This window comes from Pseudomonas sp. BRM28 (assembly GCF_002939405.1).
In the GTDB taxonomy this organism is placed as follows: domain Bacteria; phylum Pseudomonadota; class Gammaproteobacteria; order Pseudomonadales; family Pseudomonadaceae; genus Aquipseudomonas; species Aquipseudomonas palmensis.
In genome coordinates, this window is sequence record NZ_PEFV01000001.1 from 1727041 (window position 1) to 1835711 (window position 108671).

The 108671-nt window shown below is 61.7% G+C and carries 130 protein-coding genes, 4 tRNA genes and 2 pseudogenes (1 of these 136 running past the window's edge); 105 read left to right on the forward strand and 31 right to left on the reverse strand.

The genetic code is table 11. The features are described 5' to 3' along the window. Positions 1-54 precede the first annotated feature (54 nt). A protein-coding gene (locus CR917_RS08195; RefSeq protein WP_104571780.1) for an IS3 family transposase occupies positions 55-1274 on the forward strand; the annotation gives its coding sequence in 2 pieces (ribosomal slippage) (positions 55-403 and positions 403-1274; 1221 coding nt in all). A gap of 57 nt (positions 1275-1331) precedes the next feature. Here CR917_RS08195 and CR917_RS27025 read toward each other — a convergent pair. After that, entirely contained in the window at positions 1332-1976 is a 645-nt protein-coding gene (locus CR917_RS27025; RefSeq protein ID WP_146094990.1) for a hypothetical protein, read from the reverse strand. Between the two features lie 201 nt (positions 1977-2177). Beyond that, positions 2178-2966, reverse strand: coding sequence for a DUF4145 domain-containing protein (locus CR917_RS27620; RefSeq protein ID WP_256589636.1), 789 nt, complete (start codon positions 2964-2966; stop codon positions 2178-2180). 549 nt (positions 2967-3515) lie between these two features. Between CR917_RS27620 and CR917_RS08205 the strand changes: the two genes are divergently transcribed. The 24 genes from CR917_RS08205 to recX all read left to right on the forward strand — a co-directional run bounded on the left by CR917_RS08205 (position 3516) and on the right by recX (position 21650). Then, positions 3516-4250, forward strand: coding sequence for an XRE family transcriptional regulator (locus CR917_RS08205; RefSeq protein ID WP_078480062.1), 735 nt, complete (start codon positions 3516-3518; stop codon positions 4248-4250). A gap of 542 nt (positions 4251-4792) precedes the next feature. Further along, positions 4793-5176, forward strand: coding sequence for a phage holin family protein (locus CR917_RS08210; RefSeq protein ID WP_058541493.1), 384 nt, complete (start codon positions 4793-4795; stop codon positions 5174-5176). 58 nt (positions 5177-5234) lie between these two features. Beyond that, on the forward strand, positions 5235-6254 hold the full coding sequence (locus tag CR917_RS08215; RefSeq protein WP_146094991.1) for a hypothetical protein: 1020 nt from the start codon (positions 5235-5237) through the stop codon (positions 6252-6254). 73 nt (positions 6255-6327) lie between these two features. Then, positions 6328-6846 carry a hypothetical protein gene (locus tag CR917_RS08220; RefSeq protein ID WP_100633084.1) on the forward strand — a complete coding sequence of 173 codons (519 nt, stop codon included), beginning with the start codon at positions 6328-6330 and terminating at the stop codon, positions 6844-6846. Then, positions 6843-7403: a phage baseplate assembly protein V gene (locus CR917_RS08225; protein WP_043864286.1), complete on the forward strand. Its 561-nt coding sequence runs from the start codon at positions 6843-6845 to the stop codon at positions 7401-7403. The genes CR917_RS08220 and CR917_RS08225 overlap by 4 nt, the downstream gene beginning before the upstream one ends. A gap of 80 nt (positions 7404-7483) precedes the next feature. Then, on the forward strand, positions 7484-7810 hold the full coding sequence (locus tag CR917_RS08230; protein ID WP_043864285.1) for a GPW/gp25 family protein: 327 nt from the start codon (positions 7484-7486) through the stop codon (positions 7808-7810). After that, complete coding sequence (locus tag CR917_RS08235) at positions 7807-8688, forward strand: baseplate J/gp47 family protein (protein ID WP_104572111.1); 882 nt, start codon at positions 7807-7809, stop codon at positions 8686-8688. The genes CR917_RS08230 and CR917_RS08235 overlap by 4 nt, the downstream gene beginning before the upstream one ends. Position 8689: 1 nt before the next feature. Continuing rightward, entirely contained in the window at positions 8690-9292 is a 603-nt protein-coding gene (locus tag CR917_RS08240) for a phage tail protein I (RefSeq protein WP_054914988.1), read from the forward strand. Beyond that, a complete protein-coding gene (locus CR917_RS27995; protein ID WP_371920429.1) occupies positions 9292-11598 on the forward strand; it encodes a phage tail protein in 2307 nt (768 codons plus the stop codon). The genes CR917_RS08240 and CR917_RS27995 overlap by 1 nt, the downstream gene beginning before the upstream one ends. A 2-nt stretch (positions 11599-11600) precedes the next feature. After that, positions 11601-11996 carry a phage tail assembly chaperone gene (locus CR917_RS08250; protein WP_236176926.1) on the forward strand — a complete coding sequence of 132 codons (396 nt, stop codon included), beginning with the start codon at positions 11601-11603 and terminating at the stop codon, positions 11994-11996. Positions 11997-12065: 69 nt separating this feature from the next. Continuing rightward, positions 12066-12251 (forward strand): Com family DNA-binding transcriptional regulator, encoded by a 186-nt coding sequence (locus CR917_RS08255; RefSeq protein ID WP_104572112.1) that lies wholly within the window; start codon positions 12066-12068, stop codon positions 12249-12251. A gap of 10 nt (positions 12252-12261) precedes the next feature. Beyond that, positions 12262-12594, forward strand: coding sequence for a hypothetical protein (locus tag CR917_RS08260; protein WP_088514470.1), 333 nt, complete (start codon positions 12262-12264; stop codon positions 12592-12594). Positions 12595-12703: 109 nt separating this feature from the next. Further along, on the forward strand, positions 12704-13870 hold the full coding sequence (locus CR917_RS08265; RefSeq protein WP_043864279.1) for a phage tail sheath family protein: 1167 nt from the start codon (positions 12704-12706) through the stop codon (positions 13868-13870). Positions 13871-13882: 12 nt separating this feature from the next. Beyond that, a complete protein-coding gene (locus CR917_RS08270) occupies positions 13883-14392 on the forward strand; it encodes a phage major tail tube protein (protein ID WP_043864278.1) in 510 nt (169 codons plus the stop codon). Positions 14393-14401: 9 nt separating this feature from the next. After that, positions 14402-14701 (forward strand): phage tail assembly protein, encoded by a 300-nt coding sequence (locus CR917_RS08275; protein ID WP_043864277.1) that lies wholly within the window; start codon positions 14402-14404, stop codon positions 14699-14701. 140 nt (positions 14702-14841) lie between these two features. Then, complete coding sequence (locus CR917_RS08280) at positions 14842-16224, forward strand: hypothetical protein (protein ID WP_104572113.1); 1383 nt, start codon at positions 14842-14844, stop codon at positions 16222-16224. 9 nt (positions 16225-16233) lie between these two features. Beyond that, entirely contained in the window at positions 16234-17079 is an 846-nt protein-coding gene (locus CR917_RS08285; RefSeq protein ID WP_054914985.1) for a phage tail protein, read from the forward strand. Beyond that, positions 17054-17260 (forward strand): tail protein X, encoded by a 207-nt coding sequence (locus CR917_RS08290; RefSeq protein WP_043864274.1) that lies wholly within the window; start codon positions 17054-17056, stop codon positions 17258-17260. The genes CR917_RS08285 and CR917_RS08290 overlap by 26 nt, the downstream gene beginning before the upstream one ends. A gap of 64 nt (positions 17261-17324) precedes the next feature. Then, complete coding sequence (locus tag CR917_RS08295; RefSeq protein ID WP_104572114.1) at positions 17325-18368, forward strand: phage late control D family protein; 1044 nt, start codon at positions 17325-17327, stop codon at positions 18366-18368. Positions 18369-18394: 26 nt separating this feature from the next. After that, positions 18395-18946: a glycoside hydrolase family 19 protein gene (locus tag CR917_RS08300; protein ID WP_104572115.1), complete on the forward strand. Its 552-nt coding sequence runs from the start codon at positions 18395-18397 to the stop codon at positions 18944-18946. Then, positions 18943-19437 carry a lysis system i-spanin subunit Rz gene (locus CR917_RS08305; protein ID WP_104572116.1) on the forward strand — a complete coding sequence of 165 codons (495 nt, stop codon included), beginning with the start codon at positions 18943-18945 and terminating at the stop codon, positions 19435-19437. The genes CR917_RS08300 and CR917_RS08305 overlap by 4 nt, the downstream gene beginning before the upstream one ends. A gap of 59 nt (positions 19438-19496) precedes the next feature. Next, the gene (locus tag CR917_RS08310) at positions 19497-19979 is read left to right on the forward strand and encodes a CinA family protein (protein WP_054914980.1); all 483 of its coding nucleotides are present in this window, start codon (positions 19497-19499) and stop codon (positions 19977-19979) included. 106 nt (positions 19980-20085) lie between these two features. Next, positions 20086-21168, forward strand: coding sequence for a recombinase RecA (gene recA / locus CR917_RS08315; RefSeq protein ID WP_043864269.1), 1083 nt, complete (start codon positions 20086-20088; stop codon positions 21166-21168). Positions 21169-21182: 14 nt separating this feature from the next. Then, entirely contained in the window at positions 21183-21650 is a 468-nt protein-coding gene (gene recX, locus CR917_RS08320) for a recombination regulator RecX (RefSeq protein ID WP_104572117.1), read from the forward strand. Between the two features lie 53 nt (positions 21651-21703). On the opposite strand, the gene CR917_RS08325 is transcribed toward recX, so the two are convergent. Both CR917_RS08325 and CR917_RS08330 read right to left on the reverse strand, forming a co-directional pair. Next, positions 21704-22822 (reverse strand): LOG family protein, encoded by a 1119-nt coding sequence (locus CR917_RS08325; protein WP_104572118.1) that lies wholly within the window; start codon positions 22820-22822, stop codon positions 21704-21706. Positions 22823-23167: 345 nt separating this feature from the next. Further along, positions 23168-23587 (reverse strand): quorum-sensing-regulated virulence factor family protein, encoded by a 420-nt coding sequence (locus CR917_RS08330; protein ID WP_043864266.1) that lies wholly within the window; start codon positions 23585-23587, stop codon positions 23168-23170. A 246-nt stretch (positions 23588-23833) separates the two neighbouring features. Between CR917_RS08330 and CR917_RS08335 the strand changes: the two genes are divergently transcribed. The 3 genes from CR917_RS08335 (at position 23834) to CR917_RS08345 (ending at position 25899) form a co-directional block, all read left to right on the forward strand. Continuing rightward, positions 23834-24544: a tRNA-uridine aminocarboxypropyltransferase gene (locus CR917_RS08335; protein WP_043864265.1), complete on the forward strand. Its 711-nt coding sequence runs from the start codon at positions 23834-23836 to the stop codon at positions 24542-24544. Positions 24545-24808: 264 nt separating this feature from the next. After that, on the forward strand, positions 24809-25459 hold the full coding sequence (gene erdR / locus CR917_RS08340; RefSeq protein WP_054914978.1) for a response regulator transcription factor ErdR: 651 nt from the start codon (positions 24809-24811) through the stop codon (positions 25457-25459). Positions 25460-25536: 77 nt separating this feature from the next. Beyond that, positions 25537-25899, forward strand: a complete 363-nt coding sequence (locus CR917_RS08345; RefSeq protein WP_104572119.1) for a diacylglycerol kinase — start codon at positions 25537-25539, stop codon at positions 25897-25899. Here the strand turns inward: CR917_RS08345 and CR917_RS08350 are convergent. Then, positions 25896-26822, reverse strand: a complete 927-nt coding sequence (locus CR917_RS08350; RefSeq protein WP_043864262.1) for a LysR family transcriptional regulator — start codon at positions 26820-26822, stop codon at positions 25896-25898. The two genes, CR917_RS08345 and CR917_RS08350, sit on opposite strands and share 4 nt — an antisense overlap. 121 nt (positions 26823-26943) lie before the next feature. Between CR917_RS08350 and fpr the strand changes: the two genes are divergently transcribed. Further along, the gene (fpr, locus tag CR917_RS08355) at positions 26944-27723 is read left to right on the forward strand and encodes a ferredoxin-NADP reductase (RefSeq protein ID WP_043864261.1); all 780 of its coding nucleotides are present in this window, start codon (positions 26944-26946) and stop codon (positions 27721-27723) included. Positions 27724-27834: 111 nt separating this feature from the next. Here the strand turns inward: fpr and tsaA are convergent, their stop codons facing one another. The 5 genes from tsaA to rimO all read right to left on the reverse strand — a co-directional run bounded on the left by tsaA (position 27835) and on the right by rimO (position 31776). Then, entirely contained in the window at positions 27835-28530 is a 696-nt protein-coding gene (tsaA, locus tag CR917_RS08360; protein ID WP_104572120.1) for a tRNA (N6-threonylcarbamoyladenosine(37)-N6)-methyltransferase TrmO, read from the reverse strand. A gap of 7 nt (positions 28531-28537) precedes the next feature. After that, positions 28538-28999: a DUF1456 family protein gene (locus CR917_RS08365; RefSeq protein WP_104572121.1), complete on the reverse strand. Its 462-nt coding sequence runs from the start codon at positions 28997-28999 to the stop codon at positions 28538-28540. A 41-nt stretch (positions 29000-29040) separates the two neighbouring features. Beyond that, positions 29041-29751, reverse strand: coding sequence for an rRNA pseudouridine synthase (locus tag CR917_RS08370; RefSeq protein WP_043864303.1), 711 nt, complete (start codon positions 29749-29751; stop codon positions 29041-29043). A gap of 130 nt (positions 29752-29881) precedes the next feature. Beyond that, positions 29882-30349, reverse strand: coding sequence for an acetyltransferase (locus CR917_RS08375; protein WP_104572122.1), 468 nt, complete (start codon positions 30347-30349; stop codon positions 29882-29884). An 89-nt stretch (positions 30350-30438) separates the two neighbouring features. Further along, on the reverse strand, positions 30439-31776 hold the full coding sequence (gene rimO, locus CR917_RS08380) for a 30S ribosomal protein S12 methylthiotransferase RimO (protein WP_058541505.1): 1338 nt from the start codon (positions 31774-31776) through the stop codon (positions 30439-30441). Positions 31777-32043: 267 nt separating this feature from the next. Between rimO and CR917_RS08385 the strand changes: the two genes are divergently transcribed. Beyond that, complete coding sequence (locus CR917_RS08385) at positions 32044-33942, forward strand: potassium transporter Kup (RefSeq protein ID WP_043864257.1); 1899 nt, start codon at positions 32044-32046, stop codon at positions 33940-33942. A 74-nt stretch (positions 33943-34016) separates the two neighbouring features. Here CR917_RS08385 and CR917_RS08390 read toward each other — a convergent pair whose 3' ends face one another. The 4 genes from CR917_RS08390 to CR917_RS08405 form a co-directional block, all read right to left on the reverse strand. Further along, positions 34017-35309 (reverse strand): virulence factor family protein, encoded by a 1293-nt coding sequence (locus CR917_RS08390; protein ID WP_088514482.1) that lies wholly within the window; start codon positions 35307-35309, stop codon positions 34017-34019. Further along, positions 35309-37951, reverse strand: coding sequence for a bifunctional lysylphosphatidylglycerol flippase/synthetase MprF (gene mprF / locus CR917_RS08395; RefSeq protein WP_104572123.1), 2643 nt, complete (start codon positions 37949-37951; stop codon positions 35309-35311). The genes CR917_RS08390 and mprF overlap by 1 nt, the downstream gene beginning before the upstream one ends. A gap of 224 nt (positions 37952-38175) precedes the next feature. After that, positions 38176-38252: transfer RNA gene (locus CR917_RS08400), tRNA-Met, on the reverse strand. Positions 38253-38384: 132 nt separating this feature from the next. Beyond that, positions 38385-38461 (reverse strand) — tRNA-Met (locus CR917_RS08405). A 213-nt stretch (positions 38462-38674) separates the two neighbouring features. Here CR917_RS08405 and dinB point away from each other — a divergent pair. Continuing rightward, positions 38675-39739: a DNA polymerase IV gene (gene dinB / locus CR917_RS08410; RefSeq protein ID WP_043864254.1), complete on the forward strand. Its 1065-nt coding sequence runs from the start codon at positions 38675-38677 to the stop codon at positions 39737-39739. Between the two features lie 45 nt (positions 39740-39784). On the opposite strand, the gene CR917_RS08415 is transcribed toward dinB, so the two are convergent. The 3 genes from CR917_RS08415 to CR917_RS08425 all read right to left on the reverse strand — a co-directional run bounded on the left by CR917_RS08415 (position 39785) and on the right by CR917_RS08425 (position 43909). Next, complete coding sequence (locus CR917_RS08415; protein ID WP_043864253.1) at positions 39785-40732, reverse strand: lipoprotein; 948 nt, start codon at positions 40730-40732, stop codon at positions 39785-39787. 20 nt (positions 40733-40752) lie between these two features. Then, positions 40753-42468, reverse strand: coding sequence for a proline--tRNA ligase (locus CR917_RS08420; protein ID WP_043864252.1), 1716 nt, complete (start codon positions 42466-42468; stop codon positions 40753-40755). Between the two features lie 166 nt (positions 42469-42634). Further along, positions 42635-43909: an OprD family porin gene (locus tag CR917_RS08425; protein WP_043864251.1), complete on the reverse strand. Its 1275-nt coding sequence runs from the start codon at positions 43907-43909 to the stop codon at positions 42635-42637. 771 nt (positions 43910-44680) lie between these two features. Here CR917_RS08425 and CR917_RS08430 point away from each other — a divergent pair. Both CR917_RS08430 and CR917_RS08435 read left to right on the forward strand, forming a co-directional pair. Then, positions 44681-45106, forward strand: a complete 426-nt coding sequence (locus CR917_RS08430; protein WP_043864250.1) for an HIT domain-containing protein — start codon at positions 44681-44683, stop codon at positions 45104-45106. A 3-nt stretch (positions 45107-45109) separates the two neighbouring features. After that, positions 45110-45316 (forward strand): SlyX family protein, encoded by a 207-nt coding sequence (locus CR917_RS08435; protein ID WP_043864249.1) that lies wholly within the window; start codon positions 45110-45112, stop codon positions 45314-45316. 122 nt (positions 45317-45438) lie between these two features. Here the strand turns inward: CR917_RS08435 and CR917_RS27910 are convergent, their stop codons facing one another. Then, a complete protein-coding gene (locus CR917_RS27910) occupies positions 45439-46026 on the reverse strand; it encodes a cold-shock protein (protein ID WP_043864302.1) in 588 nt (195 codons plus the stop codon). Between the two features lie 303 nt (positions 46027-46329). On the opposite strand from CR917_RS27910, the gene CR917_RS08445 reads away from it, so the two are divergent. From CR917_RS08445 to CR917_RS08530, 18 genes are all read left to right on the forward strand, one after another. Then, positions 46330-46800, forward strand: coding sequence for a Dps family protein (locus tag CR917_RS08445; RefSeq protein ID WP_043864248.1), 471 nt, complete (start codon positions 46330-46332; stop codon positions 46798-46800). A gap of 275 nt (positions 46801-47075) precedes the next feature. Next, positions 47076-47405 (forward strand): ribbon-helix-helix domain-containing protein, encoded by a 330-nt coding sequence (locus tag CR917_RS08450; protein ID WP_043864247.1) that lies wholly within the window; start codon positions 47076-47078, stop codon positions 47403-47405. A gap of 110 nt (positions 47406-47515) precedes the next feature. Beyond that, positions 47516-47737, forward strand: a complete 222-nt coding sequence (locus CR917_RS08455; protein WP_043864246.1) for an FmdB family zinc ribbon protein — start codon at positions 47516-47518, stop codon at positions 47735-47737. A 96-nt stretch (positions 47738-47833) separates the two neighbouring features. Then, positions 47834-49609, forward strand: a complete 1776-nt coding sequence (aspS, locus tag CR917_RS08460) for an aspartate--tRNA ligase (RefSeq protein WP_043864301.1) — start codon at positions 47834-47836, stop codon at positions 49607-49609. Between the two features lie 121 nt (positions 49610-49730). Further along, a complete protein-coding gene (locus tag CR917_RS08465; protein WP_043864245.1) occupies positions 49731-50477 on the forward strand; it encodes a YebC/PmpR family DNA-binding transcriptional regulator in 747 nt (248 codons plus the stop codon). A 116-nt stretch (positions 50478-50593) separates the two neighbouring features. Next, the gene (ruvC, locus tag CR917_RS08470; RefSeq protein ID WP_043864244.1) at positions 50594-51118 is read left to right on the forward strand and encodes a crossover junction endodeoxyribonuclease RuvC; all 525 of its coding nucleotides are present in this window, start codon (positions 50594-50596) and stop codon (positions 51116-51118) included. A 108-nt stretch (positions 51119-51226) separates the two neighbouring features. Then, a complete protein-coding gene (gene ruvA / locus CR917_RS08475) occupies positions 51227-51835 on the forward strand; it encodes a Holliday junction branch migration protein RuvA (RefSeq protein ID WP_043864300.1) in 609 nt (202 codons plus the stop codon). After that, positions 51836-52891 (forward strand): Holliday junction branch migration DNA helicase RuvB, encoded by a 1056-nt coding sequence (gene ruvB, locus CR917_RS08480; RefSeq protein ID WP_043864243.1) that lies wholly within the window; start codon positions 51836-51838, stop codon positions 52889-52891. 125 nt (positions 52892-53016) lie between these two features. Then, positions 53017-53472, forward strand: coding sequence for a tol-pal system-associated acyl-CoA thioesterase (gene ybgC, locus CR917_RS08485; RefSeq protein WP_043864242.1), 456 nt, complete (start codon positions 53017-53019; stop codon positions 53470-53472). A 2-nt stretch (positions 53473-53474) separates the two neighbouring features. Further along, on the forward strand, positions 53475-54170 hold the full coding sequence (tolQ, locus tag CR917_RS08490) for a protein TolQ (protein ID WP_043864241.1): 696 nt from the start codon (positions 53475-53477) through the stop codon (positions 54168-54170). Positions 54171-54184: 14 nt separating this feature from the next. Further along, positions 54185-54637, forward strand: coding sequence for a protein TolR (tolR, locus tag CR917_RS08495; protein WP_043864240.1), 453 nt, complete (start codon positions 54185-54187; stop codon positions 54635-54637). Next, the gene (gene tolA, locus CR917_RS08500) at positions 54637-55722 is read left to right on the forward strand and encodes a cell envelope integrity protein TolA (RefSeq protein ID WP_043864239.1); all 1086 of its coding nucleotides are present in this window, start codon (positions 54637-54639) and stop codon (positions 55720-55722) included. Before tolR ends, tolA begins: the two co-directional genes overlap by 1 nt. A gap of 47 nt (positions 55723-55769) precedes the next feature. After that, positions 55770-57020 carry a Tol-Pal system beta propeller repeat protein TolB gene (gene tolB, locus CR917_RS08505; RefSeq protein ID WP_213085823.1) on the forward strand — a complete coding sequence of 417 codons (1251 nt, stop codon included), beginning with the start codon at positions 55770-55772 and terminating at the stop codon, positions 57018-57020. Positions 57021-57072: 52 nt separating this feature from the next. Continuing rightward, a complete protein-coding gene (gene pal, locus CR917_RS08510) occupies positions 57073-57570 on the forward strand; it encodes a peptidoglycan-associated lipoprotein Pal (RefSeq protein ID WP_042121796.1) in 498 nt (165 codons plus the stop codon). A 6-nt stretch (positions 57571-57576) separates the two neighbouring features. After that, on the forward strand, positions 57577-58389 hold the full coding sequence (ybgF, locus tag CR917_RS08515) for a tol-pal system protein YbgF (protein ID WP_104572124.1): 813 nt from the start codon (positions 57577-57579) through the stop codon (positions 58387-58389). A 158-nt stretch (positions 58390-58547) separates the two neighbouring features. Continuing rightward, on the forward strand, positions 58548-59195 hold the full coding sequence (queE, locus tag CR917_RS08520) for a 7-carboxy-7-deazaguanine synthase QueE (RefSeq protein ID WP_043864236.1): 648 nt from the start codon (positions 58548-58550) through the stop codon (positions 59193-59195). A gap of 15 nt (positions 59196-59210) precedes the next feature. Further along, positions 59211-59885 (forward strand): 7-cyano-7-deazaguanine synthase QueC, encoded by a 675-nt coding sequence (gene queC, locus CR917_RS08525; RefSeq protein WP_078480039.1) that lies wholly within the window; start codon positions 59211-59213, stop codon positions 59883-59885. Positions 59886-59947: 62 nt separating this feature from the next. Continuing rightward, positions 59948-60023, forward strand: a tRNA-Lys gene (locus CR917_RS08530). 158 nt (positions 60024-60181) lie between these two features. Here CR917_RS08530 and CR917_RS08535 read toward each other — a convergent pair. Together CR917_RS08535 and mgtA are read right to left on the reverse strand one after the other, a co-directional pair. Further along, entirely contained in the window at positions 60182-60532 is a 351-nt protein-coding gene (locus CR917_RS08535; RefSeq protein WP_078480038.1) for a DUF2493 domain-containing protein, read from the reverse strand. 25 nt (positions 60533-60557) lie between these two features. Further along, positions 60558-63269: a magnesium-translocating P-type ATPase gene (gene mgtA, locus CR917_RS08540; protein ID WP_104572125.1), complete on the reverse strand. Its 2712-nt coding sequence runs from the start codon at positions 63267-63269 to the stop codon at positions 60558-60560. Positions 63270-64323: 1054 nt separating this feature from the next. Between mgtA and CR917_RS08550 the strand changes: the two genes are divergently transcribed. The 6 genes from CR917_RS08550 to nadA all read left to right on the forward strand — a co-directional run bounded on the left by CR917_RS08550 (position 64324) and on the right by nadA (position 70634). After that, a complete protein-coding gene (locus CR917_RS08550) occupies positions 64324-65514 on the forward strand; it encodes an NAD(P)/FAD-dependent oxidoreductase (protein ID WP_104572126.1) in 1191 nt (396 codons plus the stop codon). 26 nt (positions 65515-65540) lie between these two features. Next, positions 65541-65903: a DUF1641 domain-containing protein gene (locus tag CR917_RS08555; RefSeq protein WP_078480035.1), complete on the forward strand. Its 363-nt coding sequence runs from the start codon at positions 65541-65543 to the stop codon at positions 65901-65903. A gap of 26 nt (positions 65904-65929) precedes the next feature. After that, positions 65930-66748 (forward strand): methyltransferase domain-containing protein, encoded by an 819-nt coding sequence (locus tag CR917_RS08560; protein WP_058541514.1) that lies wholly within the window; start codon positions 65930-65932, stop codon positions 66746-66748. Positions 66749-66965: 217 nt separating this feature from the next. Further along, complete coding sequence (locus tag CR917_RS08565; RefSeq protein ID WP_104573149.1) at positions 66966-67835, forward strand: oxaloacetate decarboxylase; 870 nt, start codon at positions 66966-66968, stop codon at positions 67833-67835. Positions 67836-67875: 40 nt separating this feature from the next. Beyond that, the gene (locus CR917_RS08570; protein ID WP_104572127.1) at positions 67876-69366 is read left to right on the forward strand and encodes a YdgA family protein; all 1491 of its coding nucleotides are present in this window, start codon (positions 67876-67878) and stop codon (positions 69364-69366) included. Positions 69367-69575: 209 nt separating this feature from the next. Further along, positions 69576-70634 (forward strand): quinolinate synthase NadA, encoded by a 1059-nt coding sequence (nadA, locus tag CR917_RS08575; RefSeq protein WP_043864228.1) that lies wholly within the window; start codon positions 69576-69578, stop codon positions 70632-70634. 82 nt (positions 70635-70716) lie between these two features. Here the strand turns inward: nadA and CR917_RS08580 are convergent, their stop codons facing one another. Beyond that, positions 70717-72150, reverse strand: coding sequence for a M48 family metalloprotease (locus CR917_RS08580; RefSeq protein ID WP_043864227.1), 1434 nt, complete (start codon positions 72148-72150; stop codon positions 70717-70719). A 128-nt stretch (positions 72151-72278) separates the two neighbouring features. Here CR917_RS08580 and CR917_RS08585 point away from each other — a divergent pair, with 128 nt between their 5' ends. After that, positions 72279-72518 carry a sulfurtransferase TusA family protein gene (locus CR917_RS08585; protein WP_043864226.1) on the forward strand — a complete coding sequence of 80 codons (240 nt, stop codon included), beginning with the start codon at positions 72279-72281 and terminating at the stop codon, positions 72516-72518. 23 nt (positions 72519-72541) lie between these two features. Next, complete coding sequence (locus tag CR917_RS08590; protein ID WP_043864225.1) at positions 72542-73612, forward strand: AI-2E family transporter; 1071 nt, start codon at positions 72542-72544, stop codon at positions 73610-73612. Between the two features lie 30 nt (positions 73613-73642). Here CR917_RS08590 and CR917_RS08595 read toward each other — a convergent pair whose 3' ends face one another. Continuing rightward, positions 73643-74116 carry a peroxiredoxin gene (locus CR917_RS08595; RefSeq protein ID WP_043864224.1) on the reverse strand — a complete coding sequence of 158 codons (474 nt, stop codon included), beginning with the start codon at positions 74114-74116 and terminating at the stop codon, positions 73643-73645. An 11-nt stretch (positions 74117-74127) separates the two neighbouring features. Continuing rightward, on the reverse strand, positions 74128-74688 hold the full coding sequence (locus CR917_RS08600; protein ID WP_043864223.1) for a glycine cleavage system protein R: 561 nt from the start codon (positions 74686-74688) through the stop codon (positions 74128-74130). Between the two features lie 260 nt (positions 74689-74948). Here CR917_RS08600 and dapA point away from each other — a divergent pair, with 260 nt between their 5' ends. The 5 genes from dapA to CR917_RS08625 all read left to right on the forward strand — a co-directional run bounded on the left by dapA (position 74949) and on the right by CR917_RS08625 (position 78642). Continuing rightward, entirely contained in the window at positions 74949-75827 is an 879-nt protein-coding gene (gene dapA / locus CR917_RS08605; RefSeq protein WP_043864222.1) for a 4-hydroxy-tetrahydrodipicolinate synthase, read from the forward strand. A gap of 17 nt (positions 75828-75844) precedes the next feature. Then, positions 75845-76960 (forward strand): outer membrane protein assembly factor BamC, encoded by a 1116-nt coding sequence (bamC, locus tag CR917_RS08610; RefSeq protein ID WP_104572128.1) that lies wholly within the window; start codon positions 75845-75847, stop codon positions 76958-76960. Continuing rightward, on the forward strand, positions 76961-77719 hold the full coding sequence (locus CR917_RS08615; protein WP_043864220.1) for an MBL fold metallo-hydrolase: 759 nt from the start codon (positions 76961-76963) through the stop codon (positions 77717-77719). A 30-nt stretch (positions 77720-77749) separates the two neighbouring features. Next, a complete protein-coding gene (gene purC / locus CR917_RS08620; RefSeq protein ID WP_010223163.1) occupies positions 77750-78460 on the forward strand; it encodes a phosphoribosylaminoimidazolesuccinocarboxamide synthase in 711 nt (236 codons plus the stop codon). A gap of 92 nt (positions 78461-78552) precedes the next feature. After that, positions 78553-78642 (forward strand) — tRNA-Ser (locus tag CR917_RS08625). Between the two features lie 119 nt (positions 78643-78761). Here the strand turns inward: CR917_RS08625 and CR917_RS28000 are convergent. Then, positions 78762-79298 carry an HNH endonuclease signature motif containing protein gene (locus CR917_RS28000; RefSeq protein WP_104572129.1) on the reverse strand — a complete coding sequence of 179 codons (537 nt, stop codon included), beginning with the start codon at positions 79296-79298 and terminating at the stop codon, positions 78762-78764. Here CR917_RS28000 and CR917_RS08635 point away from each other — a divergent pair. Beyond that, on the forward strand, positions 79297-80274 hold the full coding sequence (locus CR917_RS08635) for a site-specific integrase (protein WP_104572130.1): 978 nt from the start codon (positions 79297-79299) through the stop codon (positions 80272-80274). The genes CR917_RS28000 and CR917_RS08635 overlap by 2 nt on opposite strands. A 2-nt stretch (positions 80275-80276) precedes the next feature. Here CR917_RS08635 and CR917_RS08640 read toward each other — a convergent pair whose 3' ends face one another. From CR917_RS08640 to CR917_RS08675, 7 genes and pseudogenes are all read right to left on the reverse strand, one after another. Further along, positions 80277-80525 carry an AlpA family transcriptional regulator gene (locus CR917_RS08640; RefSeq protein ID WP_078480030.1) on the reverse strand — a complete coding sequence of 83 codons (249 nt, stop codon included), beginning with the start codon at positions 80523-80525 and terminating at the stop codon, positions 80277-80279. Continuing rightward, the gene (locus CR917_RS08645) at positions 80522-80896 is read right to left on the reverse strand and encodes a hypothetical protein (protein WP_104572131.1); all 375 of its coding nucleotides are present in this window, start codon (positions 80894-80896) and stop codon (positions 80522-80524) included. The genes CR917_RS08640 and CR917_RS08645 overlap by 4 nt, the downstream gene beginning before the upstream one ends. A 359-nt stretch (positions 80897-81255) precedes the next feature. Next, positions 81256-81435 (reverse strand): annotated as a pseudogene (csrA, locus tag CR917_RS27635) (carbon storage regulator CsrA); the annotation flags it as partial. 54 nt (positions 81436-81489) lie between these two features. After that, positions 81490-82317 carry an SPFH domain-containing protein gene (locus tag CR917_RS08660; RefSeq protein ID WP_104572134.1) on the reverse strand — a complete coding sequence of 276 codons (828 nt, stop codon included), beginning with the start codon at positions 82315-82317 and terminating at the stop codon, positions 81490-81492. Beyond that, entirely contained in the window at positions 82314-82562 is a 249-nt protein-coding gene (locus CR917_RS08665; protein ID WP_104572135.1) for a hypothetical protein, read from the reverse strand. The genes CR917_RS08660 and CR917_RS08665 overlap by 4 nt, the downstream gene beginning before the upstream one ends. An 80-nt stretch (positions 82563-82642) precedes the next feature. Continuing rightward, a complete protein-coding gene (locus tag CR917_RS08670) occupies positions 82643-83029 on the reverse strand; it encodes a response regulator transcription factor (protein WP_104572136.1) in 387 nt (128 codons plus the stop codon). 120 nt (positions 83030-83149) lie between these two features. Continuing rightward, positions 83150-83914 carry an XRE family transcriptional regulator gene (locus CR917_RS08675; protein ID WP_371920430.1) on the reverse strand — a complete coding sequence of 255 codons (765 nt, stop codon included), beginning with the start codon at positions 83912-83914 and terminating at the stop codon, positions 83150-83152. A 119-nt stretch (positions 83915-84033) separates the two neighbouring features. Here CR917_RS08675 and CR917_RS08680 point away from each other — a divergent pair, with 119 nt between their 5' ends. From CR917_RS08680 to CR917_RS08875, 40 genes and pseudogenes are all read left to right on the forward strand, one after another. Further along, positions 84034-84315 (forward strand): YdaS family helix-turn-helix protein, encoded by a 282-nt coding sequence (locus CR917_RS08680; RefSeq protein ID WP_256589771.1) that lies wholly within the window; start codon positions 84034-84036, stop codon positions 84313-84315. Further along, positions 84269-84778 carry a hypothetical protein gene (locus tag CR917_RS08685; protein WP_256589638.1) on the forward strand — a complete coding sequence of 170 codons (510 nt, stop codon included), beginning with the start codon at positions 84269-84271 and terminating at the stop codon, positions 84776-84778. Before CR917_RS08680 ends, CR917_RS08685 begins: the two co-directional genes overlap by 47 nt. Next, a complete protein-coding gene (locus tag CR917_RS08690; protein WP_104572139.1) occupies positions 84775-85044 on the forward strand; it encodes a hypothetical protein in 270 nt (89 codons plus the stop codon). Before CR917_RS08685 ends, CR917_RS08690 begins: the two co-directional genes overlap by 4 nt. Next, complete coding sequence (locus CR917_RS08695) at positions 85041-85337, forward strand: hypothetical protein (protein ID WP_104572140.1); 297 nt, start codon at positions 85041-85043, stop codon at positions 85335-85337. Before CR917_RS08690 ends, CR917_RS08695 begins: the two co-directional genes overlap by 4 nt. Further along, positions 85334-86062: a Rha family transcriptional regulator gene (locus tag CR917_RS27640; RefSeq protein WP_256589639.1), complete on the forward strand. Its 729-nt coding sequence runs from the start codon at positions 85334-85336 to the stop codon at positions 86060-86062. Before CR917_RS08695 ends, CR917_RS27640 begins: the two co-directional genes overlap by 4 nt. Beyond that, positions 86059-86457: a hypothetical protein gene (locus CR917_RS08705; protein WP_104572141.1), complete on the forward strand. Its 399-nt coding sequence runs from the start codon at positions 86059-86061 to the stop codon at positions 86455-86457. Before CR917_RS27640 ends, CR917_RS08705 begins: the two co-directional genes overlap by 4 nt. Continuing rightward, positions 86454-86681 (forward strand): hypothetical protein, encoded by a 228-nt coding sequence (locus CR917_RS08710; protein ID WP_104572142.1) that lies wholly within the window; start codon positions 86454-86456, stop codon positions 86679-86681. Before CR917_RS08705 ends, CR917_RS08710 begins: the two co-directional genes overlap by 4 nt. Continuing rightward, positions 86678-87436: a helix-turn-helix domain-containing protein gene (locus CR917_RS08715; RefSeq protein WP_173925039.1), complete on the forward strand. Its 759-nt coding sequence runs from the start codon at positions 86678-86680 to the stop codon at positions 87434-87436. The genes CR917_RS08710 and CR917_RS08715 overlap by 4 nt, the downstream gene beginning before the upstream one ends. Next, positions 87417-88220: an ATP-binding protein gene (locus CR917_RS08725; protein ID WP_104572143.1), complete on the forward strand. Its 804-nt coding sequence runs from the start codon at positions 87417-87419 to the stop codon at positions 88218-88220. Before CR917_RS08715 ends, CR917_RS08725 begins: the two co-directional genes overlap by 20 nt. Then, the gene (locus tag CR917_RS08730) at positions 88217-89602 is read left to right on the forward strand and encodes a replicative DNA helicase (RefSeq protein ID WP_104572144.1); all 1386 of its coding nucleotides are present in this window, start codon (positions 88217-88219) and stop codon (positions 89600-89602) included. Before CR917_RS08725 ends, CR917_RS08730 begins: the two co-directional genes overlap by 4 nt. After that, positions 89599-89943 carry a Lar family restriction alleviation protein gene (locus CR917_RS08735; RefSeq protein ID WP_104572145.1) on the forward strand — a complete coding sequence of 115 codons (345 nt, stop codon included), beginning with the start codon at positions 89599-89601 and terminating at the stop codon, positions 89941-89943. Before CR917_RS08730 ends, CR917_RS08735 begins: the two co-directional genes overlap by 4 nt. Continuing rightward, entirely contained in the window at positions 89940-91274 is a 1335-nt protein-coding gene (locus CR917_RS08740; protein WP_104572146.1) for a site-specific integrase, read from the forward strand. Before CR917_RS08735 ends, CR917_RS08740 begins: the two co-directional genes overlap by 4 nt. Then, a complete protein-coding gene (locus CR917_RS08745) occupies positions 91267-91554 on the forward strand; it encodes a hypothetical protein (protein WP_104572147.1) in 288 nt (95 codons plus the stop codon). The genes CR917_RS08740 and CR917_RS08745 overlap by 8 nt, the downstream gene beginning before the upstream one ends. Beyond that, complete coding sequence (locus CR917_RS08750) at positions 91551-91940, forward strand: antiterminator Q family protein (RefSeq protein WP_104572148.1); 390 nt, start codon at positions 91551-91553, stop codon at positions 91938-91940. Before CR917_RS08745 ends, CR917_RS08750 begins: the two co-directional genes overlap by 4 nt. A 172-nt stretch (positions 91941-92112) precedes the next feature. After that, positions 92113-92478: a hypothetical protein gene (locus CR917_RS08755; RefSeq protein ID WP_104572149.1), complete on the forward strand. Its 366-nt coding sequence runs from the start codon at positions 92113-92115 to the stop codon at positions 92476-92478. A 601-nt stretch (positions 92479-93079) separates the two neighbouring features. Then, positions 93080-93388, forward strand: a complete 309-nt coding sequence (locus tag CR917_RS27265) for a hypothetical protein (RefSeq protein WP_158255583.1) — start codon at positions 93080-93082, stop codon at positions 93386-93388. A 65-nt stretch (positions 93389-93453) separates the two neighbouring features. Next, a complete protein-coding gene (locus CR917_RS08770) occupies positions 93454-93783 on the forward strand; it encodes a phage holin, lambda family (protein ID WP_104572152.1) in 330 nt (109 codons plus the stop codon). A 60-nt stretch (positions 93784-93843) separates the two neighbouring features. Then, entirely contained in the window at positions 93844-94137 is a 294-nt protein-coding gene (locus CR917_RS08775) for a hypothetical protein (protein WP_104572153.1), read from the forward strand. Further along, the gene (locus CR917_RS27645; protein ID WP_104572154.1) at positions 94134-94478 is read left to right on the forward strand and encodes a hypothetical protein; all 345 of its coding nucleotides are present in this window, start codon (positions 94134-94136) and stop codon (positions 94476-94478) included. The genes CR917_RS08775 and CR917_RS27645 overlap by 4 nt, the downstream gene beginning before the upstream one ends. Then, positions 94469-94837: an HNH endonuclease gene (locus CR917_RS08785; protein ID WP_104572155.1), complete on the forward strand. Its 369-nt coding sequence runs from the start codon at positions 94469-94471 to the stop codon at positions 94835-94837. Before CR917_RS27645 ends, CR917_RS08785 begins: the two co-directional genes overlap by 10 nt. A gap of 135 nt (positions 94838-94972) precedes the next feature. Next, complete coding sequence (locus CR917_RS08790; RefSeq protein ID WP_104572156.1) at positions 94973-95458, forward strand: phage terminase small subunit P27 family; 486 nt, start codon at positions 94973-94975, stop codon at positions 95456-95458. Continuing rightward, the gene (locus tag CR917_RS08795) at positions 95458-97185 is read left to right on the forward strand and encodes a terminase large subunit (RefSeq protein WP_104572157.1); all 1728 of its coding nucleotides are present in this window, start codon (positions 95458-95460) and stop codon (positions 97183-97185) included. Before CR917_RS08790 ends, CR917_RS08795 begins: the two co-directional genes overlap by 1 nt. Positions 97186-97195: 10 nt before the next feature. Further along, the gene (locus CR917_RS27390) at positions 97196-97360 is read left to right on the forward strand and encodes a hypothetical protein (RefSeq protein ID WP_173925040.1); all 165 of its coding nucleotides are present in this window, start codon (positions 97196-97198) and stop codon (positions 97358-97360) included. 52 nt (positions 97361-97412) lie between these two features. Continuing rightward, positions 97413-98687, forward strand: a complete 1275-nt coding sequence (locus tag CR917_RS08800; protein ID WP_256589641.1) for a phage portal protein — start codon at positions 97413-97415, stop codon at positions 98685-98687. Then, positions 98684-99385: an HK97 family phage prohead protease gene (locus CR917_RS08805; protein ID WP_078480004.1), complete on the forward strand. Its 702-nt coding sequence runs from the start codon at positions 98684-98686 to the stop codon at positions 99383-99385. Before CR917_RS08800 ends, CR917_RS08805 begins: the two co-directional genes overlap by 4 nt. A gap of 9 nt (positions 99386-99394) precedes the next feature. Continuing rightward, positions 99395-100651, forward strand: coding sequence for a phage major capsid protein (locus CR917_RS08810; protein ID WP_104572159.1), 1257 nt, complete (start codon positions 99395-99397; stop codon positions 100649-100651). A gap of 41 nt (positions 100652-100692) precedes the next feature. Beyond that, a complete protein-coding gene (locus tag CR917_RS08815) occupies positions 100693-100917 on the forward strand; it encodes a hypothetical protein (protein WP_104572160.1) in 225 nt (74 codons plus the stop codon). A gap of 3 nt (positions 100918-100920) precedes the next feature. Beyond that, complete coding sequence (locus CR917_RS08820; RefSeq protein ID WP_104572161.1) at positions 100921-101397, forward strand: head-tail connector protein; 477 nt, start codon at positions 100921-100923, stop codon at positions 101395-101397. Next, complete coding sequence (locus CR917_RS08825) at positions 101397-101735, forward strand: phage head closure protein (protein WP_104572162.1); 339 nt, start codon at positions 101397-101399, stop codon at positions 101733-101735. Before CR917_RS08820 ends, CR917_RS08825 begins: the two co-directional genes overlap by 1 nt. Next, positions 101728-102213, forward strand: a complete 486-nt coding sequence (locus tag CR917_RS08830) for an HK97-gp10 family putative phage morphogenesis protein (protein WP_104572163.1) — start codon at positions 101728-101730, stop codon at positions 102211-102213. Before CR917_RS08825 ends, CR917_RS08830 begins: the two co-directional genes overlap by 8 nt. Continuing rightward, entirely contained in the window at positions 102213-102581 is a 369-nt protein-coding gene (locus CR917_RS08835) for a DUF3168 domain-containing protein (RefSeq protein WP_104572164.1), read from the forward strand. Before CR917_RS08830 ends, CR917_RS08835 begins: the two co-directional genes overlap by 1 nt. Before the next feature lie 65 nt (positions 102582-102646). Beyond that, positions 102647-102956 (forward strand): annotated as a pseudogene (locus CR917_RS27650) (phage tail tube protein); the annotation flags it as partial. Then, positions 102938-103375, forward strand: coding sequence for a phage tail tube protein (locus CR917_RS28005; protein WP_371920449.1), 438 nt, complete (start codon positions 102938-102940; stop codon positions 103373-103375). The pseudogene CR917_RS27650 and the gene CR917_RS28005, both read left to right, overlap by 19 nt. Beyond that, the gene (locus CR917_RS08845; protein ID WP_104572166.1) at positions 103372-103719 is read left to right on the forward strand and encodes a phage tail assembly chaperone family protein, TAC; all 348 of its coding nucleotides are present in this window, start codon (positions 103372-103374) and stop codon (positions 103717-103719) included. The genes CR917_RS28005 and CR917_RS08845 overlap by 4 nt, the downstream gene beginning before the upstream one ends. Before the next feature lie 32 nt (positions 103720-103751). Then, on the forward strand, positions 103752-104015 hold the full coding sequence (locus CR917_RS08850) for a hypothetical protein (protein WP_104572167.1): 264 nt from the start codon (positions 103752-103754) through the stop codon (positions 104013-104015). A gap of 53 nt (positions 104016-104068) precedes the next feature. After that, the gene (locus CR917_RS08855; protein ID WP_104572168.1) at positions 104069-104350 is read left to right on the forward strand and encodes a hypothetical protein; all 282 of its coding nucleotides are present in this window, start codon (positions 104069-104071) and stop codon (positions 104348-104350) included. 59 nt (positions 104351-104409) lie between these two features. Further along, entirely contained in the window at positions 104410-107370 is a 2961-nt protein-coding gene (locus CR917_RS08860) for a phage tail tape measure protein (protein WP_104572169.1), read from the forward strand. Positions 107371-107392: 22 nt separating this feature from the next. Then, positions 107393-107977, forward strand: coding sequence for a hypothetical protein (locus CR917_RS08865; protein ID WP_104572170.1), 585 nt, complete (start codon positions 107393-107395; stop codon positions 107975-107977). Further along, positions 107977-108576, forward strand: coding sequence for a hypothetical protein (locus tag CR917_RS08870; protein ID WP_104572171.1), 600 nt, complete (start codon positions 107977-107979; stop codon positions 108574-108576). Before CR917_RS08865 ends, CR917_RS08870 begins: the two co-directional genes overlap by 1 nt. A 3-nt stretch (positions 108577-108579) precedes the next feature. Beyond that, positions 108580-108671: the beginning of a hypothetical protein gene (locus CR917_RS08875; protein WP_104572172.1), read on the forward strand. The gene runs 307 nt beyond the window's last position; 92 of the gene's 399 nt are visible here — the first part of the coding sequence; the start codon lies at positions 108580-108582; the stop codon falls past the right edge of the window.

Consider the following 108671-nt stretch of genomic DNA (forward strand, 5'->3'; position numbering starts at 1 on the left):
TGTCCCGTCCTGAATAAGGTTTACACCTCCCATCCCGAATTTCCGGAGAGTCAGATGGAGCAAGGTGTAAAGCGCACACAGCGTGATTACTCACTGTCTTTTAAATTGGCGGTGGTTGATCAGATTGAAAAAGGCGAACTGACCTACAAGCAGGCCCAGGTGCGGTATGGCATCCAGGGACGGTCGACGGTTCTGGTATGGTTGCGTAAGCACGGTCGGCAGGATTGGAGCCAGGGGGCCTCGATCCGCGACGAGAGGAGCTGCGCGATGTCTGACCCCAAAATGCTCACTCCAGAGCAGCGAATCAAAGAGCTTGAGCAGCAGCTTGAGCTGATGAGCCAGAAGGCCCAGTTCTTTGAAACGGTCGTTGATGTTCTGAAAAATGACTATGGTGTCTCGGTCGTAAAAAAGCGATCCGGCAAGTCCTCTCGCAAGGTCAAGTCGCAGGACTGAGCATTGCCAGGGCTTGTCAGTTTCTAGGCATCAGTCGACAGGCTTACTACAAGCGCAACCGAGCTGCTGATGGCAAAGAGCGCCAGGCAGATCGGGTGGTTCAGTTTGTTCAGCAAGTCCGGCTGCGCCAGCCCCGTCTGGGTACCCGTAAGCTGCACTATTTGCTGCATTGCCAACCTGACAAACGATTCCAGGTCGGCCGAGATAGGCTGTTTCAGGTCTTGGGAGAGCGCCGTTTGCTGGTACTGCCCAAGCGGGCATACCACAAGACAACACAGAGCTTTCATCGCTTCTACCGCCATCCCAACTTAATCAAGCCCGGTCCAAGCCAAGTCGTTCCGACAAGGCCGGAGCACGTCTGGGTTGCCGACATTACTTATCTGCCCGCACGTAACGGCCCGCTGTACCTGAGCCTGGTAACGGACGCGTACTCCAGGAAAATTGTTGGTCACCACGTCCATGAAAGCCTGCATGCCGAGTCAGTAGCGCAAGCCTTCAAGCAGGCCTTACGAAAGCGACGTCGTCGCCAGCCATTAGTCCACCATTCGGATCGAGGCATCCAATATTGCTCGGCGCTATACCAGTCACTGCACCAACGGCACGGCGTTCAGTGCTCCATGACTGATGGGTATGACTGCTACCAGAACGCGCTGGCTGAGCGAATCAACGGAATCCTCAAGATGGAGCTGCTGTTAAGCAGACCTGAAGATCTGGAGCAAGCGAGGCAGATGGTTGATGAGGCAGTGCAGATCTACAACACAGAACGGCCCCATATGGCCCTGAAAAACAAAACGCCCGATGCGGTGCATCGGGCGTTTTGAGGCCTATCGGCCTACCTGAACAGGTGTAAACCTATTTCAGGACTAGACAGGGGACTGTTATTTTTTTCGTTGCACAGGGATGACGTGATCAAGGACCATTACCACCTTAGGTCTGGTAGCCGCAGGGTTTGGTTTTGCCTGCTCTGCTGGTTTTACTGGCGGTGTTTTCGGTGTGTCAGTCATAGGCCCTCCGGGGGTAGTGAAAAGAATCAAGAAGTATACTGCCAAAGAAGCACACAGAAGGTATGCCGAAAAACGGATTTCTGAATATGCGCTTTCCAATATTGTTGTTTTGGTCTTAAGTATGTCTCTAGCAGCAGACAATGCTTCTTGGCAGGAAAGTGAGAGCGAATAATAAACTGTTATAAGTTCTTCTGTTTCTATGAGTGAGTTTACTTCTTGGTCGATTGAGATTCTTGGGCTTTTAGATAATTTTATAGCATTGAATAAACGTATCCACGAGGAGAAAAGCGCTAAGAAGGTTAGTAGGGCTAGTCCTGTAAAAATCCAACTCGAGATCTTTCCCGCTTCCAATGGAAAAATTCTTTGCGAGGAGGCGTTGATTAAGGCCGTATATCCAACTATTGATATGCTAAGTATGTTGAGAAAGCGCCCGGCTTTTTCATCCAGTTTCTTGTACCTGTCCAGCTCCTCGTCTAACGCTTTTCTCGAGAGTTCGTACAGTAATTTATAACGCTCCATACGGCTCCCTGGAGTAGGTGGTTACGAATAAATTAGCACTGGTAGGTACAGGTTTGGGTACTAGGATTCAGTATCACCAAACCTACGCCCACCCATGTCAAGCACTCCCTATCTCTTTATTTTTCTCAAATCCCCAAAAGGCGTTCAGCCCTCGTATCGAGGGGGCGGGGCGCCTTTTTTTATTTCTGCGCAATCGGCGTGCTATTTTTCTTTCCCTCGGTCCCGTCGCTCTATCGCAGTGAGCTGGCCTGACGGTAGGGTGTTGTACACTTCTTCGATATGCTTTGGCTCAGAAATCAGCCTGTCAATTATTAAGTTAAGAAGTTTGAAAAGGCTCACTGCTATGTTGCGATCATCCTTTAGGTCCATTTGTCCAGGGTGTACGGCCTGATTCCCTATCACCCTTACAGTATCCAGAGCTTGTTGAATTCTCGTGTCTAACCCAAGGGCCACCAGATTACCGATGTCATCATTAATATTTTTACCTGATTGGCCCAATTCCTTGCACAGCTTCTGAATACCCAGCCTGATTAGTGCAGCGGCACCGCGCGGCGAAATGTCCAAGATAGCATTGGCCTCGTCATAGTCGCGACGAACATCATCCGACATGTCGGGGTTGGCAGGTGGTGCATCGCCTGTGGCCGGGTAGGCGATTTTATCGTGAATCCACACGCAGTGCTTTTTACAGTTAAAGCATGTGGAGAGGTTTACGTTGTTTAGGACCGTCCACGCGGACGTGTCAGCTTTTCTTTCAAAAAACGGGATACCTCGTGATAACATTTCAGCCCATTCAATAAGCTGCTTTCTTTCGGCGGCGTCTTCAATATTGGCAAAGTCTGGTATCGCGTCCCCGGCCCTAAGCATCGGGCTTAGTGGATACTTCACGTTGCGCCGTCGTCCTGCAAGCTCGAACCATGTCTGGCTGGTGAGCGCACCGCAATGCGGACAGTTGAACGCGGTATCTTCAATAGATGGGGGTACGAATTTCATGGCGCATCCTACGGGTGAGTTATCCAGAGGGTAGCGATTAGCCATCGCTTTAGGCAACAGCTGATAATTCAATAAACACTTGAATCATTGTCGGGTCGGTACGAAATAGGTGTACGAGTAAATCTGCTGAGATTTCCAGCTTTGAAGAATCGTTTGTTCGGCCATTATCGGGCGTTTAAGGCAGCCTAGGGTATGGTCGCGCATGCAGTTGAATGGGGCAGAAATGGGGCAATACAGGCGCCAATCTATGCCATTCTATGCACAGCTATGCATCATTGCGCGTTCGCATATGCAGGGCTAAGCCATGCTCTGGTGGGCTCACGGCGTACTTTCCCCATATACCCGAGCACAATCGGGGTGTGTGCGGAAAGATCGCTCATTACAGAAACTTGGCTCGCAGTGTCGTTTAGACCAAAGGCAGCGGGCAATGGTACAGGGATTTTTTCCCCGTTGCCGGGCCTAACGCTGCGCAGCGACCTTTTGCCCCTGGCATTGTGTTAATGCATATTTGAATTTGCATTTGCGCACGAGATGAGTACTATGCACGTTATGCAAAAACGCAACGTAGCTACCGTCTTGAGAGCATTGCTCGACCGCCACGGGATCTCCCCCACGGAGCTTCACCGTCGCACCGGCGTGCCCCAATCCACCCTGTCGCGGATTCTCAGCGAGAAGATCGTCGATCCTTCCGACAAGCATGTGTCGAAGATCGCCGAGTACTTCGGCGTGAGCACCGATCAGTTGCGCGGCCGTGCCGACCTGGGCGATACCCGCCCGGCGAACGCGCCGCGCGCCGACGTGCAGCTGCAGGACATCAGCCTGTGGGATGACGACACCCCCGTCGAGGACGACGAGGTGTCCATTCCGTTTCTTCGTGAGGTCGAGTTGGCAGCAGGATCAGGACGATTCGTCATCGAGGAAAGCGAGAAGGCCAGCCTGCGCTTCGGCAAGCGCAGCCTGCGTCACAACGGCGTGCAGTTCGACCAGGCCAAGTGCGTGACGGTGCGCGGCAACAGCATGCTGCCGGTGCTGCGTGATGGCGCCACGGTGGGGGTGAATGCGGGCAAGAGCGGCATCGGCGACATTGTCGACGGCGACCTGTATGCCATCAACCACAATGGCCAGTTGCGCGTGAAACAGCTGTATCGCCTGCCCACGGGTATCCGCCTGCGCAGCTTCAACCGCGACGAGCACCCGGACGAGGACTACACCTTCCAGCAGATGCAGGAGGAGCAGATCAGCATCCTCGGGCATGTGTTCTGGTGGGGCATGTACGCCCGCTAGGTTCTGTCGCTACATCAAACCCGCCTCGGCGGGTTTTTTTGTGCCTGCAAATGCCTGCAGGGGACGGCCTTGCCGGCGAATGATCGCACCAAATATTTGCGGCAATCCCACCGAATCCTTCACCGGCAAGGCCGGTTCCTGCAAAAAATCTACCCCTCAAGACAGCACTGCAGCGCAAGCAGGGCAAGGCTTTCATGCGTTATTGCAAAATCAGATGCATAGATATTTCCAAAAATGCATTGACTGCATATGCATTTATGCATAACCTTTGTCTCAAGCCGGTCAGACACCGGCAGTGGCAAAGGCAGCGATGAACAGGCCTGAACTGTTCAGAGGGTTGGCAACTGACCCGGGTGTGCAGCGTAAAGCACCGTAAGCAGTTATCCGGCGGGCAGGCGGCCGCGGTCGGAGGAACAATTTGAGGCGGGATCGCACGGCGCACCAGCAGTGGCCGGCGGTCCGACAACGCATTACTGAAAAGCCTGGGCGACCGGGCTTTTTGGAATGCCGAGTGATCGGCTGTTCAACAAGGGAGCACGAGCATGACAAACGAGCAACAGACGTTGCTGGAAATGCCGATCTGGCTGGTGATCGTCCTGGCATTGCTGGGCGGTCTGTCTGGTGAGATGTGGCGCGCAGACAAGGAGGGCGCCCGCGGCTGGGGCCTGTTCAGGCGACTGCTGCTGCGCTCCGGGGCCTGCATGGTCTGCGGCGTATCGACCGTGATGCTGCTGTATGCCAGCGGGCTGTCGATCTGGAGCGCCGCAGCCTTTGGTTGCCTGACCGCCATGGCGGGCGCCGACGTGGCCATCGGGCTTTACGAGCGCTGGGCTGCGAAGCGGCTGGGTGTGGCACAGGGCGTGCCGCCCCTGGCATCGGATGCGCCACTGCATCGCGACCTGCGTGAGCGCGACCAGGAGCAATGATCGTCGCAAACATTATCGAAAGCCGCTTGCAGCGGCTTTTTCATGTCCGGAGAAACCTATGTCTGATAACACCCGCTTGTACGAGAATGCCGGCTACGTCGGCCTAACCCTGGCCCAGGGGCCGCGCGACGCGGTGATCTACGGCTCTGCCACGTCGGTCAGGCTGAGCAGGAGTTTTGTTGCGATGGGCGGTTTTCGCTTTCGCGGCCAATACACACGGGGCATGGTTCCGACCTTCGCGATGGCTGACAAGGTCGCCAGCGTGGCGCCAGCCGGTCTCGGTGCCGAACGCAGCAACTGCAAAGAGAGCTGGTACGCCGCCTTTGCCTGTGCCAATGAAGGTGACGCCAGTGCCGTGGTGAAAACCATGCCGTTCCTGCGCGTGGGCAGTATCAGCGGCAACGTGATCACGCTGAACAAGGCCGGCGAGGGTACCCACGATATCGCTGAAAAAAGCTACGACTGGATGGCCGACAACAATCTTGCCGGTGTGCAGTGCCTGGTCATCAGTGAGGGCGGGCAGTGGTCCGGCCGGGTAGCGACCGTCGTCGCTAACACTGCAACCACCCTTACGCTCGACAATATAGGGGCGCTGTCCTTCGGCGCATTTTTGTTGCCCGCGCCCCCCGGGTTCGCACATTTCTGCTACCTGGCGTCGTTCTATCTGGACACCCATGAGGTGCGCAACATCTACGACACCGGGACCGAGGTGGTGTCCAGAGGCATTTACCTGCTACGACCCGAAACGCCCGGTGCAAGTCCAGGCCCTGTCGGCACCTTGATGGACTGCTCCGGGTATATCGCACCCTTGGCTACCGGCGTTCGAATGGACTCCAGGTGCGTCATGAGCACCTCTGCCACCGGTGACTACGCCGAGTACTTCTCGCCCGACAGCGGAAACCACGATGTACGTACCAATTACGACCTGAAGGACAACAGCGGCTCGCGCAGCTTCGTGTTCGGTGGCGTATCGCTGGCGTTCCTGTACCCGCAGACCTTCAACTTCAAGAATGCCGGCACGCTGGCAGCCAAGCGCTCCGAGGGTCGGATTGCGCCGACCGGCTGGTTCGAGCCGTAGTCGCCGCAGTGAACGCAACGCCTGCTGCAACCGCAGTGGGCGGCTTGTCGAAGAAGACACGAAAGGAGGGCTTGTGAACGAACTCAAGCTATTGAGCCAGGCCATTACCGCAACATTCCAGGCGGGTGTACCTGATTTCGCGACGGTTGAAGCGTTCAGCGCAGTCAACGAGCACACTCCGCAACCGGCACTGTGTCACACCATCACCGCTATGGAGGCAAGCGTTGACCCCGGCGATGGACGCTTGTGCATCCTGGCGCGTTTCGAGGCACGCATCCTGGTGGATGCACAGCAGCAACACGCAGCCCTGCAAGCCGCCACATTGGCGGCGAAATCAACGCTTGTGCTGCACAAGCAGTTCTGGGGCGTGGATTTCGTCGCGGCGACCCTCAATGTGAAGGCGCAGACGGCCATACCTGCCGAAGTACCCGGCACCCTGGAATGGCGGGTGCAATGGCAGCAGCCCGTTTATCTTGGCGACCTGCAGTGGCCCTGGCCAGACCAGCCACCCGGTTCGCTGCTGTTCGCCTTCAGCCCGGACACAGGGCCCGCGCACAAGGACAGCTACCAGGCACCGGAGGACATGGCATGAGTTACGCCAGCTCCATGCATGACCGCATGCTGGCGGCGTTGGTCATTCCATGTCGGGTGGTCGGCATCGACCTGGCAGCAGCGCGGGTACGGGTCTCCGATGGCGCCGGCTGGACCAGCGCCTGGGTGCGCTGGCACAGCCACGCGGCAGGCAAGGCCCGCCACTGGCGTGCGCCGAGCCTGAACGAGCAGGGCGCACTGCTCAGCCCCAGCGGTGAGCCGGCGCAGGGCACCTTCGTACCGGGCCTGTACGGCAATGCCGGCGCGCCACCCGACAACCGCGAGCACGTCGAGGTATGGCGCTTCGATGACGGTGGCTCGCTGGTCTACGACTGGCAGGCCCGCAGCTACAGCATCGAGCTGCCCGGTGGCACCGTCAGCCTCAAGGTGGCCGGCAGCTCGCTGCTGGTCACCGACAACGCAATCACCCTGAACGCCGCCAACATTGCCCTGACCGGTGAGGTGAGCATCAACGGTGGCCTGCGCGTGACCGGTGACATTCTGGGGGCCGGCAAGATCATCGACACCGGCGGCAACACCGCCAATCACAAGCACTGAACCCCGCCCGCCGACGCGGGCTTTTTTATGCCTGGAGACAACATGGCTAGTGAATGCATTCAGGCCAGGGAGGTACCGCGATGATCGGCATGAGCCGCCACGGCGGGCAGACGCTGTCCGGCATCGGGCACCTGCGCCAGTCCATCGAAGACATCCTCACCACCCCGCTGGGCAGCCGGCGCATGCGCCCCGACTACGGCAGCAAGCTGCGCCGTTTCGTCGACCTGCCAGTCAACGAGGGCTGGAAGAGTGCGGTGCAGGCCGAGGTCGCCCGCGCCCTGACCCGCTGGGAACCACGCCTGAAATTGCAGCGGGTGCGCGTGGTGGCGGTAGTGGGCGGGCAGATCAGCCTGCAGCTGAGCGGGCAGTACCTGGGTGACAGCCAACTGCTGGAGATAACGGCATGAGCAACGTGGAACTGTCGGCGCTGCCCGCGCCGCAGGTGCTGGAAGATCTCGACTTCGAGGACATCTTCCAGGATGACCTGGCGGCCTTTCGGTCGCACATGGGCGAGAACTGGGACGCGCTGCTGGAAAGCGACCCGGTGACCAAACTGCTGGAGGTGGGCGCGTACCGCAAGCTGCTCAATCGGGCGCGGGTCAACGATGCCGCCAAGGCGCTGCTGCTGGCCTATGCCCAGGGCAGCGACCTGGACCAGCTGGCAGCCAACGTGCAGCTCAAGCGGCTGGTGGTACAGGCCGAAGACGCGAACAGTGTGCCACCGACCCTCGAAGTGCTTGAGGAAGACGATGCACTGCGCGAGCGGGTGCAACTGGTGTACGAGGGCCTGACCACCGCCGGCCCGCGCAACAGCTACATCCTGCATGCACGCAATGCCTCGGGGCAGGTGGCCGATGCCTCTGCAGAAAGCCCGTCACCGGCAGTGGTGGAGGTGACGGTGCTGAGCCTGGAGGAGAACGGCATCGCCAGTGCGCAGTTGCTGGCCGAAGTGGCCGCCTACCTCAACGACGACGATGTACGCCCGGTGGCGGACCGCCTGGAAGTGCGCAGTGCCGAGGTGATTCCTTATCGCATCGATGCCGTGCTCTACATGGCCGGGACGGGGCCGGAGAACGAAGCGACCCTGGCCGAGTGCCAGCGGCGCCTGCAGGCCTGGGTCAACCCCCGACGACGCCTGGGCGTGGAGGTCTCGCGCTCGGCCATCGATGCGCAACTGCACATCGCCGGTGTGAGCCGGGTGGAGCTGCGCAACTGGACCGACATCCGCCCGAGCAAGGCGCAGGCGGCCTGGTGCACCGGGTTCGAACTGACGCGGGGGGGCTGACATGCACAGCCTCCTGCCGCTCAACAGCACGCCGCTGGAACGGGCCGTCGAGGCGGCCTCCAGCGAAGACCTCAAGGTCACCCTGCGCACCCTGTACAACCCCGATACCTGCCCGGCGAACCTGTTGTACCAGCTGGCCTGGGCCTGGTCGGTGGACCGTTGGGACGACACCTGGCCCGAGGCGATCAAGCGCTCGGTGATTCGCTCCTCGTTCTACGTGCATGCCCACAAGGGCACGATCGGCGCATTGCGCCGCGTGGTGGAGCCGTTTGGTTATTTGATCGAAGTGATCGAGTGGTTCAAGGCCACGCCCCCGGCGGTGCCCGGCACGTTCGCGCTGAAGATCGGCGTGTCCGAGGCGGGGATCAGCGAACAGACGTACCAGGAACTGACCTGGCTGATCGACGACGCCAGGCCCGTCAGCCGACACCTGAGTGGCCTGGTCATCAGCCTGGAAACCGCTGGGTCGCTTTACCTCGGCGCCGCGCTGCAAGACGGCGACGAACTTGACATCTACCCGCCTGCGCCGGCCGACCTCACGGTCATGGGGGCCATCGGGCGTGGTGGGCGAGAACACACCATTGACTATCTGGACATTTACTAATGGTTGATCAGAACTCCCAGTTCTACGCGATCCTGACCAAGGTGGGGGCCGCGAAACAGGCCAATGCGGATGCCCTGGGCATTCCTTGGAAAATCACACACATGGCCGTCGGTGACGCCAGTCCGGCAGGGCTGGACAACCCGCCGCTGCCAATGCCCGACGCGAGCTGGACCAGCCTGCTCAACGAGTGGCGGCGGGCGCCGCTGAACCAGCTCAAGGTCGACGAAAAGGACAGTGCGGTCATCGTCGCCGAGCAGGTGATTCCGGCCGAGATCGGCGGTCGCTGGATTCGCGAGGTGGGGCTGTACGACGCCGACGGCGACCTGGTGGCGGTGGCCAACTGTGCGCCTACCTACAAGCCGCTGCTCAACCAGGGCTCGGGTCGTACCCAGGTGGTGCGCATGAACCTGGTGGTCAGCAGCGCCAGCAATGTGCAACTCAAGATCGATCCGGGTGTAGTGCTGGCGACCCGCGAGTTCGTGACCGAGGAACTGGCCAAGCGCGACTTCAAGCACTCGGTGCTGGCTGCGACCACCGCCGCGATCACCTTGAGCGGGTTGCAGACGATGGATGGTGTTGCGCTACAGTCGGGCGCGCGCGTGCTGGTGAAGAACCAGGCCGCTGCCAAGGACAACGGCCTGTATCTGGTTGCCAGTGGAGCGTGGACACGTTGCCCGGATGCGGACAGCAGCGCCAAGGTCACACCCGGCCTGCTGGTGCTGGTGGAGCGGGGTACGGTCAATGGTGACAGTGGGTGGCAGTTGGTGACGGATGCGCCCATAACCTTAGGCGTTACGGCGTTGGCCTTCGACATGGCGTTCGGGCCTACCGGGGTGGTAGCTGGTACTTATCGTAGTGTCTCTGTCGACAAGTATGGCCGAATTGTGGCCGCTACCAACCCTACCACTGTGGCAGGTTATGGTCTGATTGATGTGCTTACGACTACTCAGGTCAATGCTGCGCTGGCGTTGAAGGCGCCCCTCGCAAGTCCGGCATTGACTGGCGCCCCGACAGCACCCACGTTGGCGGGTACTGACACGAGTACAAAGCTGGCCAACGCCGCGTCAGTGCGGGCGATCATGGCGAACTTTGGTCTGGGCTCCAAAGCTGCCAGTTTTGAAGGCAGTATCGACGATATTCGTGAGACCGGTGTTTATCTGATCGCCAACACTAGTTTGGGAGCCAAGCCACCCTATCCTCCCGGTTTTGGTAGCGGAACTGTACCCAACGGGACTTTGTTTCACTTGGAGCGTGGTAGCTCCAACATGTCCACCCAGTTGTGGGATACGTTGACTGCGGGAACGCCGATGGCATTTCTGCGCACTCGCCTGGCCACTGGTGTCTGGGGAGAATGGTCACAATTGTGGAACAGCGTGAATACGCCGAAGCAATCTAGCCCGCTCGACGTGACACCAGGAGCGATGCTGACGATAGGCTCATTCGGTGTAGGCAAGGCGGTAATTGGCGTTGATCCGAACCTGAACAGCTATCAGGTGCCAGGAAACTATTTGACTGCTCTTTCTGCGCTAACCAACGTACCGCCTGGCTGGCCCACTGCTGCACGTTATAGCTTGATAGTAGAGGGATACGACTCCACCAACTACCTTGTCCAGACGCTGACTGCGCTCTCAGTTGCAGATGCACCTATCAGTGCGAAGCGGGTAATGACTGGCCCCGGAAACTGGACGTCGTGGCAGGTGCTGAGTACCAATGAGCAGCTTCCCTATCGCGGTATCAAGGTGTTCAGCACTGCAGGCACCTTTACTTGGACTGTTCCGAAAGGGGTCACGAAGGCCTGGGTCCGTGTAGTGGGCGGAGGTGGTGGCGGTGGACGATTTACCCACGGCGGTGGCGGTGGCGGTGGCGGTGGAATCGCTGAGGCTTTGGTTGACCTGACCGGGCTGTCATCGGTTTCCGTAACCGTTGGCAGAGGTGGCGCCGGGCGTACGACCTCTAATGGGGATGGCGATAATGGCTCGGGATCTTCCTTTGGGACCTTGCTCAGTGCCGACCCAGGCCGCGGCTCTAGCATCTGGTTGGGTGGACGGGGAGGCGCCGGGGTCGGCGGGGATATCAATGCCTCAATGGGCAATGGTCATAACCAGACTCGTCACGACAACTCGGGTAACGGTGGCTCAATTTACGGAGGCGGCAGCGGAGCAGGTGGCGGGGGTGTTGGTTCAGGCTACGGCATAGTCGGGGGCGCAGGGGGGAATGGCGTTCTTCCCGGCAGTGGCGGTGGTGGTGGCAACGAGAACGGCAATGGCGGCAACGGTGCCGCAGGCGAAGTTTCGATCAGGTGGTGACCATGTGGGCAAGAATTGAAGACGGTGTAGTACTGGAGGTAACGGATCTTGACCCGACCGGGCGTTTCCATCCTTCCATGACTTGGATGGCATGTGACGCTCGGGTGACACAGGGTTGGCAGCTCAAGGGCGATATTCTCGAAGCCCCAGTGGCTGCAGCTATAGATCTGTCCGCGATCGAACGATCATGGCGTGATCGCAGTGTGAACGAGACAGAGTGGCTGGTAACCCGTCATCGCGACGAGCGCGAGCTGAAGCTGAATACCACTCTAACTTCTGTACAGTTCGCCGAACTGTTGGTGTATCGCCAAAGCTTGCGCGACTGGCCTCAATCAACGGATTTCCCCAAGTCCGAGCATCGCCCGCCAGAGCTTTCCTGGCTCGCCGAGCAGATTTGATAAGCCCCGCACTGTCGGGGCTTTTTCATTCTTCAAGACCCTCCAGCAGATAATCACAAGGCATCGCAGATGTTGAAAGAATGCAGATGCGGCAGGTGCAAACGACTGCTTGCCCGTATGGGCGAGTTCACAGAACTCCAGATCAAATGTTCCCGCTGCGGAACGTTGAATCATATGAAGGCCACGAGCCTCGAACCATCGCCTGTGAGCGACATGAACGCGGAATGTTCCGCTACCCAGCATTCGACTCGATAGGTGAAAAATCATGGAACCAGTAAAAGTAGGCAAGCATTTCTTCAACGCTCACCCGACCACGGTGACTCAAGTCTTCAGCCCGGAAGAAAACAAGGAAGGCGTCTATCTGCGCACCGCCACCATTTGCACCGGCGGCGGCATCATCAACCTGTACAGCGGTCCCAAGGCACCTGCTCGTCTGGGTGACATGACGGTGCACGCTATCATGGGCGGAGTAGCCAGTAGCAACAACTGGCAGTACACCCAACCCTACCCACTGCTTATCCCTGCTGGCTACGGGCTGTGGACCGTCTCGAACAACTCTGTCGCCGCGATCTCGCTGACCTGGGACTTCCTCGCCTGATTTTGGCCACCGCACCTGTACCTGCAACGGGCGGTTCGCCCCGATAGTTGCCGATCCAACCTTACAAGGCCCTGCATTGCAGGGCCTTTTTCATACCCGGAGTTTACCCATGAGTGGTTTCTTTCACGGCGTCACCGTCACCAACGTCGACACCGGCGCACGCACCATCGCGTTGCCGTCGTCCTCGATCATCGGCCTGGTGGACACCTTCACCGAAGGCCCGACCGCCAGCGCCAAGTTCAACGACCTGGTGCTGATCACCAGCGAGCGTGAAGCCATCGCCGCCTTCGGCGCCGACGCGGCCATCACCCGTGCCTGCCAGGCCATCTACCAGCGCGCCAAGGCGGTCATCGTCGCCTGCGGCGTGGCCAAGGTGGCCGACGCCGCCGAGCAGACCTCGGCCATCATCGGCAGCGTGCTGGCCGACGGCAAGCGTACCGGCCTGCAAGCGCTGCTCGACGGCAAGAGCCGTTTCAACGCCCAGCCGCGCCTGCTGGTCACTCCAAAGCACAGCGCAACACAAGCCGTCGCCACCGCCCTGGTGGCCCTGGCCGACAAGCTGCGCGGCCTGGCCATCATCGACGGCCCGGCCACCACCGACGAGGCCGCCCTGGCCTACGCCGAAAACTTCGGCGCCAAGCGCGCCTTCCTGGTCGACCCGGGCGTGCAGTACTGGGACACCACCACCAGCGCCACCGTCGATGCAGCGGCCTCGGCCTGGGTCGCCGGCCTGTTCGCCTGGACCGACAACGAGTACGGCTTCTGGGCCTCGCCCTCGAACAAGGAGTTCGTCGGCATCACCGGCACCACCCGCCCCATCGAGTTCCTCGATGGCGACGAGACCTGCCGCGCCAACCTGCTCAACAACGCCAACATCACCACCATCATCCGCGATGACGGCTATCGCCTGTGGGGCAACCGCACCCTGAGCAGCGACCCGAAGTGGGCCTTCGTTACCCGCGTGCGCACCATGGACATCGTGATGGACGCGATTCTCTACGGGCACAAATGGGCAGTCGACCGCTCGATCACCGCCACCTACGTCAAGGACGTGACCGAAGGCCTGCAGGCGTTCATGCGCGACCTCAAGGCCCAGGGCGCGATCATCAACTTCGAAGTGTTCGCCGACCCGGAACTCAACAGTGCCAGCCAGCTGGAGCAGGGCAAGGTGTACTGGAACATCCGCTTCACCGACGTACCACCGGCCGAAAACCCCAACTTCCGCGTCGAGGTCACCAACCAGTGGCTGACCGAAGTTCTCGATAACGCAGCTTAAGGAGCACTAGCAATGGCAATGATTCCCGAAACCCTGGCGAACCTGAACCTGTTCGTCGATGGCACCAGCTTCCAGGGCGATGTCACCAGCCTGACCCTGCCCAAGCTCACCCTGAAAATGGAAGAGCACCGGGTGGGCGGCATGGACATGCCCATCGAGATGGACATGGGCATGGAGAAGCAGGAAGCCGGCTTCACCACTACCGGCGTGCGCCGTGAGTCGCTGAAGTTCTTCGGCCTGGCCGATGGTTCTGCGTTCAACGGCACCTTCCGCGGTGCCTTCAAGGGCCTCAAGGGCGCTGTCACCCCGGTGATCGTGACCCTGCGCGGCGCGCTCAAGGAAGTCGACATGGGCGATTGGAAGGCCGGTGACAAGGCCGAGGTCAAGCACACCGTCGCCGTCACCTACTACAAGCTGGAAGTCGGCGGACGCCTGATCTACGAGATCGACCCCATCGGCATGAAGCGCGTGATCGACGGCGTCGACCAGCTCGCGGCACAACGTTCGGCCCTGGGCCTGTAAGGACTTCTCATGACCCAAGCAAAGATCCCCAGCTGGATGAAGCTGAGCGCCGACGGCGTGGTGGTGGCGCTGACCCGGCCGAGCGAAGCCAATGGCATCAAGGTCGACAGCCTGTCGTTGCGCTCGCCTACGGTACGCGACATTCGTGCGGCTCAGTCGGCCGGCAGCGGCGACGACGAGCAGCGTGAGCTGAACCTGTTCGCCTCCCTCGCCGAGGTGGGCATCAAGGACCTGGAGGGCCTCGCGCTCAAGGACTATGGCCGCCTGCAGGCGGGCTATTTTCGCCTGGTGCAAGACGACGAGCTTTGACCTCTCCCTTCAGAAGGTGGCCGCCAGGCGGCTTGCCCGTGAGCTGAATTTTTCTGCCACCGAGATCATGACCATGTCGTTCAACGACATGGTCTGGTGGCTCACGGAGTGAGCCGGTTTTGCACGCACAGGGGGACCGTATGGCAAACGCGTTAGCGTTGAAACTGGTTATCGGCGCCTCGGTCAGTTCGACGATCGGCGCATCATTCAAGCTGCTTGAGGCGCGGATCCGGCAACTCAGGCAATTGAGCAGCGAAGGCAAGGGCGACCTGTACCCGCTCGGGCTCGAGACGCTGGGCAACGGGATGCTCGACAGCGCTCCTGGTGACCCACCAGGCGCGAGAACTCAAGCAAAGACCGGGGGCGCCGTACAGGCTGCTGAAACACAGGGCTCCCGGCACAGGCTGACATTGTTGAAGAGCATCGACGGGCACTTGCAGGTGATCAGTTTCCAGGTCGCCGATGTTGCGCGCCGGCTTTCGCAATCGAAGCCCGCCAGGGTATCCGTAAACATCAGATCGCAAGCGGCACCGCAGGCACCCGCAGGGGCAGCTGCGGCTGCTTCACTGGAGACTGCAGCGCCTGCATCTCTGCCAACCGATGGGACACCTGCGGCGGGTCGAGTATCCGACCCGCTCAGCAGTAGGATGGCGGGGAGCGATGATACCGGGCCCCCGGCAAAGGGGCCGCAGCCCATAGGTATCATCGCTGTTGCCAGTGATTTCAGGGCAGGGCCACGGAAGGCTGGCGTGCTGGGTGGCGACGCTCCCAAAGGCGCAAGGGCGCCGCAACGCGTGTTTGTCGTCAATGCCCAGGACTTTTGCTGCGGCGCGATAACTTCGAGAAGGGGTAGAGGGGGAAGAAAGAACAGCCCCTCCAGGCGCCGACCTTCATCTGCTCCGGTTGGGCGCTGGGAAAGCATCAAAGGTTACCTCGGCAAGGCTGTTCCGGCGATCAAGGCCGCTCGAGCGCCCGCAGCCGTCGAGGCCATCTACAAGTTCGGCAAGACCTTCCTCACTGCAGAAACCACCGAGCAGAAGGCTGAGGGATATGGTGGGGCAGTGGGCGGTTTTGGTGGCGCACTGGCCGGGGCTGCGCTGGGCGCTTTCGTTCCTGTCATCGGTCCTGCGATCGGTTCGCTGATCGGGGGTATTGTGTTCAGCGAGTGGGGCTCCTCGTTAGCCAAGAAGTGGTTTGCAGACGACGATGCTGCCAAGCCTCCTGCTGGCGAACCCACTCACTTCTCCAAGTCGCTGGGCGATGTCGCTCGTTCGATGAATCCCGGCGCTGGCGAGCCGATGACAATTCTGTCGTTGCCGCCTGCGCCACCTTCGATCAGCCCTGCGCCGCAGCCGATTGCCCAACAGATCACCTTCGCCCCGAACATGCCCATCACCGTGCAGGGCAGTGTCACCGACCCGGCCCAGTTGGCGATGAACATCGAGCCGATCATTCGACGTCAGTTCCTCGAACTGACCCGTCAGGCTTCGATGCGGCAACTGGCCGACCCCACATTTGTATAAGGAGCTGCCATGACCTACATGGACCAGTTGCACTCGGCCCTGCGGGCGCTGATCGCAGCGGGGGAGGCGGGCCGGCGCAGTGCCGACGAGATGCTGGAGCCCATGACCGGCGCCATCAGCGATATCGCCGAAGCCGCTGCCGCGCTCGAGGACATCCCCTACGTCGGGCCGCTGATCGGCGCCAGGCTGCAACGCACGATGCGCGCCATCAACCGGGCGCAGCAGGGCGTCGACAAGGTGCTGGGCCGTTACAGCCGCGCCGTGGCCAAGGTCGCGCTGGTGCAGGAGCGCATCGTCATATTCGAGCAGAAGGCGGCCAAGGCTGCCGCAGCCATCAACAAGGTGGCGGGTCGCATCAGCCCGTCGCTGGGCACGTTGCTGCCCACCGGCAGTTTCGCGCCGTCGGTCACGCCGGCAGCCGAGGTGGTCAAGCCGTTCCCGCACCTGCTCATTCTGCAGTCGTTGCAGGCGCAGGCGCAGCCTTACTACTTCAACCTCGACACCGCGACCTTCGATGAACTGCGTCGCCAGAGCGGCTTTCGCTGGGCGGGCCAGGAGCGCCTGAGCCGCCACCCGGCGCAGCAGGCGGTGGGGCTGGGCGAAGAGCGCATCACCCTCAAGGGCACGATCTTTCCCGGTGCCAAAAGCGGGCTCGGCCAGTTGCAGGCGCTGCGCAGCATCGGTCGGCAATTGCAGCCACTGAGCCTGACCACCGGCTACGGCGAGGTACTGGGCAACTGGTGCCTGACCAGCATCGAGGAGGACCAGAGCAGCCTGGTGGCTGGCGGCATTCCTCGCAAACAAGGCTTTTCATTGGAGTTCGTGAGCTATGGCGACGATCTGCAGAACCTCTGACGGCGATCTGCTCGACAGCCTCTGCCAGCACTACTACGGGCACCTCAACGGCAGCGTCGAAGCGGTACTCGATGCCAACCAGGGCCTGGCCGACCAGGCGCAGCCGTTTTGTGCCGGGGTGCTCATCAGGCTGCCCGCGTTGACGCCCGCCCGCCAGGCCCTGGTGCAGTTGTGGGACTGAGCTGGCGCGCCCCCCCTGCCTGCCAGCGCTGCGTGCGCGGGCAGGCCCTTCTGGAGCAGCAACCATGCAACCTGTGTTTCGCATCGTGGCCGATGGCAAGGACATCACCGCGCTGATCAATGATCGCCTGCTGTCGCTGCGTACCACCGACAAGCCGGGCATGGACTCGGACGAGTTCGAACTGCGTATCGACGATCGCGACGGCGAGGTGGCATTGCCGGCACGCGGTGCCTTCATCGAGGTGCATCTGGGCTACGCCGGCCAGGCATTGACCCGCCTGGGGCGCTACGCCGTGGATGAGGTGGAGCTGTCCGGGCCGCCCGACAGCATCGTGATCCGAGGCAAGGCCAGCGACATGCGCGGCAGCGGCAAGACCACCCGCAGCGGCAGCTGGGAGAACGTCACCCTCCAGCAGATCGTGCGCGACATCGCCGCGCGCAATGGCTGGCAGCCAGCGTGCCCGGTGACGCTGCGCATACCGCGCATCGACCAGTTCAACGAGTCGGACTTCAACTTCATCACCCGTCTGGGGCGCCTGTTCGACTGCACCGCCAAGGTAGCGAACGGCGCGCTGCTGGTGATGCCGCGCCAGGCCGGCAAGAGCGCCAGCGGCAAGGCCCTTGGCAACGTCAGAATCAGCCGTGGCGATGTGCGCAGCTGGCAGTTTCGCATGACCGACAAAGGCACCCACAAGGCCGTGCAAACCCGTCATCTGGACAGCAAGACCGGCCAGCAGAGCGTGGTCGACCTGCCCAACGACGACGCGCCCGACGGCCTGTCGCCTGTGCACACCGACCGCCACCTGTACCCCAACCGTAGCGCTGCCGAGCAGGCCGCCAAGGCCCGCCTGGCGGCGCTCAACCGCAGCACCGCCAGCCTGCGCCTGGAAATGCCGGGCCGCACCGACCTGTTCGTCGAACGCATCCTCGACGCCCAGGGCTTCAAGCCTGGCCTCGATGGCGAGTACCTGATCGAGTCGATCGAGCAGGTGTTCAGCGCGTCCGGGTGGAGCACCACGGTCGAGTGCAATGGCGGCAAGCAAGGCAAGGCCAGGGCCAAGGGCGGGCAGGGTAATGCCGGTCGTTCGCTCAAGGCCGGACAGGCCTGAACCCCTATGCATTTTGGAGAATGATGATGGTCATCACTCAGCAGAACTTGATGCAGATTCTTCCCGGTGCCGGCGCCAATGCCGGCATTTTTGCACCCGCCCTGAACACCGCCATGGCCCGTTGGGAAATCGACAACCCCCGACGCATTGCCGCCTTCCTCGCGCAGATCGGCCACGAGTCGGGCCACCTGCGTTACGTGAAGGAGCTGGGCAGCGATCGCTACCTGTCCCGTTACGACACCGGCGCCCTGGCCCTGCGCCTGGGCAACACGCCGGAGGCGGACGGCGACGGTCAGCGGTACTGCGGCAGGGGGCTGATCCAGGTTACAGGGCGCAACAACTACCGCGCCTGCAGCATGGCGCTGTTTGGCGACGAGCGTCTGCTGGAGTTGCCGCAGTTGCTCGAGCAACCGCGTTGGGCCGCCGAGTCGGCTGCCTGGTTCTGGCACTCGCGCGGGCTTAACGCGCTGGCCGACCGCGGTGAGTTCAACCGCATTACGCGGCATATCAACGGTGGCCTCAATGGCCTGGAGGATCGCCTCAAACTCTGGGCCCGCGCCCGCGAGGTGCTGTGTTGAACCGCTTGCACGCTGGCGTGCTGCTGAGCCTGGCGCTGTTGGCCTGCGTATTGACCTGGCAGGTCCAGGGCTGGCGCCTGGGCCGCCAGCTGGCGCAGCAACAACAGGCCTGGGCATTCGAACGCCAGCAACTGGCCGAGCGTGCTGCCGCCGAGCTGCAGGGCGAACGCCAGCAACGTCATGTGCTGGAGCGCCAGCTGGATTTGAACGACAACACCCATTATCAGGAGCTTCTCGATGCACAACAGGCTCAGGCACGCTTGCGTGATCGGCTGGCTACTGCTGATCTGCGGTTGTCGGTCCTTCTCGACCGCGACGCCACCCCCGACCTGCCTGCCGCCCCCGGCGCCGGCAGCCTGGATCATGGCGCCCCACGCGCCCGACTTGACCCGGCGCATGCTCGACGAATTATCGCCATCACCGATGCCGGTGACGCCGGACTGATCGCCCTGCGCGCCTGCCAGGGTTACATACGCGCGCTCACACCTTGAGTGTTCAGCCACGCCGATAGCTGGTGTAGGGTAGGCGCCAGACCTTCAAGGAGCCTGCCATGGACCCGATCACCGCACTTTCTGCCCGGCTGGGGGAACACCTGCGCCGTTACAATGCCCAAGTCACCACGGCCGAGTCCTGCACCGGCGGTGGTATCGCCGAGGCCATCACACGTATTCCTGGCAGTTCGGCCTGGTTCGAAGCGGGCTACGTGACCTACTCCAACGCCCAGAAGACTCGCCAGCTGGGGGTAGACCAGGCACTGTTCCCGCAGGTCGGTGCGGTCAGCCAGGAAGTGGTCGAGGCCATGGTGCGCGGCGCCCAGGCTGCCAGCGGGGCACGCTTTGCCGTGGCGGTCAGCGGTGTGGCAGGGCCCGATGGCGGCTCGCCGGCCAAACCGGTGGGCACTGTATGGCTGGCCTGGGGCGACGGTGCGCATGTGGCCAGCGAGCGCCGGCACTTCGATGGCGACCGCGATGCGGTGCGCCGACAAACGGTAATCGCCGCCCTAGAGGGCTTGTTACAGCTTGGCGCAGAGTAAATCGCAAATCGGGGGTAGGCGGAAAGAAAACCCTGTGGAATAATACTGGCTACTTATACAGGTGTTGTGGCCGTCAGGCCCTATCGATGATTACGTGAGGACTTCAATGGACGACAACAAGAAGCGTGCCTTGGCTGCGGCCCTGGGTCAGATCGAACGTCAATTCGGTAAAGGCGCGGTCATGCGCATGGGCGATCACGATCGCCAGGCGATTCCGGCAATCTCGACCGGCTCGCTGGGTCTGGACATTGCTCTGGGCATCGGCGGCCTGCCAAAGGGCCGTATCGTCGAAATCTACGGTCCTGAGTCGTCGGGTAAGACCACGCTGACCCTGTCGGTGATCGCCCAGGCACAAAAAGCCGGCGCCACCTGCGCATTCGTCGACGCCGAACACGCCCTCGACCCCGAGTACGCCGGCAAGCTGGGCGTCAATGTCGACGACCTGCTGGTCTCGCAGCCGGACACCGGTGAGCAGGCCCTGGAAATCACCGACATGCTGGTGCGCTCCAACGCTGTCGACGTGATCATCGTCGACTCCGTGGCAGCCCTGGTACCCAAGGCCGAGATCGAAGGCGAAATGGGCGACATGCACGTGGGCCTGCAGGCTCGCCTGATGTCCCAGGCACTGCGCAAGATCACCGGCAACATCAAGAACGCCAACTGCCTGGTGATCTTCATCAACCAGATCCGCATGAAAATCGGCGTGATGTTCGGCAGCCCGGAAACCACCACCGGTGGTAACGCGCTGAAGTTCTACGCTTCGGTACGTCTGGACATCCGCCGTACCGGCGCGGTGAAGGAAGGCGACGAAGTGGTCGGCAGCGAAACCCGCGTCAAAATCGTCAAGAACAAGGTGGCGCCGCCGTTCCGCCAGGCCGAGTTCCAGATTCTGTATGGCAAGGGCATCTACCGCAACGGCGAGATCATCGACCTGGGCGTGCTGCACGGTTTCCTCGAAAAAGCCGGTGCCTGGTACAGCTACCAGGGCAGCAAGATCGGTCAGGGTAAAGCCAACTCCGCCAAGTTCCTGGCAGAGAACCCGGAAATCGCCGCGACCCTCGAGAAGCAGATCCGCGACAAGCTGCTGACCGGTGGTGTTGAAGCTGCAGCTGCGGCGGCTGCTGGTAAAACGGCTGCTGCAGAACCTGAAGATGATCTGGTCGACGCTGACGCCGACGCCAACTTCTGATTTGCAGATAGACCATGTCCGTCGTACTCGATACCCCCGTCGCCGTAAGGCGGACAGCTATGGACCTGCTCGCGCGACGCGAGCATGGTCGTGTCGAGCTGACGCGCAAGTTGCGTCAGCGCGGCGCTGAGCCCGAATTGATCGACCAGGAACTCGACCGTCTGACGGAAGAGGGCCTGCTCAGCGAAGCGCGCTATCTCGAAAGTTTCATCAGTTACCGCTCCCGTTCGGGCTATGGCCCTGCGCGTATCCGTGAAGAGCTCAGTCAGCGCGGTTTGCAGCGTAGTGATATCGAACAGGCCTTGCGTGAGTGCGGCATCGACTGGCAAAGCCTGCTGATCGATGTATGGCAACGCAAGTTTTTCGGGCAACTGCCCTCCGATCCGCGCAGTCGCGCACAGCAAACCCGTTTTCTGGTCTACCGTGGTTTTTCCATGGAGATGGTCGGTCGTGTGCTGAGTGGTCGCAGCCTGGACGATTGAGCGATGGCCGACCCCGAAAGGGGGTAGGCCAGGCATGTTCACGGTGTGGCTTTTCAGGTGACCTTGAGGGGTTCACGTTCCCGTTGCGGGGCTTCATTGTGCTGAGGCTTTGCCCAGTTTTCCGAGCGGTTGATGAAGTCTACCAGCTCGCGCAGGCGGCCCTGATCGCGTCCATTGAAGGCAAAAGCCAGGCGTGACAAGTGGCTGAATTGTGCCTCGTCATGCTCCTCGCCTGCATAGGCGTGCTGATGGAAGTCGCCACTCAGGCGCAGGTCGGCGAAGGACTGCTGGATGTCGAGCAGGGCCGCTTCGCTGAGCGGGTGGTGTGTGCGAATCACGAACTGGTTCTTCAGCCAGCGGCTGGAGTGGTAGTTGCTGTAGAACTGGTTGATTTCCGCTACCGCATCGTCGGCGTTGTTCACCAGGCGCACCAGCTTCAGATCGTTCGGCAGGATGTAGCGATTGCCTTCCAGCTGGCGGGTAATGAAGTCCAGTGCATCCTGCCAGAAGGTCCCCCCCGGTGAGTCGAGCAGTACCACCGGCACCAGCGGACTCTTGCCGGTCTGGATCAGTGTCAGCACTTCCAGGGCCTCGTCCAGGGTGCCGAAACCGCCCGGGCACAATACCAGCGCGTCAGCTTCCTTGACGAAGAACAGCTTGCGAATGAAAAAGAAGTGGAACGGCAGCAACTTGTCCGTTCCATCCACCGTGGCATTGGCGTGCTGCTCGAAGGGCAGGGTGATGTTGAAGCCCAGGCAGTTGTCGACGCCTGCGCCTTCGTGAGCCGCAGCCATGATGCCGCCCCCGGCCCCGGTGATCACCATCAGGTCCGAGCGCGCCAGGGTCGCACCCAGCTCGCGGGCCAGGGCATACATGGGGTGTTCGACCGGGGTGCGTGCCGAGCCGAACACGGTGACCTTGCGTCGCCCCTTGTACTGGTGCAGCACACGGAAGGCGTGGTCGAGTTCACGCAGTGCCTGCAGGGTGATCTTGGCGCTCCAGCGGTCGCTGTCATCGTGCGCCATGCGCAACACGGTCAGCATCATGTCCCGGTACAGTGGCAGGTTGGGGCTGTTGGGGGCGACCAGGTTGAGCTGTTGTTCGAGGTGGGTCAGGTCGATTGCATTGTTCTTGAAATGGTTGGCTAGCAATTCGTTGGTCTGGTACGGCATTCAACTTCTCCTTTTGCAGCAAAACCTTCGGCCTGGCCGCACATCGGTCAGGCCCCTCTGCTTGTCCGCAAAGTGAAAGGTCCTGGCTATAAATCTAGACCTTGTCGCAGGGTTATGCCGGTGTCGATCGTGGGCTCGCGAGGACGCGGCAGGCAATGGGCTGTACATGATGTTCAGGTGGGAGCCGGGCGGACAAGCCGGGCCCGAACTGCGCAGTACAGGCCAACAACCGGGGCCTGAAGTGACAAGGCCTGTAGTGACCGTGCGTAGAGTACGCGTCACATTCAGGCCTTGATCGCTGAGCTGCGCGCCGATGGCGAGCAGCGGCGCAACAGAGAACGCTGGTTACTTCTTCTTCTGCCCGGAAACGCAACTGGCCTTGTTGAACGACTGGTCGATCACCGGGCGGTTGGTTTTGTACTCGGTGAAACGGTAGGTCAGCACAGCACCGCGGTCCATCAACTGGCGAAAGCCGGTGTTACGGCACACGCTGTCTCCCAGTTGGCCGCGCATGACTTCCGGGTTTTGCTGCATTTTTTGTGCATGGCCGGCGCGAACGCTGAGGTGGTTGATCAACTGGTTGCCTTCGACAGTGTAGCCCTGATCGAGGATGTCTTCGTTGATTGCCCGAGGGGTACCCACGCTGCTTTCCTTGGCGACTTCTTGAAGCTTCTGGTTCAGGGCGTACTCTTGCTTGGAGACGGCATGCGCGCCCAACGGCAGGGCAAGCAACAGGCTCAAGGATGGGGCAATGAAACGCAGCATGAATCTCTCCTGGTTCGATAACTGGCGATTTGACCGGTCATTGCGCGCAGTGTTCCGTCACAGGCGCTATGGCAGTACTGGCAGGTCTGTACAGGCTGGAGATTATAAGGGAGTAGCGCGCAAGGCTGCACGGCAAATACGGCCAGTGGAGGCGGGCTCTGGTAAACTGCCGGGGTTTTAGTCTCGCTGAGCCTGCGTCGTGCCCTGCCTTTATTGCCATCCCCATTGCCACCGTTGCGCCCTGTCATGAGCCATGCCGTCTCGCGCCTGCGCGCCGAGCGCCTGGCGCGCAGTGTCAAACCCTTCGTCGCGCGCGGCTCGCGTGCGCCACGCTGTCCCGGCTGCCGGGTAATCCCCGAATACTGTCTGTGTGCCTGGCGCCCGCGGGTGCAGGCGCACTCGGGCATTTGCCTGCTCATGCATGACACCGAACCACTCAAGCCTACGAACACGGGCTGGCTGATTGCCGACGTGATCGGTGACACCACGGCGTTTGCCTGGGAACGCAAGGCGGTGGATGCACAGTTGCAGGCGCTGCTCGATGATCCACAGTGGCAGCCCTACATCGTTTTCCCGGGTGAATTCGTGGCGCCGGAGCGAGTGGTCAGCAGCGTCGCCCCAGCGTCGGGCAAGCGCCCGCTGTTCATTCTGCTGGATGCCACGTGGCCCGAAGCCCGCAAGATGTTTCGCAAAAGCCCGTACCTGGAACGGTTCCCGGTGCTCAATCTGCAGCCTGAACAGATCTCGCGCTACACATTGCGCCGCTCGCGGCGCGACGACCATTTCTGTACCGCTGAAGTGGCAGCCATGTGTCTGGAGCTGGCCGATGACCAGCAGGCCTCGCAGGCACTGGATGCCTATCTGGACGTATTCAGCACCCATTATCTGGGCGCCAAGAACAGGCTTGTGCTGGATGAAGACGATGCCGTGCACCAAAAACTGCGGCCCTTCCTATAGTTCAAGGGGCAAGTACGCCACTTTGCTTCATAATGTGTGCACTGGCGCCATGGGCTACGAGACAACCACCGGGCTTTGAACTTGACCACCCGGTCCGGGCTCGGCATCCTTGGCGCCGATTCGGGCACGACGAAGGCTTGAATGCTGTTTTCCTGGCCCCGACGTGCCTTTTTGGCTTCCGGCACTGCCGCCCGATGCCCTTGAGCTGCCCCGCCAGGCGCCCCCACGCTGGCTGCGCCTGCACAGAACAGGATCATTAGATCGATGGCCACATACGAAATCCTGATTGCCGATGACCACCCGCTGTTTCGCAGTGCGCTGCGCCAGGCCGTTACCCTGGGCCTAGGTCCGGACGTTCGACTGGTTGAGGTGGCAAGCATCGCCGAACTGGAAACCCGCCTGGCCGAGAAAAACGACTGGGACCTGGTGCTGCTGGACCTGAACATGCCCGGTGCCTATGGTTTCTCGGGGCTGGTGCTGCTGCGCGGTCAGTATCCGCAAATCCCGGTGGTGATGGTCTCGGCCCAGGAAGAGGCGGCCGTGGTGGTAAAGTCCCGAGAATTCGGTGCCAGCGGCTTTATCCCAAAATCCAGCCCGCTGGAGCAGATTCAGGACGCGGTCAAGAAAGTGCTCGATGGCGATGTCTGGTGGCCGCCGCAAGCCTTCGAGAAGATCGATGTGTCCGCTGAAGCCAAGGCCGCCAGCGAGGGCCTGGCCAGCCTTACCCCACAGCAATTCCGCGTGTTGACCATGGTGTGCGAAGGCCTGCTGAACAAGCAGATTGCCTATGAGCTGAGCGTGTCGGAGGCCACCATCAAGGCCCACGTCACCGCGATTTTCCGCAAGCTGGGCGTGCGTACGCGCACCCAGGCCGCGTTGTTGCTGCAACAATTGGAATCGGTTTCAACGAATTAAGGCCACTGGCCTTCACGCTTTTTTGACTCGGCGTGCACTAGCCTGCACCGCTCCTCATTGGGTTCAAGTGGCTTTCTATGTCGCCTTTCAAGGGCCAGACCGGCCTTAAACGAGTGTTCAACGCCGCCGGCTATTCGTTCGACGGCCTGCGCGCCGCCTTTACCGGCGAAGCGGCGTTTCGTCAGTTGGTGCTGCTCAACGTGATGCTGATCCCGGTCGCCTTCTGGCTGGATGTAAGCCGTGCCGAGCGCGCGATCCTGATCGCGGTGTGCCTGCTGGGGCTGATCGTCGAGCTGCTCAACTCTGCCGTGGAAGCCGCGATCGATCGTATTTCCCTGGACCGCCACCCGTTGTCCAAGAACGCCAAGGACATGGGCAGTGCTGCCCAGTTCGTGGCGTTGAGCATCGTGGCGGTGGTGTGGGCGGTGATTCTGCTCTAGGCAATGTGCGGCAGCACGATTTCGTCGCTGCGTCGTACCCCGGCAGTAAAGTTGCGGCACAACTCCAGAAACTCGCGCATCGCCGAGGTCTGGTACTTCTGCTTGTGCCAGATGAAGTAGAACTGCCGCGCCAGGTCCAGGTCGGGGGTTTCCACCGCCACCAGGCTGCCGCGACGAAACGCATCGCGCAGCGCCAGACGTGAAATGCAGCCGATCCCGAGCCCTGATTCCACCGCGCGCTTGATCGCTTCGGTATGTTCCAGTTCCAGGCGGATGTTGAGTGTCGAGCGATGGTGGCGCATCGCCTGGTCAAAGGTCAGGCGCGTGCCTGAACCCTGCTCGCGCAGAATCCAGGCTTCATGGGTCAGTTCCTCAAGGCTGGCGCGACCCTTGAGCGCCAAGGGGTGCTGCGGCGCGCAGAACACCACCAGTTCGTCCTCGACCCAGGGCTGAACCTCCAGGTCGGGGTGGTTGCAATCGCCTTCTATAAGACCCAGATCAATTTCATAGTGCGCGACCTGATGCACGATATGGGCGGTGTTCTGTACATGCAGTTTGACCTGGCTCTCCGGGTGAACCTGCATGAAGCTGCCGATCAGCAAGGTGGCCAGGTAGTTGCCGATGGTCAGTGTGGCGCCCACTGCCAGAGAGCCGAAGCCGGACTTGCCGTTGAGCAGGTCCTCGATTTCCTTGGCCTGGTCGAGCAGGGCCACGGCCTGGGGCAGCAGCTGGTGCCCCAGTGCATTGAGGCTCAGGCGCTTGCCGGCACGATCGAACAGCTGACAGCTGGATTGCCGTTCAAGCTCGGTGATGGAGGTGCTCGCAGCCGACTGCGACAGCGCCAGTATCCCGGCCGCACGGGAGACGCTCTGGTGTTGCGCGACGGCCACGAAGACCTGAAGTTGACGCAGTGTAAATCGCATATCTATATAACCGATAAGACATATCTTGATAATTCATTTAACAGATATTGTCGCTCGCACTAAACTATCGCGCAATCGCGCTCACGGTCAGCGCTGCGTTATTTTTCAGGAGCCCCCGTACATGAGCAACATGAACCACGAACGTGTCCTCAGTGTTCATCACTGGAACGACACCCTGTTCAGCTTCAAGTGCACCCGCGACCCGGGCCTGCGCTTCGAGAACGGTCAGTTCGTGATGATCGGCCTGCAACAGCCTAACGGCCGCCCGCTCATGCGCGCCTATTCGATCGCCAGCCCTAACTGGGAAGAGCATCTGGAGTTCTTCAGCATCAAGGTGCCGGACGGCCCGCTGACCTCGCAGTTGCAGCACCTGAAGGAAGGCGACGAGATCATCATCAGCAAGAAGCCTACCGGCACCCTGGTGCTGGATGACCTGAACCCGGGCAAGCACCTGTACCTGCTGAGCACCGGCACTGGCCTGGCACCGTTCATGAGCGTCATCCAGGACCCGGAAACCTACGAGCGCTTCGAGAAAGTGATCCTGGTCCACGGTGTGCGCTACGTCAACGAAGTGGCCTATCGCGAGTTCATCACCGAGCACCTGCCGCAGAACGAGTTCTTCGGTGAGGCGCTGCGTGAAAAACTGATCTACTACCCCACCGTCACCCGCGAGCCGTTCGAGAACCAGGGACGCCTGACTGACCTGATGCGCAGCGGCAAACTGTTCAGCGACATCGGCCTGCCGCCGATCAACCCGCAGGACGATCGTGCGATGATCTGCGGTAGCCCGAGCATGCTGGATGAAACCAGCGAAGTCCTGAACAGCTTCGGCCTGAAAGTCTCCGCGCGCATGCGCGAGCCAGGTGACTATCTGATCGAGCGTGCGTTCGTCGAGAAGTAAGCAGACAGCACCAATAAAAAACGCAGACCTTGGTCTGCGTTTTTTTTTGCCCGGGATTTGTGGTGTGGCATTCGCCGGCGCGGCGTTCCTGCGACCTCGCGGGCGCCGGCCCTACGCCTCGCGCACCACCTCCAGCACCCGGATCGTATCCAGCTGAGGGTAGTGCCAGCGTACCTGCACGTCCCAGAACCTGACCCCGTACACGCGCTCGACCGGGGGCACCTGATAGGCCGGGCGTGGATCCTGTGCCAGGCATTGTTCTATCAGCTCCACCAACGGCTCTGCGAGACGCAGCGCATGCGCATGGGCCTGCTGCAGTGCCGAGTCGCTCCACTGCACCGTGATCGGCGCAGGCGGGGCGCTGGCCATGTGATTGACCGCCCCGGCTACGCTGTCGGCATAGGGTACATAGGGCTTGATATCGATGACCGGCGTGCCGTCCAGCAGGTCGATGCCCGACAGCAGCAGTCGCCCGGCCTCGACGCCCTCCAGCTTCACCACCGACTGCCCGATGCCGTTTGGCCGGTGGGTGGCGCGGGTGGCGAACACGCCCATCGACGTGTTGCCGCCCAGGCGCGGCGGGCGCACCTTCAGGCGCGGCTTCTCTTCCAGGGCCTGATGAAACAGGAACAGCAGCCACACGTGGCTGACCTGCTCTAGCCCGGCAACCGCTTCCCCCTGATCGAAAGGCGATACCAGCTCCAGCACCCCGCGCGCAGCCGGAGCCAGCTGCGGTTGGCGCGGGATGGCGAACTTCTCCTTGAAGCAGGAGCGCACGTAGCCGACTGGCTCGACATTGTAGGCCATGATCGAATCAGCCACGCACTCGCAGGGTCAGGCCCTTGAGGAAGTTGCGCAGCAACTGGTCGCCACAGGGGCGGTAGTTGCTGTTGCCGACCTTGCGGAACAGGGCGCTGAGTTCAGGCTTGGATACCGAAAAATCCGCCGCCTTGAGAATGGCATGCAGGTCGTCTTCCTTGAGCTCGAAGGCCACCCGCAGTTTTTTCAGGATGATGTTGTTGGTGACCGGCAGTTCGACCGGCAGAGGCGGGCGGCTCTCGTCGCGACCACGCTTGAACACCACCAGGCCATCGAGAAAATGCGCGATGACCTCGTCCGGGCAGCGCACAAAGCCTTCTTCCTCGTCTTTTTTCAGGTAGCTGGCAATGTCGGCATCGCTGACGTCAAAACCGTTGATGCGGGTGATCTCTGCCATTTTGGCATCGCTGATATCCAGCATGTAGCGCAGGCTGCGCAGCACATCGTTGTGAATCATTGGACAATCCTGATCAAGTGGCAACGCCCGAGTGGCGAGGCCTAGAATTTTTCTTTGCTGGACAGGTAGCGCCACTGGCCCAGCGGCAGCTTGCTCATGGCCACGCCGCCCAGGCGGATACGGCGCATGCTGACCACGCTGACACCGACACTGCGGCACAGCAGCTCGATCAGCCCCGGCGCCGGGTTTTTCAGCACCATGCGCAGGCGCGTCTCGTTCTGCCAGCTGGCCTTGATGCGGGGCAGTTCCTGGCCCTTCCAGGTGAAACCGCGGTTAAGGCGTTCGAGGCCATGGGCAACCATCTCGCCGCTGACCTCGACCACATACTCCTGCTCCAGCTTGGCCAGGTCCGAGGTGACCTTGCGCACGGCACGCCAGTCCTGGCTGTACACCTGCAGGCCGCTGGCGCCCTGTTGCAGCTCGGCGACGCAGGTCAGCCGGGCAAAGTGGCCCTTGAGCGGGCGATGCCCTTCGGCGTGGGCCTCGGACAAGGTGGCCGGGGTCATGCTCAGGCGAGCGCTTTCGCTGTCCTGGTCGGCGGCCTGGTGCAGCAGCAGGGTTACCGGTTCCAGGGCTTCGGCCTTGGCGCCCGGCAGCAGGGCGACGACCTGGCCGTCGACCTTGAGCTGTGGCTCGTCGACGACGTTGCCGTCAACGGTCACCCAACCGCCTTCGATATAGAGTTCGGCCTCCCGTCGGGAGCAGCCGACCAGTTCGATAAGGCGTTTGGAAAGACGAATGGGTTCAGACATGACGGCGGCCGTGGCACAGGGAAAGGCGCCCATTGTAACCGCCCGGGCGGGCGAAGGCCCGGCTACATTCGTGCCGGGCGGCTATTAATGCCGTGAGGGGATGATTTTCGGATCGGCCTTACAGCGTCCTTCAGCCCGCGCTCGCAGACTGTGTACGACCTAGCCTGAGGTGAAGCAGGGGGTAGGGTTTGCCCATGCCGTCCTTTTCCGAGCGCCCGATGACTTCGAAGCCTTGGCTGGCATAGAAACCGATGGCCTGGGGATTCTGCTCGTTGACGTCGAGCTCATCGGCGTTCAGCTCATTGATGGCATGTCGCAGTAACTGCTTGCCGATGCCCTGACCGCGATACTGCGGGTCGACGAACAGCATTTCGACACGCCCGGCCGCTACACCGGCAAAGCCGGTGATGCGTTGCTGGCTGTCCTTGCAGCAGATCAGCATCACTGCATCCAGGTACTTGGGCACCAGTTCACGCAGCAGCACGATGTAGCTGTCGGGGAGAAAATCGTGGGTGGCACGTACCGAGGCTTCCCATACCTGCAGCAGGCGAGGGTAGTCGTGGGGGCTAGGGGTTTGCACGGTGGAATGCGCGCGCATCGCAGGGTCTCCTGGGGTGTCCGTACTGGACACGATAGTCCAATAAAAAGCCCCGCCATGATGGCAGGGCTTTTCCAGGCCGCAAAGCGTCAGACAGGCTCGGCCCACAGGTCGTATTCGTCGGCATCGGTGACGACGCACCAGACCTTGTCCCCCGGCTTGAAGCCGTGGTCGCCGTCGATGAACACATTGCCGTCGATCTCCGGGGCGTCGAAGAAGCTGCGGCCCACCGAGCCCTGCTCCTCCACTTCGTCGATCAGCACTTCGATGCGCTTGCCGATGCGCAGTTGCAGGCGTGCGCTGCTGATGGCCTGCTGGTGGGCCATGAAGCGATCCCAGCGGTCCTGCTTGACGTCATCAGGAACCACGGGCAGGTCCAGGTCGTTGGCCGGTGCGCCTTCGACGGGCGAGTACTGGAAGCAGCCGACGCGGTCGAGCTGAGCTTCGGTGAGCCAGTCGAGCAGGTACTGGAAGTCTTCCTCGGTCTCGCCGGGGAAGCCGACGATGAAGGTGGAGCGGATGATCAGCTCCGGGCACTGTTCGCGCCATTTCTTGATGCGTGCCAGGGTCTTGTCTTCGAAGGCAGGGCGCTTCATCGACTTGAGCACCTTGGGGCTGGCGTGCTGGAACGGGATGTCCAGGTACGGCAGCAGCTTGCCGGCGGCCATCAGCGGGATCACGTCATCGACGTTCGGGTACGGGTACACATAGTGCAGGCGCACCCACACGCCCAGGCTGCTGAGCGCTTCGCACAGCTCGAGCATGCGCGTCTTGACCGGGCGGCCGTTCCAGAAGTCGGTCTTGTACTTGACGTCGACGCCGTAGGCGCTGGTGTCCTGGGAGATCACCAGCAGCTCCTTGACTCCGGCCTTGACCAGGCGCTCGGCCTCGCTCAGCACCTCGCCCACCGGGCGGCTGACCAGCTTGCCACGCATCGACGGAATGATGCAGAAGCTGCAGGTGTGGTTGCAGCCTTCGGAAATCTTCAGGTAGGCGTAGTGACGCGGGGTCAGCTTGACACCCTGGGGCGGCACCAGGTCGATCAGCGGATTGTGGTCCTGACGTGGTGGTACCACTTCGTGCACGGCGTTGACTACCTGCTCGTACTGCTGCGGCCCGGACACCGACAACACGCTGGGGTGCACGTCGCGAATGTTGTTGGCGTCGACACCCATGCAGCCGGTAACGATGACCTTGCCGTTTTCCTTGATGGCCTCGCCGATCACTTCCAGCGATTCGGCCTTGGCCGAGTCGATGAAGCCACAGGTGTTGACCACCACCACGTCGGCATCCTCGTAGGTGGGCACGACTTCATAGCCTTCCATGCGCAGCTGGGTCAGGATGCGCTCGGAATCGACCAGGGCTTTGGGGCAACCCAGGGAAACGAAGCCGACCTTTGGCGTGGTGGGCGTGGCGGTGGTGGACATGGTTAACCTCGGTGTAGAGGGGCTGCTTGGCACGCGAAGGTGGCAGCCCTGACGGGCGCTTTGGGGCGCCTCTGATCAAAAAGTGCGCAATTCTAGCGAGGCACAACGCGCTTGACTAGCAGAAATGCGACGAACGCTGCGCTATGCTTCGCGCCATCGCTCCCGCGTCGTTCAGCGCTGCGTTCGGCACGCTGCGACGGGTTGCAAAAATGATAGCGCCTGGCGCGAATTTCGCCGGCCTCTGGGTCTTGGTTGCGGGAGTGGTTGATGGTTCAGGCAAGCAGTCAGGCCAATGCCGGGCATACGGCGGCAAAGCCGCTGAGCCTGCTGGTGGCGGCAGTCGGGGTGGTATACGGCGATATCGGTACCAGCCCCTTGTATACCCTCAAGGAAGTCTTCTCCGGCGGCTATGGGGTGCCGGTCAACCATGATGGTGTACTGGGCATCCTGGCGTTGATCCTGTGGTCGCTGATCTGGGTGGTGTCGATCAAGTACGTGCTGTTCATCCTGCGCGCGGACAACCAGGGGGAGGGTGGCATCATGGCCCTGACCGCGCTGGCCCGACGAGCGGCTGCACCTTATCCCAGATTGCGTGCGCTGCTGGTGGTGTTCGGCTTGTTCGGTGCGGCGCTGTTCTATGGCGACAGCATGATCACCCCGGCGATTTCGGTGCTGTCGGCGGTCGAAGGCATGCAACTGGCGTTCGATGGCATCGATCACTGGGTGATACCGGTGGCGCTGGTCGTGCTGGTGGCGCTGTTTCTGATCCAGAAGCACGGTACCGCGCGCATCGGCATTCTGTTCGGGCCGGTGATGGTGGCCTGGTTCGTGGTGCTGGCGGCCCTGGGCGTGCACGGCATCGTCCAGCGCCCCGAAGTGCTGCAGGCGCTCAACCCGATCTGGGCCGTGCGCTTCTTCATCGTCCACCCCGGCATGGGCGTGGCGATTCTGGGCGCCGTGGTGCTGGCGCTGACCGGGGCCGAGGCCTTGTACGCCGACATGGGGCATTTTGGCCGCAAACCGATCGCGCGAGCCTGGTTCGCGCTGGTGCTGCCGGCGCTGGTGCTCAACTATTTCGGTCAGGGCGCATTGCTGCTGGAGAACCCCGAAGCGGCACGCAACCCGTTCTACCTGCTGGCCCCCGGCTGGGCGCTGGTGCCGCTGGTCGGGCTGGCCACCCTGGCCACCGTGATCGCTTCCCAGGCGGTGATTTCCGGGGCCTTCTCCCTCACCCGACAGGCCATCCAGCTTGGTTATGTGCCGCGCATGCAGATCCAGCACACCTCCAGCGACGAGCAGGGGCAGATCTACATCGGGGCGGTCAACTGGTCGCTGATGGTCGGAGTGATCCTGCTGGTGCTGGGCTTCGAGTCCTCCGGCGCGCTGGCGTCGGCCTATGGCGTTGCGGTAACCGGGACCATGCTGATCACCACCATCCTGGTGTCGGCGGTGATGTTGCTGCTGTGGAAGTGGCCACCGCTGCTGGCGGTACCGGTACTGCTGGGCTTTCTGTTCGTCGACGGGCTGTTCTTTGCCGCCAACGTGCCCAAGGTGCTGCAGGGCGGGGCATTCCCGGTGCTGGCAGGGATTGCGCTGTTCATCCTGATGACCACCTGGAAGCGCGGCAAGCAGATCCTGGTGGAGCGCCTGGATGAGGGCGCGTTGCCATTGCCGGTGTTCATCGCCAGCATCCGCGTGCAGCCGCCGCACCGTGTGGAAGGTACGGCGGTGTTCCTGACCGCGCGTTCGGACGCGGTGCCCCATGCGCTGCTGCACAACATGCTGCACAACCAGGTGCTGCACCGCCAGGTGGTGTTGCTCACCGTGGTCAACGAGGATTCACCGCGGGTACCGCCACAGCGGCGTTTCGAGGTGGAGGGGTATGGCGAGGGGTTCTACCGGGTGATCCTGCATTTCGGCTTCATGGACGAGCCGGACGTGCCGGCGGCGTTGAAGCTGTGTCACCTGGACGAGCTGGATTTCAGCCCCATGCGCACCACCTACTTCCTCAGCCGCGAGACGGTGATCGCATCCAAGCTGGTGGGCATGTCGCGCTGGCGTGGGGTGCTGTTTGCCTTCCTGCTGAAGAATGCCAACGGCAACCTGAGGTTCTTCAACCTGCCATTGAACCGGGTGATCGAGCTGGGTACGCAGGTGGAGATCTAGCGGGACCTTTCGCCGCCAAGGCGGCTCCTGCAGGATGCGATCCGTTGCAGGAGCCGGCCTTGCCGGCGAGGCTTCTACTGTTCAGCGACGCTGGACTTTCCCTGGCGCGTTTCGATCTCGCTGATCAGGCGTTTGGCCAGGGCCGGGTAGTTTTCGTCGAAGTGGTGCCCGCCGGGCAGCTTCACGCGCTCACCCACGGCGGTATGGTCGGTGCAGCCGCTTTCATCGGCCTCTTCTTCACCATAGATGCACAGCACCTTGCTCGGCGGCATCCTGGCCATCTCAGGCCCGGTTGGCGCCTCTTTGCCGGCATTGCCCAGCCAGCCCTCGACCTCGATCTCGAAACTGCCACTGCGCGCGAACGCCAGCAGAATCACCGCATCGATGCGCTTCTGGTCTTCGGGTGGCAAGCGGTTGTAGATCGCCGGCAGCACGTCGGCACCGAATGAATAGCCGGTCAGTACGAAGCGTTTGGTGCCCCACTTCTGGCGGTAGTGCTGCATCAGCTCGGACAGGTCGACTGCGCTCTGCTCCGGTGTCTTGTGCTGCCAGTAGTAGCGCAGGGTATCGATGCCCACCACCGGGTAGCCCAGCTTGGCCATCTCGCCCGCCACGTCGCGGTCAAGGTCGCGCCAGCCGCCATCGCCGGACAGGAACAGCGTCACGGTGTCGGTGGTCTGGCCGGCCGGTACCTCCACCACCGGAATGCTCAATGCATTGCCATCCACGCCCAGCAGGGCCTGGGTCAGTTGGGCCTTGAGCACCTGGGGCAGGTGGATGTCGTAATCGCTGATGCTGGTCTGTGCATTGGCCTGGTCGCGCACGAAGGCGGCGCTGGCGTCATCCGGGTTGTCGTTCCAGGCCACGTTCCAGTGACCATGGGCGGCCGACTTGGGCAGCGCGGCGCTGCAGCCGGGCTGCTCGATGCTGAACCCCACGGAGATGGCCTGGGCCTTGTCGTTGGTCTGCCCGGCCAGCCAGCTCCAGGCCAGCCCGGCTCCCGGGCCGATGCCGGCAACCAGCGTCGGCGTGCCCTGCAACTGTTGCAAGGCCTGCTGCAGCGCCTGCTGCTGCAGGTTGCAGTCGCTCGGCGGCAGGATCACCTGTACCAGCTGGGCGCGGGCACTCTGGCTCAGGTCGATCAGTTGCTTGTCGCTCAGGGCCTGGTCCTGCGGCACGGCCACGGCCACCAGGTCCTTGCCTCGCGAGCTTGGGGTAACCCGCACCAGGCTGCTGCCATCGGCCAGGGTCAAATGTTCAAGGTGCGGTTGCGGGGCAGGGCGGGCCCACAGCCAGAAGCCCAGGGCCGCCGCGAGCAGGGCCAGCACCAGGGCGGCCAGTACATGAAGCCAGTAGCGTCGAATCATCAGCGTTTCACCAATCCGGTCAGGCCGCCTGCAATCAGGGCGGCGGTATCGGCCAGGGCCACCAGGGGATCGAGCCCGGCGGGTACGGCCATGTAACGGGGTTCCCAGTCAGGCTGGAACTTGTCTTTGAAGCGGCGCAGGCCCTGGAAGTTGTACAGTTGCTCGCCGCGCTGGAACACCATCGAGCCCAGGCGCTGGGTCAGAGGTGCGCCGCGACGCGGCTGCAGCCCGGACAACGGCACCATGCCGAGGCTGAAGCGCGCATATCCATGCGTCTTGTAGTGTTGGATCAGGCCGATCATCAGAAACTCCATGGTCAGCTTTGGTGCTTGCGGGTGCGCGCGCATCAGGTCCAGGCTGGCCAGCTCGCGGCTGTGGGTTTCGAGCAGGTTGGCAAAGGCCACCGGCTGGCCCTGGAAGCGAATCAGCGCGATGCGGAAGTGCTGCAGGTACTCTGCGCTGAAGCGGCCCAGCGAAAAGCCTTTTTCGCGCACGTTCTTGCCTTCGAGCCAGGCATCGGAAATCACCTTCAATTCCTCGAGCGGGGCTTGCCCGGGCTCGTGGATCTCCAGGCTCAGGCCGTCGCGCCCGCCGCGGTTCCAGGTATAGCGCAGGTCTTTCATCTCCTTGCCCTTGGCGTCGAGGTCGAAGCGCAGCAGGTCCACGCGGGCCTCTTCGCCCAGCTTGATCGCGGTCAGGCCGATGTCCATGTAGAAGGGCAGGTTCTCGGCACGCACCTGGTAGAACACCGGTCGAGCGTGATGGATATCGCACAGGTCGCGAAACTGCCAGATCATCTCGGCGCGGCGCTGGGCCGGGCCGATCGGGTCGTACAACGCCACCAGGCTGCGCCCGCGGCGGGCGTACATCAGGAAGGCGTCATCCTGAGGATGGAACAGCAACGCCTTGTCGCCGGTCAGCGCCAGGCCGCCATCGGGCTGGTCGGAGCTCTGCAGGATGCGGTTGGCCCGTTGCAGCTCGTCACCTGTAGGCAGGTGGATGGTCGGGCGTGCGGTACGCAGCAGCCAGGTCAGTGCAACGATCACCAGCAGTACCGCGCTACCGAGCAATGAGCGCAGCCCGCGCGGGGCATCGGCGTCCAGGGTGAACTGCCACCACAGCTGGTGGCTGTAGGGCACGTCCTGGTAGGCGAACAGCAGCAGCCACACCGACGCGCCGATCACGCAGGCACTGGCCACCACGTAGACCGGCGAGAAGGGCAGCTCGAGCAGTCGGCTGGGCCGGTAGAACGAACCGCGGAACACTGCCAGCAGGCAGGCGGTAAACGTCAGCAGGCTGGCCTCTTCCCAGTCGAAGCCCTTTAGCAGCGACAGCAGGGCGCCGACCAGCAGCAGCACGGTGGTGAGTATCCAGGCTGCCGACAGGCGCCGCCGCAGGCCCTGGGCCAGCAGCAGGCACAGCACGCCGATCAGGCTGGCGCCGAAGTGCGAGGCATCGATCAAGCGGTGCGGCACCAGGAAACCCAGGTGCTCCAGGCGCGTGTCGATTTCAGGCGTGGCCCCGGAGAACAACAGCACCACGCCCGACAGGAACACCAGAATCGCCAGTACCGGTGCGGCAAGCCCGGAGGCCACCTTCATGGCCTGGCGCGCGAACAGAAAGCGCTTGGCTTCGCTGGCCAGCAGGACCACGCAGGCCACCAGCAGCGGCAGCACGACATAGATCAGGCGGTACAGCAGCAGCGCAGCGGCAAGTGGCGCAGCCCCCAGCTGGTCGGCGAAGGCGGCCAGCAGGATGGCCTCGAAGACCCCGACCCCGCCGGGCACATGGCTGAGCACACCGGCAGCCAGGGCCAGCAGGTACACCAGCAGGAACGCGCCGAAGGGCGGAGCCTCGGGCAGCAGCAGGTACAGCACCGTGGCGGCGGCGGCCACGTCCAGTGCGGTGATCAGCAGCTGCAGCAAGGTCAGGCGCGCGCCCGGCAGGCGCAGTGTGCGTCGGTGTATGCGTACCAGCAGGTTGTCGGCCAGCGGCTGTTCCGGCAGTCGACGCCGGTACAGCCCGTAGGCCAGGGCCATGCTCAGGCCCAGTACTGCGACGGCGATGGCTGCCAGTACCGGGGCCGGCGTGCGCAGCGCCATGGCCGCGGCGGGCAGGTTGCTCAGGGTGGCCAGCGCTGCCAGCGGCGGCAGCGCGCAGCCCAGCGACAGGCTGGCAAACAGCGTCATGCGGGCCACTTCGGCACCGCCTATGCCGTGGCGGGCGTACAACCGGTAACGCACCGAGCCTCCGGAAAGCAGCGACAGCCCGATCGCGTTGCCGATGGCGAATGCACAGAAGCCGCCCATGGCCAGGGTGGCTGAAGGCAGCCGGACCCCGGCATAACGGCTGGCTGACCATTCATAGCCCAGCAGGATGACAAAGCCTGCGACCGTGGCCAGCAGCGCACCGGCCAGGGCGGGCTTGGGCACACTCAGCAGCGAGTCGTGCAGGGCATAGATATCCAGCTCGCTGAGCAGATGGCGACAGGCAATCAGGGCGATGCCGAACAGTAGCAGGGTGACCGCCAGGCCGATCGGCTGACGATACCGGCTGAGCAGTTCCAGCCAGCGCAGGCGATGCGGGGCGATGGGCTGGGCGGCGCTAACGGGGGTTTCTGCTTCGGGCGTTTGTGGGCGCATCAATCACCTTTTTGGATTGCGCGCGACTGGACGATGTATCCGACCAAGTTACCAATCCCTATGGAAAAATAATGTCTGAATCTTACTCGCGATCATGCCGATCCGCGCCCATCAGGATAGTTAAAGAAGTTTCATGCTGCCGCAAGGGCATGGAGAGGAGGGGAAGGTATTTTTCGCCAGACGCAAAAAAGGCCACTTTTTTCAAAGTGGCCTTTTCTGTTGTTTGGTTGCGGGAGCCGGATTTGAACCGACGACCTTCGGGTTATGAGCCCGACGAGCTACCAGACTGCTCCATCCCGCGTCTGTGGGGCGGATTCTACAGCGTATGGAGATGCTGTCAATGCTTAATTGTTGATTTACAACAAAAACCTGCTATGGGCCAAACAGCGCCCAACAAAAAAGGCCACTTTTTCAAGTGGCCTTCTCTGATGTTTGGTTGCGGGAGCCGGATTTGAACCGACGACCTTCGGGTTATGAGCCCGACGAGCTACCAGACTGCTCCATCCCGCGTCTGTGGAGTGGATTCTACAGATATCTCAGAACGTGTCAACCGCTAAAATCCAGAAATCCTTTTTTGTTCAATTGCTTAGCGTTTGTGATCTGGCTGCGGGCGCGCTAAGGCGGGGGCTGCAGGGCATTTGCCCGGGGTGACGGGTGCAGGGTGCAGCCGGTGGTGACGAGTGAGATACTGCGCGTACGAATCAACGGTGTTAACGGTCATCCATGTCCCAACGCAAGATCATCCACATCGATTGCGACTGTTTCTACGCAGCCATCGAGATGCGCGACGACCCGCGGCTGGCCGGCAAGCCTCTGGCCGTGGGTGGCTCGGCCGACCGGCGCGGGGTGATTGCTACCTGCAACTACGAAGCGCGGGCCTTTGGCGTACGCTCTGCGATGTCGTCGCACCACGCGTTGAAGCTGTGCCCCGACCTGACCATCGTCAAGCCGCGCATGGATGCCTATAAGGAAGCCTCGCGGGAGATTCACAACATCTTCCGCGAGTACACCGAGCTGATCGAGCCATTGTCGCTGGATGAAGCCTATCTGGACGTATCCGACAGCCCGAAGTTTTCCGGCAGTGCCACGCGCATTGCCGACGACATTCGCCGGCGGGTGTCCCAGCGCCTGCACATCACGGTATCGGCGGGGGTGGCGCCCAACAAGTTCCTGGCCAAGATTGCCAGTGACTGGCGCAAACCCAACGGCTTGTTCGTGATTACCCCGGCACAGGTGCAAGACTTCGTCGCCTGCTTGCCAGTGACCAAGCTGCATGGAGTTGGCAAGGTCACGGCTGACAAGCTGGGGCGCCTGGGCATTGTCGATTGCAAGGATCTGCGCGAGTGGGACCGCCTGGCCCTGGTCCGCGAGTTCGGCAGTTTCGGCGAGCGTCTTTACGGGCTGGCGCGCGGCATTGACGAGCGGGTGGTGCACAACGACAGCCGGCGCCAGTCGGTGAGCGTCGAGAACACCTACGACAGCGACCTGCCGGACCTGGCCAGCTGCCTTGAAAAACTGCCTGAACTGCTGGAATCGCTGGGCGGTCGCATGGCCCGGATCGACGACAGTTACCGGCCGGGCAAGCCGTTCGTCAAGGTCAAGTTCCATGACTTCACCCAGACCACCCTGGAGCAGGCGGGGGCGGGGCGTGATCTTGAAAGCTACCGGCAACTGCTCAGCCAAGCTTTCGCGCGTGGCGCCAAGCCGGTCAGGTTGCTGGGAATTGGCGTGCGGTTGCACGACTTGCGCGGGGCGCATGTTCAGCTGGAGCTGTTCACGCCCGAGTGAAACGCCAGGCATCGTGGTCGATGCCTGGCGTTCATGGTGCTGGAGCTACTTCGCGCCGGGGTCTGCCACCAGGCGGCCGGCATCCCTGGTCAGCGCCTTGAGAAACTCCTGTTGCAGCTCCGGATCATTGCGGGTCAGCTCGATCAGGCTCTGTTCCAGCTCGCTGGCTTCCTCTTCCAGGCCGAGTTCGGACAAGCGCTTGACCCGGTGCACCCACTCGCTCACCTCGTCGTCTTCAAGGTCGTCGTAGATCAGCTCATGGGCTTCGACCAGTTTGCCGCGCAGCGTTGGGCTGAGCAGCAGGCTGGCGTCGGCACGCACGTTGTTTTCTTCATCGGCCACGGCCAGGTGCAAGGTGCCCACCTGGGTCAGGTTCTGTTCGGTGAACGGGCTGTCGAGCAGGTTCAGGCGCAACACACCATTGCGGTCGGTGGTCAGCTCGTGGGTGAGCTTGCCAGCCTTGACCTCGACCGGGCGTTCGCCCCACGGCAGGCTGGTGTACTCCTGGCGTTTGTCCTTCTGCACTTCGCTGATACTGGCCAGGTTCTGTTGTGCGCGGCCGTTGGACTGCACGTTCATGAACGGGTTGAGCCCGGCCACGCCATAGCTGAGCCAGTCATGGGTCACGCTGTCGGGCAGGTTGCCCAGTGCGAACACATTGACCACATTGGCGCCGATACCGGCAACCACGGCCACTGCGCCCAGCGGGATCTCGTAGATTTCGCGCCAGGGTTGGTAGGGCGTGTAGCGATCATAACGACGGGTCACTTCGAATTCGGTGACTTCGAAGTTCTTCTGTTCGTGAACGCGCACGCGCCGTTGCGGCAGCTCGAGTACCTTGGGCTCTCCGACATCGATCTGCAGGCTGTGCTCGAGCAGCTTGCGCTCGATCCGCTCCTCATGCTCGCTGCGCTGGGACATCTGGTTGGCGCAGCCGCTGAGCAGCACGGCGCCGCACAGGGCGGCGCCTCCGAAGGTGATTCGCTTGAACATGGCTACTCTTGTGTTGGCTATCAGCGACGAATACGGGCTTGCAGGAACGACAGCACCTCGGCCACGGGCAAGGCCTGGGCCTCGCTGTCCTTGCGGTACTTGTATTCCAGGTTGCCTTCGGCCAGGCCCCGGTCGCTGACCACGATGCGGTGCGGGATGCCGATCAGTTCCATGTCGGCGAACTTGATCCCCGGGCTGGTTTTCTTGTCACGGTCGTCCAGCAGTACTTCGAAACCGGCGGCTGTCAGCTCGGCGTAGAGCTTGTCGGTGGCTTCGCGCACTTCAGCGGTTTCGTAGCGCAGCGGTACCAGGGCGATCTGGAATGGCGCGAGGCTATCGCTCCAGATGATGCCCTTGTCGTCGTAGTTCTGCTCGATGGCAGCGGCGACCACGCGCGAAACACCAATGCCGTAGCAGCCCATGGCCAGGGTCACCGGCTTGCCGTTCTCGCCCAGCACCTGGCACTTGAGTGCTTCGCTGTACTTGGTGCCCAGCTGGAAGATGTGCCCGACTTCGATACCGCGCTTGATCATCAGCGTACCCTTGCCGTCCGGGCTCGGGTCGCCGGCTACCACGTTGCGCAGGTCGGCGATTTCCGGTACAGGCAGGTCGCGCTCCCAGTTCACGCCGAAATAGTGCTTGTCGTCGATGTTGGCACCGATGCCGAAGTCGCTCATGAAGGCCACGGAACGGTCGATGATGCACGGCAGCGGCAGGTTCAGCGGGCCCAGGGAACCGGCGCCGGCGCCGATGGCGTCGCGCAGTTCGGCGTCGCTGGCCATCACCAGCGGGCTGGCCACCTGTGGCAGGTTGGCAGCCTTGATTTCGTTGAGCTCGTGGTCGCCGCGGACGATCAGGGCAATCAGCTTGCCTTCTTCGGCGGCATGCACGATCAGGGTCTTGACGGTGCGCTCGATCGGCACGCCGTAGTTTTCGACCAGGGCGGCGATGGTTTTCGCGTCCGGGGTATCGACCAGGCGCAGCTCCTCGGTGGGGGCAGGGCGCACGGTTTCCCGCGGGATTGCTTCGGCCTTCTCGATGTTGGCGGCGTAGTCGGAGCTGTCGCTGAAGATCACGTCGTCTTCACCGGACTCGGCCAGCACGTGGAATTCGTGGGACCAGCTGCCACCGATCGAGCCGGTGTCGGCCTGCACGGGGCGGAAATCCAGGCCCAGTCGGGTGAACACATTGCAGTACGCCTGGTGCATGCGGTCATAGGTTTGCTGCAGGGACGCCTGGTCGGCATGGAAGGAGTAGGCATCCTTCATGATGAACTCGCGACCGCGCATCAGGCCGAAGCGCGGACGGATCTCGTCGCGGAACTTGGTCTGGATCTGGTACATGTTCAGTGGCAGCTGTTTATAGCTGCTCAGCTCGTTGCGCGCGAGGTCGGTGATGACCTCTTCGTGGGTAGGCCCCACGCAGAACTCGCGACCATGACGGTCCTTCAGGCGCAGCAGCTCGGGGCCGTACTGCTCCCAGCGGCCGGACTCTTGCCACAGTTCAGCGGGCTGAATGGCCGGCATCAGCACTTCCAGGGCGCCTGCGGCGTTCATTTCCTCGCGTACCACGGCTTCGACCTTGCGCATCACGCGAAGGCCCATCGGCAGCCAGGTATAAAGGCCGGATGCGAGCTTGCGGATCATGCCGGCACGCAGCATGAGCTGGTGGCTGATGACGACCGCGTCGGAAGGGGTTTCTTTCTGTGTGGCGAGCAAATATTGACTGGTGCGCATGGTAGGCCGTTGTCGGTTGCTTAACTGAAATGACCCCGCATTGTACGGGGGCGATTCGGTGACGTATAGGATGGTGGCGCGGGAAACTGCGCCAAGTGCATCAACACAAAAGAAAAAGCCCGGCAGGGCCGGGCTTTTTCGAGCTGGGGTCCGTGAGCCGGAAGGCTTACAGGATGCTCAGCGGGTACTCGACGATCAGGCGCAGTTCGTCGATCGAAGGCGACGAGTTGTTGTACACCGCATCGCTGGAGCGGTAGGTGGCCTGGCGAACGCGGAAGCTCAGGTCTTTGGCCGGGCCTTCCTGCAGTACGTACTTGGCTTCGATGTCGCGTTCCCACTCTTTGCCGTTGTTGCCGGAGGAAACGTTGGCATCGGTACCACGGATGTAGCGGGTCATGAAGCTCAGGCCCGGTACGCCGAAGGTGGCCATGTTGATGTCGTAGCGAGCCTGCCAGGATTTCTCGTCTTCGGAGTTGAAGTCCGAACGTGCCACCGAGTTGGCCAGGAACACGGTACCGCCGCCGTCGACGCCGTAGGCGTAGCCGCCGTCGCCGCTGATGCGCTGGTGCGCCAGGGTGAAGGTGTGCGCGCCGATGGTGTAGGCGGCGGACAGGCTGAATGCACGGCTGTCGATCTTGTCGCCGTCGTAGGCTTTTTCCAGCGCGGCGCCGGTGCTCTTGGTGTTGTAGAAGTTGAAGTCGAACACCAGGCCCTGCTCGTCGTTGATCGGCAGGCTCCAGTTCACGTTGGCGTAGTATTTGCGCCAGTAGTCTTCGACCTTGGAGTAGTAGAGGCTGGTGCTGAGCTCGTCGCTGAACGCGTAGGTGCCGCCCAGTACGTCGGCCTTGGTCAGGTGGATGCCGCCGTCACGGTTGGTCTGGTCTTGTGCGGTGATGCTGGTGAAGCGACCGGCGTTGAGCGTCAGCCCCTTGATTTCGTTGCTGGTGATCAACGCGCCCTGGGCCATTTCAGGCAGCAGGCGGCTGTCGTCGGTGGCCAGCACTGGCAGTGAGGTGAACTGGTCACCCACTTTCAGGACGGTGTCGGAAATCCGGAACTTGATGGCTGCGCCGCCTTTGGAGTAGTCGTCCTGCGAGCGTTCGTCGGAGCCGGTCGGGAACAGGCCGGTGCCGGCAGTGCCCTTGCCGCCGTCCAGTTTCAGACCCAGCATGCCGATTGCGTCGACGCCGACGCCGATGGTGCCTTGGGTGAAGCCCGACTCGAAGGTGCCGATGAAGCCTTGGCCCCACTCTGCAGCGCGGCTCTGCTCGGTGTTGGGGACGTTGCGGTAGTCACGGCTGAAGTACAGGTTGCGAAGTTTGACGTTCAAGCTGCTGTCTTCTACAAACCCCTTGGATTCATCCTGAGAAGACGCCATGGCCAGCTGCGAGGTGCCTGCCGCTACGGCCAGGGCGATTATGCTCCACTTCATCACGCGCATCGTGATTTGCTCCTTTGGTTTTGGAAGATTACGGCCTTGCCCCCTGGTTTTTTTATGGGGCGGCTCTTTCTTTTTTGAGTCGGCGAAATGTATATCACGCTGACTGTCGTTGGCGATACTTGCGAAAGGAACCTTTCATTAACTTTATGTTCCCGTCGCAAACGGTTAAATCCCTGTCGCAAATTACGCCCCGGCATGACCGGTGCGTTCAACTACAGCGCTGTTTCGCAGAGCAGCAAAGGCAGCGCAATCACGCCAAGCCTTTGATGCCAAAACTCCCTGGTTGCCCTTGCAGCTGTTGTTATTTGTCGCACTTGGCTTGCTTATGCAGGCGCCATGCCGACGTTGGGCAGAGATGAATGCAACAAGCGTGCTCAATTGCGCGGTGCGTTGATGAAATTTTCACATTTCGTTGGCCAAAGGGCGCGTGGTGCCCGAAAACCGGGGGTGTACAGATCTTTTGGTTTGAGGGTCGATGCCGTCGCGGAATAAGCAAAAAATCGACTTTGAAGTCAAAACGTTACCGGCTTGTAGGACAAGTGAGTAGTTTTCGGTAGGAGGCGGTCCTGATTGTGTTCGCGAGGCGCTATTTTGGTGCGAAAAGTAGCGTTTTGTTACCGGCGTGAGCGGACCTCCTGCGTGCAGTGTGGTCTGCCTGCCCCGGGATGGAGCGCCATGTACTCATGCCTGTGACTCCAATCGGGAGTATCCTTGCGTCAATCACCTGCCGGGTGCAGGTATCGGGATTGAAAGGTGCGAGGAGATTGTTCTGTGTTTGCTCTTGATTCACGTTTGCAACAAGACACGATTGCGTTGGGGGACTTACCTCTTTGTCGCTTGTTACTTAGTAAGGATGCTAACTATCCGTGGTTCATTCTGGTGCCGCGGCGTCCTGCTGTCAGCGAAGTATTCGAACTTGATGAAGAGGCGCAGCAGCAACTCTGGCAAGAGACCACGTTGCTGGCCAAGTTGCTCGACGGGCTGTTCGATGCCGACAAGATGAATGTCGCGACCCTGGGCAACGTCGTGAGCCAGTTGCACATGCATGTGATCGTGCGACGCCAGAGCGATGTGGCATGGCCTGGCCCGGTGTGGGGGCGCGTGCCGGCGCTGGTTTATACAGCCGAGGCGCTGGCTCATGTGCGCCGCATCGTCGAGCGTGAGCTTGGTGATTATCTTCAACCGATCGAGGCTTGAATCATGACCCTGGAAGCACGGGTAACCGAGTTGGAGAGTCGTCTGGCATTTCAGGACGATACGCTGCTGGCGCTGAACGATGTGTTGGTGGAGCAGCAGCGGGTGGTTGAACGGCTGCAGCTGCAGATGGGCGCGCTGCTCAAGCGTTATGAGGAGATGGTGGGGCAGTACGAGTCCAACGAGGAAGAAGCGCCGCCCCCGCACTATTGATGCATGCGCCTCGCGCAGCGGGCTTAAAGGCTCAGTGCAGATCGACAGCAGAGCAGGGCGGGTGAGTAGGCGTAAAAAAACCGCGATCGGCCGAGTGGCCGTCGCGGTTCTTCACGCTAGGATCAGCGACGCGGTGCCGCAATCACATCCTCGGCCTGCAGGCCCTTGTCCCGGTTCATCACCGAAAACTCCACGCGCTGACCCTCCACCAGCACCCGGTGACCCTCGCCACGAATGGCCCGGAAGTGCACGAAGATGTCATCGCCGGAATCCCGCGAAATGAATCCAAAGCCCTTGGACGTGTTGAACCACTTCACGGTACCCGTGTCGCGGTTGCTCATGTCGTAGGCAGGTGCCTGGCTGCGCGCACGGCCAACCTTGGCCAGGCCCGCCACCAGATGCAGCAGCACGGCCAGCAGGGCGCAGACCATGGCCGCGACATTGCCCAGCTCCGGGCGCAGCAGCACAGTGACCGCTTGCAATACCACTGCAAGCACCAGCAGCGCGCTGGCAGTGTGTTGCAGGTACTGGCGCGCGCCGCGGTAGTGCATTGGCAGCACAGGCACCAGGATCAGGTTGAGCAGCCCGAAAAGCGCCAGGTAGATGGCATCGGGTTGTTGCAGGAAAGGGACAGCTTCGCCCCTCAGGCTAGGAATCAGGGACAGCAGCAAGGCAGCTGCGCCCGTCAACAGGTGAACGATCTTGAACATGGTGGTTTGGCTCACATTTTATTCAGGCATATCACAGGAAGAGCTGAACCCACGGTGCGCGGTTACCGATGAGGCGCCAAAGCGTGGCTGCAGCCTATGCGCCATTGCACAAAAAATGCGCAATGACGGCACAGTGCCTATTTAACAGCAAAGCCGGGTGCTTCTCAAATCAGCGGGCCAAACGGGCCGCGCGGCTGCAGCCCTGTGTCGCACGCCAGACCGGCAATCGGAGCTGCAGGCACGCGCAACTCTTGGTACAGTGCTTCCAGCATGTTGAACTGACATCACAGGAAGGAAATGTACATGGCAATTGATATTGGTATCAGTGAAGAAGATCGCAAGTCCATTGTTGACGGCTTGTCGCATCTGTTATCGGATACATATGTACTGTACTTGAAGACCCATAACTTCCACTGGAACGTGACCGGGCCGATGTTCAATACACTGCACTTGATGTTCGAAGGCCAGTACAACGAACTGGCCCTGGCAGTCGATGCCATCGCCGAGCGAATTCGTGCACTGGGCTTCCCGGCGCCGGGTACTTATTCCACCTACGCCAAGTTGTCCTCGATCAAGGAGGAGCCAGGTGTGCCGGCGGCTGAAGAAATGATCAAGCAACTGGTCGATGGCCAGGAAGCCGTGGTGCGTACCGCGCGCAGCCTGTTCCCGTTGCTGGACAAGGTCAGCGACGAGCCGACCGCCGACCTGTTGACCCAGCGCATGCAGGCCCATGAAAAGACTGCCTGGATGCTGCGCTCGCTGTTGGCCAAGTGAGTGTTCGGCGCCTGTAAAGGCGTCTGTTGAAAGACGCAAGCCCGATTCTTCTTTAGAGGAATCGGGCTTTTTTAATGGGTACTTCCTGCGTGCTGCGGCCGGCGTGGAACAGTTTCAGCAGGTGTGGTACATGAACTCAACTAAAAGGTTATTCCTACGCTGCGCAGGCTCGCGGTCTGCTGGTTGCAATACGATGAACAGCGCTTCATAGGCAGGTACCTGGATAGCAAGTATCCCGGTGATGAACTTCCTGTCAGTCAATGCGTGGGATGAATATGTCGCGAGTCGTGAATGAACGTGCATGCACCGCCGAGCAACTTCGTATGGCCCCTGGTGATCCTTTTCAGGCAGATTTCAATATGGGCTTGGCGCGCCCGCTGTCGCGTTCGGTGCGACTCAACGGCTTCGCCACCTGCTTGCGCCTGGAAGAGGTCTACTGGAAAATCCTCGAGCGCATTGCCGCCGCCAACCGGTGTACGGTCAATGCGGTGCTGTCCCATGTGGACCGCGAAGTCCACCTTCGCCACGGCGGCGTCAAGAATTTCAGCGGCCTGGTGCGGGTGATCTGCGTGGTCTACGTGCTGAGGGGCGGCGCCAAGCCCTGAACCATTCGTGCGCTGGCACGGCGGGCGGGCTGCACAGCCCCGGTTAACCATATATAATCCCGCTTTTTGCTGCGTGGCGCGGCCCGCGCAGTGGTCAACGAGATACGCCAATGCCCCTGTACGACTATCAATGCGGTTCCTGCAGCCACCAGATGGAAGTTCTGCAGAAGATCAGCGCAGCGCCGCTGACCGATTGCCCGGCCTGCCAGGCACCTGCCCTGAAGAAGCTGATTTCTGCCCCGGGCTTCCGCCTGGGCGGCACCGGCTGGTATGAAACCGACTTCAAGACCGGCACCAAAAAGAACCTGGCGGGCGCCGACAAGGCCGACTGAGTTGAACTGTACTGCCAGGGTCTTGCACTATGGGCCCCCTGGGGCCGGCAAGGTCCACACCCGAATTCACGAATGACGAGAAGCGAAACCACCATCATGATGCGCAGCCACTATTGCGGCCAACTGAACGAGAGCCTGGAAGGTCAGGAAATTACCCTTTGCGGCTGGGTCCATCGTCGTCGCGACCACGGCGGGGTGATTTTCCTCGACATCCGTGATCGCGAAGGCATGGCTCAGGTCGTGTTCGACCCGGACCGCGCAGAAAGCTTTGCCGCCGCCGACCGCGTGCGCAGCGAGTACGTGGTGAAGATCACCGGCAAGGTGCGTCCGCGCCCTGCAGGCGCAGTCAACGCCAACATGGCCTCGGGCGCCATCGAAGTGCTGGGCTACGAGCTCGAAGTGCTGAACGAAGCGGAAACCCCGCCGTTCCCGCTCAACGAGTACTCCGACGTGGGTGAAGAGACCCGCCTGCGCTATCGCTTCATCGACCTGCGTCGTCCGGAGATGGCCGAGAAGCTGCGTCTGCGCTCGCGCATCACCACCAGCATCCGTCGCTTCCTCGACGAAAACGGCTTCCTCGACGTCGAGACGCCGATCCTGACCCGCGCTACCCCGGAAGGCGCGCGTGACTACCTGGTGCCAAGCCGTACCCACGCCGGCAGCTTCTTTGCCCTGCCGCAATCGCCGCAGCTGTTCAAGCAACTGCTGATGGTGGCCGGTTTCGATCGCTACTACCAGATCGCCAAGTGCTTCCGCGACGAAGACCTGCGCGCCGACCGCCAGCCGGAATTCACCCAGATCGACATCGAGACCAGCTTCCTGGACGAGACCGAGATCATGGGCCTGACCGAAAGCATGATCCGCAAACTGTTCAAGGAAGTCCTGGACCTGGAGTTCGGCGAATTCCCGCACATGACCTTCGAAGAGGCCATGCGCCGCTACGGTTCGGACAAGCCTGACCTGCGCAACCCGCTGGAACTGGTGGATGTGGCCGACCAGCTGCAAGCGGTCGACTTCAAGGTGTTCAGCGGCCCGGCCAACGACCCGAAATGCCGCGTTGCCGCACTGCGTGTACCGGGCGGGGCGAGCATGCCGCGCAGCCGTATCGACGAGTACACCAAGTTCGTCGGCATCTACGGTGCCAAGGGCCTGGCGTACATCAAGGTCAACGAGCGCGCCAAGGGCGTCGAGGGCCTGCAGTCGCCAATCGTCAAGAACATCCCCGAGGCCAACCTGAACGTGATCCTCGATCGCGTGGGCGCGGTCGATGGCGACATCGTGTTCTTCGGTGCCGACAAGTCCAAGATCGTCAGCGAAGCCCTGGGCGCGCTGCGCATCAAGGTCGGCAACGACTTCAACCTGCTGACCTGCGAATGGGCACCGATGTGGGTTGTTGACTTCCCGATGTTCGAAGAGAACGACGACGGCAGCTTCACGGCGCTGCACCACCCGTTCACCGCGCCAAAATGCTCCCCTGAAGAGCTGGAGGCCAACCCGGCCACCGCGCTGTCGCGTGCCTATGACATGGTGCTCAACGGCACCGAACTGGGTGGCGGTTCGATCCGTATCCACCGCAAAGAGATGCAGCAGGCCGTGTTCCGCCTGTTGGGCATCGAGGCGGCGGAACAGGAAGAGAAGTTCGGCTTCCTGCTCGACGCGCTGAAGTTCGGTGCACCGCCGCACGGTGGCCTGGCCTTCGGTCTGGATCGCCTGGTGATGCTGATGACCGGCGCCCAGTCGATTCGTGAAGTGATCGCCTTCCCGAAAACCCAGAGCGCTGCGTGCGTCATGACCCAGGCCCCAGGCCTGGTCGATGCCAAGGCACTGCGTGAGCTGCACATCCGTCTGCGCGAACAGCCCAAGGCTGAGTAAGCGGGCCCGGGGCGCATCCACTTGGATGCGCCTTTGCGTTACGGCATACCGAATTGATTGCCCACGCCAGGTTTTTCCGGGCGGGGGCGTGGTTTTGTTTCAAGGATTTCTGGAGTCAGTTATGGCGGGTCATTCCAAGTGGGCGAACATCAAGCACCGCAAAGAGCGCCAGGATGCCAAGAGAGGCAAGATCTTCACCAAGTGGATTCGTGAGCTGACCGTCGCTGCGAAGCAGGGCGGTGGTGACCCGAATTCCAACCCGCGCCTGCGCCTGGCGCTGGACAAGGCCTTGGGCGCGAACATGAGCCGCGACATCATCGATCGCGCCGTGGCCCGTGGTGCAGGCGCAACCGAAGCCGACAATGTCGAAGAGCTCAGCTACGAAGGCTACGGCCCGGGCGGCGTGGCGATCATGGTCGAGGCCATGACCGACAACCGCAACCGCACCGCCGCGGCCGTGCGCCATGCCTTCAGCAAGTGCGGTGGCAACCTGGGCACCGATGGCTCGGTGGCCTATCTGTTCGAGCGCAAGGGGCAGATCAGCTTTGCCGCCGGTGTCGATGAAGACGCGCTGATGGAAGCGGCGATGGAGGCCGATGCCGACGACGTGGTCAGCAACGAAGATGGCTCGTTCGACGTGTTCACCTCGTTTGCCAGCTTCTACGCGGTGCGTACTGCCCTGGAGGCTGCCGGCTTCAAGGCTGCGGATGCGGAAATCGTCATGCAGCCGACCACCAGCGCCGAACTCGACCTGGAGGGCGCACAGAAGGTGCTCAAGCTGATCGACATGCTTGAAGACCTGGACGATGTGCAGAATGTGTATTCCAACGCCGAAATTCCTGACGAAGTCATGGAACAACTCGGCTAAGGTTCAGTTCTGGCGTACTCGAGGCCGGATTCGTCCGCAGGCACCTTGTGCCCGTGACGGGTCCGGCTTCTGTCTTTTTAATGGCGCCCCGGTGCGCCACTGGTTGCGCAGGCGATATGACTCTGATTCTTGGTATTGACCCCGGCTCGCGGATTACCGGCTATGGTGTGGTGCGCCACACGGCGCGCGGGTGCGAGTACGTGGCCTCCGGTTGCATCCGTACCGGCAGCGGCGAGCTGCCCGAGCGCCTGCAGGTGGTATACCGCAGCGTGCGCGAAATCATCCAGTTGCACGGGCCGGTGACCATGGGTATCGAGCGGGTGTTCATGGCGCGCAACGCCGACTCGGCGCTCAAGCTCGGCCAGGCGCGCGGCGCCGCCATCGTCGCCGGGGTCGAAGAGGGCCTGGAGATCGCCGAGTACAGTGCCACCCAGGTCAAGCAGGCGGTCGCCGGTACGGGCGGGGCCAACAAGGAACAGGTGCAGATGATGGTCATGCACCTGCTCAAGCTCACCCAGAAGCCGCAGATAGACGCCTCCGATGCCCTGGCCATCGCCCTGTGCCATGCCCATACCCGTTCCAGCCTGGTGCCGCACGGGCTGGGCGCTGCACGCAGCCGCAGTGGCCGCCTAAGGCTCTGATAGCATCATCGGTTAACACAATTTCGCTTGCCGGCCACCGCCGGCTTGCAATCATGGCGGCTGATGGCGGGCTTGATCGCCCCGGCGCCCTGGATAAAGGACCTGAACGTGATTGGACGTTTGCGCGGTACCCTGGCTGAAAAGCAGCCGCCGCACCTGATTGTCGATGTCAACGGCCTGGGCTACGAGCTCGAGGTGCCGATGACCACCCTGTATCGCCTACCCAAGGTTGGCGAGGCAGTGACGCTGCACACCCACCTGGTGGTACGTGAAGACGCGCACCTGCTGTATGGCTTTCACGAAAAGCGCGAGCGCGAGCTGTTCCGCGAGCTGATCCGCCTCAACGGCGTAGGGCCCAAGCTGGCCCTGGCATTGATGTCGGGCCTGGAGGTCGACGACCTGATACGCTGCGTGCAGGCCCAGGACACCTCGGCGCTGGTCAAGGTGCCGGGGGTGGGCAAGAAGACCGCCGAGCGCCTGCTGGTCGAACTCAAGGACCGCTTCAAGGCCTGGGAAACCGCGCCAAGCCTGTTTACCCTGGTGTCCGACGGCCCGCAGCCGGTGGCAAGTGCCTCCACTGCCGAAACCGATGCGGTCAGCGCGCTGATCTCGCTGGGCTACAAGCCGCAGGAAGCCAGCCGCGCCGTGGCGGCCATCGATGCCAAGGGCCTGAGCAGCGAAGAGCTGATCCGGCGCAGCCTCAAGGGGATGATTTAAGTGATCGAAGCCGACCGACTCATAGCCGCTACCGGGCGCGACCGCGAAGAGGTCCAGGACCGGGCGATCCGGCCATTGCGCCTGGACGAGTACATCGGGCAGCCAGTGGTGCGCGAGCAGATGGCGCTGTTCATCCAGGCGGCACGTGGGCGCAGCGAGTCGCTGGACCATACGCTGATCTTCGGCCCGCCGGGCCTGGGCAAGACCACCCTGGCCAACATCATCGCGCAGGAGATGGGCGTTTCGATCAAGAGCACCTCCGGGCCGATCCTCGAGCGTCCGGGCGATCTGGCGGCGCTGCTGACCAACCTGGAACCCCACGATGTACTGTTCATCGACGAGATTCACCGGCTTTCGCCGATCGTCGAGGAAGTGCTGTACCCGGCCATGGAAGACTTCCAGCTGGACATCATGATCGGCGAGGGGCCGGCCGCACGTTCGATCAAGCTCGATTTGCCGCCGTTCACTCTGGTCGGGGCAACCACCCGCGCCGGCATGCTGACCAATCCGCTGCGCGACCGTTTCGGTATCGTGCAGCGCCTGGAGTTCTACAACACCGCAGACCTGGCCACCATCGTCAGCCGCTCGGGCGGGATTCTGGGCCTGCCGATCGAGGACGAGGGCGCCTTCGAGATCGCCCGGCGCGCCCGTGGCACCCCGCGTATCGCCAACCGCCTGCTGCGTCGTGTACGCGACTACGCCGAGGTGCGTGGCAAAGGTGACATCACCAAGGCCATCGCCGACCTGGCGCTGAACCTGCTGGACGTGGACGAGCGTGGTTTCGATCACCAGGACCGGCGCCTGCTGCTGACCATGATCGAGAAGTTCGACGGTGGCCCGGTGGGTGTTGACAGCCTGGCGGCGGCTATCAGCGAAGAACGTCACACCATCGAGGACGTGCTGGAGCCCTACCTGATCCAGCAGGGCTACATCATGCGCACACCCCGTGGGCGCGTGGTGACCCGGCACGCCTACCTGCACTTTGGCCTGAACATTCCGGGCCGCATGGGCGAGTCGGTCAACGGCGAGGGTTTTTCCGACCTGGCCGATGAATGACAGACTTATCCGGCGTTTTCGTGGTCCTATCGGCGGACACGCATGAGTCGCGCTGGCAATACGACATAATCCGTTAAAAACAGTTGGTGGGGCGGATTGGCAAGCTGAGGAGTTAGCACTAGAGTATGCGCGCGCAAAATGGGGTTGAGTCGTTCGCACATCGCTGTCGCGTCTATTACGAGGACACCGATGCGGGCGGCGTGGTGTATTACGTCAATTATCTGAAATTCATGGAGCGTGCCCGCACAGAGCGGTTGCGCGAGCTGGGCTTTGCCCAGTCTGCGATGGCAGAACAGAACACCTTGTTCGTCGTTCATTCCAGCGAGGCGCGCTACCACGCGCCGGCCCGCCTGGACGATGAATTGCGGGTCACCGCACAAGTGCTTGAATTGAATCGTGCCAGCCTGCGCTTTGTGCAGCAGGTCTGGCGCGAGCGTGATGCAACGCTGCTCTGCGAGGGGCAGTTCCTGGTGGCCTGTGTGCGCGCCGATACGTTCAAACCCCGGGCCATTCCTTCCGAGCTGCGTGCAGCCTTTGTGGCGGCGGATGGTGCGGGTAACCAAACAATTGCAGGAGATTAAGCGTGGAAGCTAACGTCGTCGACCATACCTCCATGTGGAGCCTGGTCAGTAATGCCAGCATCGTGGTGCAGCTGGTCATGCTGATTCTGGTGGCCGCATCGGTGACCTCGTGGATCATGATTTTTCAGCGCAGCACCATGCTGCGTGCCGGTCGTCGTGCGCTGGAAAGCTTCGAGGAGCGCTTCTGGTCGGGCATCGACCTGTCCAAGCTGTACCGCCAGGCCGGCAGCAACCCGGACCCGGACTCGGGTGTGGAGCAGGTCTTCCGTGCCGGCTTCAAGGAGTTCTCGCGCCTGCGCCAGCAACCGGGTGTCGACCCTGACGCCGTGATGGAAGGCGTTGGCCGGGCCATGCGCGTGGCCATCTCGCGTGAAGAAGAGAAGCTCGAACAGAGCCTGCCGTTCCTCGCCACCGTCGGTTCCACCAGCCCGTACATCGGTCTGTTCGGTACCGTATGGGGCATCATGAACTCCTTCCGCGGCCTGGCTTCGGCCCAGCAGGCGACCCTGGCCACTGTGGCTCCGGGTATCGCCGAGGCACTGATCGCCACCGCGATCGGCCTGTTCGCCGCAATCCCGGCAGTTATTGCCTACAACCGTTTCGCTGCACGCAGTGAAGTCTTGATCGGTCGCTACTACACGTTCGCCGACGAGTTCCAGGCCATCCTGCACCGTAAAGTGCACACCAGCGAAGAGTGATCAGGTAAAAGCCCATGGCTCGAGTTCGACACAAACGCAAGCCGGTCGCGGAGATGAACGTGGTGCCCTACATCGATGTGATGTTGGTACTGCTGGTCATCTTCATGGTGACCGCACCGATGCTCAACCAGGGCGTGAAGGTCGACCTGCCCAAGGTTTCCAGCGAAGCCTTGCCGCAGGACAACAACGTCCAGATCCTTACCATTTCGATCAAGGCCGACAAGACCTATTTCTGGAACCTTGGCAGCGAAGTCGACACCGAAAAGCAGATGGACAAGGCCATGACCTTGCCGCAAATGACCGACGCGGTGACCAAGATCATCGCGGCCGGACGTGACCAGGGCAAACAGACCCAGGTGTTCATCCGTGGCGACAAGGCCGTCGACTATGGCGCGGTGATGGGCGCCATGGGCGGGTTGCAGAAGGCCGGTGTCGGTAACGTTGGCCTGATTACCGAGGCGCCCTGATGCAACAGCGAGAGCCATCCGCCTCGGAAAGCTATTTCTGGCCCAGCGTCTGGGCCATCGCGCTGCACGTTCTGGTGTTCGGCATGCTGTTCGTCAGCTTTGCCATGACCCCGGAACTGCCGCCGGCCAAGCCTATTGTCCAGGCGACCCTGTACCAGCTGAAGTCCAAAAGTCAGGCCACCACCCAGACCAATCAGAAGATTGCGGGTGAAGCGAAGAAAACCGCTGCGCGCCAGACCGAAGTCGAGCAGATGGAACAGAAGAAGGTCGAGCAGCAGAAGCAGGAAGCGGTGAAGGCTGCGGAACAAAAGAAAGAAGAGGCGGCTCAAAAGGCCGAAGAAGCCCGCGAGGCGGCCGAAGCCAAGAAGGCCGACGAGGCCAAGAAAGCCGACGAGGCCAAAAAAGCGGACGCGGCCAAGAAAGCCGAGGAAGCCAAGAAGGTCGAAGAGAAACAGCAGGCCGACCTCGCCAAGAAGAAAGCCGAGGAAGAGGCCAAGAAACAGGCAGCAGAAGAGGCCAAGAAGCAGGCCGCTGAAGACGCCAAGAAGAAAGCCGCCGAGGATGCCAAGAAAAAGGCAGCCGAGGATGCGAAGAAAAAAGCGGCAGCCGAAGAGGCCAAGAAAAAGGCCGCCGAGGATGCCAAGAAGAAAGCCGCAGCCGATGCGGCCAAGAAGAAGTCAGCAGAAGCGGCGCGCAAGGCGGCGGAAGACAAGAAAGCCCAGGCCCTGGCCGAGCTGTTGTCCGACTCCACCGAACGGCAGCAGGCGCTGGCCGACGAGCAGGGTGACCAGGTGGCCGGCGACTTCGACGACCTGATACGTGCCCGCGCAGCCGAAGGCTGGGCGCGCCCACCTTCTGCACGCAAGAACATGACGGTGGTCCTGCAGATTGGCATGTTGCCCGATGGCACCGTGACCACGGTGAGCGTTGCACGCTCCAGTGGTGATGGTCCGTTCGATGCTTCTGCGGTAGCAGCGGTCAAGAACATTGGCCGCCTGACCGAAATGCAGGGCTTGAAACCGAGCGAATTCAATCCCTATCGTTCATTCAAGATGACATTCACACCTGAGGATCTAGCCTTGTGATTAACCTTCTTAGAGGACTGCTGGTCGTTCTCTGCTGCGCAGCAGGGATGGCCGTTGCAGAAGAAAAGAACATCCTGGTCACCAGCGGCAGTGACCGTGCCACGCCGATCGCGGTCGTGCCGTTCGCCCTGCAGGGTGGCAGTGTGCTGCCCGAGGACATGGCCGATATCATTGGCAATGACCTGCGCAACTCCGGTTACTACGCGCCGATTCCGCGCCAGAACATGATCAGCCAGCCTAGCCAGGCCAGCGAAGTCATCTTCCGCGACTGGAAGGCCCTGGGCGCCCAGTACGTGATGGTAGGCAGCATCGTGCCAGCGGGCGGTCGCCTGCAGGTGCAATATGCGCTGTTCAACGTCGCCACCGAGCAGCAAGTGCTGACCGGCAGCGTCTCGGGCACTACCGACCAGCTGCGTGACATGTCGCACTACATTGCCGACCAGTCGTTCGAGAAGCTCACCGGCATCAAGGGTGCGTTCTCCACGCGCATGCTGTACGTCACCGCCGAACGCTTCTCCAAGGACAACACTCGTTACACGTTGCAGCGTTCGGACTACGACGGCGCCCGCGCCGTGACCCTGCTGCAGTCGCGCGAGCCGATCCTGTCGCCTCGCTTCGCGCCAGACGGCAAGCGCATTGCCTATGTGTCGTTCGAACAGCGTCGTCCGCGTATCTTCGTACAGCACATCGACACTGGCCGTCGTGAGCAGATCACCAACTTCGAAGGCCTCAACGGTGCACCAGCCTGGTCGCCCGATGGTTCGCGCCTGGCGTTCGTGCTGTCCAAGGACGGCAACCCTGACATCTATGTGATGAACATGGCTTCGCGCCAGATGTCGCGTGTCACGGCCGGCCCGGGTATCAACACCGAGCCGTTCTGGGGCAAGGATGGTTCGACCATCTATTTCACGTCGGATCGTGGCGGCAAGCCGCAGATCTACAAAACCAACGTTTCGGGTGGTGGTGCCGAGCGTGTAACTTTCGTGGGTAACTACAACGCCAACCCTAAACTGTCGGCGGATGAAAAGACCCTGGTAATGATTCATCGCCAGCAAGGTTTCACCAACTTCAAGGTGGCCGCGCAGGATTTGCAGCGAGGAAGTGTAAAAATCCTCTCTGAAACAAGTCTTGATGAGTCACCCACTGTTGCGCCCAACGGCACCATGCTAATCTACGCCACCCGCCAGCAGGGCCGGGGAGTCTTGATGCTCGTCTCTCTCAACGGACGCGTGAGGCTCCCGCTTCCTACCGCTCAAGGCGAAGTCAGAGAACCGTCCTGGTCCCCTTACCTGAACTGACGCGGCGCTTTACGTAACACTTAACACATTGGGGTTCATTAGGAGTTTCACGATGGAAATGCTGAAGTTTGGTAAGTTTGCTGCGCTGGCTCTGGCCATGGCTGTAGCTGTAGGTTGCTCCTCCAAGGGCGGCGACAACGCTGGTGAAGGCGCTGTTGATCCAAACGCTGGTTACGGCGCTAACACCGGTGCTGTTGACGGTTCCCTGAGCGAAGAAGCCGCTCTGCGCGCAATCACCACCTTCTACTTCGAATACGACAGCTCGGACCTGAAGCCAGAAGCCATGCGCGCTCTGGACGTTCACGCCAAAGACCTGAAAGGCAATGGCGCTCGCGTCGTCCTGGAAGGCAACACCGACGAGCGTGGTACTCGCGAATACAACATGGCCCTGGGCGAGCGTCGTGCTAAAGCCGTACAGCGCTACCTGGTACTGCAAGGCGTTTCCCCAGCCCAACTGGAACTGGTTTCCTACGGCGAAGAGCGTCCAGTTGCTACCGGTAACGACGAGCAATCCTGGGCTCAGAACCGTCGCGTCGAACTGCGTAAGTAATTCGATATGCGAACGTGCCGCCGTGCTGTAACCGTCCTGGCTCTCGCCCTGCCACTCGTGGCCTGGGCCGAGGTTCCTGTTGTTGATGACAACGCTGGCTATAACGGCGCAAGCAGTTATCCGCCAGCGGGTTATGGTACGAGCGGCGCCTACGCCGGGGGAGGGGTTTCGGCCCCTGCCTCGGCGCAGGGTCAGCTGTTCATGCAATTGCAGCAGATGCAGGATCAGATTTCGCGCCAGCAAGGCGTGATCGAAGAACTGCAAAACGATATAGCCCGCCTGAAACAGGAAGGCCTGGAGCGTTACCAGGACCTGGATCGGCGTATCGGAGCCGGCGGTGCACCCGCTGCAACTCCCGAGAATTCCTCCACCGGTGGTGATGTAGCCGCCGGTGCCGCTGCAGGCGCGGCCACCGCCCCTGCGGCCAGTAGCGAACCTGGCGACCCGGCGAAAGAAAAGCTCTATTACGACGCTGCTTTCGACCTGATCAAGGCCAAGGATTTCGACAAGGCCAGCCAGGCATTCAATGCCTTCCTGCGCAAGTACCCCAACAGTCAGTACGCCGGCAATGCCCAGTACTGGCTGGGTGAAGTGAACCTTGCCAAGGGCGACCTGCAGGGCGCCGGCCAGGCGTTTGCCAAGGTCAGCCAGCTGTATCCGAAGCACAGCAAGGTGCCGGACTCGCTGTACAAGCTGGCCGATGTCGAGCGCCGCCTGGGTCACACCGACCGGGTCAAGGGTATTCTGCAGCAGGTGGTCACCCAGTACCCGGGTACCTCCGCCGCACAGTTGGCCCAGCGCGACCTGCAGAAGCTCTGAACTGCCCGCCTGGAAGAAACCCGCGCTAGTCGCGGGTTTTTTCGTTAGAATCGATGCCCTTTTATTGACACACGCTGCTGCGAACTACGCGATGCCGGGTTCGCTGCAGTGCCTGACGGAGGCGGACAGCCTGTTTAGCTGTTACGCCCGTGGCGACTATGCAAGACACATTACGAATTACCGAAGTTTTTTACTCTTTGCAGGGTGAAACGCGTACCGCTGGGCTGCCCACGGTATTTGTACGTCTCACCGGCTGCCCTTTGCGTTGCCAGTATTGCGACAGTGCCTATGCCTTCAGTGGTGGCACCGTGCGCAGCCTCGACTCGATTCTCGAGCAGGTGGCTGGTTTTCGCCCGCGTTACGTGTGCGTCACTGGCGGTGAGCCATTGGCCCAACCCAACGCCATCCCCTTGCTCAAGCAATTGTGCGACGCCGGCTATGAGGTGTCGCTGGAAACCAGCGGAGCACTGGACATCTCGAAGGTCGACCAGCGCGTCAGCCGGGTGGTAGACCTCAAGACGCCGGGCTCCGAAGAGATGCACCGCAACCTCTACGAGAATATCGAGCTGCTGACCCCGAACGATCAGGTCAAGTTCGTCATCTGTTCCCGTGAAGACTATGACTGGGCGGTGTCCAAGCTGATCCAGTATGGTCTGGAGAAGCGTGCCGGGGAGGTGCTGTTTTCGCCGAGCCACCATCAGGTCAAGGCCAGCGACCTGGCCGACTGGATCGTGGCCGATAATTTGCCGGTTCGTTTTCAACTGCAGTTGCACAAGCAATTGTGGAACGACGAGCCGGGACGCTGATTGGGGAGTGATGTCATGACTGATAAACGTGCGGTAATCCTGCTGTCTGGTGGCCTGGACTCGGCCACGGTGGTCGCGATGGCCAAGGCCGAAGGCTACAGCTGCTATACCATGAGTTTCGACTACGGCCAGCGTCATCGCGCCGAACTGGACGCCGCTGCGCGAGTTGCCCGTGACCTGGGTGCAGTCGAGCACAAGGTGATCGGCCTGAGCCTGGATGGTATTGGTGGTTCGGCGCTGACCGACAGCAGCATCGATGTACCCGAGACGCCGGGTGAAGGCATTCCAGTGACCTACGTACCAGCGCGCAATACCGTGTTCCTGTCGTTGGCGCTGGGCTGGGCCGAGGTGTTGCAGGCGCGGGATATCTTCATCGGCGTGAACGCGGTGGATTACTCGGGCTACCCGGATTGCCGTCCCGAGTTCGTCGAGGCATTCGAGCGCATGGCCAACCTGGCCACCAAGGCCGGTGTCGAGGGGCAGGGCTTTCGCATCCAGGCACCGTTGCAGAACCTGAGCAAGGCGCAGATCGTTCAGGCGGGCATGGCGCGTGGTGTCGACTACAGCCTCACTGTGTCGTGTTATCAGGCTGACGACCAAGGCCGTGCCTGTGGCAAGTGCGACAGCTGCCGCCTGCGTGCAGATGGCTTCCGGGCAGCCGGCGTGGCCGACCCAACCCGATATTTTTGATTTTTTTTTACGGTGGGGTGTTGATTTCCTTAAGGAAATCAGTATTATACGCCCCACGCAACGGGTCGTTAGCTCAGTTGGTAGAGCAGTTGGCTTTTAACCAATTGGTCGTAGGTTCGAATCCTACACGACCCACCATTTCGAAAAACCCGCTTTCCATGAGAAAGCGGGTTTTTTTTCGTCTGTTGAATTTCCCTCTCTGTTCAGCAACTGAACCGTGATCTGCGGGTTGACCTGGAGATTGCGTTCGCGCCAGCTCGGCTGGGTGCGAGCTGGCGCGGGAGGGGGTCACCGGTCTACGGGTTGCCTGCCGAGAGTGTCTGCAAGCCCTGGCTTCGGGCCTGGTCGAGCAGTTCTTCGGTGTCTGCCCCGCCGGGCAGCGCGAGCACGATGTCCGGTCGGCTATCGGCCAGCATGAAGCGGTTGCGCAGGCGTTCGGCCTGTTTGCCGTGGTGCTGCCAGTTGGGTGGGTAGCGCACGATGTGGGCTGCGTTTTCCCGGGCCCAGTCCTCGATATGCGCACCGAGGAACTGACTGCCACCGTGGATGACCACCTGCACCGGGTGCAGGCGCTGGAAAGCTTCCAGAACCTGCCGGCACACCCGGCTGTCGGCGTAATGGCGGCCGGCGCAAATCAGTACGCGCATAGGCGTTCTCCCTGAGCCACGTTCTTCAGAACCACTGCTTGAAGCGGCGGATGTACAAGGTCTTCATGGTCTGGGCGACCACGCAGTAGCTAAGCAGTGTGCCCACCAGCCAAGGGAAGTATTCCCACGGCAGCGGAACCAGGCCGACCATGCTGCCCAGCGGCGAGAAGGGCACGTAGATTCCCAGCGCCATCACCAGCCCCGTCGCCAGCATTACCGGCAAGGCTGCAGTGCTCTGGATGAACGGGATCTTGCGGGTGCGCAGCATGTGCACCACCAGGGTCTGGGACAGCAGCCCTTCGATGAACCAGCCCGACTGGAACAGGCTGGCCATTTCCACGCTGTTGGCGGCGAACACGTACCACATCAGCGCGAAGGTGGTGATGTCGAAAATGGATGAGGTTGGCCCTATCCACAGCATGAACCGCCCGATGTTCCGGGCATCCCATTTGCGTGGCTTGGCCAGGTACTCCTTGTCCATCTTGTCCCATGGCAGCGCCAGCTGGGAGAAGTCGTACATCAGGTTCTGCAGCAACAGGTGAATCGCCAGCATCGGCAGGAAGGGGATGAAGGCACTGGCGACCAGCACCGAGAACACGTTGCCGAAGTTGGAGCTGGCGGTCATGTTCAGGTACTTCATGATGTTTCCGAAGGTCTCGCGACCCTTGATCACCCCTTCCTCCAGTACCATCAGGCTCTTTTCCAGCAGGATGATGTCTGCCGACTCCTTGGCAATGTCGGTGCCGCTGTCCACCGAGATGCCGACGTCGGCGTCGCGCAGGGCAGGGGCGTCGTTGATCCCGTCACCCAGAAACCCGACGGTGTGGCCGTTGGCTTGAAGGGCCTTGAGTACGCGGGACTTCTGCAGTGGCGTGAGCTTGGCGAACACCGTGCGCTCTTCCACCCGGCGCGCGAGCACCTCATCGTCCATGTGCTCGATGTCGCGGCCCAGCAGCGGCTCGCCTGCCTCCAGGCCCACTTCCCGGCAGATCTTGGCGGTAACGGTGGGGTTGTCGCCGGTGAGTACCTTGACCGTCACGCCGTTGTCGCGCAGTGCGGCGATGGCCGGGCCGGCGCTTTCCTTGGGCGGGTCGAGGAAGGTCAGCAAGCCTTCGATGATCAGCTCGCGCTCATCGCTGGCGCTGTACTGGGTCTGCGTCTCGCCTGCGGCTATTTGGCGGGTGCCCACCAGCAGCACGCGAAAGCCGTCGCGGTTATAGGCCTCGGCGAGTTTGAGCAGGGCCGAACGGCGCTCGGCATCCAGGCTTACGGCAGTGCCCTGCTGGCGGACCCGGCTGGCGGTCTCCAGCATCTCTTCCACGGCGCCCTTGCACACCAGCAGGTGACCACCACTGGCATCGGCCAGGATCACCGACAGGCGCCGACGTACGAAGTCGAAGGGCAGTTCATCGACCTTGCGCCAGGCTGCCGGAGGGGTGAACTGCGGATTGTCCTCGGCGAAACTGACCACGGCGCGGTCCATGAGGTTTTTCATGCCGCTCTGGTGGTGGCTGTTGAGCCAGGCCAGTTGCAGCACCTCGTCGCAGCGGTTGCCGCCGACATCGACATGGTGTTCGAGGATGATGCGGTCCTGGGTCAGGGTGCCGGTCTTGTCGGTGCACAGTACGTCCATGGCGCCGAAGTTCTGGATCGCGTTCAGGCGCTTGACCACTACCTTGCGCCTGGCCATGGCGGCCGCACCCTTGGCCAGGTTGGCGCTGACGATCATCGGCAGCATTTCCGGGGTCAGGCCAACCGCTACCGCCAGGGCGAACATGAAGGCTTCGGCCCAGTCCCCCTTGGTGAAGCCGTTGATCAGCAGCACGATGGGTACCATCACCAGCATGAAGCGGATCAGCAGCCAGCTCACGCTGTTGACCCCGCGGTCGAAGGCGGTCTGCGCGCGGGAGCCGACGATGGAGCGGGCCAGTGAGCCGAAATAGGTACGAGCCCCGGTGGCGACCACCACGGCCGTGGCGGTCCCGCTGACCACGTTGGTGCCCATGAAGCAGATGTTGGGAAGGTCCAGCAGGTCCTGTTGGTCGGCGGCCTGGGCCTTGGCGGATTTTTCCTGCACCGCACCCAGGGTGTCGTACTTTTCCACTGGCAAGGCTTCGCCGGTCAGTACCGCCTGGCTGATGAACAGGTCGCGGGACTCGATCAGGCGAATGTCTGCGGGGATCATGTCGCCGGCAGACAGCTGGATGATGTCGCCCACCACCAGTTCGCGCATGGGTAGTTCTCGAACCCGCGCCTGGGCCCCTAGCTGCTCGCGCCGCAGCACGGCTGCGGTGGTGCGCACCATCGCCTTCAGGGCTTCGGCGGCCTTGGCCGATCGGTGTTCCTGCCAGAAACGCATCACGCCGCTCGCCAACATCATCACCAGCACGATGATTACGCCGGTCAGGTCGGTTTCTTCGCCGGCCTGCAGCGGCAGCCAGAAGTCGGTGAAGAAACTGATACCCGTCAAGGTCATCAGCACATAGATGAAGGGGTTGTTGAAAGCGTGCAGCAACTGCACCAGTGCATGGGGCGGACGGTCATGGGCGACTTCGTTGTGGCCGTCCCGTTGCAGGCGGCCCTGGGCTTCTTCTTCGGTGAGCCCGGCGGGGCTGGAGTTGACGTTGGCCAGGGTAACGGCCAGGCCGTTCTGGGCCTCGCGCGCGGCGCGCATCGACAGCTTGTTGCTGTCACGGGTGGGGTGGGTGTGGCGGGGTGTTGGGTTTTTTACAGTCATGGTCTGTGCTCCTGCCGCCTGCTCGCGGCACGACACACCGACAACTCAACTAATCATAGGCGAGTGAAAGTATGTCGAGTCGCGGGCAGGCGATCGATTCGAAGAGTGGAATCTTTAGCGGTGACGTTCGCTGCCTGTTGAATGAACGTGCACAGGCAGCGAACCGACTACTGGCCTCTTCCATAATGTGCTCCACAGATTTTTATTAATGCGAAGGCAATAAAGTGCCGGCGAATTTTCCAACTAGGAAATTCGTTTTTTAATAAGCGCAAAGTTGCCGTTTATTCAAGGGGAAGTACGCACCCCGAATGCATGCAAACCTGGATCAGGCGTGCTGCAGAAACAGGGCGGCACCCCGACTCGGTGGGTCCTGGCTGTCGTCCAGGCTCCAGCGCTGCTGGCGTTGGCCGCTTGTGGAGCAGACGCGCCAACGGGCCCGCAAGGCGCTGCTGGCAGGGGAGTCGCAGAGGAGCCTTGGCGCACGCACGGGCAGCCTGGGCGCGCGCAGAAGCCTGGCCCGCAGGGCTGAAGTGAAGGCGCGTACGCCCGGTATTGCAGAAGAAGTGAAGTACATAACGTGTGCCTCGCGACCGGACGAACCGGGGAGGCAAGCCACGTTGGAGCATCAAGCCCTAGCGCAGCTTACCCGACCGCGGAGTCGAGTCCCGTCATTTTCAGGGTTAAGTGCCTGGCGTTGCGCAGCGGCAATGACCAGACAGCGTCTAGATACTATGTCCATTGGCTTCTTTGGTGAGTTGAAAAAGGCCGGATTTCCGGCCCGCGCAATTTACTCAGGAGGGGGAGCGAAGTCAACAGCAATCAGGCGTGAAAATTGAAACGTTAATAAAATTTCACACAAAGCAGCCAGCGGCTGAGGAGAGTCTGCCTGTGCCAAGGAATAATGCTAAGTGGGCAGAGTTTCACCGGTGGGATGATAATATTTTTTTGAAACAGAAATTAATGTCTGTTTTGCTATAGCGATTCTGTATATGGCATTTTTTTATAATTGCTATGGTACTTGGCATGGATTCAAAACCAGCCAGGGAGTGGGGCTATGTCTAAAACTATTGTCATCGTGGGGGGAGGTGTAGGCGGCACCATGCTCGCCAATCAATTGGTCAGACAACTTTACCCGGAAATACTCAAACACCAGGTCACGGTCAAACTGCTGTCGAATTCGCCGGATCATTATTACAAACCTGCCTTCATGTACGTTGCCTTCAACAGCTATTTCCAGGAAGACCTGAAACGGCCCGAGCGTTCGCTGTTGCGACCTGAAATCGACTTCCAGGTGGAGGAGGTGACCCGCTTCGACTTCCCCGGGCAAACCCTGCACACCCGCTCTGGAAGGCGCGTGGGCTATGACTTTCTGGTGATCGCGACGGGCTGCGTACCCGCTCCCGAGCGCATCGAGGGGCTGCAGGAGGCGGGGGATCATTTCTATCAATACAAGGCGGCGCGACAATTGGCGCAACGTCTGATGACGATTGAAAAAGGGCGCATCTTCATATCCGTTTCTTTCCCACAGACGCCCAATGTTCCGCATCAGTGCGGTATTGCGCCGGTGGAAACTACCTTGATGCTGGATGACTTGCTGCGCCGTCGCGGTGTTCGCAATAACGTTGAAATTGTTTATACCTATCCGACCACTGCGCAATTGCTCAGAAACTGTCTGTTCATGCAGCGGCCAACCGGAGAACTGTTGCCCACCCTTTTTGAACAGAAGAACATCAGGTTTCAGCGTGGCTTCACCCTGGACCGCGTGGACCCGGATCAACGTATTGCCTATTCGGCCGAAGGCCAGGCGCAGCCGTTCGACATCCTGATGGCGACCCCACCCATTCGTGCAGTGGACGCGGTGATACAGAGCGGTGCGTCCCAGGCCCCCAACAACGAGGGCTGGCTGCCGACCAACCACGAGACCCTGCAGGTCTACGGCCTGGAGAACGTCTACGTGATCGGCGACACCATGGACCTGCCCATCAGCAAGGCGGGCGGTGCCTGCCATAACCAGGCACCGGTGGTGGCCAACAACATCGCCGGCGAGATCCGCCTGGGCACCCCCTGCGCCGTCTACGACGGGAAGGTCCAGGCCGTTGCGCAGATGGGCCTCAACGCCGGCATGCCACTGACCTACAACTACCAGCAGGATGTGGTGCCCACCCCGCCGACCAAGCTGGGCGGCCTGTTGCGCAATGGATTCAACCGGGGCCTCTACTGGGCGGTTGCCCGTGGAATGATCTGAGTCGAGCGGTGCAGGAGTACGTCGATATGGAAACCTTCGAACCTACCGTGGAACACCTTGCTCACCCGGGCGTTGATGCCCTGATGAAAAAACTCGAACCGCTGCTGGTCAGTGGTCGCATGGACAACATCATCGACTTGCTGTCGCTGGGGTCCGACCTGGTCGACCTGCTCGACACCGCGATGGTGGACAAGCTGGCCCATGGGTTCGAGGACGTGACAGCCCTGACCTGGACCGTGGGCAACGCGCTGCGCATGGCGCAGGCGCAGAGCAGCGATACCCAGCCACCAAGCCTGCTGGGCCTGGTGCAACTGCTGCGCGAGCCGCAAACGCGACGTGGTATCGCGCTGGTGTTGAGGGTGTTGAACAATCTTGGACGGCAATATTGATCGCATGGAGCGAGAGGAACGTGGCAATGCTTGTAAAACAGCAACAGGGTCTGCGCGGGAGTACGACCTGGGACCCGCAAGGCTATCAGCAGTTTTCGCGTTTGAGGGAGCGTCCGGTGATCGAGCTGCTCGATCACCTGCCGTTGCAGGCACCAGCGTCCATCTATGATTTGGGCTGTGGTACCGGAATCGCCACCCGGCTGCTGGCCGAACGCTGGCCAGAGGCACAGTTGTTCGGCGTCGACAGCTCGGCGGAAATGCTCGCCGAGGCCCGAGCCCTGCCGGTCAATGCCCAATGGCTGAACAGTGACATAGACCAGTGGGAGCCCAAGCAGCCGGCAAGCCTGCTGTTCGCCGCTGCCGTGCTCCATTTCATGGAGGACCACGAAAACCTGCTGCCGCGGCTGCTCGGCAATCTGCACGCTGGCGGCTACCTGGCGCTGCACATGCCCAACTGGCGGGATGCACCCTGGTACCACCTGATGCTCAGGGCCCTGAGCGAATGCGGGCCTGCGGGCCGGGTGATCGGTACGCTGGAGCTGCGCAAGTTCATGTCGGCGCGCAATGTCCTGTCCCTGGACTGCTACTACCGGTTGCTGGCGCCGCTTACCAGCAAGCTGGATATCTGGGAAACCGAGCATCTGCAGGTGGTCGAAGGCCAGTCGCCGGTGTTCGACTGGGTCAAGGTTTCGGCACTGCGCCCGGTGCTCAGCTCCCTGGATGACGAGGACCGTGAGGCCTTTCTGCGCAAGTACCTCAGGCTTCTGGAAGCGCACTACCCGCGTGAAGACGACGGGCGCACGCTGTTCCCGTTCAAGCGCACCTTCATCGTGGCCTCGGTCTGAGATTGCCCTTGGGCGGTCACTCTCGACAGCCCTGCAAGCCGCGACAGGTCTCTCCCTCAGAATGAGGAGGGGGCAGCGCGTGCAGGGCTTCTGGAGGGGGGCGTTTTCGTTTTCTGTTCGCTTATTTTTGTTTGGGTTCGGGTCTGGCGACTGTCGGAGTGTCGGGCAGGAATGGTATGTTCTCCTCCAGAATGAAGATGAAGAAACTGGAATGATCATGCCTAGAGCCTCCCACCAAGATTTGCGCCGTGCCTTTCGTAAACTCCTGGCCTCCCCGGTCTGCTATCACACGGCTTCCGTGTTCGACCCGATGTCTGCGCGAATCGCCGCCGACCTCGGCTTCGAAGTCGGCATCCTGGGCGGCTCGGTGGCTTCGTTACAGGTGCTGGCGGCTCCGGACTTTGCCCTGATCACCTTGAGTGAATTTGCCGAGCAGGCCACGCGCATCGGGCGTGTCGCGCAGCTGCCGGTGATCGCCGACGCCGACCACGGCTACGGCAACGCGCTGAACGTGATGCGCACCGTCACCGAGCTCGAGCGCGCCGGCGTGGCTGCGCTGACCATCGAAGACACCCTGCTGCCTGCCCAGTTCGGGCGCAAGTCCACCGACCTGATCAGCATCGACGAAGGCGTGGGCAAGATCCGCGCTGCCCTGGAGGCTCGCGTCGACCAGGAGCTGTCGATCATCGCGCGCACCAATGCCGCGCTGATCCCGGTCAAAGAAGTCATTGCCCGCGTGGTCGCGTACCAGAATGCTGGCGCCGACGGCGTGTGCATGGTCGGCATTCGCGATTTCGATCACCTCGAAGAGATTGCCCGCCACGTCAGCGTGCCGCTGATGCTGGTGACCTACGGCAACCCGCAGCTGCACGACGACACGCGTCTGGCCGAGCTAGGCGTGCGTATCGCCGTGGATGGCCATGGCGCCTACTTCGCCGCGATCAAGGCCACCTACGACTGCCTGCGCGAGCAGCGCCGCATCACCAGCAGCGCCTCGGACCTCAGTGCCACCGAACTCACCCATACCTACACCGTACCCGGCGACTACATCGTCTGGGCGCGGGAGTTCATGGACGTCAACGAGTAACATCGCTTCACCTCAATATGGATAGCAAACGGATCAATTCATGAAGAAAACACTGGGAGTGGTGTGCGGGCTTGCCGTCGCCGTAGCGGCCGTATGCACGGCCGGGGCGTGGTATACGGGCAAGCAGTTGCCTGGCGTGCTGGAGCACGCTACCGCACAGTCCAATCTGCAGATGCAAAAGTCGTTCAAGGGCCTGGGTGCCACGGCGCGGCTTGAGCTGGTATCGCTGGAGCAACACCTGTTCAGCAGTGTCGCGCGTTACAGGTTCACCGTGCAGAACCTGGAGCTGGGCGATGAGCCGAGCAACCTGGAACTGACCCTGGTCGATCGCATCGAGCACGGGCCGTTTCCCTGGCAGCGGGTCAAGGCATTCAAGCTGATGCCGGTGATGGCGGCATCCAGCACCTCGATCGAGAAGGATGCCACCACAGCCGAGTGGTATGCGGCCAGCGGTGATGTCTCGCCGGTGCAGGGCGAGTTCAGCCTGGGCTATGACCAGTCGTATGACGGCACGTTGAGGCTGATGCCCCTGGACATCGCCAAGGACGGTTCGTCGGTGAAGTTCTCCGGCTTCGACCTGGGCATGAGCGGCGACTTCGAAGGCAAGCGCCTCAAGCTCGACGGCAGCATGGGCACCTTGCAGGTGTCGATGGTCGATAGCGAGACGCCGCCGCTCAAGTTCGACCTCAAGGGCCTGAAACTGGTTGCAGACCTCACCCTGACGCCCTACGACTTCTATGAAGGCCAGGCCGACGTGACCCTGGACGACAGCGCCTTCACCTTTGGCGATCGCCAGGTACCGCTGACCGTCAAGGGTGTGGAGCAACGCAACACCTACAAGGTCACCGGCGACAAGGTCGATGCCAGGGCCGCCTACAAGGTCGACGCCATCACCTATGACGGCAAGGCCGTGGGCGGCGGGCAACTGGTGGTGGCGGTCAACCGCTTCGATATCCCTGCGCTGCAGGCGATCATGGCGATCTATGAGAAGCACATGCCCCAGCTGCAGGAGACGGCCGCTGCCGGCCAACCACCCGAGCTGGAGCTGAATGCCGAAGAGCAGGCGCTGATGCAGGTGCAGATGATGCAGTTGCTGGCGGGCAAGCCTCAGGTGGCCGTGGAGGACCTTTCCTTCAAGACCGCCAACGGTGAAAGTCGCTTCAACCTCACCCTGGACCTGGCCAAGCCGACGTCGGCCGACCTGCCTTCCGATCAGCTGGTGCGCCAGATGATCGAGAAACTGCAGAGCAGCTTGTCGCTGTCCAAGCCGATGATCGGTGACCTGGCAGCCTTGCAGGCCAGCCTGGAAGGGCAGGACGAGGCGCAGGTCAAGCAGGCCGCAATGGCCGGCGAGATGGTCGGGCAGATGGCCTTGTATTCCAAGCTGGCCACGCTCAAGGGCAATGACATCATTGCCAACCTGCACTATGCCGATGGCCAGGTGGCCTTCAACGGGCAGAAGATGACCGTTGAAGAGTTCGCCGCGCTGGTGATGTCCAGCCTCGGCGGCCTGCAACCGGCAGGCAACTGACCGCTGGGCTGGCGGGCTTGCCCCGCCAGCCTGGTTTGGCAAAAAACCCTTTAGAATTCATTCGATTAACTGTAGCCTTCGGCAACCCATAAAACCCGAGGCCGCAGAGGGTCTTTGGTTCTGTCGTACAGGCTGAACCGTTATCCGATTTGCCAGGGCTCGGTGATACACTCGACTTACGCGCACTAGCGCCTGCAGGTCTTGCGAACATGACCCAGATTTCCGAACGCCTTCTGGTCCAGGCCCACCTCGACGCCAAGCAGCCCAAGCCGCTGACGCCCGAGCAAGAGGCTGACTACCGTGCCGCCATCGCCGCCGAGCTCAAGGCTCAGGACGCCGTGCTGGTGGCCCACTTCTACTGTGATCCGGTGATCCAGGCCCTGGCCGAGGAGACCGGCGGTTGCGTGTCCGACTCGCTGGAGATGGCCCGTTTCGGCAACCAGCATCCGGCCAAGACCGTGGTGGTGGCCGGTGTACGCTTCATGGGTGAGACGGCGAAGATCCTCAACCCCGAAAAGCGCGTGCTGATGCCGACCCTGGAGGCCACCTGCTCGCTCGACCTGGGTTGCCCGGTGGAGGACTTTTCGGCGTTCTGCGACAAGCACCCCGAGCGCACCGTGGTGGTGTATGCCAACACGTCGGCGGCGGTCAAGGCACGGGCCGACTGGGTGGTGACCTCCAGCTGTGCGCTGGAGATCGTCGAAAGCCTGATGGACAATGGCGAGACCATCATCTGGGGGCCTGACCAGCACCTGGGCCGTTACATCCAGAAGAACACCGGCGCCGACATGCTGCTGTGGGACGGTGCCTGCATCGTTCACGAGGAGTTCAAGTCGCGTCAGTTGCTGGACATGAAGGCGCTGTACCCGGACGCGGCGATCCTGGTGCACCCCGAGTCGCCAGAGGCGGTGATCGACCTGGCCGATGCGGTGGGTTCCACCAGCCAGCTGATTGCGGCTGCGCAGCGCATGCCGAACAAGACCTTCATCGTGGCCACCGACCGCGGCATTTTCTACAAGATGCAGCAGCTGTGCCCGGACAAGGTCTTCGTCGAGGCGCCCACTGCCGGCAACGGCGCGGCGTGCCGCAGTTGCGCTCACTGCCCGTGGATGGCGATGAACACGCTTGAGCGCACCTTGCAGTGCCTGCGCGAGGGTAGCAACGAGATCTTCGTCGAGCCGGCGCTTATCCCGCAGGCACTCAAGCCACTCAAGCGCATGCTGGACTTCACCCAGGCGGCGCGGCTCAAGCTCTCCGGCAACGCCTGAAAGCAGCATCGCGGGTCGAGCCCGCTCCCACAAGGGGGCGGGGCTAACCCGCGATATGGTGTGCGCGCTGCCTTGATGCGTGTCAGCGCATCATGTCCTTGACCATCCGCTGCTGTTCCATCAGCTCGCGCTGACGGGCATCGATCTTCGACGACAGCACAAAGTTGTTGCCCGCCCGCTGCTTGGCGTAGTCGAGCTGCTGCAAGGCCTGGTCGAAGTCGCCCACCAGGGCAAAGTACTCGGCGCGAGCCTGGTGCAGGCCGATTGTGTTGCCCGACAGGCCGCGAACCTCCGCCACCTCATACCAGACATCCGGGTCTTGTGGCCGATTCTTGAGCAGCGCATCCAGTGCCTTCTCTGCCTCGGCCGGGCGGTTCTGCTTGAGCAGCAGGTCGATGCGTGACTGCTGCAGCGGGTAGTTGCCCGGGTACAGGGCTCGCATCTTCTCCACCCGTTGCTGGGCATCGGCCAGGCGGTTGTTGGTCACGTCCAGGTCGATCTGCGCAAGGTTGTAGGTGATGTCGTTGGGTGCCTTGGCGAGCAAGGGCTTGAGGCTCTCGCGGGCCTCGTTGAGCTGGCCGCCCTTGATCTGCGCCAGTGCCAGGCCGTAACGCGCCGCATCCAGGTTGGGGTTTTCGTCCAGCAGGGCGCGGAAGCGCTTGGCACCCAGGCCCGGCGTGCCTTCGTAGGTCAGTTGCAGGCGTGCACGAATCAACTGGTAGCGCAGGCTGTCGTCCACACCGCCCTTGGGGGCCTGTTCGGCACGGTTGCGGGTGTCGGCGACCCGCGACTCGGTAACCGGGTGAGTCAGCAGAAACTCCGGTGGCTTGGCGCTGTACTGGTACTGGCGCATCAGCCGTTCGAACATGGTCGGCATGTTGCGTGGATCGTAGCCGGCCTTTTCCAGGTTGAGGATGCCGATGCGGTCGGCCTCCTGTTCGTTCTGGCGCGAGAAGCGCCGTTGTTCCTGGATCGCGGCGGCCTGGGTGCCGGCAATCGCGGCGATGCCGGCATCGCCAGCCCCGGCAGCGGCGGCAATGATGCCCACCAGCAGGGCGCCCATCATCGGCAGTTGCATGCGTTGCTGGGCTTCCACGCCGCGGGCGAAGTGGCGTTGCGACAAGTGCGCCAGTTCGTGGGCCAGCACCGAGGCGTACTCGCCCTCGGTCTGGGCGTTCAGGAACAGGCCGCCGTTGACCCCCACGATCCCGCCAGGGGCGGCGAAGGCGTTGAGTTCCTTGCTGTCGATCAGGATGAACTCCAGGCGCCGGTCCTGCAGCTGGCTGGTTTCGGCAAGGCGGTAGACGCTGGTTTCGACGTAGTCCTTGAGCTGGGGGTCGGACAGCTGGCGCACGTTGCCGCGCAGCAGGCTCAACCAGGCGCGGCCCAGTTGATGTTCCTGTTGCGGGGAAACGATGGCCGAGCTGGCGTCGCCGAGTGACGGCAGGTCGTCGGCATGGCTCGGTAGAGCCAGCAGGCAAGCCAGCGTCAGCAGGGTAGGGCGCAGAAAATTCATGCACGAAGCTCGGGTCGACAAAGAACCTTACTGTAGCCGGCTCACACGTTGACGACCAGTGGCGGTATCCTACGAGGTCTGTGCATGCCGCTACCTGCCGTGGGCATGCACCTGCCTGGAGAAGCCCGATGACCGATGCCGTACCCTGCGACGCCGAACTGGATGCCAGCGGCCTGAATTGCCCCTTGCCGTTGCTCAAGGCCAAGATGGAGCTCAACCGCCTGGGCAGTGGTGCAGTACTCAAGGTGGTGGCCACCGATGCCGGCTCGCAGCGCGACTTCCGCACTTTTGCCCGCCTGGCCGGTCATACGCTGCTGCATGAGCAGGCCGACGCCGGGGTCTACACCTACTGGCTCAAGAAAGCCTGAACCTTTCTCTTTAAGGATCACCGATGTTCAAAGTGCTTCGTGGCTGGCTGCACCGCTATTTCTCGGATGAAGAAGCGGTGGTGCTGGCGGTCCTGCTGTTTCTGGGGTTCACCGCGATACTGACCCTGGGCGGCATGCTGGCGCCGGTGCTGGCGGGCATGGTGCTGGCGTTCCTGATGCAGGGCCTGGTCAATGCGCTGGAGCGCCTGCGGGTGCCCAGCAAGGTGGCGGTGGGGCTGGTGTTCCTGCTGTTCCTGAGCGCGCTGGCGGTGTTCCTGCTGGTGCTGGTGCCGTTGCTCTGGCACCAGTTGATCACCCTGTTCAACGAACTGCCGGGCATGCTTGGCAAGTGGCAGTCGCTGCTGTTGCTGCTGCCGGAGCGCTACCCGCATCTGGTCTCGGATGAGCAGGTGCTGCAGGCCATCGAGGCGATGCGCGGCGAGATCGGCAAGTTCGGTCAATGGGCGCTGACCTTCTCGCTGTCGAGCCTGCCGTTGCTGGTCAACATCATGATCTACCTGGTGCTGGTGCCGATCCTGGTGTTCTTCTTTCTCAAGGACCGCGAGCAGATCGCGCGCTGGGTCAGCGGCTACCTGCCGCGCGAGCGGGCCCTGATGACCCGCGTGGCCGAGGAGATGAACCGCCAGATCGCCAACTACATTCGCGGCAAGGGCATCGAGATCCTGATCTGCGGCGTGGCCACCTACATCGCGTTCATCGCACTGGGCCTGAACTATGCGGCGCTGCTTGCGCTGCTGGTGGGGTTGTCGGTGGTGGTGCCGTATGTGGGGGCGGTGGTGGTAACCGTACCGGTGACCCTGATTGCCCTGTTCCAGTGGGGCTGGGGCGACCAGTTCATCTACCTGATGGCGGTGTACGCGATCATCCAGGCGCTGGACGGCAACGTGCTGGTGCCGCTGCTGTTCTCCGAAGCGGTCAGCCTGCACCCGGTGGCGATCATCTGCGCAGTACTGCTGTTTGGCGGATTGTGGGGCTTCTGGGGGATCTTCTTCGCGATCCCGCTGGCTACGCTGTTCAAGGCGGTGCTCGACGCCTGGCCGCGGCGTGAGCCGGTGGTGGCGCCGCTGCTCTAGCCGCGGCGCACGCTTCGCCGGCGAAGCGCTTCAGCCCTTGTTCAATGCTTGCGCCTGCGCCAGCACCGCTTCCACATGCCCGGGCACCTTCACGCCGCGCCATTCCTTGCGTAGCACACCCTCGCTGTCGATCAGGAAGGTGCTGCGGTCCACCCCCATGTATTCCTTGCCGTACAGCTTCTTGAGCTTGATCACGTCGAACAGCTGGCACAGGGCTTCGTCCTTGTCGCTGATCAGCTCGAACGGGAAGCCCTGCTTGGCCTTGAAGTTCTCGTGGGACTTGAGCCCGTCACGCGATACGCCGAACACCTCGGTGTTGGCCGCCTGGAACGCCGCGTACTGGTCGCGAAAGCCCTGGCCTTCGGTGGTGCAGCCCGGGGTGCTGTCCTTGGGGTAGAAGTAGATCACCACTTGGCGACCCTTCAGGCCGCTCAGGCTGACGGTCTTGGCGCCGGTGGCTTGCGCCTCGAAATCGGCGACGGGTTGGTCGAGTGCTACGGCCATTGCGGGTTTCCTTACATGGGGTTCTGTGGGCGCCACGGTTCGATCAGCGCATCCAGGTTCAGGGCGTCGGAGAAGTCCAGGAACTGGTCACGCAGCCAGCTGATCTGGGTGCCGGCCGGCAGGGTCACGGTGAACGTGGCGTTGAGCATGGTGCCGCCGGTCTGTGGTGCCTGATAGGTGTCGCAGGTCAGGTTCTCCAGCTCGACGTTGTGGTCGATGAAGAACTGGCACAGCTCGTTGATGATGTCGGGGCGGTACGCGGCACTGACATAGGCGACGTAGGGCAGCGACAGCGGGCGCACTTCGAGTTCGGCGCTACGCACCACATTCACGGTGAAGGTGTGCTTCTTGGCCAGGGTCGGCAGCGCCGCTTCGAAACGCGCCAGGGCGTCCCAGCTACCGGTGACCTGCAGCACCAGTGCGCTGCACTCGCCGTGGCGGGTCAGGCGCGAGGTGACGACCGAGCAGCGATTGTCGTTGCTGGCCCGGCACAGAATGTTGGTCAGTTCCATGGGGTTGGCGCCCAGGGCACTGATGACAAGGAATTGTTCGCGAACGGTGGGGGTGGACATGCAGCATTCCTAAAGCGATGAGCGGTCGGTACGTGACGGGGCAAATAGGCTTGTCGGCGTGGTTCCGTGGCTCAGGATCGAGGGCTCGGGCACTGTCGGGGCGCGTTGTCGGCAGCCCGGCGGGCCGCTGTGTACCGATCAAAGAGAGAAGGGTAGCGAAAATGGTCGCCGAGGGGAATGCTCCTGCCGCCTGCTTCGCTTGTGCAAGCCCTGTGGCGCCAGTACCATTACCGCTCTCTTTTTCCGGCAGGAGCAGCTTCATGATTGCGGGCAGTATGGTGGCATTGGTCACACCCATGGATGCACAAGGGCGTCTTGACTGGGACAGCCTCAGCAAACTCGTGGACTTCCACCTGGAAAACGGCACCCACGCCATCGTTGCGGTCGGTACCACCGGCGAATCGGCGACCCTGGATGTCAATGAGCACATCGAAGTCATCAAGGCCGTGGTCAAGCAGGTCAACGGCCGTATTCCGGTGATCGCCGGTACGGGTGCCAACTCCACCAGCGAAGCGGTGCACCTGACCCGCAATGCCAAGGACGCCGGTGCCGACGCCTGCCTGCTGGTGGTGCCTTACTACAACAAGCCGACCCAGGAAGGCCTGTACCAGCACTTCAAGCACATTGCCGAAGCCGTCGACATCCCGCAGATCCTCTACAACGTGCCCGGCCGTACCGCCTGTGACATGCAGGCCGAGACCGTGATCCGTCTCTCGAGCGTGCCCAACATCATCGGCATCAAGGAAGCCACCGGCGACCTCAAGCGTGCCAAGGCGATCCTGGATGGCGTGAGCAAGGATTTCATCGTGCTGTCCGGCGATGATCCGACCGCCGTCGAACTGATCCTGCTGGGCGGTAAAGGCAACATCTCGGTGACCGCCAACGTCGCCCCGCGCGAAATGGCCGACCTGTGCAACGCCGCACTCGAAGGCAAGGCCGACGAGGCCCGCGCCATCAACGAAAAACTGATGCCCCTGCACAAGGACCTGTTCGTCGAAGCCAACCCGATTCCGGTGAAGTGGGCTTTGGTCGAAATGGGGCTGATGCACAAGGGCATCCGCCTGCCGCTGACCTGGCTGAGCGAATCCTGTCACGATACGGTACGCCAGGCCATGCGCCAGTGCGGCCTGAAGTTTTAATTGAGGACGTACACCGCATGAAGCGATTGGCTGGTCTTTCCGCCCTTGCCTTGATCATCTCCAGCACCAGTGGTTGTGGCTGGCTCTGGGGCGAAGAGGGTTACTTCCGTGACCGGGGCAGCGATTATCTGGAGGCCACTCAAAAGCCGCCGATGCAGCTGCCGCCGGATGTCAGCAACGTCAAGCGTCTTGACCCGCTGCTGCCGATTCCGCGCAACGTCGCCGACGACAACGTCAAGGGCGAGTTCGAAGTGCCGCGTCCACAGCCGTTGGCGGCAGGTGCCGACATCAGCGATTTCAGCCTGCAGAAGAGCGGCGCTTCGCGTTGGGTCCTGGCCCAGCGCGCCCCGGCCGAGGTGTGGCCGGTGGCCCACCAGTTCTTCGAGGACAACGGCTTCCGCATCGCCGAAGAGCGCCCGCAGACCGGCGAGTTCAGCACCACCTGGCAGCGTTTCGACGAGTTGTCGGCGTCCATGGCCCAGCGCCTGGGCGTTGTTGCAGGCAGCAGCAGCAATGAAATCCGTGCCCGGGTTCGCATCGAGCCGGGCGTACAGCGCAATACCAGTGAAGTCTATGTGGTGACCGTCGAGCGTGCTGCCGGCAGCGCCACCGAACAGGACTTCCCGGCACGCGCCGAGAACACCGGTGTGGACGCTGCACTGGTCGACGAAATGCTTGCCAGCATGACCCGCAGCGCCGAGAAGGGCGGTTCGGTATCGCTGCTGGCGGCCCGTGACTTCGATACCCCGAGCCGTGTCAGCCTGAGCGAAGACGGTAGCGGCAACCCGGTACTGAACCTGGGCGCCGACCTCGATCGCGCGTGGTCCAGCGTCGGCCGTGCCCTGGAACAGGGCGAATGGCGGGTTGAGGACATCAACCGCAGCCTGGGCCTGTACTACATCAACCTTGCCGAAAAAGCCGAGGCCAAGGACCAGGAGCCTGGTTTCTTCAGCCGCCTGTTCGGCAGTGCGCCGAGCAAGGAAGAGCGTGAAGCCCGCGCCGAGCGCTATCAGGTACGCCTGAGCAAGGTGGGTGACAGCGTGCAGGTGACGGTCGAGAAGAACATCAACACCGTGGCCCCGGCCGATGTGGCCCGTCGCGTGCTGAGCGTCATCCAGGACAACCTGGGTTAAGTGCGCTTCGCCGTACTCGGAAGTGGCAGCCAGGGAAATGGCACGCTGATTGTCAGTGGCAGTACCTGCGTGCTGGTCGATTGCGGGTTCTCCCTGCGCGAAACCGAGCGGCGTCTGGCGCTGCTCGGCGTGTCGGCGGCGCAGTTGAGCGCGGTGCTGGTGACCCACGAGCATGCCGACCACGTGCATGGGGTGGGTTTGCTGGCGCGGCGCTACAATGTGCCGGTGTACCTCAGTCGTGGCACCTTGCGCGGGATGCGCAAGCCCGTGGAGCCCAGCGGCTTCCTGGCAGCTGGCGATACCCTGCAGCTGGGTGCATTGAGCATTGCCGCCGTTGGCGTCAGCCACGATGCGCTGGAGCCCTTGCAGTATGTGTTCAGCGATGGCCGCCGCCGGTTTGGCGTGTTGACCGACCTGGGCTCGTACGACGCGGCCCTGCTCGACAGCTATCAGGGCCTGGACGCCTTGCTGATCGAAGCCAACCATTGTCGCGACATGCTGGGCCGCGGGCATTACCCGATGTTCCTCAAGCAGCGCGTGGGTGGCGACTACGGACATTTGAACAACCACCAGGCCGCGCGCCTGGTGTCGGAGTTGGGCTGGCAGAACCTGCAGCACCTGGTGCTGGCCCACCTCAGCAGCAAGAACAACCTGCCACAGCTGGCCCGGCAATGTTTCGTCGACGCCCTCGGGTGTGACCCGGACTGGCTGCAAGTGGCGAATCAGGATTACGGGCTCGACTGGCGCGAAATCGCCTAGCCCATTTCAATTTAGCAAGCGGAGCCCATCATGGAAAAACGTGAAGAACTCTACCGCGGCAAAGCCAAGTCGGTGTACAAGACCGACGACGCCGACCGCTTGATCCTGCTGTTTCGCAACGACACCTCGGCGTTCGACGGCAAGCGTATCGAACAGCTCGACCGCAAGGGCATGGTGAACAACAAGTTCAACGCCTTCATCATGCAGAAGCTTGAAGAAGCCGGCATTCCAACCCAGTTCGACAAGCTGCTGGGCGACAACGAATGCCTGGTCAAGAAGCTCGACATGATTCCGGTCGAGTGCGTGGTGCGCAACTACGCAGCCGGCAGCCTGGTCAAACGTCTGGGCGTGGAGGAGGGCATCAAGCTGGAGCCGTCGACGTTCGAGCTGTTCCTCAAGAACGACGAGAAGGGCGACCCGTTCATCAACGAATCCCACGTGGTTGCGTTCGGCTGGGGCACAGCCGAGCAGCTGGTGAAAATGAAGGCGCTGTCGTTGAAGGTCAACGAAGTGCTGAGCAAGCTGTTCGACGACGCTGGTCTGCTGCTGGTGGACTTCAAGCTCGAGTTCGGCGTGTTCCATGGCGAGATCGTGCTGGGTGACGAGTTCAGCCCGGATGGTTGCCGCCTGTGGGACAAGGAAACCCGCAAGAAGATGGACAAGGACCGCTTCCGTCAGGGTCTGGGCGACGTGATCGAAGCCTACGAAGAAGTTGCCAAGCGTCTGGGCGTGCCGCTGTAAGCGCGTGACTGACGCAAGCGCCTGATACCACGCGAATTTTTTTCACAAGAAGCTTTGCGTTTGGGAAAACTGCTGGTATCATGCGCGCCACTGGAGAGATGCCGGAGTGGCCGAACGGGACGGATTCGAAATCCGTTGTACTGGCAACAGTACCTAGGGTTCAAATCCCTATCTCTCCGCCAAATACAAGGCCCCGAGCGCTTATAGCACTCGGGGCTTTTTGCATTTGGGGGAATTTTGGTGCAATCAAATTCCCCCAAGGTCCCCCAGCACTGCCTCTGCATACTCGCCATGATGGATATCACGAGCTATGGCGTAGGCAGCCTTTGCCTCTTCCAGGGTCGCAAACAGGCCTAGCTCGATCCTTTTGCCGTTCGCCCTGATCCTCGCTCGGTACTTGCCGCTGGCCTTGGAGATCCACTCCGCGCACGCCGGTCGCCGATGTAGACAGGGCGCCCACATTGCAAAGGTTCTGCGACCTACTGGCCTCGCGCAGATTCACGAACCGGTTATCGCCAGGACTCCGATTGATGTGATCGATATCGCCCTGGGGCCACTGTCCAGTCACGTACAGCCATGCCAGGCGGTGCGCTTGATAGCTGACCAGGTCGATACGGATTTCCACATAGCCAGACTTTTTCACCTTTCCGGCGACCGAGCCGAGCTTCACTTTCTGTTTGCGGACCGCCCACCTGAACTCTCCGGTTTCGCGGTCATATGTCAGCTGCTCACGTAATCTTTCTCGGGTCAGCAAGATGGTTCGAGCCTCTTGGCGGAAGTGGTCGACATATTTTACCGCTTGACGCTCCCCCGTGCTCCCCCATAAATTCGCGGCCATGGCCTACTACGAGAAACGCGGCGACGCCTGGCGCGCCCAGATCCGCCGCAAAGGATACCCAACCCTTTCCGCCACCTTCGACACCAAGGCAGAAGCCCAGCGCTGGGCTGCCGAAGTCGAGGGCGACATGTCGCGTGCGCGCTTTGTCGACATGCGCGAGGCCGAGAGCACCACGCTGGCCGAGGCGCTTGATCGCTATCTGTCAGAAGTGACATCGACCAAGAAGGGTGCCAAGCAGGAAAGCGTTCGTATCAAGAAGTGGAAGGACCACAAGCTGGCCACCAAGGGCCTGGCGGCTATCCGCTCCAGCGACATGGCCGCATACCGCGATGCTGAGCTGAAGGAAGGGAAGTCTTCGGCAACAGTCCGGCTCAACCTAGCGGTGATCAGCCACCTATACACGGTGGCCACCAAGGAATGGGGCATCGAAGGACTGACGAACCCGTGCCGGGCGATCCGGATGCCGAAGGGGAGCAAGGAGCGGGATAGGCGGCCTACGCCGGCGGAGCTCGCGGCTCTCTACAAGGCTGCAGGCCAGATGAACGCCCAGCTCCCTGTATTCATTGAGCTGGCGGTGGAGACGGCAATGCGTCGGTCGGAACTTCTACTGCTGCGCCGGGACCAGGTGCGCGGCAAGGTTGCCTACCTGGAGGACACGAAGAACGGCGAGCGTCGCGCTGTGCCACTGTCTTCTCGGGCGATTGCCTTACTTGAGGGGTTGCCCACGCCAATCGGTGGCGGTCGATATTTCAGCCTGGCGCTCAACACAATCAGTAACTACTTCCCCAGGGCCTGCGAGGCTGCTGGGATTGAAGGCCTACGCCTTCACGACCTGCGCCACGAGGCGACCAGTCGTTTCTTCGAGCGCGGCTTCACTATGATGGAAGTCGCGAGTATCACCGGCCATAAGACCCTCGCGATGCTCAAACGCTACACGCACCTCAGCCCACAGGACCTCGCCGAAAAGCTCGGCTGAGGTCAGGCAACCCGGAGAGACGGCGGTTCTTTCCGCTTCCGCCCCGGCTTCGTCTTCTGGTGCTCTCCATCCCTGAACTCGCGCAGGAACTTGCGCACGTCCTCTTTCAGCCAGCAATGCCGGTTACCCATCTTGAAGCTCTTGGGCAGCCATGGCACACCGCGGCGAATCCCTTCCCTGATCGACGCCTCGGTGCGGCCCAGCAGCTTGGCCAGACCTTCTACCGTCAGCACCTCGGTTTCTTCGCTCACTCTTTCCTCCCGACCTGACGCGTCAGGTTCTGGTTGTCACGTGAATCTGTCGCGTCAGCAGCCTGTAGATCGGCGATCACCGACTTGATCCCGGCCACATAGCTGCCTGGCCGGCCGACAGTCGCCCCAGAAAGGCGATCAATCACCACCCCGACCGGAGATCCCCTCAGGCAACCGACCAGGTCGATAGCCCAGCTGCGCCCCTCTAGAAACATGAAGCGATTGATCGGGCCGCTCGCCACAACTTCCGGGCGGGCGCCAACAGCGCTCGCGGAAGCGGTTTTCGCTGGCGGCCTGGCCGAAGCCCTGGACTGCACGGAATGAATGCGCCCGCGAGCTCGGCAGAGCGCCATATCAGCGAGCGTGCGCATTTCTGGCACCCTCCGTGTCGGCCACCACTCGCATGTGTAACTTGATGCCGCAGGCAGTGGCCAGGCGGGTCAAGTCACCAACGGTGGTGCTGCCTTCCTGCAGTGCTTGGCCGAGGCGAACCAGGCGCTGACCAAGATCGCCGATCTCACTACGCTGCCGGGCTGCTTGCTCATGCGTCGGCATGGCGTCCCCCTTGAGCGGCCTGGTAGCCCGCCAGGAACATCTCGTAGCGCGCACGAGTGGACACATCGACAAAGCTGCCGCGGCCTTTCGTCATGTACTCCTCGGGAAGGTCAGCGGGATTCAGCTTGATGAACAGGTCAACCGGATCGATGCTGACGGTGTCGCGGGCTGGGCGCGCAGGGCGTGCATCGCCCTGGGCTTGGATCTTGTCGTAGATCTCCTGGCGGTGGATGGCAACACCTGCTGGCGCCTCGATGCCGAGGCGTGCCTGCATGCCACTGATGCTCACCACTGTAACGATGATGTCGTCATTGATGCGGATGGTTTCGCCTGTGCGGCGGCTCAAAATCAACATGGTTCAACTCCCTGCTGAGTAGTGGGGTGGTCGACATAACCACCCCTTTGGGGCTTACTTGCCTACACCTATGAATGGGGTGGCCGTGCCACTGGTCATGTATACCGGCAGCTTCCCGTCCCACTTCTCGATCGCGTTGAGCTCAACCACACCAGGGTTCTTGCGCAGCGCCTCGCCCCGTATGTTCAGTGACTCGGCCTCACCCTGTGCGCGCAGTACCGCTGCGTCCTTCAGGCCCTTGGCCTCCTCGCGCGCCTTGTCAGCCTCGGCGATGACCTGGGCTACCTCGTTCTGGCGCTGAGCCGTCTTCTGTGTCGCCTCGATCTTCAGGTTCAGCGCGGCCACCACCTTCTCTGGCAGGCCGATCTCTCCGTTCAAGTACAGGCTCTCGACCACGATGCCGCGGCTATCGAAGTGGTCGCGCACCCGGGCTTCAACGTCCTTCAGGAATCGCTCCTTGTTTGGCCCGTAGATCTCTTCGGCGGTGAGCTTCGACGCGGTGTTGTTGAAAGCGGTGCGGATCACCTGCGGCACGTTGACCTGGACGATCTCGTCCATGGATTTGCGGTAGGTCTGGAACAGCAGCGGTGCTGATCCCGGCTTGGCGCGCAGGGTCATGCCGATCGGCGTGCTGATCTTCATGCCGTCCTTGTCCTGGAACGTCACTGCACCGATGTTGATGTTCTGGTTGAACGTCGGGAACAGGAAAAGCTCCTCGTTCCAGGTCAGCCACTTGTAGCCCACACTGGTTTCGGTGGGCGCCACGCCCTTATCACTGCCCATCAGATTAACTATCACGCCCGTGTAGCCAGCAGGGACCTTGGAGCAGCCTGCGGTGATAGCGAGCAGGCACAGCATTGCAGCAGCGGCGATCCGCTTCATAGGTTTTCCTCTTTGGTGGTTGCCGCAGGAGTGCGGCGTTTGGTGAAAAGGTGGTAGGCGCCGACGGCCGAGCCGATCAGCCAGACAGCGACAAGGGCGAATCCGATCAGCACCAGCTCGGTGGACTGACTGCTGATGAACGCCGGCGCAATGAAGCGCAGGACCGCCAGCGACACAGCCAGGTAGAGCAGGGCGCATACCAGGGAAATCGACAGATCAAGGGTTCTGATCGTGGGTTGCTTCATCACTTTCTCCAGGGCGAGCAAAGGCCCGCCGCGTTGTTGGCTTTCGCAAAAATCAGGGTTGGGTTAAGTCAGCGCGGGAGTCATGCCACCGCCGAGGCGCACTCGGCGCGCCGGTAGATTCTGGATGCAGCAAAGCTGCGCGCGCCTGGTCGGCGGATGCGAGTGAATTCTTCGGTGCTGGTGATTGACTGGCCGACAAGGACGGCGCATAGCGCGAGGATCGCCGGGGAGATCAGGCCGCGCTTGAATGCCTCGGCAACCAGAGCCGCGCGACGGGTCACACCGAGTTTCGTGGTCAGTGCTAGGAGGCGCTTGTCGATGGTGTCGGGGGCGACGCCCAGTTCACGGGCTGCTTCTTTCGAGGTGCGTCCGGCCGCGATCGCCATCAAGCATTGCAGCTCACGCGGAGCCGCGCCGCGGCCCAGAAAGCCGGTAAAGCCTGCGAAATCTATGGTCGATGCGGTCATGCCAGTAGCTCCATGCGGGGTGCGATGGAGCCAAATCTACAATTCGTAATTTGTAATTGCAAACATTATTTGTAATTTAGGTCGCTAAAAAAGCCGACGTGAGCCAGCCTGTCAAAGCGATTAGGCGAACATCCCCCACCAGAATACGTGACCTATGAGGGTGATCTGCTCAGCCTGAAGCTGTTGGAAGGTGTAGTCCTCGTCGGGATGGTCTTCGCGGTTGAAGCTCCGCAGTCGCAGCCCGGTCGGCAGTCGGTAAACCTGTTTGACGCGGAGCTGCCCGCCATGGCTTACAGCGTACATCTCTCCATCAACAATATCGGTGAGCTGATTTTTGCCCACGTTTACACCGACGATAGCTCCGTCACGAAGCACTGGGAACATACTGTTCCCGCTGACCGATACGCACTTAGCATTGGAGAACTGCACCCCATTGGCGCGAAGATCTTGCTTGGAGAATCGAAGCTTCGAGGTCGGACGCTCCTCGATTGCAAAACGCCCCGAGCCCGCCGACAGTTCAACCTCCTGCAGCAACGGTACATAAACCTCGTCATCGTCGAGTGGGGTGGATTCGTCCCATACCCGCATGTTTTCTAGGCCAGCGTTTTCACCAGAAGATTGTTCGGCTTCGATAGCGCCGAAGAAATCCGACAAATTCTTTGCGCTCATCAAGTCGCTCGCCCTCAGCAAAACGTGCGCCTGTATGCCAAGAGCGCTTGCAATGTCGCGGAATTTGCTCATGCGCGGTGTAGACCGCCCGGACTCCCATGCCTGCACCGACTGAGGAGTCACCAGCAATCGACGAGCAAGCTCCGACTGATTCAGCCCAAGGCGCTCGCGTTCTTCGGAAATAATTTGTGCGATGGTTTTTTTGCTCATGTCCATAGAGTACAAGCGTCCCTTGTAGGTGGCATTGCAAATTTCGTTTGTAAATTGGGATTTGCAGTTGTAGTCTCGGCAGCAATGCCATAAGTCCGCCGGGACCCCCAATGAGTATCGAAGCCATGGCCTGCGCTGCTGAAGCGCTTGGAAGCCAGACGAATCTAGCCAAGAAGCTTGGTTGCACACCTCAAAACGTTCAGCGCATGTGTGCGACTGGGCATGTTCCAGCCAAGCACGTCCTTCGGATTGAAGCTGCTTCTGGTGTTTCTCGGTATCGGCTTCGGCCTGACCTGTACCCGGAGCCACCGGCGACCTTGATGCAAAGCTTAGCCACGAGAAGCGTGCCCCAGCAGTCCGATGATCCTGCTGTGGATTCATCCAGTGCTTCGGAGCCATCACCATGAAGGCCTCGCCGCATCAGTTTTTGATGCCCAGCTAAATCGCGGGCAACAAAAAGCCCGCTTCGCAGGCGGGCTTCTTAACCAGCTCCTTGCAGGGAGCTTTCGTGAATCTTCGTCACTTGGAGACGATTTCATGCACCCGGAAAATACCACCAGCAATAGCACGCTGCAAGCCCCCCTAACAACGAGGGTTGATTTTCTCAGCACTCCGATCGACAACCGAGGCATTCAGCTCCTCAGTGTCACTGCTGGCGCCAATGCGGAGGATGCATTGCGCGCAGCAAGAACTCTCTCCTCAGGCCTAAGCCAGCTTTGCCAGCACATGCGTGACAGCTTGGATATGGGCGAGTTGGCCTATTGCGACGGCATGGCTGCGCTCTGCTTCCTGGGCGAGGCGGTCAGCGCTCTTGTCTGGTCTGCCGAGAAAAGCGTTGCTACTGCCAATGGGCGAGGGGGGGAGCAGTGAAAAGTCTCCCTGAAACCCTTAGCCACGAGTTCCGTGTTCACGGGCTTCATTCGGTGCTGGAGGCCGCCGGCGGAGTACCTGTCCATGAATCTCTCGATGCCGCGGCCGACTACCTGGAGGCGGTGGTCGGCGGGCTACATGGACTGATGCAGGAATCTTCCATTTCGCACCAGGCCACCCTGATTTTGTTCGCTGTAGAGAATGCGCTGGCGCTCGTCTACGCAGCTCATGCCGGCGTCGATCCTGATCAAGGAGGCTCCGTATGAGCCCAGAAATCGCTGATTCTCGCAACGTTGCAGTGGCTGTCGCGCACGATGCAATTGACCAGCTCGCCGCAGCGGTTGACACCATCAACCAGCTTGAGTCGCTTTTAAAGGCTGCGCGCCCCGGGGTAGACCGACACACGGATGCTGCTCGCCTCTTGGATCTTGGCGTCTACGCGGCGATGGACCAGGCCAATGGCTTCGACTGCATGCGGGAAGCCTTGCTGGAGCGCTTGGTCAGCTCCGCGCCACAAAAGCCGCCCGCGTCAAAGCGTGGTGCGGGAGGCGCCGTATGAACCTGGTCACCAGCAACAGCCCGACCATGTCTTCCCGCGAGATCTCCGATCTGACCGGGAAGCGTCACCCCGACGTGAAGCGGGATATTCAGGTCATGGCCCGAGACCTGAAAGAGGATGCGAGCAGTTTTGCTCGCATCTACCTCGATACCCTGAACCGCCAGCAGACCGAGTACCTGCTCGACCGCGAGCACACCGACTGTCTGCTGACCGGCTACAGCGCCGCGATGCGCATGGCCGTTATCAAGCGCTGGCGGGAGCTGGAGGGCCAGGCAGTTCAACCCATGACCCAGGCCGAGCTCATCGCGGCAAGTGCGAACCAGTTGGTGGCCATCGAGCGGCAGCAGGCCGCCCACCAAGTGGCGCTGGAGCGTGTCGAGAGCCGCACAGCCAGGCTCGAGCAGATTCGCTACCTCGATTCTGTGCCCAGCGGCTTCGAAACCATTACCACGATCCGTGACCGCATCAACCGCCGCCACGGCTTGCCGGCCTGGGTGGTGAATGCCGTCATGCGCGAGGTGACCGGTGCGCCGCTCCCGTTCGCCATGGTGCGCAGCAAGCACTCTGACGAGGGCGGGCAGCCGTTTGCCATCTGGCCCAAACCGGCCATCACCCAGCGTTTCGACCGGTTCGCCTCCGAATGCACCTACGAGACTGCGGAGCGCGCGACCCATCCAGAAATTTCCCAGGGTCGGTTCAAGATTCGCGCGAGGCACCAGTCATGAAGAAACCCACCAAGAAGCAACTCGAAGCACTGATCGTCGAGCTGTCGATCAAGCACCACCAGGCGGACCTGGTCGCGAAGCGTCGTCGTCAGGATCTGAACGTTGAGTACGCCTTCTATTTCCATGCGAGTGGAGAGATCGAGCCGGGCTTTCGAGGTATCCGCCCGTTTGACCCTCGCTATGCGGGCGTTGTGGCCTATACGGCCGATGCCTACGAGCGGCTGTTGCAGGCGAAACGGGCGCGCTATAGCGCCAAGCGACGGCTGGATGCCGCAGTCCGGCGCCTGATGATCCTGACCGGCTCCAGCTTTGACGTGCCGGAAGTGACCTCGATCCAGCGCCCGCTGTTGAGAACCGTCCGCCGAACCACGGCACACGGGGAGACTCTGCAATGAAACCGTATACCCCCCCCCAGGCGCTCCAGCAGAACGCTGGCGCCCCGATCATTGTCGGTCCCTGGCCGAGCTATTCCGCCTTCAGAAACTTGCCGGAGCGCGAGCGCTGGGTGCTGTACGGATCTGCCAAGGACTACCGCGCCTCGCTGGAGGCGCAGGGCCTGGCAATGGCCGAGAGCTACGACGCCTTCGTGCGCCGCGTCACAGAGGAGCTTGAGCTGTGAGCCAGGAGCGTATCCCACGCAAATTTCAGGGCGTTTGGATTCCAGCCTCTCTCTGGCTGGACCACTCTCTGTCGACAAACGAGAAGGTGATGCTGGTGGAGATCAGCAGCCTTGAAGATGAAGTACGTGGCTGCTACGCCACCAATGCGCACTTCGCCGCGTTCTTCGGGCTGTCGGTATCTCGGGTGTCCGAGATCATCAGCGGGCTCGCTGAGCGAGGCCTGATCAAGGTCGAGCAGATCCGTGAAGGTAAGCGCGTAATCGAGCGCCGAATTCGTCTCTTTAACCCCTTCGATAAACCGAAGACCCCTTCGGAAAACGCTGCGAACCCCTTCGGAAAAGACGGTGAACCCCCTTCGGAAAACACGCAGGGGAGTAATACATCTATGAGTAATACAAAGAGGGTTAACAACGTACGTGCATCGGGCGGGGAAACTGACGCTGAATTCGAACGGTTCTGGAAGCTTTACCCGAAGAAGAAAGGCCGCAAAGACGCCCTGAAGGCCTGGAATAAGCTCAGCCCCGAGCCTGCACTACAGGCCGCCATGATCACTGCCCTTGGTCAGCACTGCGTATCGCGTGACTGGACCAAGGACAGCGGTCAGTACATCCCTCTGGCTTCGACCTGGATCAACGGTGAGCGCTGGCACGACGTGCTCCAGCCCTCTGCTGGTGCCGGATCGGCCTACACCAATCTCCCGCAACACACCGACGACATGTACCCGGAGGTGCCTGATGGCGTTCCAAATTTCTGACCTTTTCCACCGCAAGCCGGCCATGCGCGTATTCGCCGGCCAGTGCCCAGTGCACGGCGCGGTCGACATGAGCGAGATCGAGCAACTGGACGGCTCCATGCTTGCCCGTGGCTGCAAGCGCTGCGCCTGGGAGGCGCTGAACACCGCTCCCCGCGAATCCGAGGCATTTGCCCAGGCATCGGCCCTGCGCAAGGCCGAACGCCTCATCAGCGCGCTCATGGGTGCCGGGATCACTTCGCGCTTTGCGGCCAGCACGTTCGATTCGTACCGCACTGGCGATGCTGGCCCGCAGGTCCAGGCGCTGGAGGTCTGCCGCGAGTATGCCGCCCGGCTCCCTGAAAACTATCGGGCTGGTCGCTCGCTGATCCTGACCGGCAACGTTGGTTGCGGGAAGACCCACCTCGGCAGTGCCATCGTGCGCGCCGCGGTGGGTGACGGTGCCCGTGCCTTGATCATGCCTGCCGGCGATATCGTGAGCATTGCCCGCGCCTCGATGGTGCCAGGCTCTGGTTACACCGATCGCGACGTGGTGATGCACCTGGGTGGCTTGGACCTGCTGGTGATCGATGAAGTCGGAGCCCAGCGGGGCAGTGAGTACGAGCTGGGCTTGCTGCACAGCATCATCGACCGCCGGTATCAGGCCGTGCTCCCGACGGTGCTGATCAGCAACTTGGATACTGCCGGCCTCAGGAGCTTCATCGGCGACCGCGCCATTGATCGTCTGCGGCAGGGCGGCGGCAAGGCTGTTGGCTTCACCTGGTCGTCGATGAGGGCCAGCGCATGAGGGAGATGTTCAGTATCGAGGCCGAGCATGGGGTGCTGGGCGCGATCATGATCGCCTCACTGCATCAGGACGCCGGGCTGGTAGAAGACATCGCCGGGCAGATGAGCTCTGGCGATTTCTACCATCCCGACAATGCCGCCCTGTTCGATGTGATCCAGGATTGCCTGGGGCAGGGCATGCCCGTGGACGCGGTGACCGTGGGGTCGATTCAGCGCTCACTGCCCAGCGGGCAGAACACGATGGCCTACGCCGCCGAGATCAGCAGCAGCGTGCCCTCGATGGCCAACTGGCGCACCTATGCCCGCATGGTCCGGGAATGGGGGGTAATTCGCCGGATCTTGGATATCGGCGGCCAGGTGCAAGGCATGGTCGAGGACGGCGCACCCGCCAGCGAAGTAATTGGTCAGGCGCAGCAGGCCATGGCCGACCTGAGAGACCTGCAGGGCGGGGAGGTCGAGTACAAGCACATGCGCGACGTGCTGCCGAAGGTCATCGACGCCATGCAGGATGTGCTCGACGACAAGGCCCCGCCGAAGCTCTCTACCGGGCTGGTCGATCTCGACAAGCTGATCGGCTATCTGCGACCCAAGAGCATGGTGGTAATCGCTGGCCGCCCTGGCAGCGGCAAGACGATGCTCGGCCTGCAGATCGTCCAGCACGTTGCCACTCGGGGCCGTGGGGTGGGGCTGGTAGTGAGCTTGGAAATGTCAGAGGAGGAGCTGACGGTGCGCACCATTGCCTCGTTGGGCGGCGTGGACCTGCGCCGCATGGAGGAAGTGAAAGAGCTCAGCGGCGAGGAGTGGGGTCGGATCACCGTGGCCTCCGGCCAGATAAAAGAGGCCGACCTGTACCTGAATGATACCCCTGGGTTGACGGCTTCCGGCATCCGATCTGCTGCCCGCAAGCTTCAGCGGGACCACGGACTGGATATCCTCATGGTCGATTATCTTGGTCTGGTGGCCAGTGATGGGCATGCATCCACGCGCGCCGAGGCCGTGGGCAAGATCTCTATCGCCATGAAGAACCTGGCCAAGGAGCTCGGCATTCCACTGCTGGTGCTGGCGCAGCTGAACCGCAACCCGGCCAGCCGGCCCGGCAAGAAACCCCAGGCCAGCGACCTGCGCGACTCCGGCCAGATCGAGCAGGATGCGGACGCGGTGCTGCTGGTGCACCACGATCCCGAGTCGGAGGCCGGCGAGCAGGGCATCACCGAGATCATCCTCGACAAGGGCAGGCAGGCACCACCAGGGTCCTGCCTTGTGCAGCGCCAGGGGCAGTACGCCCGATTTGCCAACTTCGCCGGGCGCAGCATGCCCAGTGACGATGAGGTCGAGATGGGCAGGGGCAGCTATGCCAGCCGCTACAAGGGGGCCGGCCTGTGAGCGAGCCAATCAAGCTGGCGCCCTGTCCGTTCTGCGAGGGCCCGCCCTGCGTGGAAGCCCGCGATGAGCACGGAAACGAAATTGGCGAAGGCCACCACTTCGATGCCGGCGACGATCGTCCGTGCTTCTCGGCGCACGTCTGGTGCCACGATTGCGGCGCTCAGGGCCCGAACATCGACACCTTGTCCCTGGGCATGTTCGAACATCTGTATGACATGCAGGTGGCGGATGTGATGCGCATCGCCGTGGAGAGCTGGAACAACCGCCACGCGAAGGCCAGGGCCTGCTACGACGCCGGCGACCAGAAGGGGCTGAATCTATGGCCCAGGAGGGACGCATGAGCGACGCGAAGACCCTGACCGTCACCATCAGTGACGCCGAGATCCGCCGGCAAGCCGCTGGCGAGGTGTTCCAGCTGCGCGACCCGCGGCACCGGGAGCTGCGGTTCCGGTTCTCGACCGTGGATCGCTCCAGGGGCGCCTGGCATGTCGTCGTGAGCGGGCGCTGGGGTAAGGCTGGCAGCTTCCCTGGTATCAACACCAAGACCATGCTGGCCACGCTGCCGGAGATCCTGGCCCGCCGCGCGGCTGATGCGAAGGCGCGGTCCACCACCAGCAGCTGGAGCACCGTTGGCGACGTGCTTGAGTGGTATCAGGACCGCATGAGCCGGGACCGGGGCCTGTCCGCCAAACGCAAGGCCAGCGCCAAGTCGGCGCTGTCCCGCCACCTGCTGCCGCGCCTCGCCGACCTGGTGCTGGGCGAGGTCAGCAAGCAGGTGATTGACCAGCGCCTGATGTGGCCGTTGCAGGAGCGCTATGCCTTGTCATTCGTGCGGTCGGTCTATGGCGTTCTGGCCGTGGCATTTCGTCAGGCTCTGCGCCTGGACATGCTGGCGGCCAACCCGATGGGTGCGCTGAAGTTCACCGACTTCGTACGCACCAGGATCAGACCACGGTCAGCCCGCCTACGTGGCGACGACCTGCCCGCGCTGCTGGTGGTGCTGGGAGAGCGGTTTGACCAGCAGCCCGCTGGCTCCATGTTGGCGCTGATGATGCTGTGCCACGGATCTCGGCTGGGTGAGACCCGGCTGGCGCGCTGGCGCAACATCAACTTGGAGAGCGGGCACTGGTTCATCCCCGCCGGCGACACGAAGACCAAGGCCGAGCACACGCTGCCGCTGACCGCCCAGGCATGCGGACTGCTGCGGCGGTACCGGGCTGGCCAGGCGGCAAGGGGGTACACCGGCCCGCTGCTGTTTCCTGGCAGCGCCGGCTCGGCACTGAGCCCGAGCAAGGCCAGCGCCCTGTTCACCGATCTGGCTAAGGGGGAATGGTCGAGCCATGACCTGCGCAAGGTCGCCCGCACGGCCTGGACTGACCTGGGGGTGGATTACATGGTCGGCGAACTGCTGTTGAACCACGCCATGAAGGACCTTGACGCCACCTACATCCACACCACCGCCGAGGGGCTGAAACGCCGTGCACTGGAGGCATGGCACCAGCACCTGGATCGGCAGGGATTTGCCGCGATTCATACCGAGACATTGTTGGGACAGGAAAACAACGTCTGCGCACCCGAAGCCTTGATTGGCGGGGCGTATAGCGCAATCACGCATCCATCCCAAGGGAGGATGCAAATTCACGAAGACAAGCCAGGAGATGGCCATGAATAACGTCACAGCGGCCATGCCGCGCAAGAGCCTGACCCCGGTAGAGCGGGAGTTCCTGAAGAAGGGCAATCGCCTGCTGCTGGACCAAACCAATGGCCGCATCGCCTCGGCGGCGCTGATGGATATCGTCGCTGACTGGCACGCCTCTCGCGCCAATCAGGGTTTCGAGCAATTCGCCAAGGCCTGGATCATCCAGGGCGGCGCCAAGAACAAGCATGCCTTCAAGCTCCTCTGCGAGCTGTTCGGCCTGGACACTGACCCGACGCCCCGGAGGGCTGCATGAAGAAACGTACCTACGTGGACAAGCCGCTGGGCGATACCGAGTACTTGCTGGAGCAATGGGGGTGGTGGCGACTGAGCGAGATGGGGGTGCCGCGATACGTTTCGCCGCTGTACGCCCTGATGCGAGACAACGTTCCGTCCGAGGGAGGCAGTAGGCAGTACGTGATCACCGATGACCTGGCGCTGATCATCGATGGTGCCGTCGCACGCCTGACGAAGCGCAATCAGCAGATGGGTGACTTCGTATGGTTTTACTTCGGCGCCAAGCAACCCGCGATGCGGGTAGGCAGCGGCGCGGGGATGTCCGAGCGCAAGGCGCGGGAGATCATCAAGGCGGGAGTAGCCTGGATCGATTGTGCGCTCGAGGAGATTCGAGAGGCAGCGTAAAAAGTTCTATGCGGGCGGATAAACACCTGTTTTCATAGCAGCGTGTCCAGCTTGCAACAACGCGACACAGAGAAACCCCGGCCATTGTGTCGGGGTTTTTGTTTTTGGTCCTTGAATGCCGAAACAGGGCTGCTAAAGTCAGCGTCCTTTTTCCAAGCCTGAGAGGGATCTTATGCGCCAGATTTTTGCCAAGACGTTCGGCGGACTGGCACCTAGCTACTACATACGTCAGCTCATTTTTGGATCGTTGTTTGCGATTCTGATTCTATCGGTCGCTGCCAATAGCCCAAGCGGTCTTATGGGCAAGCCGGGGTTGATTGTGATGGCGATAGTTTGCACGCTGCTCTACCCATATTCTCGATTCGTATACGAGAGCGTGGTTGGTTACGTCATGGGCGGCAATGTGTTTTTTGTAAATGCCCTTCTTATGCTGATGGTGAAAGTCTTCACGATGGCCATGTGCTGGTCGTTTGCAATTTTCGTCGCACCGGTTGGTCTCGCCTATCTTTACTGGCATCACAGCAGGCAAGTTTCCTGAGCCTTCAAGCCCAGCCATCGCGCTGGGCTTTTCGATTATGCGGCTCGCAAGCGGCACGACATAGACGAACCCCAGCCTACAAGTCGGGGTTTTTTGTTATCGAGGGGCTCACTCTCACGTCTGAGATGCCGAGCTCTTTCGCCAGCTGAATGTGATCCAGAGCTGAGGTGCGAGGCAGATCGACGCGCAAAACCTGGTCCTCATAGGACATGTGGAGCGTGATGAGTGCGAGCAAAGCATCATCGAGCGATAGGGTGTCAGTTGATGCCTCGCAGCACCACCATCGCTCCTTTCCCCTCAGGAAATAGTCAATTCTGAATCTCATCACGATTCCTATATATGTCGGCCTGGGCTGGAGTCTAGGCAATGCCGGGGATCTTGGCTGTGTCGGCCGTCCCGTTTTATGCAGATGACACGCCCAGGCAGCTGGGCTAAGTCGGTAGTGGCATCGATCAAAGCCGTGCGCTCCCTGATCGGTTACGCGATGAGAGGCTGGGGTACGTGACCCAGCGATCCAGCCCATCAAGCCGGGTAAGCACCGGCCCTCTGCACCCATTCGAGCCTCGGCATTTGCCGGGGCTTTTTCATATCTGGAGGTCGCATGGAGAAGCTAGAGCTCGATGTTGAGGTTGAGGGCGCCGCTGACTTCCTGCGCCCTCTGGCAAAAGCACTCAAGTCACTTGAAAAGTTTCCCGAGCTGCCGTTGCAGGTCTTTCGTGACCTTGTCGCCCACAGCCTTCATGAGCTTTCCGTAAGTCTCGACAGCGCCGCATTTGCCGCAGGTGATCTTCGAGTTGTCGTTCGGCCTGGCCGGAACCTCGAACTTGTCACTGCCGCACTTGGCGCACTTGAGGTGTACCTTCATCGTTTTTCGCTCCTTGAAACGTCCTGTGTGGAAACTCGACGATAGCACGGGGCCACTGCCCGCCTTGAGCGGGCTTTTTATTCACAGCTCCCCGAAAGGGAGGAACCCGGATGTCCAGCATGCCCGACAAACCAGACACCTGGCTGCTTGTGCTCGCCTGGCTGAGCCAGCACGCCCCAACAATCTATGCAGGTGCGCTGTCGTTCGTCGTCGGCGCGCTGCGGATCATCTACGGCGGCGGTACACGACGACAGGCGCTGCTCGAAGCCTCGTTGTGCACGCTGATCACCATTGGCCTTATCCCGCTGCTCGAGTACTTCGGTCTGCCGCAGAACTTTGCCACGGCTGCCGGCGTATTCATCGGCTTCCTGGGTGTGAAGAAGATCGCCGACCTGGCTGATCGGTTTGCTGAGTTCAAGTTGCCACGGCGCTCAAGCTGATGGCCTGCAGCGGATGCGCCGCCCGGCGCGCCTGGATCAACAAATGGAAGAAGGTGGCTTATGAGCGAGCTAAGCAAATCATTGTCGGTGGCGACGATCGTGCCGGCAGAAAAGAACAATCCAGGCAGCCCTCACCTCGTAATGGGGACCAAGGTTCTGCTGAGTGACGGTAGCGAGCTGGACGGCGTGCTAAGCGTTGAGCTGAAGGCGTCAGTCGAGAATGGTGCTTGGCATGCGGTGATCACCGTCTTGCCTCGCGAGATTCCCGTGGTGTCAGCAGAAGCCCAGGTGGTTGAGGTGGATATCTCCAGCCTCAAGGACAAGACCCGCTGTTATGCGAAGGTGGCGTCATGAGCATTACCGACCAGATCGAGAGTCTGAGCCCGAAGAAGGGCGACCTGCTGGTGATCAGCGTGCCGTTTCCTCTGAAGGCGGAAGTACGCGAGAAGCTGGCAGGGGTCCTGAAGGGCACGACCGATCGCCTGGACTGTGAACTGCTTGTACTTGAGGCGGGTATCACCGCTCAACTGCAGCCTGGCGTGAGCGACTTGCTGACCGAGCAGAAGAAACAGACCGCGCTGCTCGAGCAGATCGCAACACAGAACCTGGCACTGATCGAGGCGCTGAGTGATGACCAGGCCGCAGGCGCCGATGCGGTACCGCTGACCTACCTGAGTGGCGCCCCGTGCCGCTGAGGCCGCAGCGCCCCTGCCGCGCCCAAGGTTGCCGAGCACTGCACCGCAATGCCAGCGGCTACTGTGAGGGCCATGCTGAGCTGGCTGCCGAGCAGGCCAAGTCCTGGGCGACTCGCAAGGGGTCAGGGCGTGGTGGTCGACCATGGCGGCGCAAGCGTGAGCGAATCCTGAAGCGAGATCAGTACCTCTGTCGGTGCGACGACTGCGCACAGCTTGGGCGCATCCGCGAAGCGCATGAGGTGGATCACATCATTGCCCTGGCCCACGGCGGCACCGACGATGACGACAACCTTCGGGCGATCAACCGCGACTGCCACAAGACCAAGACGCAGCGGGAGTCGAAAACGGTCAAAAAATGATCGAAAACGACGAAAATGAGAAGAAATCTCGTTGACGGGGAGGGGGAGGGTCAAAAGTCCAGGCCCTTTCGCTCGGACACCGCACCCTCAGTCTTTTTTTCACACCCGCGAAATTAAAAATTCAGGAGTTGCGCGATGGGAGGCCCCGCCACGGTCGCCGGCCGTGGTCGCAAACCCAAGCCGACGGCCAAGAAACAGCTCGCCGGTAACCCCGGCAAACGGGCACTGAACAAGGCCGAACCCGAGTTCACCCGCATCACTGATGTCGATCCGCCGGAGTGGCTGAGCGAGCGCGCAGCTGTCGTGTGGCGGATGCTCGTGCCGGAGCTACTGCGCGAAAACGTCCTTGCGCTGACCGACCTGCACAACGTTGAAGCCTTTTGCACGGCCTACAGCAACTGGCGACTGGCTCAGGATTCTGTCGATCAGTTCGGCATCGTCGTAGAGTCGGCTCAGGGCAGCCCCATAAAAAACCCGGCTTTGACCGCGGCCAACGAAGCAATGCGCCAGATGGTCACTTTCGGCTCGATGCTGGGCCTGGACCCCGCCAGCCGCACGCGGATCATCGGCGGCAATAAGCAGAAATCCACCAACGAGTTTGCAGCCCTACTGAGTTCCTGATGGCCAGAGCCAAGTACACGAACGTCGACAAGGCAATGGTGTGGGCGAGGTCCGTCCTCAAAGGAAAGTTTCCTGCTTGCCTCTTCATCCACCAAGCGATCGAGCGGCACTTCGAGGATGTGGCGGCCAGCCGTTCGAAGAACTATCCGTACAAATTCGATCCGGCCAAGGCTGAGAAGAAACTGCGGCTGATGCAGCTGCTGCCCCACACAAAGGGCGAGTGGGCGTTCAAGCGACAGCTGATCACCCTGGAGCCCTGGCAACTATTCGGACTGGCCTGCACCTTCGGCTGGGTCCGGAAGAAGGGCGGGTATCGGCGCTTCCGTGAAAGCTATTGGGAAGTGCCGCGCAAGAACGGTAAGTCGGTGATCGCTGCCGGCGTCGGCATTAGCATGTTCGTTGCCGACAATGAGTTCGGTGCTGAGGTCTACTCCGGCGCGACGACCGAGGTGCAGGCTTGGGAGGTATTCCGGCCTGCTCGACTGATGGTCAGTCGCTCGCCCATGCTTATTGAGGCTGCGGGAATCGAGGTAAACGCCTCGAATATGAACATCCCGTCCAACGGAAGCCGCTTCGAGCCGCTGATCGGCAATCCTGGTGATGGAGCTTCTCCTTCGTGTGCGATTGTCGACGAGTACCACGAGCACGCCACTGCTGCTCAGTACGACACGATGATCACCGGCATGGGCGCCCGCAGGCAGCCGTTGATGTTCATCATCACCACCGCCGGTGCGGACATTGAGGGCCCGTGCTACGACAAGCGCCGCCAGGTCATCGAGATGCTGAACGGCACCGTTCCTGACGAGGAGCTGTTCGGCTACATCTGGACGCTCGACGAGGGCGACGACTGGACTGACCCGAAGAACCTGGCCAAGGCCAATCCCTGCATGGGGGTGTCGGTGTTCCAGGAGTACCTGGAAAGCCAGTTGGCCAGGGGCATCCGCTCGGCGCGCTTCACCAATACCTTCAAGACCAAGCACCTGAACCTGTGGGTGACCGCGAAATCTGGCTTTTTCAACATGCAGAGCTGGAAGGCTTGCGAGGACAAGACGCTCTCTCTCGAGCAGTTCGAAGGGCAGGAGTGGATTGCTGGATTCGACCTGGCGCGCAAGCTGGACATGAACTCCCGGGCCAGGCTGTTTTGGCGAGAGATCGACGGGAAGATCCACTACTACAGCGTCGGGCCAGCGTTCTGGGTGCCGGAAGACACCGCCAATGATGTGGACAACAAGCGCATGACTGAGCGCTTCCAGGCATGGGTCAACACCGGCCACCTGCACACGACACCCGGCGCCGAAGTGGATTACCGGGAAATACTCGAGGACACCAAGGAAGCCAACAAGCTCGCGCCGATCTCAGAGAGCCCGATTGACCCACACGGGGCGACGGGTCTCAGTCACGACCTGGACGACGAAGGACTCAACCCGGTCACCGTCACCCAGAACTACACCAACATGTCCGACCCCATGAAGGAGCTGGAAGCGGCGATCGAGGCGGGCCGGTTCCACCACGACGGCAATCCGATCATGACCTGGTGTATCGGCAACGTGATCGGCAAGAACCTGCCCGGTAACGACGACGTAGTGCGCCCGATTAAGCAGGGCGAAGACAACAAGATTGACGGCGCTGTTGCGCTGATCATGGCTATCGGGTCGGTGCTGCGGTTGGTGGCCGAGGGCTCCGGCGGCTTCGACAACTTCTTCGCCAATCCCATCGTGCTTGGCTGACAGGAAACCTATGAAAACTGGCCTCATCATCTTTCTGGCACTCGCCGCCGGCGGCTTGCTGCTGGGCATCGCGGGTGTGTATGTACTGGCGGGCCTGGGCTATAGCCTTTTGGCTGCAGCCTTCGCCTGCCTCGCCGCTGCCGGATTCGTCCGCAAGGGGTTGACCAGTGGCTAAATCTCTCACCCAGGTGCTGGGGCAAGCGCTGTTCAAATCCGCCGAACCGGGCATGGCTTCCAGCGTGGCAGGCTGGGCCGGCAGGCGAATTGGCCTCACCGATTCCACTTTCTGGAGCAAGTTCTACGGCACCGACTCGGCGTCGGGTAAGGTTGTCAGCCAGCAGACAGCCCTGCAGCTGTCGACGGTGTGGGCTTGCGTGAGGCTCATCGCCGAGACAATTGCCACACTGCCGATCGCGCTCTACGAAGACAAGAACGGCGCGCCTGTAGTGGCCAGCTCTCACCCGGTCAACTTCGTGATCAGCCAGCAGCCCAACGCCGACCAGACGCCGGTGGAGTTCTGGGAAAACGTTATGGCCAGCCTGCTGCTGCAGGGAAATTCTTTCTGCGAGCCGCACATGAGCGGCAGGTCACTGACCAGCCTGGAGTTCCTGCTCCCGCAGAACATGTCGCCGCCGCGCCGCCTGGCAGATGGCCGTATCGAATACCGATACACGGACAGCTTCGGCAAACCGCACACACTCACCGATGAGCAGATGGTCCACGTCAGGGCGTTCGGAACCGACCCGCTGTGCGGTCTTTCGCCCCTGTCCTATGGGCGCCAGGTGCTGGGATCGGCGATGGCCGCGGATGAGTCGGCGGCCAAGATGTTCGCCAATGGGATGAAGCTCGGCGGGGTGCTTTCAACCGACCAGATCCTCAACCCGAAACAGCGCGGCGAGCTGCGCGACGACATGGTCAAGCAGTACGAGGGCGTGACCAATGCCGGCAAGACCATGCTGCTCGAGGCGGGCATGAAGTACCAGTCGGTGTCGATGACGCCGGAAGATGCACAGATGCTCCAGACCCGGGCTTTCAACGTCGAGGAGATTTGCCGCTGGTTCCGAGTGCCGCCATGGATGGTCGGGCACACGCAGAACTCCACCAGTTGGGGCACCGGCATGGAGCAGCAGATGATCGGCTTCCTATCCTTCACCCTGCTGCCCTGGATCAAGCGCATCGAGATGTGCGCCAACCGGCGCCTGCTGCGCCCAGATGAGCGCCGCCGCTTCTACGTGAAGTTCAACCCGGAAGGCCTGCTGCGCATGGACAGCGCGGCGCGGGCGGCTTTCTACAGCTCGATGACCCAGAACGGCATCTACACCCGGGACGACTGCCGGCGCAAAGAGAACCTGCCGCCTGAAGGTGGTAACGCCGCGAAGCTCACCGTGCAATCCAACATGCTGCCGATCGACAAGTTGGGCGAAGACCCCGGCGGTGCCAACCAGGCCAAGTCGGCGCTGCTCGACTGGCTCAACGACCAGCCAAGAGGTAACACCCCATGAGGCACAAGGATCGGCAGGCGGCGGTCAAGTACCGCTCCTTCGACTATGACGTGAAGGCTGTCGGTGACGACGGCCTTTTTTCTGGCTACGGATCTGTGTTTGGCGTGGTCGACAGCTACAACGAAGTGGTGGCACCTGGCGCATTCCTGGAGTCAATCGAGGACGCCAAGGCCAAGGGGCGCACCTTCCCCGTGCTCTGGCAGCACCGTACAGGCGAGCCGATCGGCAGCTGGGATATCGCCAGCCTGAAAGAAGACGAGCGAGGTCTGTTCGGCTCTGGCGAGCTCTGGCTGGAAGACGCGCCCTATGCGCGCATTGCCTACCGAGGTATGCAAACCCGCTCCATCACCGGCCTGTCCATCGGCTACTACGTTCGCGAGTCCACCTTCGATGAGAAGACCCGTATTCGCACGCTGACCAAGCTGGACCTGATCGAGATCTCCATCGTCACCGTGCCAGCGAACGATGAAGCACGAACCGACACCATCAAATCGAAGCTTGCCCACGGCGGCCTGCCTTCGATGCCCGAGTTTGAGTTGCTCCTGCGCGAGGCAGGCTTCTCGAAAACCCAGTCGGCGGTTATTGCCAACCGCGGGCTGCAGCACCTGCTCCGGAGCGAGTCCGCGGGCGACCTGGCAGAAATCGAAATCGTCGAGGCGCTGAAGTCGCGCCCGGCACTGTCTCTCCCATCGTTTTGAGGATTCACCATGCATAACGCCATGAGCAACCAGGCTCGCGCCGAACACCGCCAGTTCCAGCGCAAGGAACACGCCGACGACAAGATCCAGCTGAAGGCGGTCAATGAACTGCTCGACCAGCGCGACCAGGAAATCAAGGTATTCGCCACCAAGGCGGCTGCTGAGATCAAAGAGCACGGCACCATCCTGACCGAAACCAAGACCGTGCTGGATGGTTTGGTAAAAGACGGCCTGGGCCTGCAGGACCGCCTGCAGGAGATCGAGCAGAAGCTCGCCCGCCGGTTCGCTGCCAATGACCCGGTTGAGTCGAAGTCGGTCGGTGAGGAGCTGTCCGAGTCCGAGGACTTCCAGTCCCTGCAAACCCGAGGTCGTGGCATTGCGCGTATCGGCCGCAAGGCTGTGACCAACATCACCAGTGCCACTACCGGTACCGGTGGTGTCGGCGCAGGCATCCAGCCTACCCGGGTGCCTGGAATCGTGGTGGGGCCTGAGCGCGAATTCACTATCCGCGATCTGATCATGCCTGGCCGTACCTCTTCGAACTCCGTCGAGTATGTACGTGAAAGTGGCTTCCAGAACATGGCCGCGGCGCAGGCCGGCGAAGGTGCCGCCAAGGCACAGTCCGACCTGTCCTTCGAGCTCAAGGACACCCCGGTGCGCACCATCGCCCACTGGTTCCGAGCCTCCAAGCAGGTGCTGTCCGATATCCCGCTGCTGCAAAGCTATATCAACGGCCGCGCGATCTACGGCCTGAAATACAAGGAAGAAGAACAGATCCTGGCGGGCGACGGTACCGGCCAGAACCTGCTCGGCCTGATCCCTCAAGCCACGGCCTTCAACGATGCGCTGCGCAAAACTGGCGACACCAAGATCGATACGCTGCGCCGCGCGATCTTGCAGGTCCGCGTCGCCGAATACCGCGCCTCGGCCATCGCGCTGAACCCGGTGGACTGGGCAGATATCGAGCTGACCAAGGATGCCAACGGCTCCTACATCTGGGTCAACGTCCAAGAGGGCGGCGTCCAGCGCCTGTGGAAGCTGCCGGTGGTGGACAGCAACGCTGTACCTGAAGGCGAGTTCCTGGTCGGTGCGATGAACATCGCGGCCCAGGTGTTTGACCGTGAGGAGGCGGCCGTCGAGATCTCCACCGAGGATGGCGACAACTTCCGCACCAACATGGTCACCATTCGGGCCGAAGAGCGTCTGGCGCTGGCGGTGTACCGCGAAGAGTCGTTCGTTCACGGCGAGTTCGACACCACCCCTTAATCAGCCCAGGAGCGCGCCCGGGGAACCGGGCGTGACACAACATGCCAGAAGTCACCGTCAAGACCATCAAGGGCTTCAACAACAACGGCACCTACGCCAAGCGCAACACGGAAATAACTGTGGACGAATTTCGTGCCCGCGACCTGCTGCGCAACGGCCTCATCGAGGACTACGACGTGAAGAAAGCCGAAGAGCCCGAGAACAAAAAGGCCCCTGAGCCGGCCAATAAAGGCGGCAAGGGCGCGAACGCCAAGTCCAAGGAGTAACCCATGGCCGTGATCCCCATCGACCTGGCCATGCACCACCTGCTGGCCGAGCCGGAAGACCAGGCGCTGGTGCAGGCCTATCTTGATGCGGCGGAGGAGGCGGCGATGCAGTTTCTGAATCGCCGCTTCTACCTGGACCAGGTGGCGCTCGACGCGGCCAAAGCAGCATTGCCGGCACACATGCAGGCAGCGCGCGAGGCCAACACTGAGGGGGTCGCTGCAGCCGAGGCCGAGCAGGACCACGTCGCCCGTTGTCGTCTGCTCGAGTACGCCCGCAAAGCGCTGGCCGACGCCTACGACCAGGCCGACGCCATCGCCTACGGCATGGTGATCAACGCTGCCATCCAGTCTGCTTGCCTGCTGAAGCTCGGCCACCTGTTCGCCAACCGCGAGGAGGTGGTCACCGGCACTATTGCAACCGAGCTGCCGCTGGCGTCCCAGCACCTGCTGATGCCTTACCGTATCCGGATGGGTGTGTAATGCGCGCCGGCCGGTTGCGGCACCGCATCGATATCCAGGAGCTGGTGCCGGTACGCAAGCCCAGCGGTGAGTTCGGCGAGCCTGACTGGGTGACGCGCTGGAGCAGATGCCCGGCGAGCGTAGAGGATCTGTCCGCACGGGACTTCATTGCCGCCAAGGCCGGCCAGGCAGAGGCAACCAGCCGGATGGTCATTCGGTACCGGCCTGGCGTACTGCCGACCATGCGCATCATCTACCGCGACGAGATCTACAGCATCGTCGGGCCTCCGCTCGCCGACCCTGACTCTGGGCTGGACTACCTGACCATTTTGACCTCGAAGGGGGTGAAGGATGGCTGAAACAGTCGAGTTCAGCCTGATCGGGCTGGATAGCCTGCTGGGCAAGCTGGGGGCCGTCAGCTACGACGTAAAGCGCAAGGGCGGCAGGGCGGCGCTGCGCAGGGCTGCCCAGGTCATCATGGCCAAGGCCAAGGAAGGCGCTGAGCGGATCGACGACAAGGAAACTGGCCGGGCAATCTCGGACAACATCGCGCTGCGCTGGAATGGCCGCTTGTTCCGATCTACCGGCGACCTCGGCTTTCGCATCGGCGTGCTGCACGGCGCCGTGCTCAAGAACGGCGGCGACCTGAGCCAGAACGCACCGACGCCGCACTGGCGCCTACTTGAGTTCGGCACCGAGAACATGGCGGCAGTGCCGTTCATGCGCCCGGCGCTGGCCGACAGCATCAGCGAGGCGACCAACACTTTCATCACTGAATACGAGAAGTCCGTTGATCGTGCGATCAGGCGGGCACTCAGGAATGGGGTATCTGCCTGATGCGTGCACCGATCTTCGATCTTTGCTCTGCAGACGCGGCTGTCGGCGCGCTGCTGGGCGCCGGCCTGGACACGCGGCTCTACTCGTTTGGCGAGGCGCCCGAGGGGGTCGCCAAGCCCTACGCGGTCTGGCAGGTGGTCACTGGCTCGCCAGAGAACTACTTGGCCGGTCGCCCAGACGTTGACGGCCTCACCCTGCAAGTCGACGTGTACGCGAAAACAGGGGATGTCGCCCGCCAGGTGCGTGATGCAATCCGCGACGCCATCGAGCTCCACGCCTATATCACCCGGTGGGGCGCCGAGTCGCGCGACCCTACGACCGAGAGCTGTCGGGCAGGCTTTGATGCTGCCTGGATTCTCAAGCGCTGACCTGCACCCGTAAAACCCCGCCCGCCTTGTGCGGGCTTTTTTATGCCCGACATTTGGAGAACGACATGTCGATCCTCACGCAAGGAACCCAGATCTACGCCCTGGTGCCGCCGGTGTCCGGTACCGGGCCCCGCACCGTCATGGAGGTGGAGTGCGCCACCAGCTTCGAGCCCGGCGGCGCGCCGGCGGAGCAGATCGAGGACACCTGCCTGGTGGCCAAGGAGCGCAGCTACAAGAAAGGCCTGCGCACCCCTGGCCAGGCCTCGTTGGGCCTGAACGCCGACCCGAACAACCCGAGCCACATCCGCCTGCACCAGATGTCCGAAGCCGATGGCGACACCACGGTGCACTGGGCCGTGGGCTGGGCGGACGGCACTGCAGCCCCAACCGCCGTTTCGGCCGGCAGCCTGGCGGTGATCGCTGTGACCAATGCCGGCAGCGGCTACACCAGCGCGCCGACCGTCAGTATCAGCGGTGGTGGTGGTACCGGTGCGACGGCAACAGCCGTAGTTGATGATGGTGAGGTGGTGAGCATCAACATCACCAACCCAGGCAGCGGTTACACCAGTGCGCCGAACATCACCTTCGCAGGCGGCACCGGGACCGGGGCAGCTGCAGCAGCAGAGATCAGCGAGGAATCCGACTTCGTTCTGCCGTCGTCGCGCACCTGGTTCACTTTCTCCGGCTACGTTGCCGACTTCCCGTTCAACTTCGCACTGAACGCCGTGGTGGCGTCCACCGTCGCGATCCAGCGCTCGGGCGGGTCCGCCTGGATTCGTAAGGTGACCGCATGACCGAGCTGAGCATTGCAAACCTGAAGAAGGCCAAGGCCTTCACGGCCCGCCCGGTGGCCAAGGAGATCGAGTGGGCCGGCAGCAAGTTCACTTGCTACGTGCGCCCGCTGTCCTACCAGACGGCCGTGGGCGACATTGCCGCGCACCGCGGCGCCGACCCACTGGCCTGCCGCATCGCTTCCAGCATCTGCGATGCCGAGGGCAAGCCGGTGTTCACCGTGAACGACATCACCGGCGAGGCCGATCCGGAGAAGGGGGCTCTCGATCCCGACCTGACCAACCTGCTGCTGATCGCCATCGGTGAAGTGCAGAACGGCGCCGCCCCGGGAAAGAAGAAGCGCTAGAGCCGATCGACGAACTATGGTGCGAGCTGGTGATGAATGGGATAGGCGGCCGCACCATTGCCGAGGCGCAGGAGAACATGACCTATCCCGAGTTCCTGGTCTGGGTGAAGTTCCGCCAGAAGCGCGGATCGCTCCACCCAGGCATGCGCCTCGAGGCCACGCTGGCCCAGTTCCAGGCCATGTACTTCAACGCCAAGACCGGCAAGGACGCCCCTCGGCTGTATGCCCAGGACTTTGCTCCGCACATGGACCCACGGGTCGAGACGCTGGAAGAGGCGATGGACAACTGGGTCTGATTTGGGGCCTGTGTAGAGTAGTGGTAGATTCGCCCCTTTCAATAGGAGGGCGTATGAACAGGGTTGGTTTGGATTTGTGCGTGGCAGTCGCCAAGATAATGGCTGTACTGGTAACCATCGGAGCTTTCATATCCATCTATAACTTCGGCATGGTCGGCATTTCAGGTGCCAATGATTACCTGTCCGCGGGCAAGCAAGTTATCAACTGGCCTGTGATATTTGGATCGGTAGCTTCCGCTATTTATGCGGTTTTGTTCGCTGCAATGATGAGCGCGGCGAGGCATGCCTGCTTCTTCGCTCAAGATGCAAGCGTGGCTGCAAAAGAAAAGTCTTAAGCAGCTTTCGCAACTCGATAGCCCGCCTCGTGCGGGCTTTTTTTTGCCTGGAGAAATGTATGGCAGGGTCCCTTGGAACGCTGACCTTAGACCTCATCGCAAGGATTGGTGGTTTCACCGGGCCTATGGAAAAGGCTTCAAGGGCGGCCAAAACCTCCTCCAAAGAGATGGCCGACGCTGCCAATCAGGCGAAGTTTGCCTGGAGTGCGTTGGGCGAGGTTGCGGCGGGTGTCGTAGCAGGCCTGTCGGTAGCGAGCATCTTCGGGCGCTTTGTCTCGGAAACGAGAAACGCTGAGCGGGAGCAGGCACAGCTCAGTGCTGTCCTTCGGTCGACCGGTGAGTCAGCGGGATTCAACCGCGACCAGCTCAATGGGATGGCCGCCGCTATGGAGCGGGCGACCACATTTTCTGGCGGCGACATCAATCAAGCCCAAACAACCCTGCTGGCTTTCACTGGTGTGGTAGGAAACCAGTTCAACCGTGCGCTGCAGTCCGCAGCGGATATGGCGACCCGAACTGGGGTGACAGTTAAAGACGCTGCCGAGACAATCGGGCGTGCGCTGGACGTTCCGTCGAAGGGCCTCACCTCCCTCAGCAAGCAGGGGTTCCGCTTCACCGATGAACAGAAAAAAATGGCTCTGGCGATGGAGTCTACTGGCAATGTGGCCGGGGCCCAGGGGATCATCCTAGATGCGCTGGAGGAGTCATATTCAGGGGCAGCTGCCGCAGCCAGGGACACTTTCGGCGGCTCTCTGACCGCGCTGCAGAACACAATCTCTGGCCTTCTGACGGGCGATGGCAGCCTTGAGGGCGCGAAGAATGCAGTGAACGCGCTTAACGAAGTGCTTTCATCGCCCGCAGCCAAGCAAGCAATTGAAGTGACGGCACAGGCCGCCATAGTTCTTGCCGGCGTTCTTTCTGTGAGGCTTGCCTCCGCTGCAGTGAAGGCTGCTGCATCGTTTGCTCTTGTCCAATACGATACTGCTCGGTATCAGGCAACCCTCTCAAGAATGGCGGGCGTATCACGATCAGCCGCAGCGGGCTTGGCAACCCTGACCGCATCTGCCCGAGCCGCATCAGCAGCTATGGCGTTACTCGGCGGGCCAGTTGGTGTGGCGCTCCTGGCTGGCAGCGCACTGGTTTACTTCGCTTCGCGAGCCAGCGAGGCGGACAAGGCTTCGGCGGAACTCGACCAGCGTATCGCCAAGTTGAACGCATCATTCAGCACGCTTAAGGCTGACCAGGCAGCGGCGGCGCTGCCTGACTACACCAAAAAGCTTGAAGACGCCACGATGGCAGCGGACGCTATCAATGCTCGAATTTTCACGCTGAACGAAAATATCCGAAGGTTTCCAGGAAGTCCCAGCCTTGAAAAATGGAAGGCCGATCTTGTCCAGGCAAAAGGCGCAGCGGTTGATGCAAATGAGGCTGTTGATGACCTGAAGTCGAAGATTGCAGAGCTCAACGGAATCATTGAAAGGCCAGTTGTTGCCGGCGCAGTTGCTGAGTCATCAAAGGTCTACACCGAGATGGCCAAGAAGATCGAGGAGCAGATCTTGCTGGCCGGCAAGCGCACGGAAGCCGACAAGCTCGAAGCGCGGATCAAGGCGGGCCTAGTCGAGGGTCTGAAGGCCGGCGAGGGTGACCTTCTGGTGGCTGGTCAGCGGCGCGCTGACGCCGCAATCAAAGCCGCAGCAGCGACCAAGAAGGCCGAGGAGGATGCCAAGTCCAAATCCAAGGCCGCTGCCGACGCCCTGAAGAAGCGCGGGATCGATGCCGAGGAGGGCTACCGCCGGCAGATCGCTCTGATCGACGAGACCACCGGCAAGCAGGGCAAGGCTACCGAGGTGGCCAAGCTCGCGTTCGAGCTGGAGACCGGCAAGCTGAAGGGTGTCAGCGCCGAGCGCAAGAAGGTGCTGCAGGACCTGGCCGCCGAGCTCGATGCCAAGGTCAAGCTGCAGAAGCAGAACCAGGAAGACCTCAAGCTCGCGACCTACGCGGCGAACCTGAAGGACAGCAACACCATCGTGCGCCAGGGCTTCGAGCTTGAGATCGCCGGCGCTGGGCAGGGTGAGAAATTCCGTTCCCGCCTGCGCGAGAACCTGGCCATCGAGCAGGACTTCGCGAAGCAGCGCAGCGAGCTGTACAAGCAGTTCAAGGAGGCCGACCTGCTCGGCGATCCAGATGCCAAGTCTCGCTACGACAAGGAGACAGCGCTGCTCGAGGAGGCACTGGCCGAGCGCCTGGCCATCCAGTTGGACTACTACAGCCAGCTTGACGCTGCCGAATCCAACTGGGCGGATGGCGCCCGCGCGGCCTGGCAGGACTATTCCGACAATGCCAAGGACATGTCGTCGCAGATGTACAGCGTCACCAGCAATGCCCTGGGCAGCCTGGAAGACGAACTGGTCAACTTCGTGAAGACCGGCAAGTTCAACTTCAGCGCCTTTGCCGAGGGCATTGCAAACGACCTGCTGCACATGCTGGTGAAGATCGGCCTGCAGATGGCGGTCAACGCCGCTATCGGCGACACGGCCGCAGCTTCCTCGGCTGCGGTGGCAGCTGTCACCGGTACGTCGATGGCCGCGGCCTACGCGCCGGCGGCGGCCATGGCCTCGCTGGCATCGTTCGGCGCGAACGCCGCACCTGCATCTGCAGCACTCACCAGCACCACCGCGCTGGCCAGCAGCCTGTCGCTGGTGGGTATGGCGCACGACGGCATCGATAGTATTCCGCGTGAAGGCACCTGGCTGTTGCAGAAGGGCGAGCGAGTCACCACGGCCGGCACCAGCGCCAAGCTGGACCGAACCCTGAGCGACATTCAGGCCAACGGCGGCCAGGGCCAGTGGAGCGCCATGCCGCCGATCCAGCAGCACATATCGGTTCAGGGGTCTGCTGATGAGGCCACGCTTGCCCGGATTCAGGAGGCGGCCAAGCAGGGGGCCCAGGCCGGGTACCAGATGGTCCTGAAGGATTTCCGCAGCAACGGACCGGCGCGGCAGCAACTGCGCAAAGGCTAATCGACCACCAGGAGAAAAGTACATGGCAATCGCATGGCCGGATGGCCTGTGCCCGAATGAAATGACGTGGGGGGTCGTCTACAACAACCGCGCCTTCACGTCGTCGCTCTCCAACGCTCAGCAGATCGTTGGATACCCGGGGGCCTACTGGCAGTGCCAGTTGACGTTCTCGGCGCTCTCTCGCGATGAGGAGCGCCTTCTGACGGCCTTTATCGGGCGACTGCAAGGCATGTTCGGCACCTTCAACCTCCCGGCGTTCACCCGCACCCGCACCGACTTCATCGGCACGCCGGTCGTCGTCACCGCCACCGCCCAGGCCTCCTTCATGCGCCTGGGCGGCGTCACGGCGAACAAGCAGGTGTTCTCCATGGGTGACTACATCACGATCGCCGGCGAGATGTTCGAGGTCATCGATGACGCCGTTTCAGGCGCCAATGGCCAGGTACTGGTGAACCTCAACAAGCGGATTCGCAAGACGATCGCGGCCGGCGCCGCGGTTGAATACCGGGCGCCCTACGCCGAGATGCGCAGGACCTCCGACACCCACGCACTGAGCGTTCGGCCCCTGGTGGCCAACGGCACGCTCGATTTCCGGGAGGCTTTCTGATGGCAGGGGCATTTCCTTTCAGCCAGCGGGTGGTGGACATCATCGCCCAAGGCAACTTCATGGCGGTGTACGCCTGCCAGCTGGACTTCCCTGACGGCATGGTCTTCGCCCACACCGGTACCGGCGACCTGGTGCTCGACGGCATCACCTACCAGGGTGTCGGCTCGTTTGGCGAAGTCGGCGAGGCGCAGGAGAGCAGCAGTTCGGGCTCGCCGATGAGCGTCGACCTCACCCTCAACGGCCTGGACACAACGATCATCACCGAGACCAGCCTAAAAGGCTGCCGTGGGCGCAACGCCAAGCTCATGTTCGTCGTGATCGACCAGGCCGGTGGGTATGCAGCCGACATTCTCTTCAGCGGCCGGATGGATGCGGCCCAGTTCTCATACGCCGGCAACGGCAGTGACGGCAACGCAATCAAGGTGCCGATCATCGACCGGATGGCCGAGTGGAGTCGCACCGGCACCGAGCGCTGGACCGACGAAAACCACCGGGCCCGGTACCAGGACGACCGCTTCTTCTTCGCCGTCGCGCAGATGGCGGACTGGCCAATCTACTGGGGCGCCAAGAAGGACGCACCCTCATTCAAGTACGAGTAGCCCATGCGCAATCGAGACTGGACAACACAGCTTGCCAACACCATCAAGGCCGCCTCCGAGCGGCCTTTTTCATGGGGCGAATTTGACTGCTGCCT

Excerpts from the sequence above, each read along its gene's own strand:
- CR917_RS08870 (WP_104572171.1), top strand. The coding sequence starts at position 107,977 with ATGGCAGGGGCATTTCCTTTCAGCCAGCGGGTGGTGGACATCATCGCC.
- CR917_RS08560 (WP_058541514.1), top strand. The coding sequence starts at position 65,930 with ATGCTTGTAAAACAGCAACAGGGTCTGCGCGGGAGTACGACCTGGGAC.
- CR917_RS08790 (WP_104572156.1), top strand. The coding sequence starts at position 94,973 with ATGGGAGGCCCCGCCACGGTCGCCGGCCGTGGTCGCAAACCCAAGCCG.
- nadA (WP_043864228.1), top strand. The coding sequence starts at position 69,576 with ATGACCCAGATTTCCGAACGCCTTCTGGTCCAGGCCCACCTCGACGCC.
- CR917_RS08240 (WP_054914988.1), top strand. The coding sequence starts at position 8,690 with ATGCACAGCCTCCTGCCGCTCAACAGCACGCCGCTGGAACGGGCCGTC.
- CR917_RS08645 (WP_104572131.1), bottom strand. The coding sequence starts at position 80,896 with ATGCGCACGCTCGCTGATATGGCGCTCTGCCGAGCTCGCGGGCGCATT.
- CR917_RS08280 (WP_104572113.1), top strand. The coding sequence starts at position 14,842 with ATGGCAAACGCGTTAGCGTTGAAACTGGTTATCGGCGCCTCGGTCAGT.
- CR917_RS08345 (WP_104572119.1), top strand. The coding sequence starts at position 25,537 with ATGTCGCCTTTCAAGGGCCAGACCGGCCTTAAACGAGTGTTCAACGCC.
- CR917_RS08370 (WP_043864303.1), bottom strand. The coding sequence starts at position 29,751 with ATGTCTGAACCCATTCGTCTTTCCAAACGCCTTATCGAACTGGTCGGC.
- CR917_RS27645 (WP_104572154.1), top strand. The coding sequence starts at position 94,134 with ATGAGCATTACCGACCAGATCGAGAGTCTGAGCCCGAAGAAGGGCGAC.
- CR917_RS08260 (WP_088514470.1), top strand. The coding sequence starts at position 12,262 with ATGGAACCAGTAAAAGTAGGCAAGCATTTCTTCAACGCTCACCCGACC.
- CR917_RS08285 (WP_054914985.1), top strand. The coding sequence starts at position 16,234 with ATGACCTACATGGACCAGTTGCACTCGGCCCTGCGGGCGCTGATCGCA.
- mgtA (WP_104572125.1), bottom strand. The coding sequence starts at position 63,269 with ATGACTGTAAAAAACCCAACACCCCGCCACACCCACCCCACCCGTGAC.
- CR917_RS08665 (WP_104572135.1), bottom strand. The coding sequence starts at position 82,562 with ATGAAGCAACCCACGATCAGAACCCTTGATCTGTCGATTTCCCTGGTA.
- CR917_RS08415 (WP_043864253.1), bottom strand. The coding sequence starts at position 40,732 with ATGTTCAAGCGAATCACCTTCGGAGGCGCCGCCCTGTGCGGCGCCGTG.
- dinB (WP_043864254.1), top strand. The coding sequence starts at position 38,675 with ATGTCCCAACGCAAGATCATCCACATCGATTGCGACTGTTTCTACGCA.
- ruvC (WP_043864244.1), top strand. The coding sequence starts at position 50,594 with ATGACTCTGATTCTTGGTATTGACCCCGGCTCGCGGATTACCGGCTAT.
- ybgF (WP_104572124.1), top strand. The coding sequence starts at position 57,577 with ATGCGAACGTGCCGCCGTGCTGTAACCGTCCTGGCTCTCGCCCTGCCA.
- CR917_RS08425 (WP_043864251.1), bottom strand. The coding sequence starts at position 43,909 with ATGCGCGTGATGAAGTGGAGCATAATCGCCCTGGCCGTAGCGGCAGGC.
- tolB (WP_213085823.1), top strand. The coding sequence starts at position 55,770 with ATGGCCGTTGCAGAAGAAAAGAACATCCTGGTCACCAGCGGCAGTGAC.
- aspS (WP_043864301.1), top strand. The coding sequence starts at position 47,834 with ATGATGCGCAGCCACTATTGCGGCCAACTGAACGAGAGCCTGGAAGGT.
- CR917_RS08230 (WP_043864285.1), top strand. The coding sequence starts at position 7,484 with ATGATCGGCATGAGCCGCCACGGCGGGCAGACGCTGTCCGGCATCGGG.
- CR917_RS08845 (WP_104572166.1), top strand. The coding sequence starts at position 103,372 with ATGACCGAGCTGAGCATTGCAAACCTGAAGAAGGCCAAGGCCTTCACG.
- CR917_RS08775 (WP_104572153.1), top strand. The coding sequence starts at position 93,844 with ATGAGCGAGCTAAGCAAATCATTGTCGGTGGCGACGATCGTGCCGGCA.
- CR917_RS08815 (WP_104572160.1), top strand. The coding sequence starts at position 100,693 with ATGCCAGAAGTCACCGTCAAGACCATCAAGGGCTTCAACAACAACGGC.
- CR917_RS08365 (WP_104572121.1), bottom strand. The coding sequence starts at position 28,999 with ATGATTCACAACGATGTGCTGCGCAGCCTGCGCTACATGCTGGATATC.
- CR917_RS08805 (WP_078480004.1), top strand. The coding sequence starts at position 98,684 with ATGAGGCACAAGGATCGGCAGGCGGCGGTCAAGTACCGCTCCTTCGAC.
- CR917_RS08590 (WP_043864225.1), top strand. The coding sequence starts at position 72,542 with ATGTTCAAAGTGCTTCGTGGCTGGCTGCACCGCTATTTCTCGGATGAA.
- CR917_RS08445 (WP_043864248.1), top strand. The coding sequence starts at position 46,330 with ATGGCAATTGATATTGGTATCAGTGAAGAAGATCGCAAGTCCATTGTT.
- CR917_RS08835 (WP_104572164.1), top strand. The coding sequence starts at position 102,213 with ATGCGTGCACCGATCTTCGATCTTTGCTCTGCAGACGCGGCTGTCGGC.
- CR917_RS27995 (WP_371920429.1), top strand. The coding sequence starts at position 9,292 with ATGGTTGATCAGAACTCCCAGTTCTACGCGATCCTGACCAAGGTGGGG.
- CR917_RS08585 (WP_043864226.1), top strand. The coding sequence starts at position 72,279 with ATGACCGATGCCGTACCCTGCGACGCCGAACTGGATGCCAGCGGCCTG.
- CR917_RS08250 (WP_236176926.1), top strand. The coding sequence starts at position 11,601 with ATGTGGGCAAGAATTGAAGACGGTGTAGTACTGGAGGTAACGGATCTT.
- CR917_RS08325 (WP_104572118.1), bottom strand. The coding sequence starts at position 22,822 with ATGCCGTACCAGACCAACGAATTGCTAGCCAACCATTTCAAGAACAAT.
- CR917_RS27640 (WP_256589639.1), top strand. The coding sequence starts at position 85,334 with ATGAACCTGGTCACCAGCAACAGCCCGACCATGTCTTCCCGCGAGATC.
- CR917_RS08600 (WP_043864223.1), bottom strand. The coding sequence starts at position 74,688 with ATGTCCACCCCCACCGTTCGCGAACAATTCCTTGTCATCAGTGCCCTG.
- erdR (WP_054914978.1), top strand. The coding sequence starts at position 24,809 with ATGGCCACATACGAAATCCTGATTGCCGATGACCACCCGCTGTTTCGC.
- CR917_RS08830 (WP_104572163.1), top strand. The coding sequence starts at position 101,728 with ATGGCTGAAACAGTCGAGTTCAGCCTGATCGGGCTGGATAGCCTGCTG.
- CR917_RS08860 (WP_104572169.1), top strand. The coding sequence starts at position 104,410 with ATGGCAGGGTCCCTTGGAACGCTGACCTTAGACCTCATCGCAAGGATT.
- CR917_RS08290 (WP_043864274.1), top strand. The coding sequence starts at position 17,054 with ATGGCGACGATCTGCAGAACCTCTGACGGCGATCTGCTCGACAGCCTC.
- CR917_RS08225 (WP_043864286.1), top strand. The coding sequence starts at position 6,843 with ATGAGTTACGCCAGCTCCATGCATGACCGCATGCTGGCGGCGTTGGTC.
- CR917_RS08685 (WP_256589638.1), top strand. The coding sequence starts at position 84,269 with ATGATCCTGCTGTGGATTCATCCAGTGCTTCGGAGCCATCACCATGAA.
- recX (WP_104572117.1), top strand. The coding sequence starts at position 21,183 with ATGTCCGTCGTACTCGATACCCCCGTCGCCGTAAGGCGGACAGCTATG.
- CR917_RS08680 (WP_256589771.1), top strand. The coding sequence starts at position 84,034 with ATGGCCTGCGCTGCTGAAGCGCTTGGAAGCCAGACGAATCTAGCCAAG.
- CR917_RS27910 (WP_043864302.1), bottom strand. The coding sequence starts at position 46,026 with ATGTTCAAGATCGTTCACCTGTTGACGGGCGCAGCTGCCTTGCTGCTG.
- CR917_RS08855 (WP_104572168.1), top strand. The coding sequence starts at position 104,069 with ATGAACAGGGTTGGTTTGGATTTGTGCGTGGCAGTCGCCAAGATAATG.
- CR917_RS08745 (WP_104572147.1), top strand. The coding sequence starts at position 91,267 with ATGAATAACGTCACAGCGGCCATGCCGCGCAAGAGCCTGACCCCGGTA.
- CR917_RS08270 (WP_043864278.1), top strand. The coding sequence starts at position 13,883 with ATGGCAATGATTCCCGAAACCCTGGCGAACCTGAACCTGTTCGTCGAT.
- CR917_RS08205 (WP_078480062.1), top strand. The coding sequence starts at position 3,516 with ATGCAAAAACGCAACGTAGCTACCGTCTTGAGAGCATTGCTCGACCGC.
- CR917_RS08570 (WP_104572127.1), top strand. The coding sequence starts at position 67,876 with ATGAAGAAAACACTGGGAGTGGTGTGCGGGCTTGCCGTCGCCGTAGCG.
- CR917_RS08750 (WP_104572148.1), top strand. The coding sequence starts at position 91,551 with ATGAAGAAACGTACCTACGTGGACAAGCCGCTGGGCGATACCGAGTAC.
- CR917_RS08730 (WP_104572144.1), top strand. The coding sequence starts at position 88,217 with ATGAGGGAGATGTTCAGTATCGAGGCCGAGCATGGGGTGCTGGGCGCG.
- CR917_RS08865 (WP_104572170.1), top strand. The coding sequence starts at position 107,393 with ATGGCAATCGCATGGCCGGATGGCCTGTGCCCGAATGAAATGACGTGG.
- ybgC (WP_043864242.1), top strand. The coding sequence starts at position 53,017 with ATGCGCGCGCAAAATGGGGTTGAGTCGTTCGCACATCGCTGTCGCGTC.
- CR917_RS08385 (WP_043864257.1), top strand. The coding sequence starts at position 32,044 with ATGGTTCAGGCAAGCAGTCAGGCCAATGCCGGGCATACGGCGGCAAAG.
- CR917_RS08795 (WP_104572157.1), top strand. The coding sequence starts at position 95,458 with ATGGCCAGAGCCAAGTACACGAACGTCGACAAGGCAATGGTGTGGGCG.
- pal (WP_042121796.1), top strand. The coding sequence starts at position 57,073 with ATGGAAATGCTGAAGTTTGGTAAGTTTGCTGCGCTGGCTCTGGCCATG.
- CR917_RS27390 (WP_173925040.1), top strand. The coding sequence starts at position 97,196 with ATGAAAACTGGCCTCATCATCTTTCTGGCACTCGCCGCCGGCGGCTTG.
- CR917_RS27025 (WP_146094990.1), bottom strand. The coding sequence starts at position 1,976 with ATGGAGCGTTATAAATTACTGTACGAACTCTCGAGAAAAGCGTTAGAC.
- tsaA (WP_104572120.1), bottom strand. The coding sequence starts at position 28,530 with ATGGCCTACAATGTCGAGCCAGTCGGCTACGTGCGCTCCTGCTTCAAG.
- CR917_RS08390 (WP_088514482.1), bottom strand. The coding sequence starts at position 35,309 with ATGATTCGACGCTACTGGCTTCATGTACTGGCCGCCCTGGTGCTGGCC.
- CR917_RS08455 (WP_043864246.1), top strand. The coding sequence starts at position 47,516 with ATGCCCCTGTACGACTATCAATGCGGTTCCTGCAGCCACCAGATGGAA.
- CR917_RS08255 (WP_104572112.1), top strand. The coding sequence starts at position 12,066 with ATGTTGAAAGAATGCAGATGCGGCAGGTGCAAACGACTGCTTGCCCGT.
- CR917_RS08235 (WP_104572111.1), top strand. The coding sequence starts at position 7,807 with ATGAGCAACGTGGAACTGTCGGCGCTGCCCGCGCCGCAGGTGCTGGAA.
- CR917_RS08695 (WP_104572140.1), top strand. The coding sequence starts at position 85,041 with ATGAGCCCAGAAATCGCTGATTCTCGCAACGTTGCAGTGGCTGTCGCG.
- CR917_RS28000 (WP_104572129.1), bottom strand. The coding sequence starts at position 79,298 with ATGGCCGCGAATTTATGGGGGAGCACGGGGGAGCGTCAAGCGGTAAAA.
- dapA (WP_043864222.1), top strand. The coding sequence starts at position 74,949 with ATGATTGCGGGCAGTATGGTGGCATTGGTCACACCCATGGATGCACAA.
- CR917_RS08550 (WP_104572126.1), top strand. The coding sequence starts at position 64,324 with ATGTCTAAAACTATTGTCATCGTGGGGGGAGGTGTAGGCGGCACCATG.
- bamC (WP_104572128.1), top strand. The coding sequence starts at position 75,845 with ATGAAGCGATTGGCTGGTCTTTCCGCCCTTGCCTTGATCATCTCCAGC.
- rimO (WP_058541505.1), bottom strand. The coding sequence starts at position 31,776 with ATGTCCACCACCGCCACGCCCACCACGCCAAAGGTCGGCTTCGTTTCC.
- recA (WP_043864269.1), top strand. The coding sequence starts at position 20,086 with ATGGACGACAACAAGAAGCGTGCCTTGGCTGCGGCCCTGGGTCAGATC.
- CR917_RS27265 (WP_158255583.1), top strand. The coding sequence starts at position 93,080 with ATGGAGAAGCTAGAGCTCGATGTTGAGGTTGAGGGCGCCGCTGACTTC.
- purC (WP_010223163.1), top strand. The coding sequence starts at position 77,750 with ATGGAAAAACGTGAAGAACTCTACCGCGGCAAAGCCAAGTCGGTGTAC.
- CR917_RS08580 (WP_043864227.1), bottom strand. The coding sequence starts at position 72,150 with ATGAATTTTCTGCGCCCTACCCTGCTGACGCTGGCTTGCCTGCTGGCT.
- mprF (WP_104572123.1), bottom strand. The coding sequence starts at position 37,951 with ATGCGCCCACAAACGCCCGAAGCAGAAACCCCCGTTAGCGCCGCCCAG.
- CR917_RS08420 (WP_043864252.1), bottom strand. The coding sequence starts at position 42,468 with ATGCGCACCAGTCAATATTTGCTCGCCACACAGAAAGAAACCCCTTCC.
- CR917_RS08555 (WP_078480035.1), top strand. The coding sequence starts at position 65,541 with ATGGAAACCTTCGAACCTACCGTGGAACACCTTGCTCACCCGGGCGTT.
- CR917_RS08800 (WP_256589641.1), top strand. The coding sequence starts at position 97,413 with ATGGCTTCCAGCGTGGCAGGCTGGGCCGGCAGGCGAATTGGCCTCACC.
- CR917_RS08535 (WP_078480038.1), bottom strand. The coding sequence starts at position 60,532 with ATGCGCGTACTGATTTGCGCCGGCCGCCATTACGCCGACAGCCGGGTG.
- CR917_RS08825 (WP_104572162.1), top strand. The coding sequence starts at position 101,397 with ATGCGCGCCGGCCGGTTGCGGCACCGCATCGATATCCAGGAGCTGGTG.
- CR917_RS08725 (WP_104572143.1), top strand. The coding sequence starts at position 87,417 with ATGGCGTTCCAAATTTCTGACCTTTTCCACCGCAAGCCGGCCATGCGC.
- CR917_RS08350 (WP_043864262.1), bottom strand. The coding sequence starts at position 26,822 with ATGCGATTTACACTGCGTCAACTTCAGGTCTTCGTGGCCGTCGCGCAA.
- tolA (WP_043864239.1), top strand. The coding sequence starts at position 54,637 with ATGCAACAGCGAGAGCCATCCGCCTCGGAAAGCTATTTCTGGCCCAGC.
- CR917_RS08310 (WP_054914980.1), top strand. The coding sequence starts at position 19,497 with ATGGACCCGATCACCGCACTTTCTGCCCGGCTGGGGGAACACCTGCGC.
- CR917_RS08755 (WP_104572149.1), top strand. The coding sequence starts at position 92,113 with ATGCGCCAGATTTTTGCCAAGACGTTCGGCGGACTGGCACCTAGCTAC.
- CR917_RS08635 (WP_104572130.1), top strand. The coding sequence starts at position 79,297 with ATGGCCTACTACGAGAAACGCGGCGACGCCTGGCGCGCCCAGATCCGC.
- CR917_RS08595 (WP_043864224.1), bottom strand. The coding sequence starts at position 74,116 with ATGGCCGTAGCACTCGACCAACCCGTCGCCGATTTCGAGGCGCAAGCC.
- CR917_RS08210 (WP_058541493.1), top strand. The coding sequence starts at position 4,793 with ATGACAAACGAGCAACAGACGTTGCTGGAAATGCCGATCTGGCTGGTG.
- CR917_RS08300 (WP_104572115.1), top strand. The coding sequence starts at position 18,395 with ATGGTCATCACTCAGCAGAACTTGATGCAGATTCTTCCCGGTGCCGGC.
- CR917_RS08265 (WP_043864279.1), top strand. The coding sequence starts at position 12,704 with ATGAGTGGTTTCTTTCACGGCGTCACCGTCACCAACGTCGACACCGGC.
- CR917_RS08705 (WP_104572141.1), top strand. The coding sequence starts at position 86,059 with ATGAAGAAACCCACCAAGAAGCAACTCGAAGCACTGATCGTCGAGCTG.
- CR917_RS08450 (WP_043864247.1), top strand. The coding sequence starts at position 47,076 with ATGTCGCGAGTCGTGAATGAACGTGCATGCACCGCCGAGCAACTTCGT.
- CR917_RS08330 (WP_043864266.1), bottom strand. The coding sequence starts at position 23,587 with ATGCTGCGTTTCATTGCCCCATCCTTGAGCCTGTTGCTTGCCCTGCCG.
- CR917_RS08820 (WP_104572161.1), top strand. The coding sequence starts at position 100,921 with ATGGCCGTGATCCCCATCGACCTGGCCATGCACCACCTGCTGGCCGAG.
- CR917_RS08740 (WP_104572146.1), top strand. The coding sequence starts at position 89,940 with ATGAGCGACGCGAAGACCCTGACCGTCACCATCAGTGACGCCGAGATC.
- CR917_RS08675 (WP_371920430.1), bottom strand. The coding sequence starts at position 83,914 with ATGGACATGAGCAAAAAAACCATCGCACAAATTATTTCCGAAGAACGC.
- queC (WP_078480039.1), top strand. The coding sequence starts at position 59,211 with ATGACTGATAAACGTGCGGTAATCCTGCTGTCTGGTGGCCTGGACTCG.
- CR917_RS08435 (WP_043864249.1), top strand. The coding sequence starts at position 45,110 with ATGACCCTGGAAGCACGGGTAACCGAGTTGGAGAGTCGTCTGGCATTT.
- CR917_RS08565 (WP_104573149.1), top strand. The coding sequence starts at position 66,966 with ATGCCTAGAGCCTCCCACCAAGATTTGCGCCGTGCCTTTCGTAAACTC.
- CR917_RS08375 (WP_104572122.1), bottom strand. The coding sequence starts at position 30,349 with ATGCGCGCGCATTCCACCGTGCAAACCCCTAGCCCCCACGACTACCCT.
- CR917_RS08660 (WP_104572134.1), bottom strand. The coding sequence starts at position 82,317 with ATGAAGCGGATCGCCGCTGCTGCAATGCTGTGCCTGCTCGCTATCACC.
- tolR (WP_043864240.1), top strand. The coding sequence starts at position 54,185 with ATGGCTCGAGTTCGACACAAACGCAAGCCGGTCGCGGAGATGAACGTG.
- CR917_RS08810 (WP_104572159.1), top strand. The coding sequence starts at position 99,395 with ATGCATAACGCCATGAGCAACCAGGCTCGCGCCGAACACCGCCAGTTC.
- CR917_RS08275 (WP_043864277.1), top strand. The coding sequence starts at position 14,402 with ATGACCCAAGCAAAGATCCCCAGCTGGATGAAGCTGAGCGCCGACGGC.
- CR917_RS08710 (WP_104572142.1), top strand. The coding sequence starts at position 86,454 with ATGAAACCGTATACCCCCCCCCAGGCGCTCCAGCAGAACGCTGGCGCC.
- CR917_RS08770 (WP_104572152.1), top strand. The coding sequence starts at position 93,454 with ATGTCCAGCATGCCCGACAAACCAGACACCTGGCTGCTTGTGCTCGCC.
- CR917_RS08215 (WP_146094991.1), top strand. The coding sequence starts at position 5,235 with ATGTCTGATAACACCCGCTTGTACGAGAATGCCGGCTACGTCGGCCTA.
- CR917_RS08850 (WP_104572167.1), top strand. The coding sequence starts at position 103,752 with ATGAATGGGATAGGCGGCCGCACCATTGCCGAGGCGCAGGAGAACATG.
- CR917_RS08670 (WP_104572136.1), bottom strand. The coding sequence starts at position 83,029 with ATGACCGCATCGACCATAGATTTCGCAGGCTTTACCGGCTTTCTGGGC.
- CR917_RS08335 (WP_043864265.1), top strand. The coding sequence starts at position 23,834 with ATGAGCCATGCCGTCTCGCGCCTGCGCGCCGAGCGCCTGGCGCGCAGT.
- fpr (WP_043864261.1), top strand. The coding sequence starts at position 26,944 with ATGAGCAACATGAACCACGAACGTGTCCTCAGTGTTCATCACTGGAAC.
- queE (WP_043864236.1), top strand. The coding sequence starts at position 58,548 with ATGCAAGACACATTACGAATTACCGAAGTTTTTTACTCTTTGCAGGGT.
- CR917_RS08465 (WP_043864245.1), top strand. The coding sequence starts at position 49,731 with ATGGCGGGTCATTCCAAGTGGGCGAACATCAAGCACCGCAAAGAGCGC.
- CR917_RS27620 (WP_256589636.1), bottom strand. The coding sequence starts at position 2,966 with ATGAAATTCGTACCCCCATCTATTGAAGATACCGCGTTCAACTGTCCG.
- CR917_RS08295 (WP_104572114.1), top strand. The coding sequence starts at position 17,325 with ATGCAACCTGTGTTTCGCATCGTGGCCGATGGCAAGGACATCACCGCG.